Raw genomic sequence first — 115343 nt, 5'->3', positions numbered from 1 at the left:
TGAAGAAAATGATCATCAAATTTGGTGTAGGGCAACAAAATTAATTGGCAATGATATTCATTTAGAATATCCAAGTGTAGGTGCAACGGAAAATATTATGATGGCCGCATCCCTTGCGGAGGGAACAACCGTAATTACAAATGCAGCCCGCGAACCAGAAATTCAAGATTTGCAAAATTTCCTCAATGCGATGGGTGCAAGCATTATGGGTGCAGGCACAGACACCATTACGATTCAAGGTGTTGATAAGCTATACTCTTGTCAATATGAGATTATCCCTGATCGAATTGTTGCTGGCACGATACTGATTGCGGCTGCCGCAACACGGGGAACAGTAACCTTATCTCATTGTAATCCTTCACACCTAGTCTCATTACTTCATGTACTTAGGCGTGCTGGTGTTCAAATTAGGGCTTGCAATGATATAATAACCGTAAGTAGTGCTTCACGCCCTAAACCAATTGATTGTATCGTTACACTACCCTATCCTTCGTTCCCTACCGATTTACAGTCACAGGTCATGGTCTTGTTGTCTTTAGCGGATGGTTTTAGTGTGATGAAAGAGACCGTATTTGAGGGCAGATTTAAGCATGTGGATGAGCTTGTGAGAATGGGGGCTGACATTTCTGTAGACTTGAATACAGCATTTATTCGCGGGGTTCCTAGATTGTATGGGGCTACAGTGGAAGCTACAGACTTAAGAGCAGGTGCGGCTTTGGTGATTGCAGGCTTAGCAGCGCAAGGCAGAACAATCGTGGAGCAAATCCATCACATTGATAGAGGTTACGATCAAATCGAGTTGATGTTTGGACATCTTGGTGGGAAAATGCGACGTGAGACAAAAGTTGCCTTAAAGCAATTAGATTTAGCATAACGTTCGAGATGAAAGCTAACCTTAGTGAAAAACTGTTAGCTTTCATCTTAGAAATATAAGCTTTAGAGATCATGATATCGGAGAAAACTATGGAAAAAGCTAATGTACCTGTCCTTAAACAAAACAAACCTAATAAACGTGGCAATCGCAAAGTAAAATGGATTATTGTGACCTTATTTATTTCTATTTTAACGATTCTATTTTTTCGATCCTCGCTAAGTGAAGTTTCTGAGATCAATTTTGAAGGAAATAAGTATGTAACAACAGAGCAGTTGATGAAGGCCGTTGAGGTACAGAAGGGTGATGCCTTTTTTGGGACAAGCTCAGGCACAATTGAACAAAGACTAGAGAAGGTGCAGTCCATTCAGTCTGTCACTGTACAAAAGTCTTTTCCTGGCGTCATTAACATTCAGGTTCAGGAATACCCTGTGCTTGCCTATACATTGGATGCTAATGGGGGATTGAAAGGACTTTTAACAAACGGTGTCATGATTCCATTTGAGAATGGGACAGTTGTAATTGATAAGCCAATCCTGTCTCAGTGGAAGGAAAACGATCCAAATTTAAAAAAGCTGGGTGCTGCTTTATCTCAAATTGATGCAAATCTAGTTTCAGATATATCTGAAATTGCCCCTGAGCCTACGTTGTCTTATCCAGATCGGATTAAGATGTATACTAGATCACATTTTGTTGTAATATCTTCCATTTCCCTTTTGCCAAAAAAAGCGGAGTATATGAACAGAATCCTTGAATCTCAGGAGCCAGGCATCTTGAAATTGTTAGATGCTGATTCGTACGTGCCATTTTCAACTAATGTTGACACGGAGAAATAAGAAAATCGTACTACTCATCATTCACAAAAAATGATAAAATATGTTTTATGTAACCATCTATCTCTATCAAACTTTTGTCTTGAATAGATATATCGGTTATTCTGTATATAAACAAGTTTTCCTCTTATTTGTGGAGTGGAGGTTAGTAGGGAAAAAACTTCTCCAAAAAAGAGGGATAGATTAAAAGATGTTGAATATTGTAGAGAGTGTTTTTTATGAAAATTAACAGGAGGTGCCAACGGCTTGAGCAGCAATGATATCATTGTTAGTTTGGACATCGGTACATCCAAGGTTCGTGCTATTATTGGGGAAATTAATAATGGATCCTTTAATATTATTGGGGTTGGATCTGCTGACTCGGAAGGTATTCGTAAAGGTGCGATTGTAGATATTGACCAGACAGTTCAATCCATTCGAAATGCTGTGGATCATGCTGAACGTATGGTAGATATTCAAATATCGGAAGTATACGTCGGCATATCGGGGAATCACATTGGACTACAGACGAGCCATGGAGTTGTAGCTGTCCAAAATGAAGATCGTGAAATAGGCGAAGACGATATTGAACGAGTTTTAAAGGCAGCAGAAGTAATTGCTCTTCCTCCTGAACGTGAAATCATCGATATTGTAGCAAAACAATATATAGTTGATGGTCTAGAAGGAATTCAAGATCCAAGAGGAATGATAGGTGTTCGTCTTGAGGTTGAGGCAACGATTATTACTGGAGCAAAAACAGCAGTACATAATCTGCTTCGTTGCGTTGAGAAAGCAGGCTTAAAGGTAGCTGATTTAATTGTATTGTCTCTTGGGTCAGGACAGCTTGCTCTTTCCAAGGATGAGAAAACGATGGGCGCTGCATTAGTTGACATTGGTGCAGGTTCTACAACAATCGCAGTGTTCGAAAGCGGCACAATCGTTGCGACATCTACGCTTCCGATAGGGGGAGAATTTATAACCAATGATATTGCTTATGGGCTGCGGACGTTGCCTGATCAAGCAGAAAAGGTAAAGCTGAAATATGGCTGTGCTTCCATTGAAGATTCAGCACCTGATGTTACTTTTAAAGTGACTAGAATTGGTAGTAATGTAGATAAGGAATTTTCGCAAGAAGATTTGTCATCTATTATTGAACCAAGGGTACAGGAAATTTTCCAGCTTATCTATCAAGAACTAAAAAGACTAGGATATAATGAACTGCCTGGAGGCTACATTTTAACAGGTGGCACAGTGTCTATGCCAGGACTATTAAAAATTGCACAAGAGGAATTAGCATCTTCTGTAAGGATTGCTGTTCCTGATTATATCGGTGTGCGTGATCCTGGGTTTGCAGGTGGAGTTGGCATCCTGTATCAAGTGATCAGAGATGTAACGCTTCGCAATGCTGCACCTAAAAAGTCTACCAATCGTAAGGCGGCTCCGCCTACTGAAAGCTCACGCAAATCAGGATTAGTAGATAGATTGAAAAATTTATTTAAGGAATTTATATAAACTTTTTAGGTTAATGAATGGACAAGCCATCCATGCATAATTAAGGGGGAGATGGAACAGTATGTTGGAGTTTGATTTTGAGATGGAGAGCTTGGCTCAAATTAAAGTAATTGGTGTAGGTGGCGGCGGTAGTAACGCTGTGAACCGTATGATTGAAAATGGAGTGCAGAGTGTTGAATTTATTACAGTAAATACAGATGCTCAAGCATTACATTTAGCTAAATCCGAGCATAAGCTCCAAATTGGAGACAAATTAACTCGTGGTTTGGGTGCAGGTGCAAATCCTGATGTAGGTAAAAAAGCGGCTGAAGAATCTCGTGATTTAATAGCGAGTACACTTAAAGGCGCAGATATGGTTTTTGTTACCGCTGGAATGGGTGGTGGAACAGGAACAGGTGCAGCGCCAGTTATTGCGGAAATTGCGCGTGAATGTGGTGCTTTAACCGTTGGTGTTGTTACACGTCCGTTTACATTTGAAGGTCGTAAGCGTTCTAATCAAGCTGAGCTTGGTATTGAAGGCCTCAAAGAAAAGGTGGATACCTTAATTGTAATCCCTAACGATCGTTTGTTAGAGATTGTTGATAAGAAAACCCCTATGGTAGAGGCATTCCGCGAGGCGGATAATGTATTACGTCAAGCTGTTCAAGGTATTTCTGACTTAATCCAGGTTCCGGGTTTAATTAACCTTGACTTTGCCGATGTAAAAACAATTATGACTGAGCGTGGCTCAGCTCTAATGGGAATTGGCGAAGCTTCTGGTGAGAATCGTGCCGCAGAAGCAGCACGTAAAGCAATTATGAGTCCGTTACTTGAAACTTCAATTGAAGGTGCACGTGGCGTTATTATGAATATTACAGGTGGGTCTAACCTATCTCTATATGAAGTAAACGAAGCAGCAGAAATTGTCATTGAAGCTTCTGATCCAGAAGTAAATATGATTTTTGGTGCAATTATTGATGAAAACATGAAGGAAGATATCAAAGTCACTGTGATTGCAACTGGCTTTGAACACAAGCCTGCTGTTGCTCAAAGTCGTAAACCAGCTAGTAATTCAGTAGCTACACCTGAGCAACGTCAGCAATCCTCACTAAGACCGTTTGGAAACCATAATACAAATAGCGATCAGCTTGATATTCCAACTTTCCTCCGTAATCGCTCACGCAACAATAACGAATAATTCTTTTTCATTCTCCTCTCTTAAAATCTCCAGTCCATCATGGACTTGGAGATTTTTTTCTTGTCTTCTTTTTTAGCTTTCCTCGACAAAATTAGTGAATAATATTCATTCAATTTTAGACAGACTTTACAATCTGTCCTCTATATACTGGTAATAGTCTATTGAAATGATGAGTTTGATTTATCCTTGTAGGATTTAGGTGATAGGATTGATTGTTTATATTGATCTTATTTTTTTCGTGAATCTATTGATTGACGCTAGTCTTTTGTTAACAACCGCATGGCTAAGGAAACTTTCATTTAGATGGTGGCGTATTATTTTATCTGCCTCAATTGGTGCCATGTATGTCTTGATGATGTTTTTACCAGCATTGTCTTTCATGTTTACATTTTTAGTAAAGTTTTTGTTTTCAATTGTGATGTTATGGACCGCATTTGGATTCCCAAGTCTTCAAGCCTATTCTCGAAATTTAGGTGCATTTTACATCGTTAATTTTGTAGCAGCAGGAGGAATTTTAGGGTTTCATTATATGCTTCAGGATGCTGGAGAAGTATGGAATGGAATATGGTATATGGCCTCTGGAGGAATGACATTCACATTAAGCATAAGCATGTTTTTTATTTTAATTTCTTTTGGTATTGTCCTTTTTTGGTTTAGGTCGATGATGAACAATAGGAAAAAAGTGGAACGAGTGGCTGCATCTCTTGCGGAGGTTGAAGTCCAAATCGATGAGATCAAGGTAGCGTGTATAGGTCTAATCGATACAGGGAATCAGCTCACAGATCCGTTATCAAGACTTCCGGTGATGGTGATGGAAGCAAGCCTGTGGAGTAATTTCCTCCCAGATAGCTGGAAAGGTAAGCTTGGTGGTGAGCATGCGGACAACCTTATTATGGAGTGGATGGAGGTGGATTCTTTTCCGTGGAGAGACCGGTTACGACTTGTCCCTTATCGTGGCTTCAATCGTGGCACACAATTTATGATCGCAATAAAGCCGGATCAATGTGTAATACAGGTTGGTGAGCAGCAGATTGTTTCTACAAAGGTACTTGTTGGTTTGGATGGGGGAACGTTATCCTCTGAGGGAAAATACCAAGCTATTATTCATCCGTCACTAACCGAGGTGGAAGAGACGGGTTAATGATAAAGGATAATTAGAATAAATTCAGGATCAATCTTTAAGTCGGTACTTGACAAAAAGCTAACGAAGCGAAGTAGCAGGGAGATGGTGGAGAAGCGAGAGCGCGACAATCTTTCTGCAAGAAAGATACTTCGAGAGCATAAACACTTTAAGGACAAAATTTCATCCATTCAACACAGCTTATAAAGAAAATGGGGCCTTAACAGCGGTTGAAGCCACTCCCTGCTACGTAGCCTCTTACTTTATTGATTGTCAAGAACCGATTTCTGTGTTGAGCCAAAATTAAAAGACAGAATTTAAATAGGAGGAAAGCAAAGATGCTAGTAAAGTGGAAACTGATGCTGCAATTGCAGTACTACCGATTTTTATTTTTGTTTGGCTTAAAAAGTGAAGAGATTTATTATATTGGTGGTAGTGAGGCATTGCCCCCTCCACTAACTAGAGAAGAAGAGGAATACTTGCTTACTAAACTCTCCTCTGGTGATGCTGCGATTCGTTCTATGCTTATTGAACGAAATTTAAGACTCGTAGTTTATATAGCCCGAAAGTTTGAAAACACCGGTATTAATATTGAGGATTTAGTATCTATTGGTGCAATAGGTTTAATCAAAGCTGTAAATACATTTGATCCTGAGAAAAAAATTAAGTTAGCGACATATGCATCACGTTGTATTGAAAATGAAATTTTAATGTATTTACGACGCAATAGCAAAATTAGAACAGAGGTTTCCTTTGATGAGCCACTAAATATAGATTGGGATGGAAATGAACTGCTTTTGTCCGATGTGCTTGGGACAGAAAATGATATCATATATCGCAACATTGAAGAGCAGGTTGATCGCAGATTACTGCATAAAGCATTAGATAAGCTCAGTGATCGCGAACGATTAATTATGGAGCTCAGGTTTGGACTGGTGGATGGCGATGAAAAAACTCAAAAGGATGTCGCTGATCTTTTAGGTATTTCTCAATCTTATATTTCAAGGCTAGAGAAGCGCATAATTAAGCGTCTACGTAAGGAATTTAACAAAATGGTGTAGTCCATTAACCTATTTTCTTAGATGAAATTCGTTGTGAGCAGGAATAAAAATACATCCCAAGGAGATAATGATCATTAATGTTTCACCTTGGGAGGTAAAGACACGATGACACGTAATAAAGTCGAAATTTGTGGTGTGGATACAGCGAAGTTGCCTGTACTAACCAATGTAGAAATGCGGGAATTATTTCATTCCCTACAAGAACACAATGTAAGGTCAGCGAGAGAAAAACTGGTAAATGGTAACCTTAGACTTGTACTAAGTGTAATCCAACGTTTTAATAATCGAGGGGAATATGTAGATGATCTGTTCCAGGTTGGCTGCATTGGACTCATGAAGGCGATTGACAATTTTGACTTATCGCAAAATGTAAAGTTTTCAACCTACGCAGTGCCTATGATTATTGGGGAGATTCGTCGCTATCTACGGGATAACAATCCAATTCGTGTTTCAAGAAGCTTAAGAGATATTGCCTATAAGGCGCTTCAGATGAGAGATAATTTGACGAATAGAAATTCAAGAGAACCTACAATATTAGAAATTGCACAAGCGTTAGATATTCCAAAGGAAGATGTCGTCTTCGCACTTGATGCTATTCAAGATCCGGTATCCTTATTTGAACCCATTTACCATGACGGAGGCGACCCGATTTATGTGATGGATCAAATTGGAGATGAGAAAAATAAAGATGTGTCCTGGATCGAGGAAATCGCTTTAAAAGAAGCGATGCAACGATTGGGTGGACGTGAAAAAATGATATTATCTATGCGTTTTTTTGAAGGAAAAACACAAATGGAGGTGGCAGACGAAATAGGGATTTCTCAGGCACAAGTTTCAAGGCTGGAGAAATCGGCAATTACGCAAATGCAAAAACATGTGAAATAGTGAAGGGTAAGCTAAGCGGCTCAACAAAATTAATAGTTCTTGACAATTTAGAAAGGAAGAAGCTACAGTGCAGAGAGTGGCTTCAACCGCTGTTAAGGTCTCATTTTTCTTTTATAACGTATATTTTAAGTGAAGAAAATATGACCTTAAAGGCGGACGCTAGCGCTTTTCCACCATCTCTCTGCCCCTTCGCGAAGTAAGCTTATTGTCAATTACTATTTATTTTAAGGTTGAGCCACGAAAGCTAAATAAGTCCTTAAATGTCTGGAAATAATTTCGCAGATGTTTAAGGATTTTTTTATTGGCTCAATCTTGAAATTAGTGCCTGACGGCTAACCTAAGCGAAGAGACAGAGAGATTCTGAAGGTTGTCTCTTAAAATCAAATTCCACCAATTAATATATTTCAATAAAAAGGAATATGATTTTAACAACAATCGCAAGAACGCTCTGGATTGTAGCTACCACACTCTAGTCGTTGTCAAGTACTCATTTATAAATAAAGCCTATTATAAAGGGACTTTGAGCGGATGACCCAATCGTTAATTATTTAGCACTCTGTTTCATATATATGAGTAAATAACCGATTGCAAAGTACGTATTTAAAGGTGGGATACTCTAATGACAGATCGTGTGGTGAGGGCAAGTATGAAAATTTCTGATTTTCAAACGAAGGATGTAATCAATGTCGTTGATGGTAAACGCTTAGGACACATTAGTGACCTAGAATTGGATTTAAGACAAGGTATTATTGAAGCGATTGTTGTACCAATAAATAATAAGTTTATGGGTTTGTTTGGCAGTGGAAGTGATATGATTATACCTTGGAAAAATATAGTGAAGATTGGTTCGGATGTTGTATTAGTCCGCATGGATGAGCTGACCCAAGTACAACCACAGCAATATGATAAAACGGTATATATAGATCGAGATGGGCGTGCAACAAAAGGTTAACTAGCGCAGTAAAGAGTGTTTTATGGTAAACTGTAACATATATTATTTTCAGAAGATAGCTTAAAGGGGTGGGGAAGTGGAACCATTTGTTAGAAAATATGAAGAGAATACTCCAGCGCTTTATTTTCTTAAGAAATGGATGGAAGATGAGCCACATTTACAGGTTGGTTTTACAGGCAGACAAGGTGGATGCTCCCATGGTCCTTATTCTAGCTTGAATTTAGCTTATCATGTAGATGACAACGCAGTAGATGTACTGCAAAATCGAATTACATTAGCAAGGGCAATCGGGTTTGAGCCAAACACATGGACCTGCGGAGAGCAGGTTCATGGTACACAGATTGCAGTTGTGGAGGCCTCTGATGTGGGAAAAGGTTATAGTGACCGAGAGTCTGCTTTTCAAAATACAGATGGGTTGGTAACCAATGTTCCTAATATTTTATTAACGTCCTTTTATGCGGATTGCGTACCTCTTTATTTTTTTGATAAAGTGAAGAGAGTTATTGGGCTTGCTCATGCGGGCTGGAAAGGAACTGTGGGGCAAATTGCAAAAGCAATGGTAACTACAATGAATGAGACCTACGGATGTGATCCACAGCATATTTATGCAGGTATAGGTCCTTCTATTGGGGATTGCTGTTATGAAGTTGATGAATATGTGATGTCCAGAGTAAGGGAGACATTAGCAGAGCTTGGTGGAGACATAGACATTAATGTAATTGCTTCACCATCGTCTAACGAGGGGAAAAGTATGCTGAACTTGAAAGAACTGAATCGAATGATTATGATAAAAGCAGGAATATTGGCAGAGTTTATCGAATGTACTACATGGTGTACAAGTTGTCATCCTGATCAATTTTTTTCTTACCGTAAGGAAGAAGGTACAACAGGAAGAATGGCTAGCTGGATAGGTATGAAGGAGAGGTGAGTCCGCCCTTGTCACTTCAGGATCGGATGAAAGAAGTTAATAACAGAATTGAAGCCGCTTGCGCGCGTAGTGGTCGTAACCGTAGTGAGGTTCATATTATAGCAGTAACAAAATATGTTTCTGTAGAGGCTACTCAAGAGGTATTGGATCAAGGATTATTTCATATTGGAGAAAATCGGGCGCAAAATGCTTTGCCTAAAATAGAGGCGCTTGGAGATACAGCAGTATGGCATTATATTGGACATTTACAAAGTAATAAGGTGAAAGATGTAGTAGGTAAATTTTCTTACATTCATTCTGTAGATCGCTTATCCTTAGCGAAGGAGATTAATAAAAAAGCAGAAGCGATAGGTGAGCAAGTGAATGTATTTGTACAAGTGAATGTGTCAGGAGAGGCATCAAAGCAAGGTGTAGAGCCTAGTGAAGCAAGATCATTGCTGGTAGAAATCAATAAGCTATCTCACATTAAGGTGATTGGTTTAATGACGATGGCTCCAATTGTGGACAAGCCTGAACAAGCTAGACCTGTATTTCGCGGGCTGAGATTGTTGCGTGATGAATTAAATGGTGAACACGTGACGGATGAGCCGATAACAGAATTATCGATGGGAATGTCAGATGATTTTGAAATTGCAATTGAAGAAGGCGCAACTTGGGTAAGATTGGGTACAATTTTAGTAGGGAAAGGGGAGACAATGTAATGGGAGTAATGAATCGGTTTATGAGTTTCTTGGGAGTTCAGGAAGAGGAAGAAGTTGTTGAACGTGAAAAGATTAGTGAACCTGATGATACAGAGATTGGACCGCCAAGCTTTGATGCGCGTAAAAATCAACGTAATAATAATGTAGTGAGTATTCATTCACAAAAAAATGTGAAGGTTATTTTATATGAGCCACGTTCTTATGATGAAGCCCAAGAGATTGCCGACCATCTCAGATCACATCGTGCTGTTGTAGTTAATTTGCAGCGAGTTAGAAATGATCAAGCGATGCGGATTATCGATTTTCTTAGTGGCACGATTTATGCATTGAGTGGTAGTATTTCAAAAATTGGTGGAAATATATTTTTGTGCACACCAGATACTGTTGAAATCCAAGGCTCAATTACAGAGATTTTAGCAGAAGATTCGGATTACAACAAAATGGGGTGAAACTAGCTTGAATATCCAAACAATTCTAGACTTGGTCTATTGGTTGTCTCAAATTTATTTTTACATGATCATGGCCTATGTTTTAATGTCGTGGTTACCTAACGTACGAGAAAGTTTTGTCGGTCAATTACTTGGGAAATTAGTTGAACCTTATTTAACTCCATTTCGTCGCTTTATTCCACCATTGATGGGTGTTATTGATTTTTCACCAATCGTCGCTATCTTTGTGTTGCAATTAGCTGTATATGGACTACAAAGTATAATTATCTTTTTGGTATCGTAATGTCACATCAGGATATTTATCATCATTTTCGTGCTGATGAACGTCATTTTGTGGATCGAGCCTCAGAATGGGTGGAAAATGCGGCTAAATACCATGAGGTGAAGCTAACTGATTTTCTTGATCCAAGACAATGCTTTATTTTAGAAAGCATAGCCCATCGGGAGCAGGATGCAAAAGTGTCTTTTTTTGGTGGATATGCTACAGCTGAACGTAAACGAGCGATTGTGGCACCCGATTATCATGAAGCTAAGGAAACTGATTTTCAGATACAGGTGCTTCATGTTTACTCGGTCGATAACAAGCTAGAGACTTTACAACACAGTGATTACTTAGGGTCTGTTCTTGGGTTAGGACTAAAACGCGATAAAATTGGTGATATGCATGTGAGACAAGAAGGCTGTCATGTATTAGTTGCCGAAGAGATTGCTTCTTACTTAGCCATGAACTTAATACAAGTGCATCGTGTAGGAGTTGTGACTGACATTGAACCATTGTCAAGGTTACAAACTGTTGAGCCTAAGCTTGAGCCGCTGGATTTAACGGTGGCTTCTTTACGTTTAGATGGGATTAGTAGTGACGTTTTTCGCCTGAGCCGGAGTAAAATTTTAATCCCGATCAAGGCAGGACGATGTAAGGTGAATTGGAGAATAGAGGAAGATCCTTCTAAGGTATTAGCAGAAGGTGACATCGTTGCCTTAAAGGGTTTTGGAAGATTTAAGGTGTTAGAGGTAGAGGGAATTACAAAAAAAGGAAGAACTCGTATTAAAGTCGGCAAATTTGTTTAATTGTTTTGCAGGAGTTAGGCTGTTATTGTCGAATTAAAGTTTAACATTAATAATTTGATGAAGAAGAAGTTGGAGCAGTCTAAACGGAGCAGTCAAAATCTTAGGAGGTGCAGATTAGTCTATGCCATTAACACCACTTGATATACACAACAAAGAATTTTCCCGACGTCTGCGTGGCTATGATGAGGATCAAGTTAATGAATTCTTGGATCAAGTAATTAAAGATTATGAGGGACTTATTCGTGAGAATAAGGAATATCAGAATCAATTACTTGCCTTGCAGGAAAAGCTTGATCACTTCGCTAATATCGAAGAAACATTAAGTAAAACGATTATTGTTGCGCAAGAAGCAGCAGATGAAGTAAAAAATAATGCAAAAAAAGAAGCGCAATTGATTGTGAAGGAAGCAGAAAAAAATGCGGATCGGATCATTAATGAATCGCTGACAAAATCCCGCAAAGTTTCGTTAGAGGTAGACGAGCTGAAGAAACAAGCTTCAATCTATAGAGCACGTTTCCGTACTCTTATTGAGGCACAGCTAGATATGCTCAAATCTGAGCATTGGGATAGCCTAGAACAAGCGGAGTCTGATGTGCGTGTAAGCTTAGAGAACAGTGAAGTGTATTAAACCCATTCTCCCGTTATCTAGCTTGACATCAGGATCATATTTACGTTATAAATAATATAATGTAAATGAGCTTTGATAATGTGCTTTTTATGATCTACAGTTTGACATGGATGATCAATTTGAATTTAATATGAATTTGATGATGGGATCAGTATGATACAATTTTGTTCCTCAGAGAGTTGGTGTTTTGCTGAAAGCCAATGTACAAAAAGTATTCAGAATATCCTCCCGGAGAAGTAGTGCTGAATTTTCTAATTAGTAAGCCCTACCGTTATGTCGGACGTTATACCGACCCTATATGAATAACGTATAGGACTTAAGGTGTCTTTGTTCATGTCATTATGTACATAATAACTGAATGAAGGAACAAGGGTGGTAACGCGAGTTTTAGTCTCGTCCCTTTTATAGGGATGGGGCTTTTTTGTATTTATACTGCAGAAAAGGAAGAGATGAATATGCAAAAAGTAGATGTTAAAGAACCTGCTCGTGCAAGAGAACTTCGCATTTTGAATAAGTGGAGTAAAGAAGATACCTTTAAACGTAGTATGGAAAAACGTGCTGGCTTTCCAAACTATGTGTTTTATGAAGGACCCCCTACGGCAAATGGTGTTCCACATATTGGACACGTGCTTGGACGTGTAATTAAAGATTTTGTTGGTCGTTACCAAACGATGAATGGGCATCGTGTAGTTCGTAAGGCGGGTTGGGATACACATGGTCTCCCTGTTGAACTAGGTGTTGAAAAGCAGCTTGGTATTTCTGGTAAGCACGAAATTGAAACGTATGGCGTTGAAAAGTTTATACAGAAATGTAAAGACAGCGTATTTGTATATGAGAAGCAATGGCGTGATCTTACTGAAGCTATCGGATATTGGACGGACATGGATGATCCGTACATCACAATGAAAAATAGCTATATCGAAAGTGTATGGCACATACTAGCTAATATCCATGAGAAAGGCTTGTTGTATCGTGGTCATCGCGTAAGTCCGTATTGTCCTAGCTGCCAAACGACATTAAGCTCGCATGAGGTTGCTCAAGGCTATGAGGATGTAAAGGATCTAAGTGCAACCGCTAAATTTAAGCTAAAGGATAGTGGAGACTATGTCCTAGCTTGGACCACAACACCATGGACGTTACCTGCTCATAGTGCACTTGCTATGAATCCAAAACTTACTTATGCTCGAGTGAAGCAGGAGGATGGCATTTACATCGTAGCTGAGGGCTTAGTGGAAAGTGCGATCAAGGGTGAGCATGAAGTATTAAGCACGCATCTAGGCTCAGAATTTATCGGTCAAGCGTACGAAGCACCATTTAAATATATTACTCCTAAAAATGGCTTAGTCATTTTGAGTGCTGACTTTGTTACAGCTGCTAGTGGTACAGGGATTGTACACTTGGCGCCTGCACATGGGGAAGATGACTATAAAACGTGTCGAGAAAATGATGTAGAGTTCATTAATGTTGTTGATTTACAAGGACGTTATCGTGATGAGGTTTCTGATCTTGCAGGTCGCTTCGTAAAGGATTGCGATATCGATATTGTGAAGATGTTAGCTGAACAAGGCTTGTTATATGATAAGCATAAATATGAGCATAGCTATCCGTTTTGCTGGCGTTGCAAAACCCCGTTGCTTTATTACGCAACAGATAGCTGGTTCATTAAAACAACGGCTGTAAAAGAACAATTAATTAAAAATAACAATGAGATCGATTGGTATCCTGGTCATATTCGTGAAGGACGCTTCGGTAAATTCCTTGAGGATCTAGTGGATTGGAATATTAGTCGTAATCGCTATTGGGGAACACCACTTAACGTTTGGGTTTGTGATAAAACAGGCAAAGAATATGCGCCAAAAAGTATCGCGGACTTACGTGCACGTGCCATTGGTGACGTTCCAGAGGATATTGAGCTACACAAGCCATTTGTAGACCCAATCAAGTTAAAATCGCCGTTTTGTGAGGATGGCGTTATGACACGTACACCTGAAGTGATTGACGTATGGTTTGATAGTGGTTCAATGCCATTTGCACAGCAGCATTATCCATTTGGCGAAACATCGCAATTTGAGGACCAATATCCAGCGGATATGATTTGCGAAGGGATTGACCAGACAAGAGGTTGGTTTTATAGCTTACTTGCAATTTCAACGTTGTACACTGGTAAAGCACCGTACAAAGCAGTTATGTCACATGGTCATATTTTAGATGAAAATGGACAAAAGATGTCGAAGTCCAAAGGGAATGTAATCAGCCCATGGGAAGTAATCGAGGAGTTTGGCGCAGATGCCTTCCGTTGGCCGTTGTTAGCAGATAGTGCACCTTGGAACAGTAAACGTTTCTCTAAAACGATCGTGGCAGAGGCGAAGTCCAAGGTTATCGATACACTAGTAAATACACATGCATTTTTGACCTTGTATGCATCGATTGATGGATATAAACCAGAGGAGCACGAGCATAAGGCTTCCGCTAATAAGCTGGATCGTTGGATTTTATCTCGACTAAATAGTCTCATTGCTGTAGTTAAAAAGGGCTTGGATGCAAATGACTTTATGAATCCTGCCAAAGCGATTGAAGTATTTATCGATGAATTAAGTAATTGGTATATCCGTCGCTCTCGTGATCGCTTCTGGGGTAGTGGCTTAGGTGAAGATAAGCTTGCGGCATATGGTACATTAACTTCTGTATTAATTACGTTAGCGAAGTTAATGGCACCATTTACACCGATGTTATCTGAGGAAATTTATACGAATTTAACAGGTGAGGAAAGTGTTCACTTTGCAGATTACCCTGTTGCAGATGAAGCTTTGATTGATTTAGAGCTTGAGCGTGATATGGAAAGTGCTCGTCAAATCGTGGAGCTAGCGCGTAATGTTCGTAATGAAACAGGAATCAAGACGCGTCAACCATTATCTAGCCTAGTTGTATCTATGAGTCGTGACTTTGCTGTTTCGGAATATGAGGATATCATCAAGGACGAAATCAATATCAAGGAGATTCACATTGAAACGAGTGATAATGGTTTTGTGAACTTCTCCTTGAAGCTAAACCTTAAGGTTGCAGGTAAAAAATACGGTAAAAATGTAGGCTTCCTGCAAAATGCTCTAAAAAATTTACAGCCAGAGGTTGCTTCAGATGTGGTAGCAAAAGGCGAGTTCCACATTACTTCTCCTGAGGGTGAGGAACTAGTAATTACAGCGGATGAGCTGTTAATTGAAAAGCAAGCAAAAGCAGGTTTTGCTTCCGCTTCAGGTTACGGATTAACCGTTGCGCTTAATAATGAAATTACGCCAGAGCTAGAGCAAGAGGGCTGGGTACGTGAAGTTGTTCGTGCCGTGCAGGATACGCGTAAAAAATTAGATTTGCCAATTGAAAAACGAATCTCCCTGACACTTGATGTGGATGATGAGCTACAGGCAGCAATTACTGCATTTGAGCATGTACTACGCGATAATGTGCTAGTGCAGGAGTTAGCTTTTGGCAAACCTTCTGAGCCAGGGGAAGTCGTGGATTTAGGCAGCAAAACGATTGGTGTTTATATCCAAAAATAGAAATTCACCTGAGGGTTTAGGTGAATGGTAGAGGCAAAAGCAGGTCATACTACCAATAATTAAAAAGCAAGCGAGCTTTAGGTCTTCCTTCAAAAAATGAAGTGAGTACCTTAAGCTCGTTTAGCTTTTAAAATTATAGTAGACAGGGTGCCTGCAATGAAATTTTTAAGACGTTCAAGGAAGCGTTCAACCATTCATTTGAAAAAAGATCTAGTAGGAGCTCAGAGAGATCAGAGCAAGGTTTCAGACAAAACGTTAGCGTCACATGCTAGTGATCTGACCGAGGAAACTACCCTAACAGGGACAGTGGATGAGAAAATAAACTATGTGTACCGTTTATTAATACATATTTCTCATATGCTTGAGCAATCAAGAATTATGGAATATACAGAGCTATTGCACCGCCCCTGGCGTTTAATTTGGTTAAATTTATTATCAGGTACCTCTAGAGGTGTTGGGATTGCTATTGGCTTTACTTTTTTTGCGGCTACAATTGTGTATGTGCTTCAATTGTTAGGTGCATTAAATCTGCCCATTATAGGTGACTATATCGCTGATATCGTTACAATTGTTCAACATCAGCTACAATATAAGTAAAGCCTATTGTAATCTCTTCGTTGATGCTTATTTTATAACATCATCTTCTGTTCGTAGATGCTTCGTTTCCTTCATGTGCTCTGTATATTGTTGATTACGGAAAAAATAACGATCATTGCCATAGATATCGGTAGCGACGTAGCTCTCAAACGGTTCCACAAATCCATCGAATTCTTCGTTTTCTTCGATGGTCAAATCATCATAGCTTGTGACATCAGACTGCTCTGCATATGCAGGTGATGTAGAAGTTCCATAGCTTTCAACAATTTGCCAAGCATCTTCACCATCAAAGCCAGAATATTCATGCTCATCCATGCTTGTTCTGCCAAAGGGAGGATCAAGCAATGTTTCTTCAATCGGTCGGTTTAATGATAAATGGGCTTGAGGACTATGCTCCTTACAGTAAGCCGTTTCTGGAATGGCCTCAAGACGTTCAAAATTAATCTGCGCGCCACAGGTTGCACATTTACCATATTGTTGATGTTTAATCCGTTCAAGGGCATCCTCAATACGCATAAGCCGCAATTCTTCATGCTCATTTAGTGCGATATCTTTCTCGCGTTCAAACATCTCACTGCCAATATCAGCAGGATGATTATCAATCGTTGATAGCTCGTTTAAATTGTCCCGCATGGATTCATTAAGTCCCATATGGTCATTGCCATTTAATTTTTCATACAGTAGTTGTTGCTCCGCTTGAAGCTGCTGTTGTAAATATTTAATTTGGGATGATGTAAGATGAGTCAATCCAGACACTCCTTTTTTACGATAGGCTAATCACTAACGTTGTATTTTTGATTTGTATGAGCCTTATTTTGCGCAACAATTTATTTTTTAATGATCTTTTTGCAATTGAGGAAACCTACACATTTGTGTAAGATTTGGGTTTCTGCATGGACGGCTTAAATCTGGGTGTGCTACAATAAACAGGGTCTAAGGACGCACATAAAAAATGAGGTGACGTGTCTCGTGATATATTATTTAATCGCATTTATTGTATTCGTAATTGATCAGTTAACGAAGTATGTCATTGCTACGAGATTAGAGCTATGGGATCAAATCTCAGTAATTGGTAATTTCTTTTTAATTACATCTCATCGCAATACTGGAGCAGCCTTTGGTATTTTGGAAAACCAACGCTACTTTTTTATTATCATTACGATTATCGTTGTCATTGGAATTGTATGGTATATACAAAAAATGAAAAATACAGGGAATAAGCTATTACCCTTTGCATTGTCACTTGTATTAGGTGGAGCATTGGGTAACTTTCTTGATCGTGCTTTGACAGGTGAAGTGGTTGACTTCCTACAATTTAATTTTGGCAGCTATACCTTCCCTATTTTTAATATTGCAGATAGTTGTATTGTGATTGGGGTTGCTTTAATTATTATTGATTCGTTCCGCGAAATGTCGTTGGAGAAAAAACAAGCGAAGCAAGTAGAGGAGTTAGGGGAACAGAATCAAGTGCAAAAAGAAGAGAAATAAAAGGAGTTATTATGAGCGACGATAAAAATAAGGTTCAGGTTGAAGCTGAGGCCGAGACGATGGAGTGGAATATCGAAGCTCCTCATGTGAAGCAACGTATTGATAAATTTGTTACTGAAAATATAGAAAATGATGCTTCGCGGACCCAAGTTCAGCTATGGATACAAAATGGGGATATTACTGTAAATGGTGAAAGCGTAAAAGGAAACTACAAGCTTGCATTGGGTGATGTTGTATCCTTAATAACACCAGAACCTGAGTTGGTGGAAATTGTAGCAGAAGAGCTTCCATTAGATGTTTATTATGAAGATCAAGATGTCATTGTGGTCAATAAGCAGCGGGGTATGGTTGTTCACCCAGCCCCAGGACATAGCTCAGGTACATTAGTAAATGCACTGATGTTTCACTGTAAGGACTTGTCAGGAATTAATGGTGAGCTGCGCCCCGGTATTGTGCATCGGATTGATAAGGACACTTCTGGTCTAATTATGGCTGCCAAAAATGATAAGTCACATGCCTCCTTAGCCGCGCAATTAAAGGCGCATAGTGTGACTCGTAAATATATCGCTTTAGTGCACGGTAATTTGAGTCATGATCAAGGTACAGTGGATGCACCTATTGGACGAGACCCTCAGGATCGTAAGATGTACACTGTAACCGAGCGGAACAGTAAGCATGCAGTGACTCATTTTCAAGTGATGGAACGTTTTGGTGACTATACTTTGCTTGAATTGAAGCTAGAAACAGGACGTACTCATCAGATTAGAGTACATATGAAATTTATAGGTCATCCTCTTGTAGGTGATCCGATGTATGGCCGGAGTAAAGGGATCAAAATGGAAGGACAAGCACTTCATGCTGCGGTGTTGGGTTTTATTCATCCTACAACGTCAGAGTACATGGAGTTTAGTGCACCTTTACCACAGGATATGGAGGATGTGCTGTTCAGCCTAAGAAACCGCTAACAGAAAAAAAGTACAAACCAAAAGCCAAATAATCCATTCTATAAAGGCTTTATTTCTAGCATATTTAATGATGTGAGGTTTTTGAACTTATGCTAGTGAAGGGATGGATTAAAATGAGTATTGAGAATTATCAAGCTACGTATATTCAGCAGCAGTTTGCAGAGCGTATCGGTGGATCAAATTACGGTAAAGATACCGCTATTTATAAATTTGAGAAAATTAAAAGAGCAAAGCAAGCTGCTCGCAAAGCTTTTCCAGAAATTGATTTAATTGATATGGGAATTGGTGAGCCCGATGAGATGGCACATGCTGGTATTGTAGCCAAGCTTGCAGAGGAAGCAGCCAAGCCTGAAAATCGTGGTTATGCTGACAATGGGATTGCTGAATTTAAAGAAGCAGCGGTAAAGTATTTGCACGATGTGTTTGCGGTGGAAGGGCTAGACGCAGTTACAGAGGTAGTGCATTCGATTGGCTCCAAGCCAGCATTAGCGATGTTACCTTCATGCTTTATTAATCCAGGGGATATTACGATTATGACTGTACCTGGATATCCTATTGTAGGCACACACACTAAATATTTAGGTGGAGAAGTATATACCGTTCAGTTAACTAAAGAAAATAACTTTTTGCCAGACCTAAGCGCAATTCCAGACGATGTTGCAGACCGTGCAAAGCTACTGTATTTAAATTATCCAAACAACCCTACAGGTGCGAGTGCAACAAAGGCCTTTTTTGCTGAGGTTGTCGCTTGGGCTAAAAAACATGAAGTGATCGTTATTCATGATGCGCCTTACGCGGCATTAACGTATGATGGTGAAAAACCACTTAGCTTTTTATCCGTTGAGGGCGCAAAGGATGTTGGGGTTGAGCTACATTCCTTGTCTAAATCTTATAATATGACAGGCTGGAGAATTGGTTTTGTAGCAGGTAATCCACTTATCGTTAAAGCGTTCAGTGACGTGAAGGACAACAATGATTCAGGTCAATTTATCGCTATTCAAAAGGCAGCAGCTTATGGTTTAGCACATCCTGAAATTACAGAGCAAATTGCGGCTAAATATTCTCGTCGTCATCAATTGCTAGTAGATGCGCTTAATGAGCTACGTTTTGAAGCTACAAAACCCAAAGGATCATTTTTCTTATATGTGCAGGCTCCTATTGGTGTGGAGGGTGGACCAAGCTTTGCCACTGCCGAAGACTTTTCTCAATATTTAATTCGTGAAAAGCTAATTTCTACAGTGCCTTGGGACGATGCAGGCCATTTCATTCGTTTTTCTGTTACGTTTGAAGCGGCAACGGAGGAAGAGGAAAAGGCTGTAATTTCTGAAATTAAATCAAGATTAGGCAATTTGAAATTTATATTTTAAAAAATGCTCCCTAACATGAACAGGTACGATATGGATCAGTCCGTAAAACCTTATAATGTTGGGGAGTTTTTTTGTAAACAAGGGAGGATATAAAAGTGAATAAATGTGGATAGAAATTTTATAGTTTGACATTTATCACTATATCGTAATAATATAATATATAGATATTATGATATTGAGTGGATTTACAGTGAGAATGATAAGGAGAGAATGTTGTGGATAACAATTTTAAAGCTTATACCGAAGCAGCGGAAATTTTGAAGGCATTAGCACATCCCGTTCGACTTTGTATTGTGCGAGGGCTAATTAAAAAAGGAAGCTGTAACGTGAGTTATATGCAGGAGTGTCTTGATTTACCGCAATCTACGGTGTCTCAGCATCTGCAAAAGCTTAGAACGCTTGGTATTTTAGAAGCTGATCGTAATGGTTTAGAAATTTCATATTCAATTAAGGATGAGCGAGTGAAGGCCGTGATCGAAATATTTTTGGCAGAAGTGGAGGAAGTATAATGAAAAAGAAGGTACTCATTGTTGGTGGTGTTGCAGGTGGAGCATCTGCGGCAGCTAGATTACGTAGATTAGATGAGGATGCCGAAATCGTCATGTTTGAGCGGGGCCCTTATATTTCATTTGCAAATTGTGGCTTGCCTTATTATGTTGGAGGTTCGATCGCAGAAAGGTCGAAGCTGGTGGTTCAAACACCTGAAGCGATGAATAGCCGCTTTAATATTGATATTCGTACAGAAAGTGATGTTATATCCATTGATGCGATTAATAAAAAGGTGGTTGTCGACAGTAAAGAGCGTGGTCAATATGAGGAGAGCTATGATGCCCTTATTTTATCTCCAGGTGCAAAGCCAATCGTGCCTCCCTTGCCAGGCATTACAAGCTCTAAAATATATAGCCTACGTAACATTCCCGATGTAGATAAGATCAAAGCCAAGGTGACGGAACAAAATACAAAATCTGCGGTAGTCATTGGGGGTGGGTTTATCGGCGTTGAAATGGCTGAAAATTTACGTGAGGCAGGACTTGAAGTCACTTTAATTGAAGCGGGGCCTCAAATTTTAGCTCCATTTGATCAAGAAATGTCGACTATTCTTGCAAAGGAGCTAGAGGAGCAAGGCATAAATTTAGTGTTTTCTGACCGTGTGGAAGGGTTTGAGGAAAAGGAGCAAGGTATCGCCGTCAAGCTAGGCAGTGGATTAATGCTGGAGAGTGAGATGGTTTTATTAGCAATTGGTGTTACGCCAGATACTACATTTTTAAAAGATAGTGGACTTGAGCTAGGCCCGCGAGGTCATATCGTAGTGGATGATCATATGAAGACTAACCTGTCTGATGTTTTTGCTGTTGGAGATGCGATTGAAGTGGTTGATTTCGTAAATGGAAGCAAAACGGCGGTACCTTTAGCTGGTCCAGCAAATAAGCAAGGAAGAATAGCGGCTGATAACGTCAGTGGACTCGCCACCACATATAAGGGAACACAAGGTACTTCGATTATAAAGGTTTTTGGCTTAACAGGTGCAGCGACAGGGAACAATGAAAAAACATTGCAACGGTTAAATATTCCTTACAAGTTAGCCTATGTACACCCTAATTCAAGGGCTTCCTATTATCCTGGTGCAACTCCGATGACGATCAAGCTGTTGTTTAGTCCTGAAGGTAAGGTGCTTGGTGCACAGGCGATTGGTTATGATGGCGTAGATAAGCGGATAGACAGCATTGCTACTGTGATTCGTTTTGGCGGTACAGTAAGTGATCTATCTGAGCTAGAGTTAGCTTATGCTCCTCCTTATTCCTCTGCAAAAGACCCTGTTAACATGGTAGGGTACGTGGCTGAAAATATTGTGACTGGATTAAGTGATGTATTTGTAGTAAGTGATCTTGCTAACCGAGACAAGAATAACAGCATACTGGTGGATGTTAGATCACCAATAGAATATAGTAATGGCTACATTGATGGTGCAATCAATATTCCTGTTGATGAGCTACGAGGTAGACTAGGGGAGCTTGATAAAAACAAGGAAATTTGGGTGTATTGTCAGGTTGGATTACGAGGATATACCGCTTCCCGTATACTAAGTCAACTTGGTTATAAGGTGAAAAATTTAACGGGGGGCTATAAATCTTATGTCATGAGCCAATATAAACCTAGCTCTAATTACTTTAAACACACAAACGGCTCTGACGACTCTAATCGCTCGAATCAAAATACAGACAATAATTTGGGTGAGAATAAAAAGAATAACGAATTTAGTACCGACATGGCTGACGTTGATTCCAAGCATAACTTAGAGGATTTAGCTACAATTACATTGGATGCGTGTGGCCTTAGTTGCCCCGGACCTTTAATGCAGGTGAAGCAACAAATGGACGACTTGCAAAAGGGGCAAATGCTCAAGGTTACGGCATCTGATCCGGGATTTTATGAGGATATCAAGGCTTGGGCAAATATGACCTCCAACGAGTTGATTGAGCGGAATAAGCGTCCTGATGGCATCATTGAGGCAACCTTGACAAAAGGTATGGCAGAAACAGCTGCTTCTGCCGAGGCTGATACTGAACTGAGTAATCAGTCCAATTTGTCGGACAAAAACGGTACAACAATGGTTGTGTTTAATGGGGATTTGGATAAAGCGATCGCTTCGTTTATTATCGCGAATGGGGCTGCATCCAGTGGTAAAAAAGTGACGATGTTTTTCACCTTCTGGGGCTTAAACATTATACGTAGACCAGATAAGGTTAAGGTGGAGAAGGGCTGGATGGGTAAAATGTTTGAAATGGTAATGCCAAGAGGAAGTGGAAAGCTGCCATTATCTAATCTTAATATGATGGGAATGGGTCCAAAAATGATTCGCTCTCTCATGAAAAAGCATAACGTACTTTCTCTGGATGAATTAATTCAAGCTGCTCAGAAGCAAGGCGTTGAAATGATCGCTTGTCAAATGTCAATGGATCTAATGGGGATCCAACGTGAGGAGTTGATCGATGGGATCAATGTCGGCGGTGTTGGTTATTATTTAGGACAAACGCAGCAAGCCAATCATAATTTGTTTATATAAATAGCTATTATGTATTAACACCTCTACTGTCATTAAAATGTGTGGAGGTGTTTTTGTTTACGGTTAACCCTTTACTTTTGTAACATTGCTGATTATTCTGGATAAGATAACAAGCTAAGGAGTAATTATGACAAAAAATATAATCCATACGGACTTAGATCAGCCCGATCATTTTGTTTTTGATTTTATGAATGCTAAGGGTGTTGTCGAAAAATTGCTTTTTAAAGATCCCCTTAAAATCATTGAGGTTAAATCTCACACTCAGATCAGACAGGCTTTGGATGAAATTGAAGTTTATACAAAGCAAGGTAAGTATGCCGCAGGTTATATTAGCTATGAGGCTGCACCTGCTTTTGACCCTAAAATGAAGGTACATGCAAATTCTGTGATGCCGTTACTGTATTTTGGTATTTTTGATCAGCCTGTGACGCTACCAGCTATTACAGAGGAAGAAAAGATCACTGCCCAAGCTTTGCAATGGCAAAGTAATACTTCTCAGCTACAATACGAAACAAGCATTAAAAAAATAAAAGAAGCCATCGCAAAAGGAGATACGTATCAAGTAAATTATACGTTACGCTTACAAGCCAACTATGATGGTTTTACAGATGATATTGGCGGTTATCGTTATTATGAACAACTTAAGCAAGCTCAACGAGCGAATTATAGTGCCTATTTAAATCTTGGTAGATACAAAATATGTTCCCTTTCACCAGAGCTATTTTTTCAATTAACTGCGGGGAAAATGATGAAGACGATGCCTATGAAAGGAACGATTGGGCGTGGTTTAACGCTGGAAGATGATCTTTATAAAAAGGACAAGCTGATACACTCTACAAAAGATCAGGCAGAAAATGTAATGATTGTGGATTTGCTTCGTAATGATCTTTCTAAAATATCTAAGCCCAATTCAGTAAAGGTTCCGAGCAAGTTTGTAATTGAGAAATATCCAACCGTATATCAAATGACCTCTACAATTACTTCTGAATTACAAGAGGGAGTAGCCTTGCAACAAATTTTTGCTGCTCTATTTCCTTGTGGCTCTATTACAGGTGCACCAAAGCTAAAAACAATGGAGATCATTACGGAACTGGAAAAGGAGCCTCGAGAGGTATATTGTGGATCGATTGGATTTATTACGCCAGAGGGTGATGCTACCTTTAATGTCGCAATTCGTACTGTTATTTTAGATGAAGATAACAAGACAGCGAGATATGGTGTAGGTGGTGGGATCACTTGGGAATCAAACACTGGGGATGAATATCAAGAGGCATTTGATAAAGCAGCCGTTTTGTCCCAACCTGTTATAAGTTTTGAGCTTATGGAAACGATGTCTGTGGAAGGGGGACAGCAATATAATCTACATGATGAACGATTTAATAGGCATATAGAGCGACTACAAACTTCTGCTCAATATTTTGACTTCCCTTTCAACAAAAGTGATATCATAGAAGCTTTTAGAAATTATATAGCGCAATTAGAGGAAAATAGTAATGAAAATGAAATATATCGTTTGAATCTTTTCTTAGATGAACAGGGAAAATATCGCTTTAAACACCAACCATTTGTGGATGAAAATCAGTCACAGGTCAAACAGGTTGCTCTAGCTAAACGATCAGTGTTTTCTTCTAATCGATTTTTGTATCACAAAACCACTTACAGAGAAGTATATAATGAGCATCGTATTGGTATGGCAGAGCATTTATTTGACGTATTGTTATGGAATGAACGTGGTGAGCTTACAGAGTTTACAATTGGAAATGTAGTAGTTAAGCAGGAGGGGATCTATTGGACACCACCAGTAACCTCAGGCCTGTTAGCAGGTACTTTTCGAGCTTCACTGCTCCAGCAGGGCATCATTCAAGAAAAGGTGTTATACGTAGAAAATGTACGGAGTTTTGAAGAAATATGGCTTATTAATAGCTTGAGAGGTTGGGTAAGGGTTTTACTTTGCTGAAATCTCGGCTCTATTAGAAATTAGTACTTGCCAACGGTAGGAGTGTGGTCTTGCAATTGTTTTTAAAATCAACTTCCTTTTATTGAAGTTTATTTATGGATGGAACTTGATTTTAAGAGACAATCTTCAGAATCGCTCTGTCTCTTCGCTAGCTTGAGTTAGCGGTCAAGCACTAATTTCAAGATTTAGCCGAAATTAACGAAAATTAAACTAATTTAATATAGGAGAGATTACATTGACTAATAAGCAAAACGATATAAATAATCACCAACATCAACATAGTCATCACGACCATGATCATGAACAGTCTCATCATGATTGGGAGGAGCCAGGATTTGTTTCCTTGTGGTTAGCTAACATCAGTACACCTAATATTGACGATACCTTAATTGAGTACTTGCAAATGGAGTATGATGAGGATGGGGATGTTATTAATCCACCCTTTTGCACTGATTTTAAAATAGAGGAATTTGACGAGGATTTTCGAGAAGCTGGAATTTTAGACGAGCCTCGGCATACCCTTGAGACACTGCTAGATGGCTGCTCCTATGCTGAAGAGGTAATCCCTTTATTCAAAAAGGTAATCGATCCGACATTAGATTTGACTCAATTTAATACAGTTATTTTATTGTATAACTATAATTACAAAGAGACAATCAAACACGTTAATAAAGAGCATATGAAGGTTGTATTTATGGGATCTGTACAGATGAAAGACGAATATTAATTTAGTTTTTTATATTTAACGTTGACAAATACGATTATTCTACACTATAATTTAACTTATCGTTCGGGTTTTAGTTGAAAATAATAGCTTTAAGAGGTGGTTTTGTGACCTTATCAGACTCAAATGCAGATAAAAAGCAAATCTGTAGCATTTACAATGAGATCTCTAAGGAATTGTTTGGTTTTGGTACAACCCTTCTCAAAGCAGGTATCGATCTTGACCAACGCATAATTACAATTTATGCGAAGCATCGCAGGTCGCCTCGTTCTACTGTTTTGGAAGGTGAGGCTCCAATATTAAAGCATGAAGTTGACTTTCATATGTCAGCCATCTATAAGAAGAGGTTGCGTGAACGGTTTGAAGCTGAAATGGAGTTAAATATTGAGGCAGTATTACGTGATTATGATCCCGCCACCCAATGGGCGATTACGAATGTCATTTTAAATGTATAATTTAATACTAACAAGCGTCCACATTCGGATCTATCTGAGCGAGGAACTTGTACCAATAGAAACATAGATGCTCTTTACATTGTTTACAATGAAAAGTGTTCTTGTTAGGAATTATTCTACCAAGGGCCTTTTCTTTTTTTTTGGATTGTAAGTCAGTCGTATAATCGTGGAGTTACAGATTAACAATATAAATTACAATTTACGATCTAGAAATGGGGAGATGTAAGTGTTGAAGAAGAAATGGTTAATTGGATTACTAACTATAGTTGTAGCAGGGCTAGCATTAGCTGGCTGTGGAGCTAGTAATACAGAAAAAGAAGGATCTAATTCTGGTGCAGCAGGGAATAAAGCCTCAGGAGCGCCAACAGAGCTTGTCATCTCCACTTGGGGTTTTTCAGAGGATTTCTTTAAGGAAAATGTGTATGCACCTTTCGAAAAAGAACACAATGTCAAAATTGTACTTGAAATCGGGAATAATGCAGAGCGCCTAAACAAAATTCGTCAAGGTAGTTCAAATGTGGACCTTATTTATTTATCTGACTATTATGCGCAACAAGGAATTGAAGCAGGGCTTTTTGAAAAAATAGATCGCAATCAAATTCCTAACTTGTCACAAATATATGATCTTGCTAAAGCACCACTTGGTGAGGAATATGGTCCAGCTTATACAATAGGTCGCCTTGGCATTGCATATAATGCTGCCGATACAAAAGTAGAGATTAAGAAATGGGCAGATTTATGGAATCCAGCGCTTTCTAAAAAAATTACTTTGCCTAATATTACTTCTACCACGGGCCCAATGCTACTGGATGCAGCATCTACTGTAGCAGGAAGTCAAAGCTTTAGTGAAGATGATGCGTTCGCAAAATTAAAAGAGCTGAACAGCGGTGTAGTGAAATATTATAGCAAAACGTCCGAGTTCGTAAATATGTTTGCACAGGGTGAAATAGTAGCAGGTCCAATTATGGAAATGTATGTAGGAGAGCTTAAGAAAAGTGTACCTGATACAACGTTTGTATCACCAGAAGAAGGCGCCTATGCCATTATGAATACAGTGAACATTGTGAAAGACAGTAAAAATAAACAATTAGCACAGGAGTTTATTAACTGGCATTTGAGTAAGGAAGTGCAAGAGAAATCTGCAATTGCTAAAGTGGATTCCCCTGTCAACACTACCCTTGAATTAAGTGATGAGCAAGCGAGTGGAATCACCTATGGTGCTGATGTAGTAAATCATTTGCGTAAATTAGATATGAAGTTTGTAAATGAAAATCTTGATAAATGGATTGATCGTTTTAATCGTGAAATCACAGAATAATTAGTAACCAAAATTAAGATGCGTGTTTTAATAGCTATAGTGGGGGAGCTACACTCCAGAGGGTGCCTTCGACCGCTGTTAAATCTTAATTTCCTTGAGATTAAATTTATTTGAATGAAATCAAGGTTTAAAGGTGGGCGCTGTCGCTTCTCCACCATCCCTCTGTCCTTTCGCTACGACTCTGTAGGAGGTTAAACACTAAATCTTAAAAAATGATTCCTAATTATTTACACGCAGTATATAGAGAGGGAGAGGAGCATATGCCTCTCCCCCTTTATTTTCACGATCATGATGAGGGGGGCTTGGCGTAATGAGAAAAAAAGTAATTCTTGATGTAGATACAGGCGTTGATGATGCACTTGGAATTATTTTAGCTGTAGGCTCTGAACAGCTTGATATTGTTGGGATCACAACAGTGAACGGGAATGTATCTTGTGAGCAAGCGACGATAAATACTTGCAAAATATTGCAGTTGCTTCATCTGGGGGAGGTTATCCCCGTGATTGCTGGTGCAACACAACCCTTAATTCGTAAGCCACATTTTGAGCATCGGGTACACGGTAATGATGGTATCGGAGGCGCATTGGCAGATATGGATGTGCATGTCGAAGCCACAACTGGATTTGGACCTGATTACATCATCGATCAGGTGATGGACAACAAAGGTGAGCTCACTTTAATCATGACTGGGCCATTAACAAATTTGGCGCTTGCCGTTATGAAATGTCCTGAGCTTGTTCAGCATGTAAAAGAGGTTATTGTGATGGGGGGCGTAGTTCAGGGTTATGGCAACGTGACACCTACTGCTGAATACAACATGTACGTAGACCCAGAAGCAGCAAAGCTTGTCATTAATGCTGGATTTACCTCATTAACATTAGTGGGTCTTGATGTGACAAGAAGAGCTTTCTTAACTCAGGAGCATATTGCACAGCTTAATGACAGCCCAATTAAAGACTATATTGTGCAGAGCACAGCAGCGTATACAGAGCGTTATTACGAACGTAATGGAGTTTTTGCATGTGTACTTCATGATCCTTTAGCGGTAGGCGTAGCAATTTCTAAAGGGGTAGTGAGTACGGCTCATTATTATGTTGATGTAGAAACAAAAAGTGAGTTATGTGATGGACAAACCGTATGCGATTTCCAAAATCGCCTGCAAGTAGCTCCTAATGCTTATGTATGCACAGATATAAATGAAGAAGCCTTTTTACAGCTTTTTATACAAGCTATAGCGCTAGCTGGTGAAAAATATGCTTAATAAGGAACGGAGTTAACAATCATGAAAAAGAAGGTTGTTTATTTATTATTGTTACCGGGGCTATTGTTTTTAACGGCATTTATGTTAGTACCGTTATTGTTTACGATGGTAGGTACATTTTTTCAAGAAGGAAAGTTTACGATAAGCGGGTATAGCTATTTTTTTAAGGATCCATATTTTTTAAAAATACTGTGGACCACATTGCGTGTAAGCTTACTCACTACTTTTATTTGTATTGTGCTTGGTTTTCCAGTAGCTTACTACATTTCAAAGCAAGGCCCAAGAAAAAAAGGATTATTATTAGCACTAGCTATTTTCCCGCTGCTTACTAGCTCTGTTGTTCGCTCGTTTAGCTGGATGATTATATTAGGTAAAAAAGGCTTGTTTAATAATGCTTTAATTTCCCTTGGAATCATTTCTGAACCGCTAGAAATTTTATATACACCTACAGCCATGATGATTGGTTTAGTTCATTTATTTTTGCCATTAATTATTATGACTCTTGTAGGCGTATTAGAAAACATTGATCCAGATTTAATTAAGGCGGCGGAAAGCTTAGGTGCAAGACGATTTACAGCGTTTTATAAGGTCATTGTTCCTCTAAGTGTCCCCGGCCTAATTATGGGTAGCATTCTCGTATTTGTAGGTAGCTTAACAGCATATACAACGCCAGCTTTACTTGGTGGCAAGCAACGTGTGTTATCTACTTTCTTATATCAAAATGCAATGACCTTAAACGATTGGCAGCGTGCTTCTGTATTAGCGGTCATTATGATGGTCATCACCTTTGCTGTCATTACAGTGATGAGTAAACTAGCGACTAGATTAAATCCGAAGGGGTGAGGAAATGTCCGAAAAAAATAGAGGTCTTCAAATTTTCACAATTTTAATTTATGCCTTTTTGCTAGGGCCATTACTTATAATTGCGATTGCTTCCTTTGAACCTGGAAGTATTATGAAGTTTCCACCACAAGGTTTTTCTTTAAAGTGGTATCGAAATATTTTTGAAGTCAATATGTTTATGGAAACCTTCAAAATATCGGTGATTGTTTCGTTGCTAGGTAATCTTTTCGCTTTATTATTAGGATTACCAGCGGCGTATGCGCTTAGTCGGTTCCAATTTAAAGGGAAAAGCGCATTAAATTCTCTATTTGTATCCCCTATTTTGATTCCGGGTATTGTACTTGGTTTTACAATGCTGAAGTACTTAATTATTTCATACAATTTACCCATTTATCTCTCATTATTGATTGGACATACCGTAATTATGCTGCCATTTATTATTCGCATCATTGCATCCAGCTTGTCTAATTTTGATTTTGCCATTGAAGAAGCTTCTTTAAGTCTTGGAGCAGGGTGGCTCAAAACCTTTTTTACTGTGGTATTGCCTAATATTAAGTCAGGGATTATTGCCGCGGTATTAATCGCTTTTCTAGAATCTTTTAATAATGTGGATATTTCCGTTTTCATGACGGGTCCTGGAATAAGCACCTTACCTATTCAAATGTTAACGTATGTTGAAAATAATTTTGATCCTACCATAGCAGCAATCTCTGTTGTTCTGATGATTTTTACAGGTGTATTTATGTTTGTGATTGAACGCTTAATGGGGTTATCCTACTTTACCAAACGATAATGGAGGCATTTGCTCATGGCATTGTTGAGTTTAGAAAACATCGCGGTTGCATACGACCAACAATATATTTTAAAAGATTTTAACCTGAACATTGAAAAAGGGAATCTTATTTCTCTTTTAGGTCCAAGTGGTTGTGGTAAAACAACAACCTTACGTTTAATTGCTGGCTTCTTAGAAGCGAAGGAAGGAAAATTTTCACTTGGAGGAAAGGATTACACCCGTATTCCTGTGAACAAGCGTAACTTTGGATTTGTATTTCAGAGCTATGCCTTATTCCCACATCTATCTATTTATGAAAATATAGCTTTTGGGCTGCGTCTACGCAAAATAACGGGCAAAGAGTTAGACGGTAAGGTACGTGAAATTTTAGAAGTTGTTAATTTGACCGGCTTTGAGAAGCGTTATCCTAAAGAATTGTCTGGTGGGCAACGACAACGTGTAGCCATTGCTCGTGCGCTTGTTATTGAGCCTGAACTGCTGTTGTTTGATGAACCTTTAAGTAATCTTGATGCGAATCTAAGAGTGAATATGCGTACTGAAATTCGCCGAATACAGCAGCAACTTGGAATTACGACGGTTTATGTATCACATGATCAGGAAGAATGCTTTTCCATTTCAGATCAGGTTGCAATTATGAACAAAGGGGTTATTGAGCAATTAGGTGATCCATCCACAATTTTTAAATATCCACAGACAGAATTTGTAGCCAGATTTATTGGATTTAACAATTTTATTGAATTTGAAACAAGAGCGGATGTAGCTGATGCCATCTCATTGTCTGTAAAGGATTATAACTTCAATGTTGTAAAGGAAACGACAAGAGGATTACAGCAAGGGAAAAAGGGAGCCATTCGTCCAGATGATATTAAGTTGTTTTTACCTGGAGAACGGCAGGAAGCCACCAATACCCTCACGGCAACAATTAAAGTAAGCACCTTCCTTGGACGTAGCTATCAATATGTAGTGGATACAGAGCTTGGGGAATTTACGGTGAATCATGAGAGTGTTATGCCCTATGCAGCAGGACAACAGGTGCTTGTTTATTTTCCTTCTGAAAAGCTTGTGCTTGTAGAGTAAAGGACTGTATCGCTAGCTAAGTAAATTAAAAGTACAGCACAAGGAATGGAGGTGCTTGCAGTTATGCAGGTTGATTTAGTAGTCAGAGACGTTAAGGTCTTTAATAGTTATCTCAAAAAATTTATTACAGGTAATGTTGCTATATTAAATGGTCATTTTTTATATATTAGTGATTATGCCAAAGGATCACATGAAGCAATAGATGGGGTACAAGTGATTGATGGGCGTGGGCAATATATGATTCCAGGTCTGATAGATATTCATCTTCATATTGAGAGTACAATGATTACGCCTCAAAGCTTTTCTTACGGCTTAATTCGTAATGGTGTCACTACGATTGTGCCGGAGCCCCATGAGATGGCAAATGTGTTTGGTGTCGAGGGTGTTAAAGAAATGATTAAGGTAAGCCAAGACTGTATTGTAGATATGATGTACGCAATTCCAAGCTCTGTACCAGCTACTGCGATGGAAACAACCGGTGGAAGTATAGAAATACAAGATATTGATGAATTACTTCGTGATGAGAAAATGAAATGTCTTGGCGAAATTATGAACTATGTGGATATTATTAATGATCCAGATTGTAAAACGAATCAAATTTTAAATCATGTACGTAAACATTATCCTGAACTCATTATTGAAGGACATTGTCCTAAGGTGATGGATCTTGATTTGCACCGTATTATTTATAGTGGGGTGGGTTCAGATCATACGCATCAAAGTATAGAAGGTATGGAAGCAAGGATTTCTTCAGGGATGTTTATTGAATTGCAAGAAAAATCAATGACCCAGGATATTATCGATTATTTATTACAACACGATGTAGCAGAGCATTTTTGCTTTGTCACTGACGATGTTATGGCAAACTCCTTTGCTGAACAAGGTCATTTAAATCATATTGTTACTAAAGCAATCGAGATGGGAATGTCTCCTGAGCAAGCTATTTATGCTGCAACCTTCACGCCGGCGAAACGGATGAATATGTATGATCGTGGTGTGATAGCTCCAGGTAAGCTAGCAGATTTTGTATTGCTATCTGATTTAAATCGCTTTGAGATTAATCAAGTATTTAAATCTGGACAAGCTGTATATGATAAGTCACAAGTATATAAACAGCCTCAAACTGAACGAAGTTTTCCAGATCATTTCTATCATAGTGTGAAGCTAGGTTCACTACATGTAGATGATTTTAGTGTGGCAACGAAGAGAACGGAAAGTGAGTTAGTTTGTAGGGTGATGATGGTAAAGGATGGTTCTACGTTTACAGAGGAGCATCATGCTTCATTTGCAGTAGAAAAAGGAATGATCGCTTGGGAGCATAGCGAATATGGAATGATTGCGACCTTTGAGCGTTATGGTAAAAACGGTAATCGTGCGTATGGCTTTATAGGTGGGGATACGATTAAACGTGGTGCAATTGCCACTACCTATTCTCATGACAATCACAACTTGCTTGTGGTGGGCAGAAATGCAGCGGATATGGTATTAGCTGCAAATGAAGTGATTCAAGGTCAAGGTGGCTTTTGTGTAGTGGAGGATGGAAAAGTGCTTGCACATGTTGCTTTGCCAGTTGGCGGGATTTTAACGGAAGCTCCATTAGATGAAGCTGCAAAACAAGTCAAGCAATTGCGACAAGCAATGGAATATTTAGGTTATCAGCATTATAATCCGATTATGTCTATTAGCACACATTCATTACCTGTCAGTCCAGCGTTAAAAATTACGGATTATGGTCTTATTGATGTCAATAAAGGTATAGTCGTTCCATTAGTTGTTGAATAATATCATTTTATTTCACTTCACTTCTCAACAGGGATTACACATTCATTTGCTTCATCATTTAGTTAAATGGATAATTAACATTATAAGCTTTGTTGAGAGGGGAAAATTAATGGAAATTAACGAAAAAAATATTAAAGAATTGGTTGTAAGTCAACATGATGACGCTTGGGAAGAGTGTAGAGCAATAATCATAAATGGCAGTAACAGGTTAACCTTATTAGATGTCCCTACTACTATTGGAGAGCAGACCTTATTAAATATACAAGTTACAACTCGTTCTTATCTAGGTGCCATTGCTTATAACACCGGTGGGCTATTGATTGATTATGGTTGGATAAAATTGCTGGGTAGTCCACATCAGGACGTTTTTGGCGACCTTGCTAGCTGGAATGGTCAACACATAAATCAACAATCTCCTCTGCAAAAGAATATACAATTACCAATATTAGAGGGTGTTTTTGTAATTGCGTATGATGTTTCAGGAGGTTTTTTCGCATTGAATGGTGGAAAATTTGGTCCATCAAAGACAGTATTTTACTTTGCGCCAGATTGTCTAGAATGGGAAGATACAGAACTATCTTATTCAGAGTTTATACAATGGCTAGCTAGTGGAGATTTACAGCTTTTTTATGAGACGTGTCGCTTTGAGGGGTGGCAAGACAAGGCTGGGCAGCTAGAGCCAGATCAAGTATTGTCCTATTATCCGCCACTCTGGAGTAAAGAAGGTTCTGGAGCGACAAGTGAGAAAAAACCAATTTCAATTATTGAAGCGTGGAAAAATGTAATAGATCACAGTTAACATATTGTAGGCTAAAGCTGTAAATAATAAAATAACTTATTTTCTTAAATCAATGCAAGGTAGCACTCCCTTATAAAAGTGGAAGTTCTCTCATTGCATTGATTTTTTGTATTTTGTGATTCTTTCTTGATTCAAATAATCATATTGATTATTATATTGCATAATTATAAGTATATATGTATAATTATTAACGATAATGATCACTCGGTTTTGACTCGAATATACAGGTTTGTTGTCTTGACAAGTCACTGTAACTCTGTCATAATCTATGTCAGCAAAGACGTAACTTACGTCTTGACATATGAACCTTTAATTCGGTCCCGTGAGGCTGGCAAGGTAACGTGAATGTAGCGATAGGAGCATACTGTCTATTTAGGCAGGTCATCTCCTCTTGCTCATGAGGACATAAGTGTAATCACTTTTGTCCGAAGACTCCTTGTCTGAATCAGGCAAGGAGTCTTTTTTTGTAACCAGAAGGCATTTGATGACTTCACGTTATATCGCTGGCGAGGGATACACACACTTTCGAGGAGGCAAAACGAGTGAGCGGTGAAAATCACATCATTATGGACGAAATAGCAATTAAGCGGGCGTTGACGAGAATTGCACATGAAATTTTGGAGCGTAATAAAGGAATAGACAATTGTGTATTAGCAGGGATTAAGACAAGAGGGATTTATCTTGCTAAGCGACTATCCGAGCGACTTGAGAGCATTGAAGGAAAAGAAATTCCTTGGGCTGAATTAGATGTAACAGCTTATCGTGATGATCGTGTTGATCAAGATCAGGCAAGAAAAGAAATTTCCTTTGCGGTTCCAGTTCAAGGTAAAAAGGTCATTTTACTTGATGATGTGCTTTACACAGGACGCACTATTCGCTCAGCAATGGATGCCATCATGCATTGTGGTAGACCAGAAAGCATTCAACTAGCAGTGTTAGCAGATCGTGGACATCGTGAGCTTCCGATTCGCCCTGATTATGTCGGTAAAAACGTACCCACCTCTAAGTCAGAGGAAATCGAGGTACTGTTAATTGAAGCAGATGGACTTGACGAAGTACGAATCGTACAAAATCGGGGAGGCGAAGCATAATGAGTATTTTATCCTCGACCTTAAAAGAACACAGCTTGCTTGGATTAAAGGATCTGAGCGCTTCGGAAATTACGTCCATTTTGGATCGTGCTGATTATTGGGATCGGCAGGAGGAGAAGCTTGTTCCAGCGCTAGCCAACAAATTTATAGCCAACATGTTTTTTGAAAGCAGTACACGTACAAGATTTTCGTTTGAAATGGCTGAAAAGCGTTTAGGAGCTCAAGTGCTTAACTTCGCAGCAGCGAACTCCAGTATTGAAAAAGGGGAATCAATTGTTGATACGGTACGAACGTTAGAAGCAATGGGAATGGATGCAGGGGTTATTCGATTAAAGCCAGTAGGTATGTTACAGGAGCTAGCAGAGCAAGTGAACATGCCATTGATTAATGCAGGGGATGGAAATAATGAGCATCCGACGCAAGCATTGTTAGACCTGTATACGATGAAAAAACACTTTGGGGAAATTAAAGGCTTAAAGGTTTCGATTATCGGTGACATCAAGCACAGCCGAGTGGCGCGCTCTAATCTATGGGCACTACAAAAATTAGGGGCTGAGGTCAAATTTACAGCACCTGATGTTTTTAAAGCGCCTGAGCTAGAAGCTTATGCTCCTTATGTCTCCATAGAAGAGGCGATGTGCTCTGATGTAGTCATGATGTTACGGGTTCAGCTTGAACGCCATCACGAAGGAATTATAGGGTCTACTGAGCAATATCGCTTGCAGTATGGATTAACAGAGGAAAGAGCGGCGAAGCTTGCACCCCATGTTGTCATTATGCACCCTGCACCAATCAATCGAAATGTAGAAATCGATGATGCAGTTGTCGAGCATGCACAATCAAGAATATTTAAGCAAATGTCAAATGGTGTGCCTATTCGGATGGCTGTCACTGAACGTGCAATGAGATAACAAACCGCATCATTTAAATAAATCGGAGGTTTTTAGATGTCACTTATTATTTATAACGCAGCTTTATTAAATGCTGAAGGTCAACTTTCTAATCAAGATATCGTAGTAGAAAATGGAGTCATTCAAAAAATTGTAGCCGCAGGAACGTTAGAGGTTGAAGCATCCAGTGCTGCTGAACATACAGTTATCGATGCAAAAGGAATGCTAGTATCTCCAGGATTTATTGACATGCATGTGCATTTACGTGAGCCTGGGTTCGAACATAAAGAAACGATTGAAACTGGTGCGAGATCAGCTGCAAAAGGTGGATTCACGACAATCGCTTGTATGCCAAACACAAATCCAATCACTGATTCGCCAGAATTAGTTGAGCTCGTAAAAACAAAAGCAAAAGAAGCAGACCTTGTTCATGTGTTGCCTTATGCCGCGATTACAAAAGCGGAGAAGGGCGAGGAGCTGACCGATTTTGCAGCATTAAAGCAAGCAGGGGCAATCGGATTTACAGATGATGGTGTTGGTATCCAAAATGCACAAATGATGAAGAATGCAATGGCGTTAGCGAAATCACTTGATATGCCAGTAATCGCGCATTGCGAGGATGACTCCCTTGTTGTTGGAGCACCCGTTAACGAAGGTACCTTTGCCCAAAAGCATGGCTTAAAAGGAATTCCAAATGAATCCGAAGCGATCCACGTTGGACGTGACATCTTGTTATCAGAAGCAACAGGCGCTCACTATCATGTATGTCATGTCAGCACAGAGCAGTCAGTCAGATTGATTCGCCAAGCAAAATCGATTGGGATTAGAGTAACCACCGAAATATGCCCACACCATTTGTTATTGTCCGAAGAAGAAATTCCTGGACTAGATACAAACTGGAAAATGAACCCCCCATTACGCTCAAAAAGAGATGTTGAAGCTTGTATCGAAGCGCTAGAGGATGGCACCATCGATATGATCGTTACAGATCATGCACCTCATAGTAGTGAAGAAAAAGCAAAAGGGATGCTAAAAGCTCCGTTTGGTATTGTTGGACTTGAAACAGCGTTTCCACTTTTATATACCAAGTTTGTAAAAACAGGTCGTTGGAGCTTAAGCTTCCTGATCTCAAGAATGACAAGTGACCCTGCCAAAGTATTTGGACTAGAAGCTGGTCGGCTTGAGGTAGGAGCGCCTGCTGACATTACGATCGTTGATTTAAATAAAACAAAAGCAGTAAACCCTGATGAATTTGCAACTAAAGGTAGAAATACACCATTTGGTGGCTGGGAGCTTACAGGATGGCCTGTAACCACCATCGTTAGTGGCAAAGTGGTCTGGTCTGAGTAATTGTTTCATCTAAGTAAGGCTCTATTTAGAAATTAGTACTTGACAACGATAGGAGTCTGGCAGCTACGATCCATAGCGTTCTTGCGATTGTTGTTAAAATCATATTCCTTTTAATTAAAGTCTATTGATGGATGGAATTTGATTTTAAGAGACAATCTTCAGAATCGCTTTGTCTCTTCACTAGTTTGGGTTAGCGGTCAAGCACTAATTTCAAGATTGAGCCCTAAATAAATAATCAATTATCATATGGATTTAATTTGGGAGATAAAGGGGAGTTTAGGGATGCAGGCACGATTATTATTGGAAGACGGCACACTGTTTACAGGGAAATCTTTTGGCGCAGAAGTTGAAAAAACAGGCGAGGTCGTTTTTAATACTGGAATTACAGGTTACCAAGAAGTATTGTCTGATCCTTCGTATTGTGGACAAATCGTAACAATGACTTATCCTTTAATCGGAAACTACGGAATTTCACGTGATGATTTTGAGTCAGTGGTTCCTTCCATACATGGTTTTATCGTACGTCGTTATGAGCCTACACCAAGTAATTGGCGTGCAGAATATAGTCTAGGAAGCTTGCTTAAGGAATATAACATACCGGGCATTAGTGACATTGATACTCGGATGTTAACCCGGATTATTCGTCAGCATGGGACGATGAAGGGTATTCTGACAACGGCGGATACCTCCCCTGAGGAGCTAAAAGCACTAATGGCAGCAACCAGCCTTGATGAGCTACGCAATCAGGTGGCGCAGACCTCTACTAAACATATTTATAGCAGTCCTGGCTCCAAAGAACGGATTGTTTTAGTAGACTTTGGTGCTAAAAGTGGAATTTTGCGTGAGTTAAATAAACGTGATTGTGATGTGGTGATCGTCCCTCATAATACAACCGCAGAAGAAATTCGCAAGCTAAATCCAGATGGAATTCAGTTGTCAAATGGCCCTGGCGACCCTAAAGATGTGCCTTATGCAGTAGAGATGATCTCTCAATTGCTAGGCGAATATCCGATCTTCGGAATCTGCTTAGGACATCAATTGTTTGCTCTAGCTTGTGGCGCAGACACTGAAAAGCTTAAATTTGGTCACCGTGGCGGCAACCATCCTGTAAAAGAGCTTGCCTCTGGACGTTGCTACATCACCTCCCAAAATCATGGATATACCGTAACTGAGAGCTCAATCACAGGTACGAAGCTTGAGGTCACACATATTAACAATAATGATAAAACGATTGAAGGCTTACAACATACTGAATACCCTGCATTTTCCGTGCAATATCATCCTGAGGCTGCACCTGGACCTTATGATAATAGCTACTTGTTTGATCGGTTTGTAGGAATGATTAGAGAGCATAAAAAATCTCATCCACAACCATCACGTCAAGCTAAACTAATGGCCGCAGCGAAAGGAGTTTTGTAACATGCCGATTAATAAGGAGCTCAAAAAAATACTAGTCATTGGTTCTGGTCCTATCGTTATTGGTCAAGCGGCTGAGTTTGATTATGCAGGTACACAGGCTTGCCAGGCTTTGAAGGAAGAAGGGGTAGAGGTTGTTTTAATCAACAGTAACCCTGCCACAATTATGACAGATACAAATATGGCGGATAAAGTATATATCGAGCCAATTACGCTAGATTTTGTTACACAAATTATTAGACAAGAGCGTCCAGACGGCTTGTTGCCAACCCTTGGGGGACAAACGGGATTAAATATGGCGGTGGAGCTAGCACGTGCAGGTGTACTTGAACGTGAAAATGTGAAGCTGCTTGGCACACAACTTACTTCGATTGAAAAAGCGGAGGATCGCGATTTATTTCGTGAGTTGATGCGTGAATTAGAGCAACCTGTACCCGACAGCAGCATCATTACTTCCGTGGAAGAAGCGGTTCAATTTGCAAATGAAATTGGATATCCTGTTATCGTCCGTCCTGCCTACACCTTAGGGGGAACAGGTGGCGGAATTTGTGCGACAGAGGAAGAATTGAAGGAAACGGTCGCTTCTGGTATTCGCTATAGTCCGATTGGCCAATGTCTCATCGAGAAGTCGATTGCAGGCATGAAGGAAGTCGAATACGAAGTGATGCGTGATGCAAATGATAACTGTATCGTCGTATGTAACATGGAAAACTTTGATCCAGTTGGGGTGCATACTGGAGATAGTATCGTCGTTGCTCCGAGCCAAACGTTATCAGATCGCGAATATCAAATGCTACGTTCTGCTTCACTTAAAATCATTCGTGCTTTAAATATTGAAGGTGGATGTAATGTGCAGTTTGCCCTTGATCCACAGAGCTATCAATATTATGTAATAGAGGTAAATCCTCGGGTTAGCCGCTCATCTGCACTTGCTTCCAAAGCAACAGGGTACCCGATTGCAAAAATGGCGGCAAAAATTGCATTAGGCTTTACCCTAGATGAGATCGTCAATCCGGTGACAGGACAAACATATGCTTGCTTTGAACCAACACTAGATTATATCGTAAGTAAAATTCCGCGCTGGCCTTTTGATAAATTTGTACATGCAAATCGCAAGCTTGGCACACAAATGAAAGCAACAGGCGAAGTGATGGCAATTGGGCGTACTTTTGAAGAGTCAATCCATAAGGCGGTGCGCTCGCTTGAAATCGGAACCCATCGTTTGTATATAAAAGGGGTGGAATTGTTAGCCAAAGAAGAACTAGAGCGTCGTCTAGTGCAAGCTGATGATGAAAGACTCTTCTTGGTAGCAGAAGCCTTCCGCCGTGGATACAGCTTACAGCATATTCAGGATTTATCACAAATTGACTGGTGGTTTTTAGATAAAATAGAACGCTTAGTCCAATATGAAGCCATCATTGCTGAGCCAACCGAGCTAAGCTATGACATATTATATGAAGCGAAACGCTTAGGCTTTACGGATCGTGCAATTGCTGAATTAAGAGCATCTAAGCATGTAAATGGGCAATACACTACAGAAGAAGCTGTACGTGAATTTAGAGCTGAACATAAGCTTAGACCTGTGTATAAAATGGTAGATACGTGTGCGGCAGAATTTGAAGCGACTACCCCATATTACTACTCTACTTATGAAACAGAAAATGAAGTATTGCAAACAAACAAGAAAAAAATCGTAGTGTTAGGCTCTGGTCCAATTCGGATTGGGCAAGGAATTGAGTTTGACTATTCAACGGTTCATGCAGTGTGGGCAATTCAGGATGCGGGTTATGAAGCGGTCATTATAAATAATAACCCTGAAACGGTATCTACCGACTTTAATACCTCTGATCGTTTGTACTTTGAACCACTTTTCTTTGAAGATGTGATGAACGTAATCGATGAAGAGAAGCCAGTAGGTGTTATCGTCCAATTTGGCGGACAAACGGCGATTAATCTTGCAGCCCCATTACAAGCGGCGGGAGTTAACATTTTAGGAACTTCATTAGATAGCATTGACGAAGCAGAGGATCGTAAAAAGTTTGAAGCTTTATTATCTAAGCTTGATATTGCCCAACCTAAAGGAAGCACAGTCACTTCTGTGGATGACGCTGTAGCGACGGCACAATCGCTAGGTTATCCAGTTTTAGTCCGCCCATCGTATGTATTAGGTGGACGTGCGATGGAAATCGTATATTCTGACGATGAATTGCTCAAATATATGAAGGAAGCTGTAGATATTAATCCAAAGCATCCAGTCCTCATCGACCGTTATATGTTAGGCAAAGAGGTTGAGGTAGACGCCATTTGTGACGGAGAAACGGTGGTCATCCCAGGTATTATGGAGCATGTGGAACGGGCAGGCGTTCACTCTGGTGACTCTATCGCAGTATATCCTCCTCAACATTTAACTGGAGACTTAAAGCAAAAAATTACAGAAATTACGATTAAAATTGCGAAGGAATTAAAGACAGTTGGACTTGTAAATATCCAGTTTGTCATTTACAAGGATGAAGTATATGTAATCGAAGTAAATCCGCGTTCATCCAGAACGGTTCCATTTTTAAGCAAAGTAACAAATATACCGATGGCAAATGTCGCAACCAAATGTATTTTAGGCTTGAAGCTAACGGATATGGGGTATGAAGAGGGCATGTGGCCAGAAAGTAAACATGTGTCTGTAAAGGTACCAGTGTTCTCCTTCGCTAAATTGCGTCGTGTTGAACCAACGCTTGGTCCAGAGATGAAATCAACAGGTGAAGTGATGGGACGTGACGTTCATTATGCAAAAGCATTATATAAGGGACTCATTGGCGCGGGTATGAAAATCCCAACCTCAGGCGCAATTATTGCGACGATTGCAGATAAAGATAAGGAAGAAGCAGTGAAGCTATTGCAAGGCTTCTACAAGCTTGGCTACAAAATTATTGCAACAGGTGGAACCGCAGTGGCATTAGAAGAGGCTGGCATTCATGTTCAGACCGTAAATAAGCTTAGTGAAGGTTTACCTAATATACTGGATCTTATTCGTAACGGTGAAGCTCACTTCGTTATTAATACATTAACTAAAGGTAAAGAGCCAGAGCGTGACGGCTTCCGTATTCGTCGTGAAGCGGTAGAGAATGGTGTTGTATGTATGACATCTCTAGATACGGTGTCGGCATTACTCACGATGTTAGAAACGATTAACTTCTCTTCACAAGCGATGCCTTCAATATAATAATATTAAAAAATAGCGGTCGGCTCCGGGTAAGCTTTACTTCGGAGCCCTCCGTATGATAGGAGATTGAATAAAATTATGGATCAAAAGTATATAGAGATGGCAAACAGATTAATGGTTGCACTAGATTATCCTTCTGTAGATGAGGCACGAGTATTAGTAGAGCAACTGGAGGGAATTCCTTGTTATATGAAGGTAGGAATGCAGCTCCTATATGCCGCAGGACCTAACTTTATTCTTGAATTAAAGGAAAAGGGATATTCTGTATTTCTTGACGTCAAAATGCATGACATACCGAATACAGTGAAGGGTGGCGCACATAGCCTTACAAAACTAGGTGTGGATATGTTTAATGTCCATGCGGGTGGTGGCATTAAAATGATGGCAGCAGCGAAAGACGGAGCGGAATTAGCTTTACAGGAGGATCCTAGCCTAGCGATGCCAATTATTATAGCGGTGACTCAGCTTACAAGTACAGATCAGCATACGTTAAACCATGAAATCGGAATTTCTGGAACGGTAGAGGATTCTGTTATTCAGTATGCCACGCATACAAAGCAAGCGGGACTTGCAGGTGTTGTTGCATCTCCATTAGAGGTACAAGCGATACAGCAAGCATGTGGACCTGAGTTCGTTACAGTGACCCCAGGGATACGTCCAGCAGGAAGTGAAATTGGAGACCAGTCTCGTATTTTGACACCAAAGCAAGCGATCCAACAAGGAAGTAGCTTTCTCGTCGTAGGTAGACCGATAACTTTAGCCAATGACCCACGTCTAGCAACGGAAGAAATTATTAAGGAGATGATGAGCGCATGACACAAAACAACAAAATCGCATTAGAGGTAGCTAGTGAGCTTTTAAATATTGGTGCTGTGGCACTACGCCCTCAAGAGCCCTTCACGTGGACATCAGGTATAAAGTCTCCAATTTATTGTGATAATCGGTTAACGATGTCTTATCCAGCGGTACGTGATTTGATTGCAGAATCGTTTGCGATCCTCATTAAAGAAAATTATCCTGATACAGAAATCATTGCAGGTACAGCAACAGCGGGAATTCCCCATGCGGCGTTTGTCGCTCAAAAGCTTGGTTTACCTATGGCCTATATTCGTGATAAAGCAAAAGGACATGGCAAGGAAAATCAGATTGAAGGCCTAATTGAGGCGGGGAAAAAAGTCATTGTGATCGAGGATTTAATTTCTACAGGGGGAAGCTCCTTAAAAGCGGCATTAGCTGTAAAAGATGCAGGAGCAACACCATTAGCTGTGCTTGCAATTTTTAGCTATCAGTTAGATAAAGCTGTAAAGGCATTTGAAGAGGCTAGTATTCCATTAATGACATTGTCTAATTACACGACTTTAATTGAGGTAGCCGTAGAACGTGGTGTTATTCCACAGGAGGATTTATCGTTGCTCAAAGCTTGGAGAGAAAATCCTGCGGCATTTGGTCAAGAATAAAAGACAAGTAAGTTTGATTTTAAGTCTACTTAATTATCACTTTTATGTAACATTTTAATGAGTGGTTTTTATGCAAAAATTTAGAATAATATAATCTACTAGAAACAGCAAATAGAGCACTTTTTTGCTGTTTTTTTATTTTTAGTAATAAGTTAAAGCAAATATATTTTGGTCAAAGAGAGAGCATTTTTAAATTTTGGTAAGATAAATACTCAATTGGTAAAAAAAATTGTAACTTTTTTGGGAGTTTTATCGTTTATAATGCAGACGTAGTATGTGTCTGAATGACAAATAGGAGAAATAGGAGAACGATACACAAATGAAGCGATGGTTTCGTAAATCAAGGGAAAAGGATAAGTCTGAACATGAAGCAGAAGTCATTACTGCAGATCGTTTAGCGCTGTTTGCCGAACCGGAGGGAGCGTCAACTGACGAAGTAGCTCCTACTGCTGAAGAGGGTGTACAAGAGGAAACGATCTCAATAGCTCCTGAAGAGGATACCTTCACAGGACCGGTTCTTAAGGTGAAGGAGGTACACCGATCATTTCCAGTTGGCAATGGTGAAGTACATGTACTTAAAGGAATTAATATGGAGGTTGAAGCAGGACAACTTGTCATGCTAAGAGGACGTTCGGGTTCTGGTAAAACAACGCTGCTTAATATGCTAGGTGGGCTGGATCAGCCATCATCTGGTGAAATCTGGTTTAGAGATGAGCCGATACATGTGCTAAGTGATGATAAAAGAACATTGCTAAGGCGCAATCAGATTGGCTTTATTTTTCAGGCTTATGCTTTGTTGCCGTTACTTTCAGCTTGGGAAAATGTAGAGCTATCTTTACGGATGGCTGACATTCCATCATCAGAATGGAAGCCGAGAATTCGGCATTGTCTTGAATTAGTTGGACTCGGAAAAAGAATGCATCACCGACCATTTGAGATGTCGGGTGGTGAGCAACAACGTGTTGCGATCGCGAAAGCCATTGCACACCGACCTAAGCTGTTGCTAGCCGATGAACCTACAGCAAATCTTGATTCACAAATGGGTGCTCAGGTTATGACCGTATTTAAAAATATCATACTAACGGAGCAAGTAACCATTTGTATGACTACACACGATCCTACGATTTTGGAGGTTGCAGACCATGTTTATCAAATGGTGGACGGAAAATTTATCGAATAACAAAAGTAACGTCTATAGACGTTTAGGTATTATATGTTTATGTTTTGTATTAGTTATTGTCTCAGGTTGTGGATTACTTCCGAAGGAGGATGAGGAGGAGGAAATGCCTGTCATTAAGCCACCTACGATATCCAAAAAACCGGAATATACCGTAACAAAAGAGACATTGAAAAAAACAGTAAATGCTGTTGGCAAGCTGATGAGTCAACGCGAAGAACCCCTTTATTTTACGAACGGTGATCTACATATTAAAACGATTCATGTGAAGGCTGGAGATAAAGTAAAAAAGGGTGCTGCACTTATTGAACTTGATACGGAGGCTTTGCAGAAGGACCTACGTAAGGCAGAGCTTGATTTTAAACAAAATGAATTAGATATGAAACAAAAGCTTCGCCAAAAAGAAGAAATGGATGAAATTGAGTTTGAGAAGGCAACGATCGTATTTGAAGAGCAACGCCAAAATCTGGTAGACCTTCGCAAAAAAATTAGTGACGGTGTATTGCGTGCGCCATTCGCAGGTACCATTGTTTCTCTCAAGGCAGAGAAGGGAGCGACCGTGAAGGCGTATGACTCTCTAGGGATTATTTCAGATACCTCGTCGCTCGTGGTGGCTGCCTCATTTTCGAAGGATGATCTAGCCAAATTATCTGTAGGTATGGATGCTGAAGTTGATATTAATGCGGCAGGTACTTTTAAAGGTAAAGTTAAAGTTATGCCAAGTCCAAGCGCAAACAGTAATAACAATCCGAATGATAATGGTGGAAATACACCGCCACAAAAAGATTCGTTAGACCAATATTTAATTGTAGCACTAGATAAGATGCCAAAGGATATGGAACGTGGTCGACAGCTCGGAGTGACGATTGTTACTGAGGTAAAGGAAGACGCAACGGTTATTCCAATTGCTGCTTTACGTACTATTGGTTCTCGTAATTATGTTCAAGTAATCGAGAATGACGGAAGTAAACGTGAAGTAGATGTAGAGGTAGGGATGCAAACGTCAACAAGCCTTGAAATTAAAAAAGGACTGACGCCAGGGCAGAAAGTAGTGGGTCGTTAATGGGTGCGCCGTTGATTCGTTTGCTGTTCCGTAAAATGTGGAATACGAAATGGCTAACTATAAGTACATTGTTAGGACTCATTGTTGCCGTATCCTTTACCGTAAGTATTCCGATGTATTCGGATGGTTCACTAAAGCGTGTCGTTTCCAGTACACTTATCGCTAACAGCGAAGGGATGCCTGCGGGATCGCTACTTATGAGCTATCAGGCTTCAGGGGGAGCGAAAACAGATCCAACTGCATTAGAAAATGTAAACAAATATATTACAGATGAGGTTCCACAGGAAATTGGCTTCCCATTTGATACGTATGTAAACACTCGCTCCTTGCGTACGAGTGAGATTTATCCAGATGATCCTACTAAGGTCGATGCTAGTCGTACAAGAACAATGACCTTGCTTAGTATGAACAACGTTAAGGATCATATTACAGTTACAAATGGAAAGTTTTTTTCGGATGCTGTTCAAGGTGATGTCATCGAAGTGATGATGCTAGAGGAAGCAATGTATCGTCAGGATTTGCATGTCGGCGATATTATTAATTATCCGATCGCTAGTGGACTTGATATCGTTTTAAAAGTAAAAATTGTAGGTGTGTTTGAATCTAAAGTAGACCAGGACCCCTATTGGTATCAAGGCTTTGAGAGCATGATGAACAATCTGTATGTCAATGATAAAGTGTTTAATGAGCATTTATTGAAAAAATTACAGATTCCAGTTCATAGTAGCGCATGGTATTATGCTTTTGATTTACGTGAAATTAAAACCTCACAACTTACCCCACTTGCAAATACATTAGATCGTTTAAATGTAGAATTGTATCAGAAGCTGAAGGATACAAAGGTGGATATTTCATTTGGTAACTTGCTAGAGGATTTCCGTAAACAAAGCTTACAGATGCAGACGTTATTGTTTACACTTGCTGCACCGATGATTGCGATGGTATTCTACTATATTGTTATGAATGCTAGACAAGCCTTAGATAAGCAAAAAAGCGACATAGCTGTGTTGCGTAGTCGTGGTGCATCTACCAACCAAATTATTTTAATTTATTTATTTGAAGGTATTATTCTTGGTGTTGTGGCCATGATTTTAGGACCATTGCTTGGGTACTTTATGTCAAAAAGTATCGGTTCAGCTAATGGCTTCTTAACGTTTGTTGATCGGAAATCAATTCCGGTTGGCTTTAATATGGACGCTATTTTATTAGGTTTAGGGGCAGTTGTTATTGCGATCCTTGCCACGTTATTGCCTGCAATAAGCTATGCTAGAGCTTCAATTGTTAATGCGAAGCAAAAGCAAGCACGTTCAGATCAAAAGCCATTTTGGCAACGTTGGTTTATCGATATTGTGCTGTTAGCTTTGTCCGGTTATGGATTTTATATGTTTAACGAAAGACAAATGTTAACCTTCCAGACAGGCATGACAACTGACGAGCTACAAGTACAGCCGTTTTTATTTTTTGTACCTGCCATTGCTATTTTTTCTTTGGGGCTATTTTTCTTGCGGGTATTCCCGTTAATTTTAAAATTGATCGGCTGGTTAGGTAAACGTTGGTTACCTGTTCCTTATTATTTGAGCTTAACGCAGTTATCACGTTCTTCCACCGCTTATTATCCGTTAATGATCTTACTCGTTTTGACATTAGGACTTGGTGTGTATAATGCATCTGCGGCGAGAACAATTGATCTTAACTCAACTGAACGTACATTGTATAAGTATGGATCTGATGTAATTGTAAAAACGGTATGGGATTCAACTCCCGAAGCTAAAAAGCCTAATCAAAATAATGCTGGTGGGGGTCAAGGTGGTGGTAATCCAGGAGGTGCTGGTGGAGGCCCTGGCGGTGGTCAAGGCGGAAATCCAGGTCAACCTAACAACCAACCAACGAAGCTTATTTATTCTGAGCCACCATTTGAAATTTTCCGTAAATTAGACGGGGTTAAGGCTGCGGCTAGAGTACTTCAAACAAAAGGTAACATTATCGTTTCTGGTCGATCAGCAGGTCAAGGTATTATGATGGGAATAGATAATTTAGATTTTTCTAAGGTGGCATGGTTCCGTAATGACTTATTCCCGGTTCATCCATTCCAATATTTGAATCTGCTAGGTATGAATGAAAGTGCTGCCTTAGTGCCACAAACCTTAGCAGACAAATATAAGCTGAAGCCAGGAGATGTGTTCCAGGTTTCATTTGGAGAACAAACGGTAGACTTTGCTGTGTATGGTATTATTCCATATTGGCCTACACAATACCCTGATAAAACACCATTTGTTATCGCTAACCTAGACTATATTTATGACCAAGTGCCATTGATTCCTTACGAAGTTTGGTTAAAAATGGAGGACGGGGCTAAAGTTGCACCAATCGTTACTAAGCTTGCTGAAAAAGGGATTGAAGTGTCTTCAGTTAGTGATGTAAGAAGTGAGCTCGTGGCACAAGCCAAACACCCGACACGTGGTGGTGTATTTGGTATTTTAAGTTTGGGCTTCTTAGTTTCTGTCATTATTTCTTTGATTGGTTATATATTATATTGGTTCTTTAACTTATCAGGACGTGTTGTCCAATTTGGTATTTTAAGAGCAATGGGACTCTCTAAGCGTCAACTTACTAATATGTTGCTTGCAGAGCAGATTTTAACAGCAGGTTTGTCTATCGTTTTAGGGATTGTCATCGGTAAGGTTGTAGGTAGACTGTTTCTTCCGTTTTTACAAACGGCAGACAATGTGACAACACAAGTTCCACCATTTAGAATCATCTTTGATTCAAAGGACACGCTGCAATTATATGTTGTTGTATTCGTGATGCTTACGCTTGGAGCAGGGCTCCTATTCTGGCAAATTCGCCGTTTACGTGTGCATCAAGCGGTGAAGATGGGAGAGGAACGTTAATATGATTCAATGCGAGGGCTTAGTAAAAATCTTTAAAACAGAAGATATTGAGGTTGTTGCACTCCAAGGTCTTAACTTAAATGTAGAGCAGGGCGAAATTATGGCCATCATTGGGAACAGTGGGAGTGGTAAATCTACGCTTCTAAACATTTTAGGCGGGTTAGATCGTCCATCAGCAGGTCAGGTCAATGTTGGCGGCTGGGATTTATTGAAAATCAAGGATGAACAGCTCGTAGAATACAAGCGAAAAACGGTTGGTTTCGTGTGGCAAAATAATGCCCGCAACCTGTTACCTTATCTCACTGCCCTTGAAAATGTAGAAATGCCTATGATGCTAACAGGTAAAGTAGATCGCGCTTATGCAATGCAGTTATTGGAATGGGTTGGGTTAGAGCATCGGATGCACAGTAAGCTTCATCAATTATCGGGTGGGGAACAGCAGCGGGTTGCGATTGCAATATCCTTGTCTAACCGCCCACAAATGTTGCTTGCCGATGAACCGACAGGCTCAGTGGATACAGCGACCTCAGATAGAATTATGAATATTTTCCGTCAGGTAAATAAAGAGCTAGGAATTACCGTTGTTATTGTAACGCATGACTTGGAGCTAGCGAGTAAAGTGGATCGAGTGGTTGCAATTCGAGATGGGCTTACAAGCACAGAGTTTGTGAAGCGCAATCCTAATTTAGATGATGCAGATCAAGGCTTTGAAGGAGGTGGCAGCCTACAAGAGGTACATGAAGCATTTGTAGTTGTTGACCGAGCAGGAAGATTGCAGGTGCCTAAAGAATATTTAGAATCGATAGGAATTGAAGGTAGAGCTTCAATGGAATTTGATGGAGATAAAATTGTAATTACAGCACCAAAGTTAGTGAAGGGGGAAAAAGTTGAATGACGAAAAAAAACAAATTTAAAAAGCTACTGACCGCTACCATTGTGGCAACGATGGCATTGGGACTGCTAGCAGGGTGTACGAGTACAACATCCAAAAATGAAAATGAGCAGAAGGTAGTAAGAATTGGTGTCTTATACGGATCCACTGATGATTCTTATTTCCGTCAGCAATATACCGATTTGTTTGAGTACTCAAATAAAAATGTAACCTTTGAAATCGTACCTGCTATCGATTACTCCTCTTATCAGTTTAGTGAAAGTAAACAAAGAGAGAGACCCGATGAGTTTGAAAGTTTAAAGAAACTAATGACAGGAGATAACCCTGTTGATATCGTAATTGCGGACACAGGTACATTAAAAAAATTAGTTCAAGAAAATATGCTCAAACAGCTTGATCCATTAATGCAAGAGGATAAATTTGATACGACTGATATCGTCCCTGCTGTATTAGGTGGCTTAAAAGATATTGGGGATGGTAAGCTATACGGACTTACACCATCGTTTACCTCATCTGCATTATTTTATAATAAAAAAGTGTTTACAGATGCAGGCGTAGAAGTACCCAAAGACAATATGACATGGGATGAAGTTTTTGCAACAGCAACTAGATTGGCGAAAGGTGAAGGAAAGGAAAGAACCTTTGGCTTCTCATTTAGCTCATATGGTGGTGATGCATACTGGAGTATGCAAAATATTTATATGAATACACTTCAGCTTAAAACGTTTGACGATAAAGCGGAAACGATGACTGTAAATTCACCACAATGGAAAAAGTCATGGGAATCGATTGCTAAGCTAATGAAAGATAAAATTGTCCCAACTGATCAGGATACAGTAAGTGATGATGGAAACTGGACACCAATTAGTAATGATTTATTTTTACAAGGTAGATTGGGAATGCTGATTGGCGATACCAATTATATTAATCAAATTGAAAATGCAAATAAAAATGCGGTAGGAGAAATCAAAGATTTCAAAGCCGTAGATTGGGATGTAGTTACTGTTCCTGTTCATGCTGAAAAACCAGATATTGGTGGGAATATGTACTTGAGCAATATTTTTGCAATAAATAACACTGCACCTAATGCTGAAACTGCTTGGGAATTTATCAAGTTTGTAAATGGTGAAGATTTTGCTAAGCTCAGATCGCGCAGTGGTTCAAGTTATGAGATGGTATCACGTAAATCATTTATTAAGCCTAAACAAGGTTTAGATTATAATGTTGAAGCTTTCTATAAATTAAAACCTGTACCACCAACTAATTCAACTTTAGAAAAGCTGTATATAGAGAAGCCAGGATTAAATCAGGTTAATGATGGTAATAAGTATTTCCGACAGGTGGTTGAGAATAAATTAAGTGTAGAAGAAGCATTAAAGAAATGGACCGAGGATGGCAATAAAATGCTGATCGAGCTTAAAAACAATCCTAAGGTTCAATTTCAAGAGGATGGTACGCCATATGTACCAAGTGAAGAAGGAATTGCACGTTAGTCCTTTATTCTTCGTATATTGATTGATAATAAAGTCTTATTAGCTGTTAAAACGTGGGCTGAGTCCCAAATCAGCTAATAAGACTTTGTTTTTTTGATTACAACTTTTTTTAATGTTTTGTATGCAATTGGGTATTCTATAGCTTAAATAAGCTTATAGGAGGATTTATATGCAATGGGTTTACTTTAATAAATTATACAAAACAAAATTTCAAGCCGGTTGCCTTGCTAAGCGATTGGAACAGGATGGTTGGATTTATGGTTTTGATGAAATGAGAGAGGTTGAAATTTATCGTTCGCGAAAAGGAAAATATGGGGTGCGTTTTATCCAATAAATAATACTTGACGAATCGCTTCATTATCGTGTATATTATTACTTGTCGCTGTTTATTATCGCGGGGTGGAGCAGTTCGGTAGCTCGTCGGGCTCATAACCCGAAGGTCGTAGGTTCAAATCCTGCCCCCGCAATTAGATTTGCGGGCCCTTAGCTCAGTTGGTTAGAGCGGTCGGCTCATAACCGATTGGTCGGGGGTTCAAGTCCCTCAGGGCCCATAGCAAGTAACTCCCTTGTCTAGCAAGGGAGTTTTTGTTTTATAGAGAATATATTCATACTAAATCTAGTATGTGTTATAAGAAAAAAGTAAAATATTACTTGCAACATAACTTTGATATGTGGTATAGTCATGAATACAGGATATAACTCCTGTATGAATTTAACGTAGTCCTCGTTAAATCTCTTATTAAGCCGGGATGGCGGAATTGGCAGACGCACAGGACTTAAAATCCTGCGGTAGGTGACTATCGTACCGGTTCAAGTCCGGTTCTCGGCATCATTGAAAAACATCGTATTTTTCTCTTTGTAAAAGGAGGACAATACGATGTTTTTATTTATGTAACTTAGGTCGTGTCTGAAAAGTCATTCAAGGTCATCTGTTACCGCCTTTTCATCCTCTACTGCGTTACTTTTCCTTGACTTACCCCCGGTAAGCCTGCGTAAAAGTGCCTTGTATAGATCGAAAATTCGCCAACATCTGCTCCCTGCTGACTTTTCAGATACTCCCTAGCGTTTATGTATTTTTATTGTGTGATTAAAGATGTGGTTATTTTAAGCTCATTTATGGTAAATTAATAATTACTATAAATAGAAAGAAGGCGTACACCTTGATTTTAGCAGCATTAGAGCAAGAAGAACAATATCGCCAAGCATACCCAGGCTTCGCACAAGCGTTTGATTTCTTAAAGCAACCGGGCGTAGCAGAGCTAGAACCAGGTAAATATGAGATTGATGGTCAAAATATTTATGCAATGATTCAGCACTACAATAGCAAACCAGAAGAGAATTGTGGTTGGGAAAGTCATCGTAAATATATTGATATTCAATATTTGATTGAAGGTAATGAGCAAATTAATGTTGCTCCAACTGATCAGCTTGTGATGAAGGGCGACTACATAGTAGAGAAAGATAAGGTTAGCTATGAAGTTCCAACAATAAAAACTAATGCTTTACAGCTAAATGCGGGTCAGTTTGCAGTATTTTTCCCTCAGGATGCTCATCAGGCTTCGATTAGCTCAGAAGAGTCTGTAGCTGTAAAAAAAGTGGTTTTAAAGGTGCAAGTATAGAATTGAAAATGAAGAGTAGATAAACAGTGTAGCATCATCCTTGGAGGGTGGTGCTACTTTTATAACGTCAACAATACGAACCTATGGTATCTAATAATAAAAAACACTTGCATTATATAACGTGTTTATGTTATATTCTATATTACAGGCGTTCAGTTAATTTGTTTCTTGTTTAAGCCGGGGTGGCGGAACTGGCAGACGCACAGGACTTAAAATCCTGCGGTAGGTGACTACCGTACCGGTTCGATTCCGGTTCTCGGCATTACATGTATTACATACGCTTAGAAGAAAAAGGGTGTTCATATTATGAACGCTCTTTTTTTTGCGCTTTTTTCCTTCAGTATACGTGTTAAATATATAAAAGCGGTTGCCCTCATCCCCTTGCTGTCGTATGCTAAATATATTAGAAACTTAGAAAAATATACATATTGCTATATTCAAAAGGAGAGATGAACTGTTGTTTGGAAATGATTGGGATCAAATTTTAGAAAATGAAATAAATCAGGAATATTTTAAAAGCTTAATGAAATGGGCTGATTTACAATATGAGCAGGATACTGTTTTTCCCCCTAAAGAAAATATTTTTGAGGCCTTAAAACTCACTAGTTTTGTAAATACGAAAGTAGTCATTATTGGGCAAGATCCATATCATGGTGCTGGACAAGCTCATGGACTTAGCTTTTCTGTACAGGATGGGGTCAAGATTCCACCGTCACTAAGAAACATTTATAAAGAAATGGCAAGTGACCTTGGTGTAGATATTCCGACGACAGGTGATTTGACGCCATGGGCAGAGCAAGGGGTATTACTTTTAAATAACGTTTTAACGGTACGTGAAGGCGAAGCAGCATCTCACCAAGGAAAAGGGTGGGAAGTATTTACAGACGCAGTTATAGGGGCATTAAATGAGCGTCAGCAACCAGTTATTTTTGTGTTATGGGGAGCACATGCTCAAAAGAAGGGTGAAAAGATTAATACAGAACGGCATGTTGTTTTAACGTCTGCACATCCAAGCCCATTAGCGGCAAGAAGAGGTTTTTTTGGCAGCAAGCCATTTTCGACGATAAATCAGCATTTAACTAGACTTAATGAAGTACCGATAGACTGGAGTTTGAAGTAACGATCGTTTTAGATTGCTTTAAATGGTAGTAAAACTAGTTCAATTGTATCAATTATGTCAAAAAGACTTACGTAATTACTCCTATTAGACGATAAAGGAATAGTATGAGTATACGAAAATTTGGAAATCTGATTAAAAGGAGAGAATAAAATGTTAGTAAACAGGAAATGGGTGAGCAGATGGGTGCTAATTTCTGCGTTACTGCTCAGCATAGTTTTCCCGTCAGGAGTATTTGCAGCCACTGGAGATGTTTTATCTATAGACATTGAAGGCTCTTCCTCAACATTGGAATTAACAGTCGGTAAAACTACAAAACAATTAAAGGTATGGGCTACTGTAGAAGGTTCTACTGTAAAAAGAGATGTGACTGGCAATGTAACTTGGAAATCTAACGATGATAGCATAGTAAAAGTAGAAAATGGATTTCTGACGCCGCTCAAAGCTGGTACAACTATGGTTAAGGCCACACATGGTAGTGCCATTTCGACAATTGAGGTTAAAGCGGTTGAAACATATAAGAAGCTCGATTTATCTTATTCCTTAGAAGGTAAATATACGTTAGGCAACACTGAAGAGCAGTTAAAGGTAAAAGCGACTGCGAAAACAAATGTGGATTCTGCTACACCAGTAGATGTGACAGATGATGCGGAATGGACAACCTCAAATGGTAATGTGCTTACGATCTCTAAAGGGCAAATTACATTAGTTGGTGAAGGTTCTGCTACAATTACTGCTAAATATTCTGGCTTAACAGCTACATATAAAGCGACAGTAAGCTCGCCTTATACTGCATTAAGAATTACTAAAGAGAGCTCATCTGATGCTTTAAAGGAGCTAGAACTAGTTGTAGGTGATAGCTCAATCAACTTAAATGCTAAAACCTCTTTAGCTACGGATAATTCCCTTCAGGATGTAACCGAAAAAGGGAATTGGACTTCGTCTGATGTTAACGTTGCTAAAGTTGAAAATGGAAAGCTTACCATCTTAGCTGCAGGTAAAACTACAATTAAGGTTACTTACTTAGGTGTAAGTGCAGAAGTTGATGCTTATGTTCGTAGTCCATATGAAGCGATTATGTTAACACCGTCAGAAGACATTGTTATGTTTATTGGCGAAAAATGGAATGCTAAAGCTGAAGTGCGTAGTGGTGTAAATACGACTCAAGATGTAACTACCTCTGCGACATGGAGCTCCTCTAATCAACTACCTGTTACAGTCAATGCAGGTTTGATTGAAGCAAAGGCTGTGGGTGATTCTGTTGTTAAAGTAAGTTATCATGGCGTTAGTAAGAGTGTTAACGTGAAGGTGCTTCCAACGGTTGTAGATATTACTGCCAAGGAAAAAGAAATCGACTTATTAAATGGGGATACTGCGAAGCTTCCAGCCATTACAGCAACAAAGCTTGATAATGAAAGTATGGATTTTAACAAATATGTGAAGTGGACGTCTAGCCGCGAGGATATCGCTACCATTGCAGAGGATGGAAAAGTCGTAGCGAAATCTGCGGGTACTGCTGTGTTAACAGCTCGGCTTCCAGAAGCAAATATTACATCTGGTACATCTCCAGTTCGGAGCAAAACAGTAACAGTAACTGTAACGATTAAGGAAAAAGTGTTAACGATGTTATCTGATCCGGAGCGTTTGATTGTTGTTGTTGGAGAAGAACAAAGTTTACCTAGCATTACAGTTGTATGGGAAAATGGGAATGAACAGCCTAATTTTCAAAACCAGCTAACCTGGAAACTTACAGGTGCTAATGGGGTAATAAAGGATGCTACTGACGGTAAAAAAATTAAAGGCTTATCCAAAGGCTCAGCAGTATTAAAAGGAACTTATTCTAATAAGGAAATTTCAATACCTGTTACATTTGAACAAAAAATAACTAAGATTGTTGTTGAGCCTACGAATCTTAATGTAAATGTAAAAAGCTCTAAATCCATTAAAGTGACTGGTTACTACAAGGATGGTAAAACAGTAAATTTATCTACAAAAATGAACTGGCAGCTCTCTAATTCTGATGTAGTGACACTGAATACCTCCTCTGTGAGAGGGGTTAATGAAGGAACTGTTACGTTAAGTGGATCTTATCAAGGTCATAATGCGACAGTGACTGTAAATGTAGTTCCTAAGTTAAAGAAGGTTTATGCAAATACGAAACGGATTAATGCTGCACCTGGTTCTACTCATAATATAGTTGTTACCGCAGAGTATGATACAGGTAAAACGGCAATCGTAACGAATAGTGTAAATTGGACCAGCAGTAAACCAGCAGTTGCTAAGATGAACGCAGGACGGATTGAGGCAATTGCGAAAGGTACAGCTACAATTAAAGGTAAATTTGATGGAAAAACTATCTCAATTACAGTGGTTGTAAAATAAAGTAAAATAACTATATGTTATGATAGTTATCCGACTGGCATATCAACGTTAATATTGTTGAGTGCCAGTTTTTATTTTATATGTTTATTAAACGTTATGATTTAACAAATTTAACTATTTAACTGATAAAGGAGTATGGACATCACGAGCACAAGCAGAGGAAATAAATCAAAAGGGACTAGGGCTAGATCAAGGCGAAAAGTTCATAAAATGAAAAAAATGTGGTATGGATTAGTCATGGCGTTATTTGTCGCCTTTGGTTATCATTTTTTAGAAGAAACAGACTTAGTTAATGATGTCCAGCAGGGATCTATACAAGGGCAACAGTTACAAGAACAACAGCTCAAAGGGCAACAACTACAAGTTAACTTTTTAGATGTTGGACAAGGTGCATCCCAGTTAATCATTACTCCATCGGGTAAAACGATGTTAATTGATGGTGGAAATAATGATCAACAAGAGAAAATGGTACAGTATTTACAGCATTATGGAGTAAAGCGATTAGATATTGTCATTGCTACACATCCTGATGCAGACCATATTGGTGGGCTAATTGCTGCAATAAAGTATGCGGACGTTGGCAAAATTTATATGCCAAAGGTGCAGAACAATACAAAAACGTTTGAGAACTTATTAAGAGTAATTAAAAATAAAGGTTTAAAGATTACTACAGCTAAAGCAGGGTTATCCTTGGAGTTAGAGGATAAGATCGATATTAATATGATTGCTCCCATACTAAATGGACTGGATAACAATAACATGAGTGCTGTGATACGTATTCAATATGGTCAAACCTCATTTTTGTTAACGGGGGATGCTGGTAATGAAAGTGAGCAAGCGATGTTGTCCTCCGAAGTTAATTTAGCTAGTGATGTGTTGTTAGTAGGTCATCATGGTTCAAAAAGCTCAACGACTACTCCATTTTTGAAAGAGGTAAAGCCCAAATATGCTGTAATTCAAGTAGGGGAAAATAAGTACGGTCATCCCACTCCAACAGTGTTAAAGCGGCTTCAAGAAAGTGGAGTCCATATTTATCGTAATGATACCCAAGGAACAATTGAATTTAGATCAGATGGATTAAACTATTCAATCAAGACGGAGAGGTAATCGGATATGTTAGCTATCATTGATTCATTTGAAGAGGATTATTGTTTGATTGAAATCGATGGACGTATTGAACCTGTTCAACGTGCTTTAGTTGATCATGCGGTAAAAGTAGGGGATGTTGTAGATTGGGATGGACACAAGTGGATTACTAATAGGAAACAGACTGCTGCGCGTTCGCAATCTATAAAGAAGCTTATGGATGATCTATGGGAAGATTAGCTTAAGGATTTAATCTTAGGCAATGAGTGATATTTAAGCATTTAGAAACAGGAGATAAAGCAATGTTTATGTTGCCTTGACCTCCTGTTTTTGTTTTAGATCAGAAACTAACTATTCCCGGGAAATAATTACAGAGAAGTCCCCTTTAAGTGTGTATTCGCCAAAATTTACAGGTAGGATAAAATGATCGCCTTTAGTAAGAGCATAGCTTTTTGAACCTATCTGTAATGAACCTTGTCCAGCTATCACGCTACATATTGTGTATTTTGTATGTGCTGGCAATGTGGTGTTATTAGTAATATCCCACTTTTCTACAGTGAAAAACTCATTTGAAACGAGCTTAGTTATAATGATTCCACCTTTATTTTTTTGCTCAGGTTTAGTAGGGACATATACTTGTGGAATGGTAGTGACGTCAATTGCTTTTTCTAAATGTAGCTCTCTAGTGTTTCCATCCTTATCCATACGATTATAATCATATACACGATAAGTCGTGTCAGAGCTTTGTTGAGTTTCTAATACAACAATTCCTTTGCCAAGGGCATGAATCGTTCCACTTGGTACATAAAAGAAATCGCCAGCTTGCACAGGAACCTTAGTCAGTAAATCATCCCATTTACCCTCTTTAATATATGAAATTAGTTGTTTCTTAGTCTGTGCCGCATGGCCGTAAATAATTTCAGCCCCTGGCTCCGCATCAAGGATATACCAGCATTCTGTTTTCCCTAATTCCCCATTCTCATGAAGGTTAGCGTATTCATCATTTGGATGTACCTGAACAGACAAATTATCAGATGCATCTAAAATTTTAGTTAATAGCGGAAAGCGGGGGGAGCTAGATTGAAATAGCTCTGGATGTGAATCCCACAGTTCACCTAGAGTTAAGCCTGTGAATGTTCCCTCCCTTACTACACTTTGTCCATTCGGATGTGCGGAGACTGCCCAACATTCTCCTGTACGAGCATAAGGAAGATCATAAGCAAATAACGTTTTTAATTTTTGTCCACCCCAAATCCGTTCTTGAAAAACAGGGGATAAAAAAATTGGTTGCATCATAATTAATCTCCTTTAAACCATTTATTATTTATAAGATACATGTACTAGAGCGGCCGCACCAATTAATCCCGCATTTTGCTGGAGCTGTGCAGGTATGATTGGGGTGCTTCTTCCAGTAGGATTTAACGCATTTTTCCCGACATAGCTTTGGATTGTTTCAAATAAAGCGGGACCAACCTGAGAAACCCCACCACCAATAATGACCTGTTCAGGATCAAACGTATTAATGAGTGTTACACATCCGATAGCAATGTAGCGGAATACCTGATCCACAAGCCTTTTCATCTCCATATGACCATTTGCTGCAAGCTCAAATGCTTCCTTACTTGTTACTTGTTGGTCTAGTATTTGGGATGCCTGCCTTGCAATCGCAGTACCAGATGCAATGTATTCAAAACACCCATCTTGACCGCAGTTACAATGTCCAGCAGATGGATCTATAACGATATGACCAATATCGCCAGCATTACCTGTAGCCCCTGTTAATAATTTTCCATGTGCAAATATGCCAGCACCGATGCCGGTACTTATCGTCATAAAAATAAAGTGATCCAATTTTTGAGCTGCACCAACCCATTTTTCTGCTAATGCTGCTGCTGTGGCATCGTTTTCAAAAAAGATCGGGAAATTAAAATAGCGTTGTAATGATTGGATGATAGAAAAGTTCCACCAGCTTCGTAAATTTGGCGGTTCTACAATAATTCCTTTTTGCGTATTAAGTGGCCCTGGTGCACCTACACCGATACCAGCAATTGAAGAGCTAGGAATAGCATGTTCGTGTAGCAATTGTGTTGTTGCATTGGCAACACGTGTTATCATCTCATCTGGAGAAATTGACAAATCGGTAGGCAATGTAGTTTGCGCAGTAATCGAACCTTGTGAATCAACAAGCCCAATCGCAATTTTTGTCCCACCAATATCAATTCCAATTGCATAGTTCATCAAAGGTAGCCTCCAATCTTTGTATTTCAACTTGACAAACTTGACAAAGATATAGTTAGTAAAGTAATGTTGAGCTAAGTTTATCATGTTTTGTGGAGGTTGAAAAGCTTGAGTAAAAAGAAAAAAATTACGATGCAGGATATTGCAAATAAGCTGAACATTTCTAAAAATGCAGTGTCGCTTGCTTTGATGAATAAAAAGGGCGTTAGCAATGCAACACGTGAGCTTGTTTTACAATGTGCAAAGGAATTAGGATATAGTAATACAAATTTAACGGAATTAAATAATAATATTATGGTTTTGATTCCTGAACGTGTAATGAGCTATGAAGATCAAGACCATTTTCAATTTTTTCATGATATGTTGTGGGGGTTAGAACAGAAAATTCGGGAAGAGGGCATGAATGCAGTTGTCGTCAGGATCGATAAAGAAACGGAGAGGACACTAAAGCTGCCTAGATTGCTAAATGACATTGCTTATCGGGGTATTATTTTGTTTGGGATTATAGATTATGCTTACGCAAAATTTATATATGAACTTGATGTACCACTTGTGATGTTAGACTCCTATTACCGCGATTTGCCTTGTCCTGTCGTTACTTCAAGTAATATTGAAGGGGCATGTGAGGCGGTAAACTATTTAATAGCAAAAGGGCATAAGGAGATAGGATTTATTGGTCCTGTAAATTTAACAACAAGTCATGAGGAGCGTTGGTTTGGTTATTTAACCGCGTTAGAGCAACATCAGCTGACGATTCGGCCCCACCTTCAACTTACTCAATCAGAAAGCTTTAGTAATACAAAAGCAGAAATAGAGCTCTTTATAGCTAAGCTATCTAAACTAAATCAGCTTCCAACCGCCTTTTTTTGTGGCAATGATCGAACAGCATATATTTTACAAGATGTTTTACTTGAATTGGGGGTTCCTCAGCAAACGTGGCCTTCCATTATTGGTTTTGATGATATAACATCACCTAACTCAAATCATTTACCTATAACTACGATGTCAGTACAGAAGGAGAAAATATGTGAAGCAGCAGCTAAGCTGTTAATCACGACTTCTGCAAGCACTTTTATAAACTATAGGGCAGCATTACGTTATTCTATCCCACCAATATTAGTGGAGCGTCAATCTGTGATGGGACTATAAGGAGACGATATAGAGAAACAAAAAAACGATTACCAAGCAAGTTGGCAATCGTTTCTATTAAAATGCTTATTTTACAGCTGCTTCATAACGTTTTTCAACTTCAGACCAGTTAATTACGTTAAAGAAGGCCGCGATGTAGTCAGGACGTTTGTTTTGATAATTTAAGTAGTAAGCATGCTCCCAAACATCTAAACCTAAAATAGGAGTTTTGCCTTCCATAATTGGTGAATCTTGATTTGGCAAGCTGTATACGGATAATTTACCGTTAGCATCAACAGCTAGGAATGCCCAGCCACTACCAAAGCGAGTTGTTGCTGCTTTAGCGAAATCTTCTTTAAATTTATCGAAGCCACCAAGCTCGTTAGCGATTGCATCTGCTAATTTACCAGAAGGCTGTCCGCCACCGTTAGGACCGATGATTTCCCAGAACAAGGAGTGGTTAGCATGACCACCACCATTGTTGCGAACTGCAGTGCGGATTGCTTCAGGAACGCTATCTAAATCTGCAATAAGTTCCTCAACAGATTTGCTTTGCAATTCAGGTGCGGATTCTAATGCCGCATTTAAATTCGTAACGTAAGTGTTGTGGTGACGATCGTGGTGAATCTCCATAGTTAAAGCGTCAATGTGTGGTTCCAAAGCGTTATTAGCGTAAGGTAAAGCTGGTAATTGATGTGCCATTATATAATTCATCCTCTCTGATAATATGTAAATATTAGATTTGATATCTTTATTATAATTAATTCAATACACTTAGTCAACATAAATGTATGGTAAGTATGTTAACTAAATAATTATGCTTATTTTATATTACAATAGGCTCTCATTAACGGGATTTTATAGCATTGACAAAAAGAATTGTCTTAGACATAATTACAGTCATGTTTATTTATTACCCATTAATTTGATAAGCAAACAAATTAGTTATGCTTTAGGAAGCATCATATGTATGATAAGCCTACTACGAAGCAAAATAATAAATAATGGTGGTGAAGGTATGGGACTAGGCATTGTTGTTGTGGAAGTGTGTGAAACCAATGTGTTAAGCAAGCTTGAGCTTGAACAGTTGGAGGAGGAATTTCCTGAAGTTGCAGTGATGCGTACAGATTGTCTTAACTTGTGTGGGTTATGTAAGCTTCGCCCATACGCTTTAGTAAATGGCAAAAGGGTTGTAGCAAAATCGGAAGAAACATGTCTTCAAGCGATAAAACAAAAAATTAAAGATGAATTGCTTGAATATGATGTTGAATAGGATAGATATAGTATAAAATAATTGAACTGCACCACAACTAGTTAGAACTTGTCTAAGTATTGGGGTACAGTTCATTTTTTATTTATTGGACTATACAAAAACATAAAATCATATCTAAATTTTAAGCCTCTTTTTCTGAAGACTTCTCTTTTGTAATCGTATAGCGACAACAATTTCCTTCTTGAGCTAGGCACTCACTGCGCTCAACATTAGCATCTAATAAGGATTCAAATAGTTTTAGCTCACATTCACAGGCATGCTGATATTGATTAGCAATTTGTGAGATGGGGCAATTGTGCTCAATGAGTATATATTCGTTTTCATCCTGTTGCTCTAACTTGGTCATATAACCGTTGTCATTTTGAATTTGTGCTAATGTTTTAACTTTATCCTCAAAGGACTTGCCTGCCATTGAAGATTTGTATTGTTGTTCTAGTTTTTCTTTTCGACGATCAAATAAGCGATCTACAAGCTCATAATCTGTTTCTTCAGCTAAAACATCTAACAAGTCTAGTGTAAGTGTATGATATTTTTTAGGAAAAAGGTTGTCTCCTTGCTCTGTTAGTCCATAAACAGCGGTAGGCCTTCCCATGGTTGGCCGCACTAATTTTGACTCAATAAGCCCATCTCTCTCCATTGTGCCAAGATGTCGACGTACAGCCATTTCAGTTATACCTAACTCATCCGTAATTTCCTTTGTACTAAGAGGACCGCTTGTTTTCATCATATGAAGTATTTGTTCCCTAGTGGAAAGCTCTTGATTCATTTTCATGGTGATACACCTCCTAGTCGTTAAGGTTAAGGATGCTCATTAAGCAAGTAATCTTAGGATGCACGAGTCTGAAATTTATGTCTACATTCATCAGAGCAAAAGCCTTGGTGCTCCACATAACAAGAATCACAGCTAATATATTGTAAGTTACACTCAGGGCAATTAATATATTGATCATTAGACTCATGACAATGGAAGCAAGTACCTACAACGATATCTTCATCAGTTCGATTAATGGGTACAGAAATCCGCTCATCAAAAACGTAACATTTCCCATCAAACAATCGACCTTGTACTTCCGAATCCTTACCATAAGTAACAATACCACCATCAAGTTGGTTAACATCTGTAAAACCTTCATGGATTAAAAATCCCGTTAATTTCTCACAACGAATGCCACCTGTACAATAGGTAAGAACTTTTTTATCCTTAAATTGTGCCATATTGTTGCGAATCCATTCTGGGAATTCTCTGAACGATTCAACATCTGGTCGGATTGCACCACGAAAATGACCAATATCATATTCATAGTCGGTTCGTCCATCTAAAATAATAACATCATCTTGCTGTAGCTGCTCATAAAACTCCTTAGGTGATAAGTGCTTACCTGTAATTTGATTGGGGTCAAGCTCACGTTCGTATCTAAAAGTAACAAGCTCCTCCTTGTAACGAACAAACATTTTTTTAAATGTATGTGTCTCAACCTCATCTACTTTGAAGACGATATCTGAAAATAGGGGGTTAGCTCGTAAATCCGCCATATATTGCTCAGTTTGCGCTATAGTTCCTGAAACAGTTCCGTTTATCCCTTCACTTGCAATGAGGATTCTGCCTTTAAGTCCAAGGTTTTTACAATAGCGTAAATGCTCTTGTGTGAATTGCTCTGGATCATGAATTGTGACATATTTATAGTACAACAGTACTCTATATTGAAGTTGTTCCATATGCACCACCTAAATTATATATTTTCTTCTGAATTGTATTGAATTTTATGTACTTAGTCAATATTAAAGTATAGTAAGTATAGTATGTATGCTCTTAATTGGGATTTAACTACAGCGAAAAGCCACCCTAATATAATTAAAGTGGCTCTAAAACTAAACTTATAATTCTTTCTTATTGTGAAACCTTAATATGAGTTTTAGGTGCAACTCGATGTGCCAGAAGCTGAGAGACGGTTACGAAGGAATATCCTCTTTTTTTCAATTCAGGTAATAAAATAGACAATGCCTCAGCGGTTTGAGGCTCATGATAAACACAATCATGCATTAAAATTATATCTCCGTTACGTACATTTTTTAACACTCGATTTACAATTTTTTGCACGCCAGGAGAAGCCCAGTCCTTCGTATCTTGGTGCCAGGACCATAAAATAAGCTGTAATTTATTTTCTTTAGCGATATTTACAATTTTTTCATTAAATTGTCCACCGGGAGGACGAAAAAAAGTTGCTCGATGTCCTGTTGCCGCAAAAATTGCGTCTTGTGTCTCACTAATTTCATTTAGCACTTTGTTCGGGGCTATATTTTGAAAAGAGGGATGGTGGTAGGTATGATTGCCAACCTCATGGCCTTGAGCTAATTCCTTTTTTAAAATATCAGGATATTTTTTAACCCGACTACCAACGACAAAAAACGTTGCTTTAGCATCATTTTTTTCTAACACCTCTAAAATTTTTAACGTTTGTTTTTCATCAGGTCCGTCGTCAAAAGTGAAAGCAAGTGCCTTCTCCTCTGTAGGAACATCCCACACAATGTCACCACGTTCCTCATAATAATGACGATTGCGCAAATGTGAATTAGGTTGAGCGCTTGCCTGGCAAGTAAGCATAGGGAAAATGATACATGTGATCACTGTTAGCCTACGGCAAAATAAGTTTCCTGTAAACATAAGTAGCACACCCTCCAATGGTTAGCAATGTATAAAGATTAGTGTGCTTTATGGGATGTGATTTTATCCTTTATTTTTAAACTGCTAAAGTTTGTTGCCTAGGATGATGCTGTTTCTTGCTCAATGGAACAGGCAGATAACAAGTTAATGCATGTGTCTAAAATGAACATGAACACCAGATGGAAATATAATTGAGGTAACAGGGGAGCATGAGCCAGAAGAAGGTGAGTTAGTTATTACTGAAGGCTTGTAAAAATAGTGGAGCAGTCATACGCACACATTGGGTCATCATCAATTAAAAACAAAAAAACCGATACAGGAGTATCGGATATCATTATTTGATTCTTTTTAAGGTAGCTTCTTGCTCAATGGAGCGAGCTGATAATAATTCTATAATACGATGTTGATTTTCTAGGACAGCTTCCATCTTCATGACACGTTCATTAGTGTCTAAGACCGCTTTTTTAATTAAGTGCTGATCTGCTTCAATACGAATGAGACACTCGTCCATTCGACCTAAACGTTCATCAATATGAATGAAGTGAGAAGTCAACTTCTCTAGTTGTTGATTTAAAATTGCAAACTGTTTATCTTCCATAAATACAGCTCCCTAATTAGAATAGGCTAAGGTTATTGTAGCAGATATTTTTTAGCGTTTCTACTTAATTTGAGTTGATTTACTCTATCATTATGTTTAATCCCCTTTCTATGTCTAGAATAATACATATTAACTAAATATATGGATATGTATTTTTGATAATTGTTTATGATAGGAGAATATATTTTTGAATTGCGTTAAATAAAAAATCAAATCGAAAAAGAGATAGAAGTAATAATAAGAAGGGAGAGATAAAGTTATATTTAATTGGATGGTGCTTTACAATTTGAGCTTAACCACTTATATTATTTAAATAGGACGAAAAATGGATAACAATATTAATTCGATCTGTTAGCTCAGCAGGGAGAGCGCTATCTTGACAGGGTAGAGGTCGTAGGTTCGAACCCTACACAGATCATACTTTTGATAGGTGAGTTTTTATGATCAACCATTAACTTTAAGGATACAAAACTCCTTTTAGTTAATGGTTGATTATTTTAATTTCGTTAAATATTGTGTATATTCACATCCCCACTAGCTAACACTTAAAATAGATTTTCTTAGGGGGGGATTCTGATGGAAAACAACAGTAATGGCAATGCGAAGCTAGGGCTTATTGTTGCTGGAATTGCTTTAATACTAATTACGCAAGGCTGTAATCATGATCAAGCGCTGTCAGAGCGACCATCAAAACCTGCTTGGTTTGGTCATTCTATTGTAGATGATGTATATGAACCTGCAATTGTAGAAGACGTATATTCAAAACAATAGTATAATGAGACGATATTCTAAGCAAAAAGGTGTGAATGACGTAAGATGACAGCAGTAATTATCCCTGTTAAGGAAAAAGACCAGCTAGAGCATTGCTTTTCGATTCGAAAAGAGGTTTTTGTTAAGGAGCAACAAGTCCCGTTAGAGATTGAAATTGATGAGTTTGATGTGCTTAATGAAAATGTGCATCATATCTTAGTTGAGGTAGAGGGCAAACCTGCTGCAACGGGAAGACTAATTTTTTATAAGGATAATGCAGCCAAGCTACAGCGAATTGCGGTCAGCAAGGCGTATCGAGGGCAAGGCCTAGGTGCTGTTTTAATTATTGCTTTAGAAGAGCTTGCTCGAGAATTAGGGCTGACCAAATCAGTGTTAGATGCCCAGTGTCAGGCTGAAGGCTTTTATGAAAAGCTAGGCTACACTACGGTATCCTCAGAGCCATTTGATGATGCGGGAATCCCTCATGTACGCATGGAGAAGATGTTATAAATAGTTTTTGTATGAATGGGACATATTATCATTAACCCCAACGGGAAATGAAAATGGAGGAGATGAAAGCTATGGACATTCATACAAGAGAACGTTTCATTGCCGTTCAAAAAAATGGGGACGGTGACTTAAAGGCATTTAAAACATCTAGTGGACGAGTACTTGAATACAATGAAGCATTAAACGAGGTACAAGCGGGTGCAATTGCAGGTGTGAATGTATTTAAGGGAAAAGATGGCGAAATGTATATTCGTGGAGATGCAGATGGAGATCCAACTAATAATTTAGATGCATTACCAACATTTTAATATTAACAATGAAATGGATTTAAATAAACGGTGTGGCCAATGAGCTACACCGTTTTTTTGCTTTTAAAAACAAAATGGATAGCTACACATTCTAAAAATTAACATAATAAACGTTGTAAATTTGGAAAAAGATAACTATAATAAATTTAAACCTTGTTTTAAATAACGTTTAAAATGTTATTTAAATCATAATCTAAAAATAACACAAAACAATGAAGTCATAATTTATTTAAATAAAAAAAATGGGAGGTTCCCTATGGAGACTGACAAAAAAATAGAAACTAAAGAGAAGATAATGCGCGCGACTCTGGAGTTAACTAAGCAAGAAGGGTTTGAGAAGATCACCATTAAAAAAATTGCAGAGGCTTCAGGCACAAACGTAGCTTTAGTTAACTATTACTTCGGGTCTAAAGAAAACTTGTTTAGCGAGTCCATCAAATTGATATTAAGCAGCTTTGAACATACTTTTACGATACTTGACGATTTCACTATATCTGCACGAGATAGATTGAGGCAATTTTTACTGAATTATTTGCAAGTCATCCGACAATACCCCGAATTGCTCTCTAGAATCATCCTGATGGGTCAGACTGTTTTCTCCTCTCAGCATGAATATGGGTCATTTTTAAATCTATTAGGATTTCCTAAAATACAGCGTACTTTAAGAGAGTTAACCAATGAACAGCAGCCAGACCAACTGATGACGATGACGGTGCAGATTTTTGGTGCTCTGTTTTTACCGGCACTAATGAGTCCTATTCTTGAAACTGGAGCCTCTATAAAAATTGCCCCAATAGAGGATCAGATTGACTTGCTATTTGAAAGATATTTCCATTAGTTCAATCGTATTTGGTTAATAAACTTAAGATTGAGGTGGATTAGAATGAGTCTTTTAAGAAAATATTGGCAGGATTTTGGGCTAATTATTGGATTTGTAGTCTGTATTGTTCTTGTAATGAACTGGGCAATCATACCGCGGATGAACAGCATTTTGTGGTTGAGCTTTGTTGCAATTCTTCTTCATCAATTTGAAGAGTATCGCTGGCCAGGGTACTTTCCAGGCGTATTCAATATAGCGCTATTTAAAAGTCACTCTCCAGACAACTATCCGCTAAATAAACAGTCTGCAATGATCATAAATGTGGTGATCGCCTACATATTCTACTTAATCCCGATCTTCTTTCCTTCAGTTATATGGTTAGGAATGGCGCCTGTATTAATGGGCTTTTTCCAAATTATTTTTCATGGCATCATCATTAATATAAGAGCAAAATGCATATATAATCCTGGATTAGCTTCCGCACTTTTTGTGCATTTACCGGTTGGAATCTGGTATATCAACTACGTATATGAACAGCATTTAATTACTTGGTCTGACTGGATTTGGAGCACATTTTATTTTGCCATCGCTGTTTACATTTTTATCGTAAAAGGGAATACATGGTTACGCAACAAAAACTCTATTCATAAATTTTCACAAAACCAATTAAGTTCTATATTTAATAATAAAAAAGGTCGATCGTTATAAAGTAAGCGACAGCTTGGGGTATAGTATCTTGATCCTTGCTGTCGCTGTCTTTCGATTATCGCTGTGTCCTTCCTCTTCACTCTTAATCTATAAAGTATAAATTTTTTGCTGCTCCAAAAATTTCATTTCCCCGATACGCCCTACAAAATCGCCCATGTTATCTTCATAATGCATTAAAGAAATCATCTGTTGGATGTCAGTAGGAAGAGACAATAACTCCTGTAATGACGTATGAACACGTCCAACTCCGTTTAATTGTACTTCGTGAAAAATTTGAGTAATCTTCTCCTCATAAACGAGCTTATATAATAAATTTGGCTGAAATGTCATGTCTGAGCTATAAAAAATATGATCATTAATGACAAGCGAATAGCTCGATTTTCCTGGCATATGTGGTGTTTGCAAGAGCTTAAGAGTAAGTCCCTCCGCAATTTGGTTTGTCACTTCTTTCTGAAGTGTTATGACCTCAAAATAATCTCGAATACCTAAGTCGTCCCCGTTCCCCATTGCACCTTTTAACGTGTTTTCCCAGAGCGGTGTCACGAGATCTTCTGCAATGTATAATACGGGTTTGCGCTGGTGAATTAAGTTCATATAAAAGGCAAATTCCTCAAGGCCTCCGACATGATCGCCATGAATATGAGTAATAAAAATCGCATCGATAGACTCGGGCGAACGACCAAGCTCGTGAAGTGCAAGTAATGCCGTATTGCCACAATCAATGAGTAAAGTGTAGTTCTCGGTAAGTAATAAACCATTATTGTTATAGTATTTTCTTGAAAAGGCGCCACCAGTTCCTAACATTTGAAGCTGTAAGGTCATTACATAAGCCCTCCTAGTATAAAATGGGTATAAATGACTTCGCTACCGCAACTTCATTTCGTTGTTGAAGTATACACATATATTAGCATATTTATTTATTGAACCATGTAGGGGAAGACACTACATGCATGAACATATTGAAAATGGAGGGTTTACAGTGAAGTGGAGAAGAGTGGGGATACTCGTTATCCTATTATCATTGATGAGTAGTGGTCTTATTTTTGCCGATGCTGCAACATCTAAGGTGAAGCTTTTAATAAATGGAGCAGGCATAGAAGATGGTGGTTACCTAATCGAGGGGAAAACATACATTCCAGTCCGTGAATTAGATGGATTGACCCAATACAATGAAGCAACGAAAACCGTAACCTACAATAAACCAAACGTGCATATATTTTTATTTACGGAGGATGGCGTATTTGGAGATGTGAAAAAAACGGGGAAGCTGAAGTTTAATGTATTTTCTCAAATCGATAATTTAAAAGTAAATATTAGTGCTGTTCGTGTTAGCATTATTGCACCAAATGGAGCAAGCAAGGTCATTCAGACTAAAGAAATCAAAGGAAAACTAGATAACTTCTGGTTCCGTACTGAGGACTTTACTTATGATTTTAAAGCTACAGGAAAATATAAGGTAGCGTTCTATATGAAACAGGGAAAAAGTTTTTCACAGGTAGCTGAAAAGGAAATTAATGTCCTTAATTAATGCTTTATAATAAAACATATCTTTGTGAATTGACCTGTCCCTTTGAAAAGTGGTACGATACGTACAGATTGTAATGTCAATTAAGACAATTTAACAAAAAAGGTGAGGGTTTTATAATGAGTGAGCACAATCACGAACACGGTGAAGCATGTGGATGTGGACATGACCACGGTCATGATCATGAGCATGAAGAGTTTGTATTAACATTAACAGATGAGCATGGCAACGATGTTGAAATGGTTCTTGTGGAAACATTTGATGTCGCTGATAAGCTATATGCACTTCTACTTGAACGTAATAATACAGAGGCAGATGGTATTATTTTGCGTCTAGAGGAAGAAAACGAAGAAATGATGTTGTATAACATCGAAGATGAAGCAGAATGGGCTTTAGTTGAAGAAGCATACAACAAGCTTGTTGCTGACCATGAAGGCGTGTAATTAAAGTTAAAAGAGCTATTCCTCACTCACTTTTTAGTGATAAAGGAATAGCTCTCTTTTGTTGTGCTGAATTAATTTTTAAAAAATGGGATCTGCTTCAATAATAACTTTAACTTGTTGCACAGAACGATCCTCAGGACCTTTTACAGGTAAGCCAACCTCAACATGATCTACAATATAGTCGATATTGTCTTGAGAAATAACTTCCCCTGGTAACAAGATCGGAATTCCAGGTGGGTATACATAAATAAACTCTGCAATAATTCGACCTGCTGACTCCTTAAAAGGTACAACTTCGGTATCCGCATAAAATGCATCACGAGGGATGAGGGATAAGAGCGGAATTTCAGGTACTTTTACAATCAATTCATTTGCATTGTTCTCAACATAAAAAGTTTTGGACAAGTCGCGTAGTGCTTTTAACAAGAAATCAACAGAATCCTGGGTATCTCCAAAAGTTACAAGACACAAGATGTTATACATGTCACTAAGCTCAACCTCGATATTATAATGCTCTCTGAGCCAGTTTTCAGCCTCATAGCCTGTAATGCCAAGATGACGGACATGGGTAGTCACTTTAGTCGGGTCAAAATCATACGTTGCTTCTCCGCCTAAAATTTCTTTGCCAAAGCAATACAAGCCTTCGATTTGGTTAATTTGATAACGTGCATAGTGAGCAAGCTCAATCGTTTTTCCAATTAACTCGCGACCATTCAGCGCAAGATTTCTTCTTGATGTATCTAATGATGCAAGCAATGGATAAGAGGTAGAAGTTGTTGTAAGCATACTTAAAATTGTTTGCACACGTTGTGGGTTAACAAAGCCATTTTTAGTATTTACGTTTAACACAGAGCTTTGCGTCATAGAGCCACCAAGCTTATGCACACTTGTTGCAGCCATATCGGCACCAGCTTGCATCGCAGACATAGGCAAATCTTCGTGGAAATGAATATGCACACCATGAGCTTCATCTACAAGCACGGGCACACCAAACTCGTGAGCTAATTCAACAAGCTCAGCTAAGTTAGCGCAAACACCAAAATAGGTTGGATTTATAACTAACACGGCTTTTGCATCGGGATGTTTTTTTAACGCTCTGCTAACGGAAAAAGTAGTAATTCCATGATCAATCCCAATGGTCTCATCTTGAGAAGGAGAGACGAAAATTGGTTTTGCTCCTGAAAATATTATGGCAGACATGATGGATTTATGAATATTCCTTGGGATGATAATTTTGTCCCCTGGTGAACATACGGACATAATCATCGTCATAATGGCACTACTCGTACCTTGCACAGAAAAATAAGTATAATCAGCACCAAATGCATCTGCAGCCAATTGCTGTGCTTCCAATATTACTTTATTAGGCTGGTGCAAATCATCCAAAGGTGCAATGTTAATGAGATCGATCGATAAGGCGTTATCGCCAATAAATGCTCGAAATTCTTCATCAGTTCCTTGTCCCTTCTTATGACCGGGAATGTGGAACTGAACGGGATTGCCGGCCGCATGCTGTTTGAGGGCTGTAAATAGCGGCGTGCGTTTGTGGTCCATAATGGCCATCCCTACCTCTCTTGATATTATTTTTAAACAAGGTTGAGTATAGCAAATTAGTGCAGGATTGCAAGCAAAGGTTTTTGTGAGCTCCTATATTTTATAGGCTTGCCTAGGTTACAATGAATTATTGATTGCTTTAATACCAGTAAAACCAACATTTAGCTAATCAATTTTATTAAAATGATATATGTGAATCATACTTGGGTAAGCTAACATTAACCGTCATTGTTGTGTAGGGAGGAAATAGCTATGAAAATTACATCCAGATTGTCTGGAACTCGTAAATTAATTACACCCACCTTTTTATGCCTATGGTTAATTATGTTTTTGGTGGAGTTTGTTAAAGGTTCCTTAATTGTAGTGATATTACCTGTATACATGGGAAGTGTGCTCCAATTAAGCACGTTTGCGATCGGCTTATCGTTTTCTCTGCAATATATCGGGGACAACGTCTTTCGTAGCCCTGCGGGATGGCTAATTGAACGTATTGGATTTCGAATTACAATGGTCGTTGGACTGATAGTTACTTTTCTAGCCGTTGCCTTAATCGCCTTTACCTCTTCTGTTGGGTTTATCGTGCTTGGTTGTGCGCTACTTGGCGTAGGGACTGCACCGTTATGGCCATGTGTCATGATGGGAATTACGTCTGTAACAAAATCCAACAATAATTTTGGGACGGCGATGGGGATTATTCAAATGTCCACGTTAGGGGGGACAGGTGCAGGACCTGTTGTAATGAACTTTTTTCCACAAGGCTCTTATCATATCGTTTTTTGGATATTATTAATATGTCTTGCTTTAAACATTGTGGTTGCTTTTTTCCTTCCAGGGAGAAAGCAAGAGATTCATGTCTTATCAAATCAATCAGCTACTCGTACAGAAGGTAATGGGAAGCGGGGGCTTTTAGGAGCTTGGTCAAGATTAAAGGGCACTATAAAGCATATTAGACAACATTTAGACGTACATCCGTTGTTGTATCCTGCCTTATTTTTGCAGTCGTTTGCGATAGGCCTACTTACACCCGTTATTACCTTGTATATATTAAATGTGTTAAAAATGTCCTCCCAAGCCTATAGTGCTTTGCTTGTTGTTGGGGGTGCTGTAACTGTATTAGGTCTAATTCCTGTAGGCAAGCTGTCTGATCGAGTTGGAACAAAGTGGTTTTTGCATATCGGTTTTGCTTTATCCGCGTTTGCGGTGGGATTATTTGCAATGACAAGGTCTATTCCAACAGTGTGGTTAGCGGTGATCTTAATCGGGGTTAGTTACGCCTGTATTTTACCAACATGGGATACGATGATTTCCCACACCCTACCAGAAAGCGAGAAAGGCACTGTATGGGGCTTCTTCCTCACTATTCAAGGCTCGGGTATGGTTGCTGGTCCGATTGTCTCAGGCAAGCTCTGGGACGTACTAGGACCGTCCTCGCCATTTTTAGGTAGCGCTATAGTAATGGCAATCCTATTTGTTATTCACATCATATTAGCGAGACATCAGGCACCTGTAAAGGTTCCAGCTTAATCTGGTTCAATGATTAAAAATTAAAATGATCCTTTATACAACGGAAGTAAAGTTTGGAATGTCTGCTCAATCGTTTGAATGAGAGCTTCAGGCTGTTGTAGTAAAGGGTCATTTTTTTCAATCCTTAACCCGCAAATTCCTTCTGCTTTTTTGACCGTTTTAATTTTTTGACTCATTTGTAGTAAAGTTTCCTTCGTACATTCCTGATGTAGAGTTCCTTCTGGACTCATATGATCAAGCGACCAATAAAAATTAGCAGGGATATTTTTAATTAATTTATTGCTATTCTTTTCTAAGTAATTTGCAAAATTTTGTTTATTTGGGCTTTCATAAATAACAGCAACAATAATAAATAAATGACTTTCAAATAGACCTACTTCAAAATGAGGCAACGCTTTATACCCACGTTTATTTGGTCCCCATGCAATCCAAGTATCTTTAGGTGGGTTTACTTTTCTACGAGCATGTTTTGCAACGTGTGGGTACATTTCTTCATTACAAATAATCGATAGAAATGGTGTCATCAGCTCTCCAAGCTGTGTTAATTTGGGACGAATATGAGTAATGATCGCCTCCATTCTACCCTCCAGTCCTGGTGTAGTTAAGCTAGCAAAATCCTGTTCAGTAAAGCCGTTAAATACCATATATTTTTCCTCCTGACAGTCCAAATCTTGTATGGGGCAAGTATACCACACTTCATGTTAGGTTTTTTTTAAGCTCTAATGAAGAGTTAATGAAAAATAATTCATCTTGTCTCGATGATATCCAATCAATAATTACATTTTTGCATCATAAGATGAAGTATAGCCTTTACATCATAATGATTAAGGAAGTGATAGTTAGCTGTAGGGCGTAAGGGAGGGAATGCGGTGAATAAAAGTGATGAGGTAGAATACTGCAATTTAGACCTTCGATTCAACCGCCGGCATATTAGACAAATAATTACAGAGCTAATCCAAGATGGTTACTCCTTATACTGGAGTGAAAGTGATTCTAAGTTTATTCTTTCTGTTCGTACGGGACGAAAATTAACAAAGCTGTGCTTTGAAGCTGTAGGATCAGGATATAAACTAGAGGGCAATTATGTCATCAGAGATGTCAAGCTGGCTGAGTGGTTTGAGAAGCTAATTGAAGACTTTAGAGGTCATGCAGTTGTAAAAAGAACAAAAAATAGTCATACAATGGTCCAAAATATTATATTTGGCGAAGTGATGACGATGGTTGAAATTTCTGGGGTGAAGCAACGGATTTTGTACCAAAAGGAACCACTCCTAGATGCTAAAAGATTACAAGAGCTAATGTCATCCCAAGCGGCTGAGCAACAATTAGAACAACTTGAACAAGAGCTTAATTTAGAATTAGATTTATTAAATGCCTTGCTAGAGAAAGGTGATCATGAGGCAATAGAAGCTTGTAAAGAGCGACTGAGGCTTATAAGAAGACAATTAATAATGCTGGAATGGTAAAATTAGAAAGGGTATATTGTGAAGTATATCATTGTTGAAAATGAAAACTTTATAAATGTTAGATGAACCTCTCGCTAGGGGGGTTCACTTCTGCATGTAAAAGCGTTAAAATGATATCATCAAAAAAATATAGGAAGCAAAGGATGGAGACCATGTCTAAACAACAAATTGGTGTTATTGGCCTTGCCGTTATGGGTAAAAATCTGGCCTTGAATATTGAGAGCAGGGGCTTCACCGTGTCTGTATTTAACCGTTCCCCTCAAAAAACGCATGATATGCTTGCGAATGAGGCACAAGGTAAAAATGTAGTTGGCACGTTTTCAGTTGAAGAGTTTGTACAGTCTTTGGAAACACCTCGTAAAATTTTAATCATGGTACAAGCTGGAACAGCAACAGATGCAACCATTGAGTCGTTGCTTCCATATTTAGATCAAGGCGATATTATTATCGATGGTGGTAATGCATATTTCCCTGATACTCAGCGCCGTAGTAAAGATTTAGAAGCAAAAGGCTTCCGCTTTATCGGTACAGGAGTATCTGGTGGTGAAGAAGGAGCACTTAATGGACCTGCTATTATGCCAGGCGGACAAGAAAGTGCTTATAAATTAGTTGAACCGATTTTAACTGCAATTTCTGCAAAAGTTAATGGTGACCCTTGTTGTACATATATCGGCCCAGATGGTGCTGGTCACTATGTGAAGATGGTGCATAACGGGATTGAATATGGCGATATGCAGCTAATTGGTGAAGCGTATCATTTGCTTAAGGATGTACTTGGCTTAGACGCTAAAGAGTTCCATGAGATTTTCTCTGAGTGGAATAAAGGCGAGCTTGACAGCTACCTCATCGAAATTACGGCAGATATTTTCTCCCAATACGATGAAGAAACTGGTAAACCTATGGTGGACGTTATTCTTGATGCTGCGGGTCAAAAGGGAACTGGAAAATGGACAAGTCAAAGCGCACTTGATCTAGGTGTTCCTCTTTCCATGATTACCGAATCTGTATTCTCCCGTTTCTTGTCTGCAATGAAGGAAGAACGTGTTGCGGCAAGCAAAATTTTAAGTGGGCCAGCTAAGCCTGAATTTAAAGGCGACAAAGCAGAATTTATTGAAAATGTACGTAAAGCATTGTTTGCAAGTAAAATTGTTTCGTATGCTCAAGGTTTTGCACAAATGCGAGCTGCTTCCGACGAATACGGTTGGGATTTGAAATACGGAAACATTGCAATGATTTTCCGTGGTGGTTGCATTATTCGTTCGCAATTCCTTCAAAATATTAAGGATGCATACGATCGTGATGCAGCACTTAAAAACTTGTTGCTTGATCCATACTTCAACAATGTAGTTACAACGTATCAAGATGCATGGCGTAAAGTTGTTGCGACTGCCGTTGAAAATGGAATTCCTGTTCCTGGTTTCTCCAGTGCGTTGTCCTATTATGACAGCTACCGTACAGAGCGTTTACCAGCGAATCTATTGCAAGCACAACGTGATTACTTTGGTGCTCATACCTTTAAACGTGTGGATAAAGAAGGCGTATTCCATCATCAATGGTTCTAAGCAGAGTATGGAATGTTGAGCTTACTGCTATACCAAGAGAGAGCTAACAAATAGCTCTCTCTTCTTTTAATTTCATAATATAAAACTTTAGTTTCCTGTAGTAGAGTAACTTGGCCGCTTATGTTATGATAATAAAAAAGTTATTTAATGCGTTACAGCGGTTAATCGCTAATAAGAGTGACACAGATAAAAGGGGATATGTGCATGGACGTAATCGTGAAGCCTGTTGGTGAGCTTAAGGGAGAGTTTGGTGCTCTTTCTTCTAAAAATTATACAACGAGATATTTACTTGTAGCCGCGCTGGCAGAAGGGACGAGCACAGTATATTACCCTGCCCATAGCGAGGATAGTGATGCTATGCGTCGTTGCATTGTTGATTTAGGTGCTGTCATTGAAGAGGATGATGAAAAGATCGTAATTACAGGCTTTGGACGCAATCCTAAGCCAAATCAGGAGCTTAATGTTGGTAATGCAGGTGCAGTTTTGCGCTTTTTAATGGCAATTGCTGCATTAGGAGATAATATTCATTTTGTAAATACGTACCCAGATTCATTAGGCAAACGTCCACATGATGATTTAATTGTTGCATTAGAGCAGTTAGGTGCCAAGGTTACACATCAAAATGGTAGATTGCCGATTACAATTGAAGGAAACAAGCCACAGGGTGGAAAAATCACTGTCTCTGGAGAAGTAAGCTCACAATATTTAAGTGCACTGTTATTCCTAACGCCTCTTTTACCTGAGGACAGCGAAATTGAAGTGACAGGTGATTTGAAATCAAAGGTTGTTATTGGACAAACGTTAGAGGTGCTAGAGCAAGCAGGTATCATTATTCACGCTACAAAGGATTATACAACATTCCATGTACCTGGTCGCCAGTCCTATGAGGCTAGAACTTATACAGTACAAGGGGATTACCCAGGTTCAGCGGCTATTTTAGCAGCAGCTGCGGTGACTAAGTCCGACGTTAAGGTTCATCGATTAATGGAACGAAGCAAGCAAGGCGAACGTGCGATTGTAGACGTATTACAAATGATGGACGTCCCACTAAAACATGAAAATGGGGTTGTACATGTTCAAGGAAATGGGAGACTTCGTCCTGTTGAGTTTGATGGAGATGCAGCAACAGATGCGGTATTAGCGATGGTAGCAGCTGCGGTATATGCACAGGGGAGCTCTAGATTTTATAACGTAGAAAATTTACGATATAAGGAATGTGACCGCATTACAGATTATCTAAACGAGCTACGTAAAGCAGGCGCAAATGTAGAAGAAAAACAATCCGAAATTATTGTGCATGGTAGACCAGATGGTATTGAAGGTGGCGTTGAAATTGATGCACACTATGATCATCGGGTGATTATGGCGTTAACTGTTGTTGGCTTGCGTGCAAGACAACCTATCGTTATAAAAGACGCTCACCATGTCGCTAAATCGTATCCGCAGTTTTTTGATCATATGCGTTCGCTTGGGGCAATCATTGAGGAGTATAATAATTAAGGATTCAACATTTAGATTCAGTGATTGATAAGCAGTAAGCATTATGGAGAAAGTAATACGAGTTCAACACTATAGCGGAGGTGTGAGAAATGGCTTTTGAAAATCCTACACGGGAACAAATTAAAACCATTTTACAAAATGCAGGGAATATAGCTGTCGTAGGCCTATCGGACAAAACTGACCGTACATCTTATATGGTTGCAGGTGCCTTAAAGCAAAATGGTTATCGGATTATCCCTGTCAATCCAGCTGTGCAAGGTGAAATTTTAGGCGAGCAAGTATATGCTTCATTAGCTGATATCACAGAACCCATCGATATCGTTAATGTATTTCGTCGTAGTGAATTTACACCCGAGATCGCTAAGGAAGCAGTAGCCGTCAACGCTAAAGTATTGTGGCTTCAACAAGGAATTATTAATGAAGAAGCTGCACAGATTGCTGCTGAGGGTGGACTTACTGTCATTATGGATCGATGCATCAAGGTAGAGGATAGTCTACTTATTGGTCCTCGAAAGTAAATCATATAAAATAGGCTAAATTATTTAAGTTAAATAAGGGAGAGACGTAAAGAGACCAAGGAGACTTTTTACGTCTCTTTTTTATTTGCTTTGGTGTACTGAAAAATAGATTAATCTAATTTCAGCAACAAAGTGAAAATAATGTTGATTAATTCGTGCTATTCATTGTATTTTTCGTGCAAAATGCATATAATATATGTATAATGTAAGAAAGGAGTACATTTTTATGGCTGGTAATACCACAAATATTAGCATTCGAATGGATGCAGAACTCAAGACACAGGCAGATGCTCTTTTTGCAGAGCTGGGTATGAATATTTCAACGGCATTTAACATCTTTGTTCGTCAATCTCTCCGTGAGGGCGGACTTCCCTTTGACGTAACACTAAATAAGCCAACTAAGGAAACCATCGCTGCAATGCTTGAAGCGGAAAGGATTGCAAAGGATCCCAATGTTAAGGGGTATACTGACTTAAATCAGCTTTTTGCAGACCTGAAGGAATGATTAAGTATACAGTTAAAGTAACTACTCAATTTAAAAAAGACTACAAGCTCGCAATGAAGCGCGGACTAAAGACTGACCTTTTAGAACAGATTGTAGAGAAACTTGCGAGTGATGTTTCTTTACCCGAAAAGAATAAGGACCATGCTCTTACAGGTAATTGGAGAGGACACCGCGAATGCCACATACTTCCCGATTGGTTACATGTTTATCGTATTGAGGATGACGTTTTAATTTTGACCTTGGCTCGAACTGGTACAGTGATCTGTTTGGAAAGTAGGCAATGCCGTTGGGGGGTCCCATACGGCATTGTTTTATTTATCACACTGAATTTTGCACTTATGTCCTTGAATATAATTTTTTTACTTCCTCTAATATACTGTCTTGTGGGAAAGTCTTCTAAAATGTTGTCTTAATTTTCACATTATTTTTCAAAGAGAATAATACATATAAATATTCAAAATAATACAAATGAATAGAATTAATGCTTTAATTAAGGTTCATCATATAAATTAGTAGATGAGAACAACCCAAGCTAGCGAAGGGGCAGAGGGATTTTGGAGAAGTCGAACTCTCTGTCCGTAGCCATCCATCTCCATCATTGGCAACCATTGATTTTTGTGTGAAGCCTTAATTAAGATGCTAATCATAAATTAGCTAACAAAGCAAGTTATAATTTTTCTTTTTTCCTTTGACAAATTTATAAGGCTAGGCTTACCATATTAGACAGAGAAGAGCCTAATGCGAGTATATATAATTAAATAAAGCATTAGGAAGCATAACTTTATATAGACAATAGGGGGTCACAGCATGATACAAGGCATCGGTGCAGCAGTAGGCGTTGCGATTGGCAAGGCTTTTGTGCTACCTGCCTGGGATTGGGATGTACCAGATCAGCGTATGGAGAAGGTAGATCTATCTCTTGAATTTGAAAGGCTATATGAAGGAATTCGTACTTCTAAAACCGAAATTGAGGATATGAAAAATGAGATTAAGGAAACGGTTGGGGTAAGTGAATCCGGCATTTTTGATGCTCATTTAGCGATTTTAGAAGATCCTGTATTTATGAGCGAAATTCAAGGCATTATCGAACGTCAGTATAAGGCAGCAGAGGTAGCTGTAAAGGAAGCTATTGATCACTTTGTAACGATGTTTGACTTGTTGGATGATGAATATATGAAGGAACGTGCGTTAGATATTAAGGATGTTGGAAATCGGTTGTTAAAGCATTTGTTAGGTACACCTGAGGTCACTTTGCCAGCAGATACTAACCCTTATATTTTAGTTGCACGTGAGCTTTCACCATCACAACTTGTGCATTTAAATCCAAATCATGTACTTGGAATGGTCACTATGGCGGGTGGACTTACTTCGCATTCTGCGATTATGGCTCGTGCATTAGGAATTCCACTAGTTTCTGGTCTAGAAAATAAATTAAGCAAGCCGCTAGAAACGGGAGATTTTTTAGTTATAGATGGCGGTGAAGGCAAAGTTTTTGTTGATCCAAGTGAGGACATCATCGCACATTATACAGCAATTGCTGAGAATCAAGCGAAGCACAAGGAACAATTACAAGCACTAGCTACCGTTGATGCTGTGACACAAGATGGCGTTCATATGCACTTAATGGGTAACATTAGCTCGATGAACGATCTGAGACAGGTACTAAAGCATGGAGCAGAGGGCGTTGGATTGTTTCGAACTGAATTTTTATATATGAATCGCTCTGAATTCCCTGAAGAGGAAGAGCAATTCGAGGTGTATAAGCAAATCACCTTAGCTGCAGAAGGAAGACCTGTTGTGATTCGTACACTGGATATCGGTGGAGATAAGCAGCTTGAGTATTTTGATCTACCTGAGGAAGAAAATCCATTTCTTGGTTATCGTGCCATTCGAATTTGTTTGGATAACAAGGAAATGTTTAAAACACAACTATGTGCTATCTTGCGAGCAAGCGACTACGGAAATGTAAAAATCATGTACCCAATGATTTCTTCATTGGAGGAATTAAGGCAAGCTAATGCAGTTTTGGAAGAAGCTAAGCGGGATTTAGATCAACGTGGTCTGAAATACAATGCAAACATACAGGTTGGCATTATGATTGAAGTACCAGCAACGGCACAAATCGCGGATTTGTTAGCCGCTGAAGTTGATTTCTTTAGTATTGGTACAAATGATTTAGTACAATACGTGTTAGCCGTGGATCGGATGAACGAAACGATCGCTCATTTATACCGTTGGTATCATCCAGCTGTGTTAAGAATGTTGCGTCAAACGGTACAAGCAGCCAAGGAGGCAGGGATACCTATTAGTGTTTGTGGGGAAATGGCAGGCGATGAGAAATCCATCCCGATTTGGATGCATCTTGGTGTAGACCACCTTAGTATGTCACCACAATCCTTGCTTAGAGTGAAGCATAAGGTATTGAATACAAATGCAGCACATGTTCGTGAGGTTGGTGCACGCTGTTATCAGCTATCGACTGCGACGGAGATAGAAAAAGAGTTAAATGAAGTTTAATTAGAGCTTTGGTGTAAAAGCTGAATCATTACTGAAAACCTGAATTTAAAGGTAAAAAGGTAGTGCCTCACTTCTGTATTAGTACAGAGTAGGTACTACCTTTTAAATTTTTTATTATTTATTTTAAATGGCTCAATCTTGAAATTAGTTCTTGACCGCTAACCCAAATTAGCGAAGAGACAGAACGATTCTGAAGATTGTCTTTTAAAATCAAATTCCATCCATCAATAGACTTTAATAAAAAGGAATATGATTTTAACACAATCGCAAGAACGCTCTGGATCGTAGCTACCAGACTCCTATCGTTGGCAAGTACTAATTTCTAAATAGAGCCTTTTAAATTAAATTTTAAAGCTATTTTTGAGCTAAAGCGTCTACTAATGCCTTTCCATAAGGCGGAAGGTCAGGTGGACGACGTGCTGAAATAATATGTCCATCTACAACGACAGGCTCATCCTTCCAAATGGCACCGGCATTTTCCATATCATCTCGAATTCCTGGAGTAGAGGTAACTGTAACTCCGTTTAAAATTTTCGCTGAAATCAACACCCAACCTGCATGACAGATTTGTCCAATCACTTTCTTTTGTTCATGAAATTCAGAGATTAATGCTAATACTTTTGGGTAACGACGTATTTTATCAGGCGCCCAACCTCCTGGCACAAGAATTCCATCATAATTTTCCCCATCTATTTCCTCATATGAAAATTGTGCTTCAGCCGGCACACCATATTTTCCAATGTACTTTTTTCCTTTTTCCTGACCAACAAGGTGAACCTCAGCACCCTCTTCTTGGATGCGATAAATAGGATACCACAACTCTAAATCTTCAAACTCCTCGTCTACGAACGCGATAACCTTCTTACCTGCAAGTCTCATATTGTAATTCCTCCTATTTGTGGTCTGAAAATACTTCAAATTTTATTGTATCAAAAAGAAAATAAGTTTCAAAATTTTTGTAATATACTTTACTTGAAAACCTTTCCAAGCCATTATTTCAAATTAACGTATATAATAGAATAGGAACAACTGAACCAAGCATTAAGATGGGGTGAGATTGTGTGGAAGTCATGTCATTGTGGACAAACTATGAATCTAGGTTTTAGATTCGTTATTTCTAAAAATGGAGTTAAATTAAAACGGGTACCTGTATATGAATGTGAAGCAGGATGCTCATACATGCTTCATCCAGCTATTAAGGATGATATGAAACAATTTTTATTAACTTTAAACCAAACAAATAAGAAAATTAATTATGAGATTGATTTTACAGAAATGAATGAATTTGCTGCTGTATTATGGGAATTATATGAGTCATGGGATGAAGATAGCACTGAGAGCTTTGAGAACGCTTTTGAGCACAGATGTGAGGAAAGAATTAATTTATTGTTAGACTTATATGGCTATGCTAAGTCTTCAAAGGATGAAGAATGGATGGAAACATTAACAAAACGACTATCTCAATTATCTAAATATGTTAATAATATGTTTTTTACTGGCGTAAATTGATTATTTTCATGATTTTTCACTGTTTTGAGTTGTTTTTCACTTTGCCTTTTTGTTAAAATATTAGAAGACGTTAATCATATCGTTAGATTGTCGTATATCCAATTTAACAAAAAGGTCAGAGTTACATACAGACACTAACAAACTAAGATGGACATGTTATTGAGGCTAGAGGAGAGACTAAAGGGTTGAAATCTGACGATAATTCAAATCAATCTGGTCTGAATAAGGTGTTTAGATTGCGTAAAGTAATAATTTGTCGTATCATAATTTTAATTGGAACACAGGAACAGACGGAATTATAACAAAAAAATGTAATAAAAATCTATTTATAATGGAGCGAATAACGTGACGGTTACCATTTATGATGTGGCACGTGAAGCAGGTGTCTCAATGGCTACAGTTTCCCGGGTTGTTAACAATAACCCGAACGTGAAACCACAGACACGAAAAAAGGTATATGAAGCAATTGAGCGTTTGGGATATCGTCCAAATGCTGTTGCAAGAGGGTTAGCAAGTAAAAAGACAACGACAGTTGGCGTAGTTATACCTGATATTTCCAATTCTATCCTAGCAGAAATTGCTCGGGGGATTGAAGATATTGCGAACATGTATCACTATAATATTATTTTGTGTAATGCAGATAAGAAAAAAGAAAAAGAAATTAGAGTTATTAATACACTGTTGGAGAAGCAGGTGGATGGATTATTATTTATGGGTGGGGCTGTAACTGAAGAGCACATTCAAGCCTTTAAAACCTCTTCTGTTCCAATCGTATTATGTGCAACAAGTGACGAGCAAGGGGAAATTCCTTCTGTTGATATCGATCATGAAGCTGCAGCATTTGATGCAGTAAGTACATTGATACGTCATGGGCACACACATATTGCGATGATTAGCGGCACACTTCAAGATCCTGCAAATGGTTTTGCTCGTTTCCAAGGTTACAAACGTGCACTCGAAACAAACGGGATTACGTATCAAGAGGATTTAGTTCGTATTGGTAATTACCGTTATGAATCTGGTGTGGAAGCTATGAAATATTTCCTTGGATTAAAAAATCGTCCGACTGCAATATTTGCAGCAACAGATGAGATGGCAATTGGTGCGATTCATAGCATTCAGGATGAAGGCTTGAAGGTTCCAGATGATTTTTCTATTATTAGTGTAGATAATATTCGTATGGCTTCAATGGTGCGACCACAATTAACGACAGTAGCGCAACCGATGTACGATCTTGGTGCAGTAGCGATGCGTTTGTTAACAAAACTAATGAAAAAAGAAACAGTTGAGAATCCACGAGTTATTTTACCACATGAGACGATTTTACGGTTATCTGTAAGTCACCTTTAATTTTGTTGTTTACTATATACAATAGATTAGATATGAAAAGGTTTGACCAAGAAAAAGCACCAGTAATGGTGCTTTTTTTGAGAATATGGAGGAGAAATAGCAATGGCTAAAAGAATAGGATTAATTGGAGCAATGGACGAGGAATTAGCTTTGTTGCTGAAGCAGGTCGAGAATCAACAGAAGCAAATTTATGCTGACAGTGAATTTATTACGGGTACATACTTTGGACATGATGTAGTTGTGTGTAAATCAGGTATTGGGAAAGTTAATGCTGCGATAAATACGCAAATTTTAATTGATCGTTTTGCTGTTGAAAATATAATCTTTACTGGGGTAGCTGGTGCCGCTGACCCATCTTTAAACATTGGTGATATTGTTATCTCATCATCCTGCCAACAACACGATATGGATGCAAGTGCACTTGGGTATAAGGTGGGTGTAACACCTGATCAGGAGGTATCTGATTTCCCTGCTGATCTAACCCTGATTAAGCTAGCAGAGCAAAGCTGTCTGCAGCTTGGAGCAGACTGCCATTATATTGTTGGACGTGTACTTTCAGGTGATCAATTTATTTCAGATAAGGCAATCGTTAGTAAACTTCATGATACATTTGGAGGGGCATGTGTAGAAATGGAGGGTGCTTCTGTTGCACAGGTATGTCATCGTAATCAAGTTCCTTATGTTGTCATTCGTTCAATGTCAGATAAAGCAGATAATTCCGCACATATGAACTATCCTGAATTTGTTGTTATTGCGGCTGATCGTTCCTTTGAAATTATACAAGGAATATTTAAACAGTTGTAATCGAGTTCAACGTCCAGATTCCCAAATATCAATTTTATTTTCTAAATATAAAGAAGCTGCCTATGCTTAGACAGCTTCTTTTTTTATCTTATTTCTGAAATTGTACACCCTTTGATCCAAATGATTCTCCAGAAGCGTTAACAGCAGTAACTTTAATCCAGCCCTGCTGTGCTTCTGATACGATCGCATAGGAGTTATTGCTTGTTGTAGCCACTTTGGTATACGTGCCATCGGCACTATCCGACATATAGATGTTGTATTCTGTTGCGGTATTACTAGCATTCCAGCTTACCGTTAAGCCATTGACACTCACATTGTTAGGTGTAACTGGTATTTGGTTTGGATCACTATCAGGATTGTTTGGCTCTTGTTGTCCTTGCCCTCCTGAAGTCCCAGCAATTGCGCTTGGTGCCGATTCTTTACCCGCCACATCTACTGCAGTAACATAATAGCTGTAACTGGCGTTAGAAGAACCAGAAGCAATTGAATTTGCATCTCCAACTAGAGATGTATTCCCTGTATATTCAAATGCACCGCCATTAACAGAGCGATATAGACGATAACCAACAACATCCTTCTCAGGACTGCTACTGAAGGTGATTGTAGAGCCAGATACCCTTACATTCGATGGAGGGGATGGAGCACGACCATCATCACCACGAGGGTCTGTCTTATAAGGTGCATCCTCCTTCGCATCCTTAGGAATGTAATAGCTAATATCTCGATGAGATCGCATGTATCTAAACGCTTTTTGTAATTCTTCAACAAGTTCTTTAATTGGTTTTTCGCGCTTCATAACAACTTTTTCACGTACCATGTCAGAAGGAGTACTTTCTAGTGGTATATAGTTAACACCATCATACGTTACGTATTTCGCACGCACTAGTACATCTTCAGTTGTTTTAGGTACAAATTTCGCATTAAAAATATCTGTGACAAGATTGCCACCCGTTAGTGCACTTGGTAGCTTACCGCTGTAACCAGATACAGTGCGTGTAACGATCCCATCCGGTTTAGTGAACTTACTCGTTTTAAATAGGTCTTTATTACTCTCTGTGACCTCATTCATAACACGTGCCCAAATAGAACGAGCTCTAGATCTTCCTTCTTTAGATAACGTATTAACAGGCTCTTTGTAGCCAATCCATACACCTAAGGAGACATCAGGCGTGTAGCCCATAAACCACACATCAGCGTAGTTTTGTGTTGAACCCGTTTTACCCACGACTGGTATTTTACCATACTTCTTAAAGTCAGATTTAATGGATTTACCCGTTCCACTCGTAATTACAGTTCTAAGCATATCTGTCATTAAGTACGCAGACTGCTCCGAGAAGACGCGTTGTGGTTCAAGCTTATGTTTATAAATGACATTACCTTTGAGATCTGTTATTTTCTCAATCATATATGAGTCGTTAAATTGTCCGCCATTGGCAATTGAGCTATAGGCATTTGTTAATTCCTCAACTGTCACGCCATATCTTAGTCCACCTAAAACACCTGTCTGGGCTTGATAGTCATTTTTGTCGATGGTTGTAATTCCAAGCTTCTTAGAGAAATCCCATGCCTTATCAATCCCTAATACCTGATTAAAAATTTTAAGAGCTGGAACGTTTCTTGATTCGTTTAATGCTGTTCGAGCAGTTACTAATCCTTTGTAGCCACCACTCGCATTACCGGGAATATGATAGCTCGTATTTGAGTTTTTTAATATGATTGGTGAATCATCGATTACACTAGCCGGTTGAATTAGACCGAGCTCGATTGCTGGTAGATAGGCAGCGATCGTTTTCATAGTTGAACCTGGTTGTCTCACCATTTGTGTTGCATAATTCATCTGTTCGGTGTAAAAATCGCGACCTTCAATCATCCCTAAAATTGCACCGGTTTTATTGTCAATCATCGTTGCCGCGACCTGCTCAAGTCCCTTCTTTTTATCCTCAGGGCTAAAGTTTTTCGCGTTTTCAGAAACTTTATGCATCGATTTGTACACCTTAGGGTCAATCGTCGTATAAACCAGATAACCACTACTTAAAAGCTGTTGTCGTCCTTCCTCAAGCAATTGAGGGTTTTTGGCGATTTGTTCCTTGCTTAGATCAGGATTGTTCATCTGGGCAATCACTAATGCTCCTTGACGTTCTGTTTCCATCATTAAGTAAGGATAGGTTTCATATGCTTTTTTTGTTTTAGGTGCTAATGAAGCCTTAATATCGAACGCTAATGCTTCGTTATATTGTCCATTACTAATTTTTTTCTCTTCAAGCATACGTTGCAATACTAGTTTTTGACGCTTTATGGCACGATTAAAGGCAACTTCATTAAACTCCCCTTTACCATTAAACGCAGAATATGAGGAAGGGAGCTGAGGTAGCCCAGCCAAATAGGCGGACTGAGCAATATTTAGATCACTTAAACTAGCATTAAAAATCCCTTTGGCTGCTGCCTTAATTCCATAAACCTGAGAGCCACTCACGCCATTACCAAAAGGTACTTTATTTAAATAAGCAGTAATAATTTCAGGTTTACTTAAAAAGCGCTCTAGACGAAAAGAGAGTAAGATCTCTTTAATTTTACGGTTATCCGTACGATCAAGATTAAGGAATACACGACGAGCCAACTGCTGAGTTAATGTACTTCCTCCAGTTTGTACACTTTCTTTAAGTACCCGTTGTTTAATTGCGCGCATTGTTCCGTTAAAATCTACGCCAGGGTGCCCCATAAAATTGTTATCTTCGATTGCGATGACTGCATCAATTACGGTTTGTGGGATTTCTTTAAAGGTAACTGGACGACGATCCTCTTCTGTTCGAAGCTGCCCGATTGCAGAACCATCACGGAAGTAGGCAAAACCTGTCATTTCATTATGATTAATTTTTTCCAGAATATCCGCACGTGAACGTACAGGTTCATCAAAAACTACAGAGGATACGTAGCCAAATACGGCACCTCCAACAAATAAAATTCCTGCAAAAACAAACAAGGTTAAATAACCAAGGATTGACCAAACTAGTTTTCCTCGTTTACGCTTGGGAGCTTCATGTTTCCCACTTCGTCTCACTTTGTTTTTGTCAGAATTTGTATCATTTTCTACCATGAGAAGCCTCCTTTTAACAGCAACATTATAGCATAAAATGAGCCATCTGAAACGTTTTTAAGGTAATGATCAGCAAAAAACAGTCCTAATTTACTGTTATAATTATTTATTTGCAAAATATTAAATGTATGGTAACCATATAGGTCTATGCTCCTACGCACCTAATTATATTTTACAAAGCTATGTAAAAGTAACGAATTATAATTAAATAATGTTGCATAACATAAAATAGATAGAGCCTAATAAAAAAACAATCGCTCTAAAGAGCGACTGTTTTTTTAAGCTGTCTCCGTTAATATTAACGGTTGTAGAATTCGACGATTTGTTTTTCGTCAATTTCTTGAGACAATTCAGCACGTTCAGGTAAACGAATAAATTTACCCTCCATTGCTGCTTCATTAAACTCAATATAAGCTGCAAGATGTACGCGGTTTTCAATAGCTTCCTTGATAGAAGAAAGACCACGGCTTCTTTCACGAAGACCAATTACATCACCAACACTCAAACGGTAAGAAGCAATGTCAACTTTTTTGCCATTAACAGTAACATGACCATGGGATACTAACTGACGAGCTCCTGCACGAGAGTTAGCGAAGCCAAGACGGTAAACAAGATTGTCCAAACGGCTTTCAAGCAAGATCATGAAGTTTTCACCAGCGATACCTGGCATTTTTTGTGCTTTAGCAAACAAAGTGCGGAATTGCTTTTCGCCTAAACCGTACATGTGACGCAATTTTTGTTTTTCTTGTAGCTGCATACCGTAGTTGCTAAGCTTTCTACGTTGAGTAGGACCATGTTGTCCTGGAGGGAATGCTCTTTTCAAGTCTTTGCCATTGCCGCTCAAGGAAATTCCAAGGCGACGGCTTAATTTAAATTTAGGACCAGTGTAACGTGCCATTGTATAGGTAGACTCCTTTAAAAATAATTTTAGTGGTAGGGTTCTACTTGCGTTCGTTTTTGTTTACTGAGCGATGGGATAGATAAATTCGCCCAACTAACACGAAAGTTCAGCCGCTGTCGTGTCAGCAACAAAATACAAGAGGGTGCCGCATGCGTTACGCCCTAATCAAGACTCTATCCAGTCTTTATCAACAATAAATTTTAACGAAAGGTGGGTGTAAAGTCAAGGGGAGAGCGTGGAAAATATCTTAAATTTTTTGTTTAAAAAGGATATCTTTTGTCGATAGGTCTTTTTTCCTAAAAAATTTCTCCAAATTAAGGGAAAATGATGCAAATCCCTTATTATAATAGTAATATAAACATATGGGTCAATTTTCATAATTCGTATGTACAACAATTGGTTCATAACTACGACTAGAGAATTTGGCAGGCAAAGTTTTATGTAGTGCTTTCGATAAATTACACAAAAGGCTTAGATCGTATTTAGTCACTGCTACAAATAGGAGTGAGAAGGAGCTTTTTATGGTAAAACAGTTACGGGAGGGCTCTATGGACAGTAGAGTGAATACAAGCAATCCTTTGCCGCCAATAAATAATTTGGGGGATAAGACAACTTGGCTTAATGGGCTTGATATCACTAAGCACGATTATCCTTATATAGAATCACTTTTGAAAAATAGCTTTAACTTCTGGAAGCAACAAGCTAGTGAGCTATATCAGCTAGAGGGTACCAAGTGGTATGTTGCTAATATCACCGCTAAAATCATTCAGGATGATTTGCAAGTGCCTTTATTAGAAAAGGAGACTCTAATTGTTAGTGAACTCGTTAAGCAATGTATTGAACAGCAGACATCTATTACAGAGTATACAGAATTTGCATCTTGGATTGCCGTCCCAATTACTACACGTGTCGCTGATGAGCTTTTTGCTGTTTTAGTATGCTTTTGGGAGAGGAAGTTAGAAGGTCTATCCCCTGAGTTTATGGTAAAGGTAGGGGCACAGCATTTCCAAAGTTGCTTTTATACTCATTTTGAAAATCTGTTTGTTACCGATTTATTGCAATATGAGAAACAAGCCAAAAGAGATGAAAATCGAAGATCAGTTCTTTTTAAAATAGTTCAGAACCTACATGATAAAATAGATGTTGATTCTGTGCTAGCAGAAACATTTGAACGTGTTGAAGAGTTGTTTCCATCTGCCTCAATTCAGCTGTTCATGTCTCAGGATCACCCAAGCAATGATCCTCGCGTCAAATCCTTGCAGCTCCAGGGAGAAAATAACTCGCTATGTGTACGTGCGTATACAGAAGGCGAAATATTACAACGGCGACTGGCAGGTGCTGATCAAGCTGCTAAAGTGGAGGCTGCGATTCCCTTCGTGGGAAAACAAGGCATATATGGCGTGTTTCATATGGTTGAATGCTGTGAATTGTTTGAAGATTTAGATTTGCAGTTAATGAGTATGCTGGTTGACACAGCAGGTATTGCTTTTGAAAATGCAAAGCTCTACGAGCAGTCGAATGCACTCGTTGATGAATTAAGATTAATTAATGAGGTAACGAAACGCTTTAATCAGAGCTTGCAATTAAACGAAGTTTTTAAATACGCGACAGATGAATTAATGTCTATTTTTAAAGCGGAATTTTGTTGTATTACACAGGTTGATAAGACCAAAAATATAATGGAAGTCATGTCCTGTAATGTTCCATCCCTTGAAAATAACATATTTCCAGTCGATTATGGCTATAGTGGGCAAGTGCATTCCACACGAGAAGCGATCATCTTATATGATTATGCCTCCTATAACCAGATCACATCTAAATTAATGGAAGAAACCAACTCCCGTTCGTTGATTGCAGCTCCACTCATTACGAGAGGCGAAGTTAATGGGGTCGTAATGCTTTCTCACCCTGAGGAAAACTTCTTTTCATATGACAATTTTAAATTGCTTCAATTGTTAGCCTCACATATTGGTCTTGCTGTTGCTAATGCTTCACTACATGCAGAAGTGAGAAGGATTGCTAACCAGGACATGTTGACTGGATTATTTGCAAGGCATTTTGTGGATGAGGTCATTCAGGAGCACCAAAGCAAGGATACAAATGGGTCGTTAATTCTCGTAGATATTGACCAATTCAAACAAGTAAACGATACTTACGGACATCAGATTGGTGATAAAATTTTAAAGCAGGTTTGTACCATTATTAAAAATTCGATTCGTAAAACGGACATTGCTGCTCGTTGGGGCGGGGAGGAGTTGGCAGTATACCTGCCTGGGGCAGATGTGTATAATGGGTTTCAAATTGCTGAAGCGATCCGTCTTAGAGTGGCAACAAATACAGAGCCAGCGGTTACTGTATCTTGCGGAATAGCCGATTGGAACCATTATGAACAGACGAGAAGCGTAGAAACATTATTTTATCAAGCGGATATGGCATTATATCGTGCGAAAAATAGCGGACGTAATCAATCAAAAATGGCGAAGACGCTGTAAAAAAATAGTAGTGACTCCATTGAACGTTCTAAACTGAACGTTCAATTTTTGTATATTTAGTGCTACAATGAATTAAAGAATTAACCAATGTTCAAAGTGTATGATTAGGAGGCAGACAGAAAATGAAAGATCCAAGAATAGCTACCTTAGCCCACAATCTTGTTCATTATTCCATCGATCTTGAGCCAGGTGAAAACGTATTAGTTGAAATGATTGGTGAGGAATTTGATTTATTAAATGCAATTGTAGAGGAAATCGGAAAAAAGGGCGGCAATCCGTTTGTTGAGCTTTCTAATCGTGTTGTCCAACGTTCTTTATTAAAGTCTGCTTCGGCTGAAGCAATTAAAACATGGGCAGACTATGATCTGATCCGTATGCAAAAGATGGATGCTTATATCGGTATTCGTGCAGGCTCTAACGTCAATGATTTATCAGATGTACCTGAAGAAAAAATGAAATTGTATAACTCACTTTATTGGCATGCAGTACATAGTGAGCAACGTGTGAAGAAAACCAAATGGGTTGTTCTCCGTTATCCTAATGCGAGTATGGCTCAGTTGGCTAATATGAGTACCGAAGCCTTTGAAGATTTTTACTTTGACGTTTGTAATTTAGATTACGCAAAAATGGACAAGGCTCAGGACGCCTTGCAGCAACTTATGGAACGTACTGATAAGGTAAGAATTGTGGCACCGGGTACAGATTTAACCTTTTCAATTAAAGGGATTCCCGCTGTGAAATGCTCAGGTAAACGTAATATTCCTGATGGCGAAGTATACACTGCACCTGTACGCAACTCCATTGAAGGACAAATTAGCTACAATGCAGCGTCTCTATACAACGGCGTTACCTTTGAAAATGTTGTATTTAAATTTGAGCAGGGTAAAATTGTTGAAGCAACAAGTAATAATACAGAACGAATTAATGAAATTTTGAACTCTGATGAAGGTGCAAGATATATCGGAGAGTTTGCAATTGGTTTCCATCCGTATATTTTGCATCCGATGAAGGACATTTTGTTTGATGAGAAGATTGCTGGAAGCTTCCATTTCACACCAGGACAGGCGTATGAAGAAGCTGACAATGGAAACCGTTCTTCTATCCATTGGGATCTAGTCTTAATTCAACGTCCTGAATATGGGGGCGGCGAAATTTATTTTGATGATGTGTTAATCCGAAAAGATGGTATTTTTGTAATTCCTGAATTAAGTGGTTTAAATCCTGAAAACTTGAAATAGGGGAGAAATACCTTGCCTAGATAACAGTTTCAAGGTATCATAAGATTAGATTTATTCCAATGTTGATACGGAGGGATTATGTATGGCTACAAATAATGAAGCGGTAGTTGAAATTGCCCAAATCGCGGGTAAGTTTACTTCCTCAATCGTGCTACAAGCAGACAACAAATACATTGATGTGAAAAGTATCTTAGGATTATTCACTACATTGGTAGGTTCACAAAGTTATGAATTGCATGTACATGGACCAGATGCAGATGAAGCAAAAGCAGCAGTATCCGCAGCCTTCGCTAAACATGGACTTGATGTTAAAATCGTAGCAGAATAACAATGAATGTATGCCCGAAACTCTCACTTTAATAAGTGAGGGTTTTTTATATAACATAAATTCTTGTATTGATATTCATTTTGGTCTAATATTAAGAATAGAGTTGAAGAGTGACGACTTTGGATTGGGGGGAAAAACATGACTTCATCTGAATTGCAGGAGCCAATGAGTCTTAAAGCATTAACAATTCTGCAGGAAGATGCTCAAAAAATAGAGAAGCTAATCGAAGTGCAGATGGAGAACTTGGCCACACGTTATTGTCCTCTCTATGAGGAGGTACTGGATACTCAGATGTATGGCTTCTCCAGACAAGTCGATTATGCTATTCGTATTGGTCTTGTTGAGGAATCCGTAGGGAAAAGCTTAATAAGCAAGCTAGAGCGTAATTTGGCTGTGCTTTACGAAGTGATGAATAAAAAAAAGATGTAGCCTATTTTGGGACAGCCCATTAGGTCTATATACAAGTGAAGAAGCGTATGCCACATCGTGGCATACGCTTCTTTTATCATGTGTGTGTTGTTTTTTTATACAAGGTAAAAGGACACGCCTAAAATCGCATATACAGCGATGAGCAATACGCCTTCGTACCAGTTCGTTTGACCATCTTGAGTAATTGACTTTGCAATGAAAACAGACACGCCAATCGCCGCAAGCTCGATCACTGTAAATAAAATATCCATAGGCTTACCAAATATATGACTAACAAATATTAAGACTGGAGCCACAAATAAAGCAATTTGCAAGCTGCTGCCCACTGCAATTTCAACAGCTGCACCAATTTTATTTTTCATTGCTAATAAAATAGCGGCGCTATGCTCTGCTGCGTTCCCTACAATGGCAACGACAAACGCACCAACAAAGATTTCACTTAATCCAAACTTCGCAGTAAATGAATCTAACGTTCCGACCAGCCATTCACTCACAAAAGCAACCATCGTTGTTGCAATAATCAAATATAAAATTGAGCGTTTTTTTGACCAAGGTGCGTGTTCCTGCTCCCCATGAGTACCTTGCCCTGTAGCATTATTTTCCTCTACTTCGTCAGCTAAATAGGTTTTATGCGTAATCATCGAGAAGATTAACCACAATAAATAAGCGACAATGAGTATCCCTGCCACAATTAAACTAAGTGTGGTGCCATGCTGCTCATTCATCACATGTGTATGTAAAAAGATCGCGGGTACAAATAAGGCGATGATAGCAACAATCATTAGTGAGCCGTTCATACCAGCTAACGACACATTAAAATGTTGAACTTTATGCTTTAACCCACCGGCAAGTAAGCTTAAGCCTAATACAAGCAACAGGTTTCCGATAATCGAACCCGTAATACTAGCCTTTACCATATCAAATAACCCTTCACGTACAAGCATAATCCCAATAATGAGCTCAGCTGCATTACCAAAAGTCGCATTAAGAAATCCGCCTAATCGCTGCCCTGCATAATGTGCAACACTTTCTGTTGATTTACCTAAAAAACCTGCTACAAAGATAACGGCGATTGATGAGATAGCAAACTGTAGGGTAGGCGACCAATGGGCATAATGTCCAATTGCACTAGCTGCAAAAAATAAAAACATAAGCACAGGAAACCATTTTTTTCTCATGTTCTAACATCCTTACCTATAAAATTGAGCATGGATATATTATGCTAAGTTGCTTTGTTTCATATTTATCCTTAGTATTACATCAATATAACCAACACTTCTGTTGAATATAATAGATCAAAAATAAATTTTGGTCTACGCATTATATTTGCTTTAACTTGATTAACGTTTTACAATGAGTAATATGAGGTTGAAGGAGGAATGACCATGGCCGAGCAAATGCAGTTAGAGATCGGAACGATAAAAATTTCTGATGATGTTGTATCCAAAATTGCAGGAATGGCTGCTTTGGAGACACCAGGGATTGCAGCAATGTCTGGCGGATTATCAGAAGGCTGGGCTAAACGCTTAAGCGGTAAAAACGTTCAAAAAGGCGTTTCAGTTGAGGTAGGTCAATCTGAGGCTGCGATTGATTTGAGAATTATTGTATTATATGAGACACCTATACATGAAGTATGTCGAATGCTTCAACAAAATGTTCGTGAAGCTGTGGAGAGCATGTCTGGCCTTAGGGTCGTTGAAGTTAACGTAAAAGTTGAAGGAGTATCCTTTAAAGACGATGAGTTTTAATTCGTAAATCTTAAAGTTAAAACAAAACAAAAAGAGGAATAAAGCAAATTTGCTTTGTTCCTCTTTTTTGCAGTTGGTAGATAGCATACTTTTTTACCTATTGAATTCGACTTATTTTAGGTAGTGGAGTGCGTCCATCAGTAACTACAACTGATTTAGTTTTTTCTTTTTTAACAGAAACCTGCGATACACGAGAAATACTAAGCACAATCCCCATCGCTAACATCATCGTGACAAGGGAGGAACCACCTGAGCTAATAAAGGGTAAGGTTACTCCTGTAAGCGGAATCGTTCTAGTGACACCACCGATATTTATAAAGGCTTGTATCGCAATCAATCCCATAATCCCGATCCCTGTTAAGGAACCAAAGGCGTCAGGGCAACGTAAAGATACTAATATCCCTCGCCAAATAAAATATAAGTAAAATAAAATAAATAAACCTGTACCAATAAAACCAAATTCTTCTCCGATTACAGAAAAAATAAAGTCTGTATGTGGATTTTTGAGATAATGCAGCTTTTGTATCCCTTGTCCAAATCCAGTACCTGTTAATCCGCCATGTCCAATCGATGTGAGTGATTGAATTAGGTTATAACCTGTGTCGTGAGTATCCTGCCATGGATCAAGGTAGGCTTGAATACGTCCAAGTTTATAATTAGAACTAACGACCTCAGGGGGATTAATTTTATCCCATAATGCTTTAGCCCCTAAAACGATACTAGCCCCTATTATTAAGAGTCCAATTGACGCCATTATATGCTTGAGATTAGCACCACCAGCAAAAATTATAATGCCAGCGGTAGCAACTAAAATAAAACAGGAGCCTAAATCCGGTTGTCTCATAATTAAACCAGCAACAGCACCAACGATAACCATAACAGGCACAAAACCTGTTTTTAAATCACGAAATCGTTCGCCTTTTTTTGAAATGAGAGCAGATAAATATAAGATGGTTGTAATTTTAGCAATCTCTGTAGGCTGAAGCCCATAGCTTCCTAATCTTAACCAACTACTAGCCCCACCAATAGACCGTGAAAAAGGCACTATCATAAGTAATAGTATTGATAAAATGAAAAAAGGTGCAAATAGCTTTTTGAATTTTTGATAAGGAATATTCATTGTAATTAACATGACCAAAATTCCAAAGCCAGCAAATAAAATTTGGCGTTTCGTATAATACATGGCATCTAATTTCCCAAACACAAAACTAGAGCTAGAGCTAAACACCATGACAATGCCAAACCCCACTAATAAAATTGTTAAAATTAATAGTTGAAAATCGGGGGTTCCACGTCGTAGCTCGGTTTGATTTTGACTTTTTTTATTCATTAATTCCCCCCCTAAAAGCTCTATGTTCATGATAGTATTTTTAGGGCACTTGTGCAAGCAAGCTATCTTTTTTTTATGCATCTAGCTACAATAATTATAGATTGACCAGAAGCGGATAGATGTGGTGCTTTTAGCACCAATTTTAAAATAGGAGATAGGAGATGAATGGGTGAATGGATCAAGGGGAATTATTGACGTTATTTCCTGAGATGGTAGAGCATCGACGTTATTTGCATCAAAATCCTGAGCTATCATTTACAGAGCATAACACATCGAAGTTTGTGAAGGACCAACTTGAGCTTTTAGGCTTACAGGTACACTCGATGGAGGGTAGCCATGGACTTTGGACAACCATCGTAGGAGATCAGGCTGGACCAACGGTAGCTTTACGTGCAGATATGGATGCTTTAGAAATTCAGGATCAAAAAGTCTGTGACTACGCATCAACGGTTAAAGGTGTAATGCATGCTTGCGGTCATGATGGACATACCGCGACATTACTAGCCATTGCTAAATATTTTGTGAAGCATCAAGCCAACCTACAAGGTCAAGTAAGGCTAATATTTCAGCCCGCAGAGGAAATCTATCCTGGTGGAGCAAATGCGATGATACAGGCTGGGGTTTTAGATGGGGTAGATGTAATTTATGGTGTGCATTTATGGACACCGATTCCGATCGGCATCGCTCAAAGTGCACCTGGGCCATTAATGGCATCTACAGATGAATTTATTATTACTATTTTAGGTAAAGGTGGGCATGGGGGGATGCCTCATACTACGGTGGACAGTATTGTAGTGGGAGCAGCATTGGTGATGCAGCTACAATCAGTCGTAAGCCGAGCCCTTGACCCGCTGGATCCCTCTGTCGTTACGATTGGATACTTTACAGGTGGAACAACACAAAATGTGATTGCGGAGGAAAGCAGGCTAGGCGGAACGGTGAGATGCTTTGATGAGGATGTGCGTGGAGCGATTTCACAAAAAGTCCATCTGCTAGCACAGCATACGGCTGAGGCGTATGGAGCGAAGGCACATGTTCAATATACGTCAGGTTATCCTTGCTTAGTTAATCATGAAAGTGAGTTTAATCGTTTTATGAAGATTGCTGGTAATGTATCAGGCCTAACGGGACAACTGTGCAAGCCTATAATGCCTGCTGAAGACTTTTCTTATTATTTACAGCATGTTCCCGGTTGCTTTGTATTAGTTGGTGCAGGAAATGAAGAAAAAGGTTTTACTTATCCACACCATCATCCCAAATTTGATTTTGATGAGGATGCGATGCTCCATGCGGCGGCACTGTTGATCTCACTCACAGAGAGTTATTTGCAGGAACATGCATAATTTTCCTCTTTTATTCTCAATCTAACTCTATCTAGGGATTTTGCATTTCTTGTGGAATGCGTATCTTTTAAAAGAGATAACGATAAGGGTTGGGAGTGAGTGAAAATGACAATGAAGGGTGCTGCAATTATACAACGTGATGGAACGGTATTGCTGGATAAGCAACATCCTTTCTTTGAAGAAGTCAGACTTGAGCTAATTCAATTCGCTGAATTAGTGAAAAGTCCGGCTTTTTATTATACATATCAAATCACACCACTTTCAGTATGGAATGCCGCTGCAAATGGATGGACGGGAGTAAAAGTGGTTGAAGTGTTACAGGCTATTTCCCGTTTTAATGTACCAAGTGGCTTGATTCAAAACATTATAAACTGGATAACAAGGCATGGGAAGCTACGTTTATTTTCAAATCAAGTAGATGCCAATAAGCTAATTTTGGAATGTACTTTAGATGAGTCGGAGGCACAGCTTGCTTTGGAACAAATTGCAGCAATTCCTCGTGCAAATGTTACACAACTTGCTCCAGGACAGTATGAAATAAATCGTGAGGTGCGTGGTGTTTTAAAGCAGAAAATGCTAGTTAATGGTTATCCTATTGTCGATGAAGCAGGGTATCATAAGGGCGCCTCCCTTGCTTTTTCATGGCAATCTACCCTAGCTAATGGGCAACAATGGCATCTTCGTCCTTATCAGCAGGAGGCGTCAACGACTTTTGTAGGTCAAGGGGATTCAAGGGGGAGGGGGAGTGGTGTTATTGTCATGCCTTGTGGTGCGGGAAAAACAATTGTTGGGCTTGCCGTTATGGAAAAACTACAATGTGAAACGTTAATTTTAACGTCTAATCTGACCTCTGTACATCAATGGATACATGAGATAGTGACCAAAACAACGATTTCACTAGCGCAGATTGGCGAATATTCTGGGCAGCAAAAGCAGGTTATGCCAGTAACCGTTTCAACCTACCAAATGCTTACATATCGAAAGCAAAAAAATGGTGAACAGGTGCATCTTGATTTATTTAATCAACGTGATTGGGGTCTAATTATATATGATGAGGTTCATTTACTGCCAGCACCTGTATTTCGGGCAACTGCTGATATACAAGGGGCAAGGCGTCTTGGCCTAACAGCGACCTTGGTGCGAGAGGACGGGTGTGAAAAGGATGTATTTTCGCTAATAGGACCCAAGTGGTACGATTTGCCTTGGCGTGAGCTAGAAGGAGACGGATATATTGCATCTGCAAAATGCTATGAAATTAGAGTGGGGATGTCTGACGAGGATCGGCAAAGCTATGAGCATAGTGAACCCAAATTTAAATTTAGACTTGCTGCTGAAAATAAAAAAAAGCTAGCGATCATTAAAGGGCTTATTTTGCGACACCCTCATCGTCAAATATTGATTATAGGTCAATATGTAAATCAGCTTCGTCACATTGCTACAGAGCTACAAGCTCCCGTCATTACGGGTTCCATGCCTCAGGCCGAAAGGGATCATTTATTTGAAGCGTATCGACAAGGGCATATTTCTATTTTAATCGTGTCCAAAATTGCTAACTTCGCCGTTAATTTGCCAGATGCCTCCGTTGCTATTCAAATTTCTGGGAGCTATGGTTCACGACAAGAGGAAGCACAACGACTAGGGCGTATTTTAAGACCAAAAGCAGGGCTAGAGGCATATTTTTACTCCATTGTATCTGAAGACACGAGAGAGCAGGAGTTTGCGGCTCAGAGACAGTTGTTTTTATTAGAGCAAGGTTATGAATATCAGATTGTTGGTTCAAAGGGATGATGTCAATGGAAGTGTTGTTAAGAGCGATATTTTTACAGCACGCTGGTTTGCCATTTCGGATAAGTCAATTAGAAGGAAATATGGAGCTGGGCATTTGTGGAGGGGATTTGCGTGCCGCAGTTCCTTTTTTACTACGAAAAGAAAAGCTGGAAACTGTAAAAAATAAATCTGGTGAAGTGCTGTTGCGAATCAATAAAGAGAGCTTAGCTATGCTTACCAATGAATTGGTGGCAGGGGCTTTGATTTCATATGACCCCTTAAATATTGTGATTGACATGGAATCTGGTGAAGGTCTTATGCATACGATACTTCACTGCTTAGCTTGGATATACTACAATGGCCTTCCTCTTACTACTAAGGGGAGTTTATTCCTTAAAACAATCGATGCGCTAAAAGAGCTCACCCCATTTGAGGATGAAAAGCTTAAAGGTTTGCAGTTGCAGTTAACGTCACAGGAGGATTTACCGATTAGCATTGCTTTTATGCTAGATATTTTAGTTAAAATGTCGGTTCTACGGCTTGGAGCAGAGGAATGGAAAATTCAAGACGAAGCTTTGCAGGCGTGGTTAAAGTTGGATTTGAAAGCAGCAAATAAAAAGCTGTTAACTATATTGTGTGAAAATTATGTCCCTGCTCGAAAATACCAGCAGCAGATTGTAGCATTATTGACTTGTGCACGTGTACAGCAAGGGGAAATATGTATTTTAGATAACGTAGTTTCAAGGTTACCATGCTGTTCGTCTAACACCACTGGATTAAAGGAAGAACAAACATTGTGGTTAAATAGCTGGTTATATGTGTTAGCTCAGTGTGGATGGCTGGAGCAGGGAAAGTTTGTACAAAATACATCTGTTACAGTTGTTAGATGGCATGAGGAGCAATTTGAATTAGATCAATCTATTATCGTTCAGCCAGATTTTGAAATATTAGTGCCACCTGAAGTACCTTTAGCCATACGTTATAAGTTAGAACTGTTTACCGAATGTGTTCGTCTCGATGTGATGAGCCAATATCGATTAACGAAACGTAAATTTTGCCTTGCGTTGGAATCCGGCTTAAGCTGGCAACTGCAAATCGATTTACCGGCTCATATTGAAATGGCAATTGCAGAGTGGACAAGAGAAGTTAATCTAAAGCAAGCAAAACCAATTGGGAATAGCAAATCAAAAAGCAAACCAAAAAGTAGTTCAAAAAATATAGCTAAAAGTACGTTGCAAAGTAGAATAACTAATGCTGGTTGTTTTGTTCAGCCTAATCCTCCACTCCCTTCTTATGAAATAGGTGTGGAAGAACCTGATTTCACACAAGCTTTGCCTGACTTTGATACAGTCCCTTTAAAGTGGAGAAAACAGTTATCAAGCTATCACCCCTCTACATTAAAACATCTTATTGAGCAAGCAATAACTTGGCAAATTAAAGTGGAACTACAGTGGGGAGATCAAAGAGTAACTTTGATTCCTAACACAATTTGTGATGAATCGGATGGCTGGCGTGTAGTAGGTATAATACCTTCTTTTGGTGAAGGCGAGCCTATGCTACAATCTATACCTAATACACAATGTTATGGTGCTAAACTGTTGGTTCCTGATATTGACTCTAACAATGTAAGCACTTTTTATTCCGATTCCTGCAACAATATGTTATGATAATACCGTCTATAATGACAAAAATGATATAGAATTGAGATGAAATTCATGAGCGTACCCGTAAATACGGTTGATATGGCCGAATTGTTAACTTACGCCTATGAATTAGGCGATATGATAAATGAGTCAGCAGCCGTTTCTAATTATTTATTTTGGAAGCAGCAGGTTAATAATAATATTGAAATACAGCAGCTTGTTAAAAAGCTGGAGAGTGTAAAGGAACTGTTTGAAGAGACACAACGCTTTGGACATTTCCATCCTAATTATCACGAGGCAAAGGATCGTGTGCATGAGGTGGAAAAGGAGCTTGAGCAATTTGAGGCGGTTCGTAACTTTAAGTTAGCTGAGCAGGAATTAGATGATATTTTACATGTCATGTCGGAAACGATTGCTTATTCGGTGTCAGATTCAATTAAGGTTCCCTCTAACGATTTAGATTCTCATAGCGGTGGCTGTGGTGGCGGTGGGAAATGTAGTTGTGGTTAATTTTTAAGAGAAAGCGAGGGGGGACTATTGTTTCCGGAACGTACAGGTTATATTATTTGGGTTAATGATGTTAAGGCAGCAAGAAATTTAGAAAAATACGGATCGGTACATTATTTGTCTCGCCGTATGCATTATGTTGTCATGTATGTTAATGCTGAGCGTGGCGAAGACATTATGCGAAATGTTCGTAAGTTGCCATATGTACGGAAAATTGAGCGTTCTTATCGTAATGAAATCAAGACTGAATATTCTAAAAATACAGAAGAAGAGTCACAATTTTATGGTTTGTAAACGATAGGTAGTTCTGATAATTAATCTTCATAAATAAAAAACCGAACCTTATTACGAAATTCTAAATTAGAAGTCGTAATAAGGTTCGATTTTTTATTTTACACATGTTGGATTTATCATTTTTATGTAATTACAGGACTTAAGTATCATTTTCTAAAATTTAACAATCCCTTTGCAAAAATCGCGATCTTCTTCCTTACTTGCATGCTAGACTAAGCCGAATCCCAAATTATGCAGGAGGCGATGAAGTGGAGAAAATGACTACGCTAAAGTCTAAAGGAATGAAGGTAGCTGTTGCAGTGAGTATGGTATTAACAATGATGACATCATGGTTGGCACCCCCATCAACCTATGCCGAAAACGCAAATGATCCCGCACCATACATTTTAGCAAAGATCGTTAACGAACATGCAGGTAAAAAAGTGCTGTTTGATAATACCCATGCTCAAACGGCAGGTGCGGCAGACTGGGTCATTGATGGCGGATTTTCTGATTTTGGAAATGGTATTGCAGGGAAAGGTTTTGAGGTAAGAGAGCTACGTAAAACAACACCAATTACCTATGCTGACTTAGCGCCTTATGATGTATTTGTCGTTGCTGAACCAAACATTCCATATAAAATTAGCGAACAAGCCGCGATGCTGCAATATGTCCAGCAAGGTGGAAGTATTTTCTTTATCGGGGATCACTATAATGCGGATCGTAACAAAAATCGCTGGGATGGCTCAGAAGCGATCAATGGTTACCGTCGTGGTGCATGGCAAGACCCTGCTAAAGGTATGAGTACAGAGGAACGGAATTCCGCTGCTATGCAGGGAGTAGAAAATAGCGATTGGTTAGGACAAAATTTTGGTGTACGCTTCCGCTATAACGCATTAGGAGATATTACAGCAAACAATATCGTTGCGCCAGAACAAGCTTTTGGCATTACTGAGGGTGTATCAAGTGTGGCTATGCATGCAGGTTCCACGCTTGCAATCCTTGATCCTACTAAAGCAAAGGGCATTGTGTATTTACCAAAAACCAATGCGGCTTGGCCAAATGCAGTGGATCAAGGCGTTTATAATGGCGGTGGGGTTGCAGAAGGGCCCTATGTCGCTGTTGCCAAGGTAGGTTTAGGCAAAGCTGCTTTTATCGGTGACTCTTCTCCCGTGGAGGATGCAACACCTAAATATTTACGTGAAGAAACTGGAGCAAAGAAGAAAACCTATGATGGCTTTAAAGAAGCTGATGATGCTACGCTGCTATTAAATATTGTGGATTGGCTCGCAGATGAGGAAAGCTATACAAGCTTGGTAGATGTGGATGGTTTGTTACTGGATCAACCTACAGCACTTTTACCGATTGAAAATCCCCAGACCTCAGTAGAACCTCAGCCAGAACCGTGGTCACAGCCTGCGACAGGCTATAAATGGTGGGATGCCTCGACCTTTAAGTCTGGTTCATATGGTGCAAGCGATGGTGTTGTTTCCGATCCAGCTTATAGCTTTATTCATCAAGCTAAATTGCCTAATGCAGCACCGTTCCAAATTCGTGTAGAGTTTAAAAATCTTGCGCCAAACAGTACATTGTCTGGGCTAAGCGCTGGCATTTATTTATCCGGTGGTATGCAGGTTGCAAAAATTCAAAATGAGGATGGTACATGGCCTTCTTCCTATGGGTATAGTGGCACGTTTAGTGTCACAGCGGATAACAAGGGTTACGCCTATAAAGATATTACTGTGCAAATTAAGCCTAATACGACAGGAACAGCTAGCTTGCGATTGCGCCAAAACGGTAGCAATTTAATAACAAATAATGTAACGATAGCCAACGTTGCAGCAGAACCTTTACCAGAAACTGAAGCGCCTCATACAGAAATGCCTGAATTAAGTAATATTAGCTCTAGCCAAAAAATAAAAGTTAAAGCTATAGCGGTGAAAAAAGCTGCATAATTAAATGAACAAAAAATTTTTTTGCAGTTAAAAAATAATGAAGTACACCTTGCTGGGGAAGGAAAAGTGAGGTGTATTTTCTTTTATACAACTCTAAATTTGAAACTTTCCCCTTGTATATAATTGGCTAATGCTGTAATCTACTAGGTATAAATACTTAGTATAATAGACCTATTTTTTAAAAACGGTGGGGTGCTCATGAGAGACAATATTACAAAAGCAAAAGAAACTTGTGAGTCATTTTATGTTGAATTGCTGGATAAAAGAGTGACAGATGTTGTTGTGACCAATCATGCCGAGAAACGATTTCATGATCGTATTCAGGATAAGAATGTAGATATTGCGCGTTGGGCTTGGGAGTGCTTAAAGCAAGGACGTATGAAGCCTTATTATAGAAACGAGCAGGATGTATATTTAATTGATGATGACATTGTTATGGTTGCTGAATTTGCAGATGTACCTAATGAAAATAATATACATGAGAAGCCGCTACATAAAATGATTGTGGTAACGTTTTTAGGAAAAATGTCTGAGACAATGGAGCTACGGGATTTAAAATCTTATTATTCGTGGCTGCGTCACTCAAGAAGAATGACCTTAATTAAAAATACACGTAAACGTAGATAATTTGAAGAAAATAATAAAAGTATGAGTCAAGAGGATGTTCCCCTCTTTGTCAGATCGGGAAAATCTCTTAGATTTATGCTTTTTTTGTGTTCATTATTTTGACTTCAAAATAGCTTTTAAACTTTAGTGATATAGTATGATTAGCTTATATTATGAATTAGAGGAGCGATCATAAGATGCAAGGGAATGGTCACTGTGATTTACATACCCATACACAAGCCTCAGACGGATTAAATACACCTTCAGACAATGTGGCTTATGCTAAAGAGAAAGGTCTATCAGGGTTAGCGATTACAGATCATGACACTGTAGCTGGTGTGGCTGAAGCGTTAGAGGCAGGAAAACAGTCCAATATGACCGTTATTGCTGGCATAGAAATTAGCACTACTTTTGAAGGAAAAGATATTCATATCCTTGGTTACGATATCGATATTAAGGATGGTATTTTGCAGGAAAGGTTAGCTTTGCAGCGTGAAGGACGGAATGGACGGAATCAAATCATTGTGGACAAGTTGTCTGCACTTGGTATGCCTTTAAAACTAGAGGATATTCGTTCTGATGCTTTAAAAACAGATAGCGCCAAAGCGAATGCGAAAAACAGTATTGGTCGTCCTCATATTGCTCAAGCCATGGTGGTGAAGGGTTATGTTGACAATGTAAGACAAGCATTTGACTTGTATTTAGGAGAGGGGAAACCAGCTTACGCTGCCATAGAGCGCATTAGTCCACATGATGCAGTGAAATGGATTGTGGAGGCAGGAGGTGTGGCGGTATTGGCTCATCCTGGAATATATCGTGACGATGATTTAGTGTTGCGTATTTTACAAGATGGTGGCTTTAAAGGGGTTGAAGTCTTTCATTCCGATCATACGAAGGCGCAGGAAACTGCCTACTTATCACTTGCAGCTAAACTAAACTTAACGGCAACAGGAGGCTCAGATTTCCATGGTAAAAGACAAGGTCAGCTCTATCATGGTGATTTAGGAAGTCGAAGCGTACCTATGACGCAAGTGGAGAAATTGTTAAGTCGTTAAATCATAATAAATGGAAAATAAACAATAATAATGAGGTACCAGAAGCGCTTAACTATGGGCGATCTGGTACTTTTTTCTAATAAATATTATTTGATATATAGGTTTATTTAATTTAAACTAAAAACATACCGATTGAATGTTTTTGAGGAGTGGAGAAAGTGGGGAAAAAATATACGGCAAAAGAGGCTAAAAATTTAATACTAGATACTGCTGCAGTTTTATTTACGAACAAAGGTTATGAGCACACCTCAATCAGTGATATTGTTGCAGGATTAGATGGACTCACTCGAGGCGCTGTTTATCATCATTTTGATTCAAAATATGACATTATCGTGGGGATTGCAAAAAGATTAATACCAGAAAAAGAGTCATTAGATTCTATTGATCAACGAGAGGATTTAACTGGTCTGGCAAAAATTCAAACCCTTTTACTTGAAGCGATGTTTAATGACGATATTGCAAAATCAATAGCGAATTCTTTGGCTTTACTTCATGATGCCACCTTTACTTCAATTTATAACACACAGCTGTGTCAAGTTTTGGGACCCAAAATAGAAAGTTATATTGAAGCAGGGAATAAAGATGGCTCCATTAGCGTTCCACAACCAAAACAAATGGCGGAAATGATTATTTTAATAACAAGCACTTGGTTTATTCAATCGTTATTTGTAACTACGGCTGACACATTTTTTGAGAAGTTAAAAGCGGCTCAATACGTATTAAGAAAAAGCGGAGTTGATGTTCTAAGTGATGATGTCTATTTAACAATTGTTAACAAACTAAGTCAGGCTGCTGCTAAATAGAAGAGGAGTGTTTATATGAAAAAACCTTTAAAAATTGCTGGGATCATTTTACTTTCAATCATCGTTTTAGTTGTACTTATTTTTGCAGGCATTTTTATTAACAATAAAATTCAACTAAGTCGTGAAGCGAAGAAAATAGTCCCTTACGGAGAAACTGTAGCTATAGATGGCAAAAAAATGAATCTCCAAATTTCTGGAAAAGGTGATAAGACGATTGTGTTATTACCTGGTTTTATGACGGTAGCACCAGTGATTGATTTTAAGCCACTCATTGATGAATTGGAAAAAAATTATCGTGTTGTGGCGGTAGAACCTTTTGGATATGGTTTAAGTGACGATACAGAAAAGGAAAGATCTATTGAAAATATAACAGAGGAAATACATGAAGTATTGGCTAAGCAAGGTATAACCAAATACACGATCATGGGGCATTCAATATCTGGGGTATATTCTCTTGAGTATATTAATAAATATCGTGATGAAGTTGAAGCTATTATCGGTATCGATAGTAGTCTGCCTTCTCAAGGGCATGACGGTGAAAACCCAGCAGAAGCCATGTCTCTTCTAAGAAAGTCAGGTATATACCGGTTACTCGTAAGCTCTAACCCTGCAATGCTAAACATTCCAGCTGTGGGGGACAAGCTCAGCGAACAATATAAATATTTAGCTCTTAGAAATATGGGATCAGAAGCGACTGTAAATGAAGGTAAAGCGATCCTAGAAAATTTTGAAAAGACAGCTGCAATCCAGCTTCCAAAAGAATTACCAGTTTTATATTTGTTAGCATCGGATACTGTTAATACAGATAAAAACTGGTTGAAGATCCATCAGGATATGGTTAAAAACAGTGAAAAATCAGCTGTTAAAGTCATAGAGGGTGGGCACTATTTGCACCATACTCAATCCAAACAACTAGCTGAGGATACATTATCTTTTTTAGGAAAGTAACTGTGTAACTCCCCACATATTCATGCGGGGAGTTTTCTATTTATTAGTAAAATTATCTTGAAAACTTATTGAGTCGACTAAATACTATTTGCTAAATCAATTATTTTTAATTATTTTTAGTCTGACTACGTAAACCTTTTATGAGGTCTTCATCAGGGGTAACAAATAAAGTTTTCTGATTATCATAAATGACAAACCCTGGCTTAGCTCCACTAGGCTTACGTACATGGCGAATTAAGGTGTAATCAACGGGCACACTACTGGAGGATTTCGCTTGGCTAAAATAAGCGGCTAACTGTGCAGCCTCATGAAGTGTATCCTCACCATAAGTCTCACTTCTGATCAATACGTGGGACCCTGGAATATCCTTAGTATGGAGCCAAGTATCATTTGGTTTTCCTACTCTATTTGTCACATATTCATTTTGGATATTATTTTTCCCAACGTATAGTTCAATTCCCTCAGAAGAAGTGTACACGTGTAAGGTAGGGCGATCATTTTTTTTCTTTTTCTTTCCTTTTGGTCCCCGATCTCTTAAGTAGCCTTGTGCAATCAATTCCTCACGTATTTCATCGATATCACTAAGGGTAGCGTATTGAAGCTGCTGTAATAAACCTTCAATATACGTAATTTCCTCATTGGCTAGCTTCATTTGCTCTTCAATGACAGCTAAGCTATTTTTAAATTTATTATATTTTTTAAAATATTTTTGCGCGTTTTCAGAGGGAGTGAGCAAAGGATCAAGCTGAATCTTTTCGATCGGCTGTGATTCTTCATAATAATTCACTAATTCAACCTGCTTATCTCCCTTATTAATTGAATGTAGAGACGCAAACAACAACTCTCCCGCAATTCGGTAACGCTCCGCATCATCCGCTTCAAGCAAATCCTGTTGTAGCTTCGTCAGCTTTTTTACGTTTTTGTTGCGTTCGTTTTGTAAAAATCTCAATAAATCACTGCTTTTTTGTTTTACAGTATCTCGTAATGCCTTATCTCCAAAATACGCCTCCATACACTCACTAATAGAATCATATTGGCGCAAATTAGAAGTGATTTGAGTTAGTGGGATGGCTGAAAATATACTTTTCTGTTGTTCATTATCTCCAAGCATAGGGGCATATTCGTGTTGCTTAACTTGATTTATCAGTTTCGAGAAGGTTTCCCATAATTGGTTGATGTCACGTTGCTCCTGATACGCTGGTGTCTGGACTACAATTTCATTTGCAATTAATGGGCTGATCCCACTAAAAGACTCTACAAGCCAATTTGTGCTAGCGATACTAAGCTCATGATAGGCAGCAATAAATTGCTCCTTAGTTACTTCTAGTGGGTTAAGCTTATGTTGCTCTGGTGGCGCGGTATACACTGTACCGGGCATGACAACCCGAAAGGAACTGATTGAAGGTGTAATATGATGAATGCCATCCAACTGTACACCCGTTTGAGGATCAATCAAAATAAGATTACTGTGGCGCCCCATCAGCTCAATAATAATTCGTTTTAACGAAACGTCCCCTAATTCATCCCTTTGGCGAACGTCAATATGGATAATCCGCTCCATCCCAACCTGAGATACTGCTTCAATAAAACCACCCTCACAATGCTTGCGAAGCAACATGCAAAACATAGGTGCTTCTGGTGGGTTAGGAAATGATTGCTCAGTGAAATGGACTCGTGGATAAGTTGCGTTTGCGGAAAGTAGCAGCTTCACATTTTTTCCTTGCGCGCGCATGTTAAAAATAATATCTCTTGCAGAAGGTTGATGTATTTTATTAATTCGACCGCCGATGCACTGCTGAAGCTCATGGACGATCGCGCGTGTTACGATGCCATCTAATGCCATATTTGATTCTCCATTCTATGAATTGCTACTTTTTAGATTATCAGAAACCTACCTTAGAGGAAAGGGTTGCCTCTATATGATCTCGAGCTGACTTAAAACGCTGGTGATATTTTGGGACTGGCATACATAGATTTAGTGATAAGTGGATAAGCCTTCACGCTATATTTGACATAATTTACGGGAGGGGAATACCAGGTATGGAACAGAAACAGTGGCATCAGTATAGTGGCGAGGAGCTTCTAATGAAGTTTAACGTTACGGCTGAGGATGGACTAAAAGAGGAGGAAGTGGAGCAAAGAAGGCAACAATATGGCTGGAATGAATTGACAGAAGCGAAGCGAATTTCACCATTTATATTATTTTTAAATCAGTTTAAAGATTTTATGATGCTTGTATTGATGGGGGCTACCTTAATTTCAGGCATACTTGGTGAATATTTAGATGCGATCACAATTATTGCAATTGTTGTATTAAACGGTGTGCTTGGTTTTATTCAGGAGTTTCGAGCGGAGCGTTCACTTCGTGCATTAAAACAGTTATCTGCCCCCCATGCCAATGTGTTACGTCAAGGTGAAGTACGTAATGTATTTGTCAAAGAGCTTGTACCTGGCGATATTGTATTGGTAGAAAGTGGAGACCGTATACCTGCTGATGTGCATTGGCTAAAAACGAACAGCTTAGATGCAGAGGAATCCGCTTTGACTGGGGAGTCTCATCCAGTGGGCAAGCACAGCAAAGCACTTTACGAGAAAGAAGTTGCACTTGGGGATCAAAAAAATCTAGGTTTTATGGGTACAATGATTACCCGTGGCTCAGGAGTAGGAATAGTCATTCGTACAGGTATGGACACAGAAATGGGCAAAATTGCGGATCTGATTCAAAACACAGAGGAGCAACAAACACCATTACAGCTTAGACTTGAACAATTAGGAAAAATATTAATATATTTATCGCTTGCTTTAACAGTATTGGTTGTTCTTGTTGGGATTTTACATGGTCAACCTGCGTCAGCGATGTTTTTTATGGGGGTAAGCTTAGCGGTTGCCGCAATTCCAGAAGGTCTTCCTGCCATTGTTACGATCGCTTTAGCTTTAGGTGTGCAACGAATGATTAAAAGAAAGGCGATTGTGCGTAAATTGCCATCGGTTGAGACATTGGGCTGTGCGTCCGTTATTTGCTCCGATAAAACAGGAACCTTAACCCAAAATAAAATGACTGTAACAAAAATTTGGGTCGAAAATCGAGTGCTCGCTGTCAGTGGTGAGGGTTATGAACCTGTTGGGAATATTACTGAAAAAGGGAAGGCAGTTGATTTAAAAAGCGATCAGAGTCTCCGTCGTTTTTTACAAATTAGCTCTCTATGTAATAATGCTGTCATCTATAAAGAGGATGATAATGAGTCCAGGTCTAAACGTAAAGCCAAAGAGGATGAAGCAGAGGATAACTCTGTCTGGAAGTTAAAGGGTGATCCAACAGAAGGTGCATTAGTCACCTTAGCTAGTAAAATGGGTTTATCCCCGTCTTCTCTAAGCTCTGTATATGAACGGGAGCAGGAATTTCCATTTGATTCTAAGCGTAAACGGATGTCAGTTATTGCCTCCCATCAAGGTGGAAAGATTGCTTTTGTCAAAGGTGCACCTGATTTATTGCTTGAGCAATGCTCCTATATACTATGGGAAGGTAAGGTTGTGCCATTTACAGGAGTTTTTCGTGGAAAGGTACAGGCTGCTAATGAGGAGATGGCACGTAATGCATTACGTGTGTTAGGAATGGCTTATCGTGAGTTAAAGCCACATGAGGACTGTAGCAATGAAGACAATGTGGAATCACAGCTTATTTTTGTTGGATTAGCTGGGATGATTGATCCTCCAAGACGCGAGGCTAGAGACGCCATTGCAGTTTGCCGACGTGCTGGAATTAAGACGGTGATGATTACTGGGGATCATGGCTTGACTGCTGAAGCGATTGCAACTGATCTAGGCATTATTCAGCAAGGAGGCAAATCGATGTCAGGGCATCAGATTTCCGCTTTAAGTGATAATGAGCTAGATCGTCAAGTAGATAGCATTTACGTATATTCCAGAGTATCTCCTGAGCATAAGCTACGAATTGTGAAGTCATTACAGCGACAAGGTCATATTGTTGCGATGACAGGTGATGGAGTCAATGATGCACCTGCGATCAAAGCCGCAGACATTGGGATTTCGATGGGGATCACAGGAACGGATGTTGCGAAGGAAGCTTCATCCCTAGTGCTTAGTGATGATAACTTTACTTCTATTGTTGCAGCAATTGAAGAAGGAAGAAACATATATGAAAACATACGGAAATTTATTCGCTATTTGCTTGCTTCTAATGTTGGGGAAATTTTAACGATGTTATTTGCAATGTTAGCTGGGCTACCACTTCCTTTGTTACCGATTCAGATTTTATGGGTCAACCTTGTGACAGATGGACTACCTGCGATGGCGCTTGGTGTAGATCAGCCTGAAAAGGATTTAATGGAGCATAAGCCTCGTCCTGCTAAAGAGAACATATTTGCAAGACGTATGGGCTGGAAAATAATAAGTCGAGGATTTTTGATCGGGGTATGTACGTTAGGCGCATTCTGGATTACGCTACATGTAAATCCAAATGATGCTGCGCAGCTTGCAAAAGCGCAATCCGTTGCATTTTGTACATTAGTGATGGCACAACTTATCCATGTCTTTGATTGCCGTAGCTCACGCTCCATTTTCCACCGTAACATTTTGCAAAATAAATATTTAGTAGTTGCTGTTCTTTCTTCTGTTTTATTATTGTTAGGCGTAATGTACATCGAAGCACTCCAACCTATTTTCAAAACGGTTCCGCTAGGCGCAAGAGAATGGGCGATTACATTAGTTGCCGCAGGCATACCTACATTCCTGCTAGGTGCGGGTAGTGTCTGGTCAGGCAATCGCCGCAACTACAACGGCCCTAGACCGCTTGTCAGAGCGAATAGTACAAATATTCGTGCATAAAATCAATACCTTTTAAAGATGTAAAAAGATAAACTTACCCCTATGAAAGAAGCTTTTTATAGGGGGTTTTTTTATGGAATTTACAAAAATGCATGGACTCGGTAATGACTTTTTAATTGTTTATGGTGAGCAAGAGCTGCCCACAAATGCTGCAGAGCTGGCTATTAAATATTGCGATAGATATTTTGGCGTAGGTGGGGACGGCTTAGTTTATATTTTGCCTTCGGAACAAGCTGACTTTAAAATGCGCATCATTAATTCAGACGGTAGTGAAGCAGAGCAATGCGGCAATGCGATTCGTTGTGTTGCGAAATATGTATATGATCATGGCTATATACAGGAGCAAAACATCACCATCGAGACGATTGGTGCGGGGGTACAGCCTGTGAGCTTATATGTTGAACAAAATAAAGTAACGAAAGTGCGAGTAGATATGGGAGAGCCTATTCTAGATGGTTTACAGGTTCCGACTATTTTTGAAGGCAGTCCTGTCATGAATCAGCCTATAGAAGCTGGTGGGGAGCAGTTTTCATTTACTGCGGTTTCCATGGGAAACCCACATAGTGTCATCTATGTAGAGGACGCACCTACATTTGAATTGGCTACGTTTGGCCCACTGCTAGAGGTTCATCCCTATTTTCCACGTAAAATCAATGTTGAGTTTGCTAGCGTAACATCGCGTGATCGTGTAGAAATGAGAGTATGGGAGCGTGGTGCTGGACCTACATTGGCTTGTGGTACAGGGGCATGTGCAACATTGGTATCCTCCGTGCTGAATGGCTACACAGATCGTGCCGCATGGATTGGGCTAAAAGGTGGAGACCTATACATTGAATGGAACGAGGAAGACAATCATGTCTATATGACAGGGCCTGCCGAAGTGGTGTATACGGGGATAATTTAAATGTGTTTTTAATTTAAATGCATTTTTCAGATTAAAAAAGCGTGTCTGAAAATGAAAACACCTGAGAACGAATGTATCTGCAAAAAATACGAATGCACTATAGTGAGTTATTTTTTCGAAGTGTTTTTTGTTTTTTTCAGACACGTCTTAATTAATTTGTACTTTATAAAATTGTTTCAACACTTATAAACTGATGATCTCAACCATCAATAACTGTATTTTTCTAGCTTTAACGGTATTTCATAGCTTCACACCGTCCTACTCAACTTCACTTCAAAATTTGGTTTTGTAACATAATCCATGTAATGCGTTTTCCCATCAAAATTTAAATAAGCTTGATAACGCGTTACGATAGCTGGTGCTGTAATCAAATCAAGCACTTGCTCCTTGGCAACCCAACGACAATCCGAAGTCTCTTCGGATGTGCGTAATTGCCCGCCGATAGGTTTACAAATAAAGTCTAACATCACTTTAGTTGGAACTTCAGTTACCCCGTCATACCATTTATGCACACCACTGTTTGAAAATACGCCAAATAACTGCGACACAATGACATCTATTCCACTTTCCTCTTTTATTTCTCTAATGAGAGCATCGATAAGATTTTCACCTACTTCTACTTGCCCACCTGGGCATACCCATCCTCCATGATGAGTTTTCACCAAAAGCACTTGTCCTTGCTCATTTTCAACAATCCCACTAACAGCAACAATATGAGTTGGCCATGTCATGTACTTTCCTCCATAAGTTTTATAAATGATAAAGTACTTTTTGATAAAATAGTTACCAGCAACAGAACAAAACTTCTTAGCAATGATTTCAGCATGTATTTTATTTTGTCAGGCATTTTCCAAGGCTAGATCAGGCTATCGTATAGATTCCAACTACTCACATTACATTGATCGTACTCATTGTTACCGACAGCTATTATTGAGCCATCTAATTTAAGTCCAATCGTATGCGTGCATCTACCAGATATCGCAACAATATTACGCCATTCACTCACGTTACATTGGGAATACTTATTTGAACCCGTAGCGACTACACTTCCGTCCGATTTAAGACCTATCGTATGATAGCTGCCTGCTGCTACCGCTATAATATTTCGCCAATCGTCCACAGCGCATTGTCCTTCGCTTTTTCGCCCAGTTGCAACCACTGAACCATCCGACTTAAGACCAACTGTATGAAGATAACCGGCTGAAATTGAAACAATACCATGCCAGTCATTTATATTACATTGGCCAGCAATATTATTACCAGTTGCAACGACCGCACCCTCTGAGTTCAAACCAATAGTGTGCCAGTCACCAGAGGAAATCATCACAATGTTATTCCAATCCTTTACGTCACATTGTCCTTCATTTTTGCGACCAACGGCTAACGCTGTACCATCTGATTTTAGGCCGATAGTGTAGCGCCAAGCGGCTGTAACTGCAACAATATCTTGCCAGTCATTTACATTACATTGCCCTTGATTATTCCATCCCACAGCTATCATAGTTCCATCAGCTTTGAGACCCACTGTATGGGCTTTACCTGTATTGTTCGCCTTATGAACATTGCCAACCGCCACCGATACAATATCACGCCAGTCATTTACATTGCATTGACCGCAGTTGTTGTCGCCAACAGCAAGTACCGTTCCGTCCGATTTAAGTGCAACGGTATGATTACGTCCTGCTGCTAAGGTAGAACGAGGCCATAATTGATTCATCATCATACCTCCATTTCTTGTTATTATCTTTTCACTAAGTTAATAATACAACGCTCAACACGTTGCAGCATTTTCTTTTACATTCCAAGCAGTGCACCTACAGCACTGCCTTCAAATTGTATGGCTCCCCCCAGCAAAGGGAATTGCACCTTTTTTTAAATCAGTGCTGCAACCAGCCAAACCTAGCGAAGGCGCAAAGTGATTCTGAAGGGAGTCTTTAAAACCGTCTTCTCCCATTATGTGTATACCGATGAAAAGAAGATGGTTTTAACAACGACCGCAAGAACACTTTGCACCGA

Annotated in this window: 104 protein-coding genes, 5 tRNA genes, 1 pseudogene and 1 other annotated feature (1 of these 111 running past the window's edge); of the genes and pseudogenes, 91 read left to right on the top strand and 19 right to left on the bottom strand. The window is 39.0% G+C overall.

The features are described from left to right. The 16 genes from murA to ABE099_RS09835 all read left to right on the top strand — a co-directional run. Window positions 1–874, top strand: the 3' portion of a protein-coding gene (gene murA, locus ABE099_RS09910; RefSeq protein WP_430029805.1) for a UDP-N-acetylglucosamine 1-carboxyvinyltransferase. 410 nt of this gene lie to the left of the window's left edge; only the last 874 of its 1284 coding nucleotides appear in the window; its start codon lies off the left edge, out of view; it ends in the stop codon at window positions 872–874. A gap of 89 nt (window positions 875–963) precedes the next feature. Continuing rightward, window positions 964–1707, top strand: coding sequence for a cell division protein FtsQ/DivIB (locus ABE099_RS09905; RefSeq protein ID WP_430029803.1), 744 nt, complete (start codon window positions 964–966; stop codon window positions 1705–1707). A gap of 243 nt (window positions 1708–1950) precedes the next feature. Beyond that, on the top strand, window positions 1951–3195 hold the full coding sequence (gene ftsA, locus ABE099_RS09900) for a cell division protein FtsA (RefSeq protein ID WP_210088056.1): 1245 nt from the start codon (window positions 1951–1953) through the stop codon (window positions 3193–3195). Between the two features lie 61 nt (window positions 3196–3256). Further along, a complete protein-coding gene (gene ftsZ / locus ABE099_RS09895; RefSeq protein WP_430029801.1) occupies window positions 3257–4372 on the top strand; it encodes a cell division protein FtsZ in 1116 nt (371 codons plus the stop codon). Window positions 4373–4571: 199 nt separating this feature from the next. Beyond that, entirely contained in the window at window positions 4572–5513 is a 942-nt protein-coding gene (gene spoIIGA, locus ABE099_RS09890) for a sigma-E processing peptidase SpoIIGA (protein ID WP_430029799.1), read from the top strand. Window positions 5514–5830: 317 nt separating this feature from the next. Beyond that, window positions 5831–6553: an RNA polymerase sporulation sigma factor SigE gene (gene sigE, locus ABE099_RS09885; RefSeq protein WP_430029797.1), complete on the top strand. Its 723-nt coding sequence runs from the start codon at window positions 5831–5833 to the stop codon at window positions 6551–6553. A 105-nt stretch (window positions 6554–6658) separates the two neighbouring features. Continuing rightward, a complete protein-coding gene (gene sigG, locus ABE099_RS09880; protein ID WP_430029795.1) occupies window positions 6659–7438 on the top strand; it encodes an RNA polymerase sporulation sigma factor SigG in 780 nt (259 codons plus the stop codon). A gap of 619 nt (window positions 7439–8057) precedes the next feature. Beyond that, window positions 8058–8390, top strand: a complete 333-nt coding sequence (locus ABE099_RS09875) for a YlmC/YmxH family sporulation protein (RefSeq protein ID WP_245251193.1) — start codon at window positions 8058–8060, stop codon at window positions 8388–8390. A gap of 76 nt (window positions 8391–8466) precedes the next feature. Beyond that, a complete protein-coding gene (gene pgeF / locus ABE099_RS09870) occupies window positions 8467–9318 on the top strand; it encodes a peptidoglycan editing factor PgeF (protein ID WP_430029792.1) in 852 nt (283 codons plus the stop codon). 8 nt (window positions 9319–9326) lie between these two features. Then, on the top strand, window positions 9327–10019 hold the full coding sequence (locus ABE099_RS09865; RefSeq protein WP_430029790.1) for a YggS family pyridoxal phosphate-dependent enzyme: 693 nt from the start codon (window positions 9327–9329) through the stop codon (window positions 10017–10019). After that, the gene (locus ABE099_RS09860) at window positions 10019–10468 is read left to right on the top strand and encodes a cell division protein SepF (RefSeq protein WP_210088061.1); all 450 of its coding nucleotides are present in this window, start codon (window positions 10019–10021) and stop codon (window positions 10466–10468) included. Before ABE099_RS09865 ends, ABE099_RS09860 begins: the two co-directional genes overlap by 1 nt. A gap of 22 nt (window positions 10469–10490) precedes the next feature. Next, on the top strand, window positions 10491–10751 hold the full coding sequence (locus ABE099_RS09855; RefSeq protein ID WP_210088187.1) for a YggT family protein: 261 nt from the start codon (window positions 10491–10493) through the stop codon (window positions 10749–10751). Next, window positions 10751–11536 carry an RNA-binding protein gene (locus ABE099_RS09850; RefSeq protein ID WP_430029788.1) on the top strand — a complete coding sequence of 262 codons (786 nt, stop codon included), beginning with the start codon at window positions 10751–10753 and terminating at the stop codon, window positions 11534–11536. Before ABE099_RS09855 ends, ABE099_RS09850 begins: the two co-directional genes overlap by 1 nt. 121 nt (window positions 11537–11657) lie before the next feature. Continuing rightward, on the top strand, window positions 11658–12164 hold the full coding sequence (locus tag ABE099_RS09845; RefSeq protein ID WP_210088063.1) for a DivIVA domain-containing protein: 507 nt from the start codon (window positions 11658–11660) through the stop codon (window positions 12162–12164). 130 nt (window positions 12165–12294) lie between these two features. Then, window positions 12295–12568, top strand: a binding site (T-box leader). Between the two features lie 51 nt (window positions 12569–12619). Further along, complete coding sequence (gene ileS / locus ABE099_RS09840; RefSeq protein ID WP_430029785.1) at window positions 12620–15715, top strand: isoleucine--tRNA ligase; 3096 nt, start codon at window positions 12620–12622, stop codon at window positions 15713–15715. A gap of 156 nt (window positions 15716–15871) precedes the next feature. Then, entirely contained in the window at window positions 15872–16312 is a 441-nt protein-coding gene (locus tag ABE099_RS09835) for a DUF5665 domain-containing protein (protein ID WP_430029782.1), read from the top strand. 27 nt (window positions 16313–16339) lie between these two features. Here ABE099_RS09835 and ABE099_RS09830 read toward each other — a convergent pair whose 3' ends face one another. After that, window positions 16340–17068: a TraR/DksA C4-type zinc finger protein gene (locus ABE099_RS09830; RefSeq protein WP_430029780.1), complete on the bottom strand. Its 729-nt coding sequence runs from the start codon at window positions 17066–17068 to the stop codon at window positions 16340–16342. 213 nt (window positions 17069–17281) lie between these two features. On the opposite strand from ABE099_RS09830, the gene lspA reads away from it, so the two are divergent. From lspA to ABE099_RS09645, 37 genes are all read left to right on the top strand, one after another. Then, on the top strand, window positions 17282–17800 hold the full coding sequence (gene lspA / locus ABE099_RS09825; RefSeq protein WP_430029778.1) for a signal peptidase II: 519 nt from the start codon (window positions 17282–17284) through the stop codon (window positions 17798–17800). Window positions 17801–17811: 11 nt separating this feature from the next. Next, window positions 17812–18765, top strand: a complete 954-nt coding sequence (locus ABE099_RS09820; RefSeq protein ID WP_430029776.1) for an RluA family pseudouridine synthase — start codon at window positions 17812–17814, stop codon at window positions 18763–18765. A 113-nt stretch (window positions 18766–18878) separates the two neighbouring features. Beyond that, window positions 18879–20132: an LL-diaminopimelate aminotransferase gene (locus ABE099_RS09815; RefSeq protein WP_430029774.1), complete on the top strand. Its 1254-nt coding sequence runs from the start codon at window positions 18879–18881 to the stop codon at window positions 20130–20132. 215 nt (window positions 20133–20347) lie between these two features. Further along, window positions 20348–20641 (top strand): ArsR/SmtB family transcription factor, encoded by a 294-nt coding sequence (locus ABE099_RS09810; RefSeq protein ID WP_430029772.1) that lies wholly within the window; start codon window positions 20348–20350, stop codon window positions 20639–20641. Further along, entirely contained in the window at window positions 20641–23196 is a 2556-nt protein-coding gene (locus tag ABE099_RS09805; protein ID WP_430029770.1) for an FAD-dependent oxidoreductase, read from the top strand. Before ABE099_RS09810 ends, ABE099_RS09805 begins: the two co-directional genes overlap by 1 nt. A 127-nt stretch (window positions 23197–23323) precedes the next feature. Further along, window positions 23324–25153, top strand: coding sequence for an aminodeoxychorismate synthase component I (gene pabB / locus ABE099_RS09800; protein WP_430029767.1), 1830 nt, complete (start codon window positions 23324–23326; stop codon window positions 25151–25153). 235 nt (window positions 25154–25388) lie between these two features. Next, window positions 25389–25880: an immunity 22 family protein gene (locus tag ABE099_RS09795; RefSeq protein WP_430029764.1), complete on the top strand. Its 492-nt coding sequence runs from the start codon at window positions 25389–25391 to the stop codon at window positions 25878–25880. Between the two features lie 104 nt (window positions 25881–25984). After that, window positions 25985–26332, top strand: coding sequence for a DUF2294 domain-containing protein (locus ABE099_RS09790; protein WP_210088073.1), 348 nt, complete (start codon window positions 25985–25987; stop codon window positions 26330–26332). 229 nt (window positions 26333–26561) lie between these two features. Continuing rightward, window positions 26562–27650, top strand: a complete 1089-nt coding sequence (locus ABE099_RS09785; RefSeq protein WP_430029761.1) for an extracellular solute-binding protein — start codon at window positions 26562–26564, stop codon at window positions 27648–27650. Window positions 27651–27960: 310 nt separating this feature from the next. Next, the gene (locus tag ABE099_RS09780) at window positions 27961–28911 is read left to right on the top strand and encodes a nucleoside hydrolase (RefSeq protein WP_430029759.1); all 951 of its coding nucleotides are present in this window, start codon (window positions 27961–27963) and stop codon (window positions 28909–28911) included. A 21-nt stretch (window positions 28912–28932) separates the two neighbouring features. Next, window positions 28933–29754: an ABC transporter permease gene (locus tag ABE099_RS09775; RefSeq protein ID WP_430029756.1), complete on the top strand. Its 822-nt coding sequence runs from the start codon at window positions 28933–28935 to the stop codon at window positions 29752–29754. Between the two features lie 4 nt (window positions 29755–29758). Then, window positions 29759–30547, top strand: a complete 789-nt coding sequence (locus tag ABE099_RS09770; RefSeq protein ID WP_430029754.1) for an ABC transporter permease — start codon at window positions 29759–29761, stop codon at window positions 30545–30547. Between the two features lie 15 nt (window positions 30548–30562). Then, window positions 30563–31624 (top strand): ABC transporter ATP-binding protein, encoded by a 1062-nt coding sequence (locus tag ABE099_RS09765; protein WP_430029751.1) that lies wholly within the window; start codon window positions 30563–30565, stop codon window positions 31622–31624. A 63-nt stretch (window positions 31625–31687) separates the two neighbouring features. Beyond that, the gene (locus tag ABE099_RS09760; RefSeq protein ID WP_430029750.1) at window positions 31688–33406 is read left to right on the top strand and encodes an adenine deaminase C-terminal domain-containing protein; all 1719 of its coding nucleotides are present in this window, start codon (window positions 31688–31690) and stop codon (window positions 33404–33406) included. A 109-nt stretch (window positions 33407–33515) separates the two neighbouring features. Then, window positions 33516–34205, top strand: a complete 690-nt coding sequence (locus ABE099_RS09755) for a DUF2625 family protein (protein WP_430029748.1) — start codon at window positions 33516–33518, stop codon at window positions 34203–34205. Window positions 34206–34747: 542 nt separating this feature from the next. After that, window positions 34748–35296 carry a bifunctional pyr operon transcriptional regulator/uracil phosphoribosyltransferase PyrR gene (pyrR, locus tag ABE099_RS09750; protein WP_430029745.1) on the top strand — a complete coding sequence of 183 codons (549 nt, stop codon included), beginning with the start codon at window positions 34748–34750 and terminating at the stop codon, window positions 35294–35296. Continuing rightward, entirely contained in the window at window positions 35296–36207 is a 912-nt protein-coding gene (locus ABE099_RS09745) for an aspartate carbamoyltransferase catalytic subunit (RefSeq protein WP_430029743.1), read from the top strand. Before pyrR ends, ABE099_RS09745 begins: the two co-directional genes overlap by 1 nt. Before the next feature lie 36 nt (window positions 36208–36243). Next, the gene (locus ABE099_RS09740) at window positions 36244–37536 is read left to right on the top strand and encodes a dihydroorotase (RefSeq protein ID WP_430029741.1); all 1293 of its coding nucleotides are present in this window, start codon (window positions 36244–36246) and stop codon (window positions 37534–37536) included. 282 nt (window positions 37537–37818) lie between these two features. Then, window positions 37819–38955: a carbamoyl phosphate synthase small subunit gene (locus ABE099_RS09735; protein WP_430029739.1), complete on the top strand. Its 1137-nt coding sequence runs from the start codon at window positions 37819–37821 to the stop codon at window positions 38953–38955. Window position 38956: 1 nt separating this feature from the next. Next, the gene (carB, locus tag ABE099_RS09730; protein WP_430029737.1) at window positions 38957–42169 is read left to right on the top strand and encodes a carbamoyl-phosphate synthase large subunit; all 3213 of its coding nucleotides are present in this window, start codon (window positions 38957–38959) and stop codon (window positions 42167–42169) included. A gap of 78 nt (window positions 42170–42247) precedes the next feature. After that, complete coding sequence (gene pyrF / locus ABE099_RS09725) at window positions 42248–42985, top strand: orotidine-5'-phosphate decarboxylase (protein ID WP_430029734.1); 738 nt, start codon at window positions 42248–42250, stop codon at window positions 42983–42985. Next, a complete protein-coding gene (pyrE, locus tag ABE099_RS09720) occupies window positions 42982–43626 on the top strand; it encodes an orotate phosphoribosyltransferase (protein ID WP_430029732.1) in 645 nt (214 codons plus the stop codon). Before pyrF ends, pyrE begins: the two co-directional genes overlap by 4 nt. A gap of 319 nt (window positions 43627–43945) precedes the next feature. Continuing rightward, window positions 43946–44806, top strand: coding sequence for an ABC transporter ATP-binding protein (locus ABE099_RS09715; protein ID WP_430029730.1), 861 nt, complete (start codon window positions 43946–43948; stop codon window positions 44804–44806). After that, window positions 44769–45866, top strand: a complete 1098-nt coding sequence (locus ABE099_RS09710) for an efflux RND transporter periplasmic adaptor subunit (protein WP_430029727.1) — start codon at window positions 44769–44771, stop codon at window positions 45864–45866. The genes ABE099_RS09715 and ABE099_RS09710 overlap by 38 nt, the downstream gene beginning before the upstream one ends. Then, on the top strand, window positions 45866–48757 hold the full coding sequence (locus tag ABE099_RS09705; RefSeq protein WP_430029725.1) for an ABC transporter permease: 2892 nt from the start codon (window positions 45866–45868) through the stop codon (window positions 48755–48757). Before ABE099_RS09710 ends, ABE099_RS09705 begins: the two co-directional genes overlap by 1 nt. Window position 48758: 1 nt before the next feature. Then, on the top strand, window positions 48759–49652 hold the full coding sequence (locus ABE099_RS09700; protein ID WP_210088087.1) for an ABC transporter ATP-binding protein: 894 nt from the start codon (window positions 48759–48761) through the stop codon (window positions 49650–49652). Then, window positions 49649–51142, top strand: coding sequence for an ABC transporter substrate-binding protein (locus ABE099_RS09695; RefSeq protein ID WP_430029723.1), 1494 nt, complete (start codon window positions 49649–49651; stop codon window positions 51140–51142). The genes ABE099_RS09700 and ABE099_RS09695 overlap by 4 nt, the downstream gene beginning before the upstream one ends. Before the next feature lie 169 nt (window positions 51143–51311). Next, window positions 51312–51476: a hypothetical protein gene (locus ABE099_RS09690; protein WP_210088089.1), complete on the top strand. Its 165-nt coding sequence runs from the start codon at window positions 51312–51314 to the stop codon at window positions 51474–51476. 59 nt (window positions 51477–51535) lie between these two features. Beyond that, window positions 51536–51609: transfer RNA gene (locus ABE099_RS09685), tRNA-Met, on the top strand. Between the two features lie 10 nt (window positions 51610–51619). Then, window positions 51620–51693: transfer RNA gene (locus ABE099_RS09680), tRNA-Ile, on the top strand. A 192-nt stretch (window positions 51694–51885) separates the two neighbouring features. After that, window positions 51886–51971 (top strand) — tRNA-Leu (locus ABE099_RS09675). A 331-nt stretch (window positions 51972–52302) separates the two neighbouring features. Continuing rightward, window positions 52303–52761, top strand: coding sequence for a YhcH/YjgK/YiaL family protein (locus ABE099_RS09670; RefSeq protein ID WP_430029721.1), 459 nt, complete (start codon window positions 52303–52305; stop codon window positions 52759–52761). Window positions 52762–52937: 176 nt separating this feature from the next. Further along, window positions 52938–53023 (top strand) — tRNA-Leu (locus ABE099_RS09665). A 195-nt stretch (window positions 53024–53218) separates the two neighbouring features. Beyond that, the gene (locus ABE099_RS09660; RefSeq protein ID WP_430029719.1) at window positions 53219–53881 is read left to right on the top strand and encodes a uracil-DNA glycosylase; all 663 of its coding nucleotides are present in this window, start codon (window positions 53219–53221) and stop codon (window positions 53879–53881) included. Between the two features lie 150 nt (window positions 53882–54031). Beyond that, window positions 54032–56260 (top strand): Ig-like domain-containing protein, encoded by a 2229-nt coding sequence (locus ABE099_RS09655; protein ID WP_430029716.1) that lies wholly within the window; start codon window positions 54032–54034, stop codon window positions 56258–56260. 210 nt (window positions 56261–56470) lie between these two features. After that, window positions 56471–57367 carry a ComEC/Rec2 family competence protein gene (locus ABE099_RS09650; protein WP_430029714.1) on the top strand — a complete coding sequence of 299 codons (897 nt, stop codon included), beginning with the start codon at window positions 56471–56473 and terminating at the stop codon, window positions 57365–57367. Between the two features lie 6 nt (window positions 57368–57373). Then, window positions 57374–57586: a DUF3006 domain-containing protein gene (locus ABE099_RS09645; RefSeq protein WP_430029711.1), complete on the top strand. Its 213-nt coding sequence runs from the start codon at window positions 57374–57376 to the stop codon at window positions 57584–57586. 111 nt (window positions 57587–57697) lie between these two features. Here ABE099_RS09645 and manA read toward each other — a convergent pair whose 3' ends face one another. Both manA and ABE099_RS09635 read right to left on the bottom strand, forming a co-directional pair. Next, window positions 57698–58642: a mannose-6-phosphate isomerase, class I gene (gene manA, locus ABE099_RS09640; RefSeq protein ID WP_430029708.1), complete on the bottom strand. Its 945-nt coding sequence runs from the start codon at window positions 58640–58642 to the stop codon at window positions 57698–57700. 24 nt (window positions 58643–58666) lie between these two features. Continuing rightward, on the bottom strand, window positions 58667–59584 hold the full coding sequence (locus ABE099_RS09635; protein ID WP_430029706.1) for an ROK family protein: 918 nt from the start codon (window positions 59582–59584) through the stop codon (window positions 58667–58669). A 108-nt stretch (window positions 59585–59692) separates the two neighbouring features. On the opposite strand from ABE099_RS09635, the gene ABE099_RS09630 reads away from it, so the two are divergent. Further along, entirely contained in the window at window positions 59693–60733 is a 1041-nt protein-coding gene (locus tag ABE099_RS09630; RefSeq protein WP_430029703.1) for a LacI family DNA-binding transcriptional regulator, read from the top strand. Between the two features lie 66 nt (window positions 60734–60799). Here ABE099_RS09630 and ABE099_RS09625 read toward each other — a convergent pair whose 3' ends face one another. Continuing rightward, window positions 60800–61414: a superoxide dismutase gene (locus tag ABE099_RS09625; protein ID WP_210088098.1), complete on the bottom strand. Its 615-nt coding sequence runs from the start codon at window positions 61412–61414 to the stop codon at window positions 60800–60802. A 316-nt stretch (window positions 61415–61730) separates the two neighbouring features. On the opposite strand from ABE099_RS09625, the gene ABE099_RS09620 reads away from it, so the two are divergent. Beyond that, window positions 61731–61985, top strand: a complete 255-nt coding sequence (locus ABE099_RS09620) for a DUF1450 domain-containing protein (protein WP_430030563.1) — start codon at window positions 61731–61733, stop codon at window positions 61983–61985. Between the two features lie 121 nt (window positions 61986–62106). Here the strand turns inward: ABE099_RS09620 and ABE099_RS09615 are convergent, their stop codons facing one another. The 4 genes from ABE099_RS09615 to ABE099_RS09600 all read right to left on the bottom strand — a co-directional run bounded on the left by ABE099_RS09615 (window position 62107) and on the right by ABE099_RS09600 (window position 65245). Beyond that, on the bottom strand, window positions 62107–62757 hold the full coding sequence (locus ABE099_RS09615) for a helix-turn-helix transcriptional regulator (RefSeq protein WP_430029700.1): 651 nt from the start codon (window positions 62755–62757) through the stop codon (window positions 62107–62109). Between the two features lie 53 nt (window positions 62758–62810). Continuing rightward, a complete protein-coding gene (locus ABE099_RS09610; protein WP_430029698.1) occupies window positions 62811–63701 on the bottom strand; it encodes a rhodanese-related sulfurtransferase in 891 nt (296 codons plus the stop codon). Window positions 63702–63873: 172 nt separating this feature from the next. Continuing rightward, a complete protein-coding gene (locus ABE099_RS09605) occupies window positions 63874–64647 on the bottom strand; it encodes a polysaccharide deacetylase family protein (protein WP_430029696.1) in 774 nt (257 codons plus the stop codon). A 334-nt stretch (window positions 64648–64981) separates the two neighbouring features. Next, window positions 64982–65245 (bottom strand): hypothetical protein, encoded by a 264-nt coding sequence (locus ABE099_RS09600; RefSeq protein WP_430029694.1) that lies wholly within the window; start codon window positions 65243–65245, stop codon window positions 64982–64984. A 345-nt stretch (window positions 65246–65590) separates the two neighbouring features. On the opposite strand from ABE099_RS09600, the gene ABE099_RS09595 reads away from it, so the two are divergent. The 6 genes from ABE099_RS09595 (at window position 65591) to ABE099_RS09570 (ending at window position 68341) form a co-directional block, all read left to right on the top strand. Beyond that, window positions 65591–65663, top strand: a tRNA-Val gene (locus ABE099_RS09595). A gap of 158 nt (window positions 65664–65821) precedes the next feature. Further along, window positions 65822–66016: a hypothetical protein gene (locus ABE099_RS09590; protein ID WP_430029691.1), complete on the top strand. Its 195-nt coding sequence runs from the start codon at window positions 65822–65824 to the stop codon at window positions 66014–66016. 45 nt (window positions 66017–66061) lie between these two features. Further along, on the top strand, window positions 66062–66505 hold the full coding sequence (locus ABE099_RS09585; RefSeq protein ID WP_430029689.1) for a GNAT family N-acetyltransferase: 444 nt from the start codon (window positions 66062–66064) through the stop codon (window positions 66503–66505). Between the two features lie 71 nt (window positions 66506–66576). Next, window positions 66577–66813: a DUF3892 domain-containing protein gene (locus tag ABE099_RS09580; RefSeq protein ID WP_210088109.1), complete on the top strand. Its 237-nt coding sequence runs from the start codon at window positions 66577–66579 to the stop codon at window positions 66811–66813. A gap of 256 nt (window positions 66814–67069) precedes the next feature. Next, window positions 67070–67651 (top strand): TetR/AcrR family transcriptional regulator, encoded by a 582-nt coding sequence (locus tag ABE099_RS09575; protein WP_430029685.1) that lies wholly within the window; start codon window positions 67070–67072, stop codon window positions 67649–67651. Between the two features lie 45 nt (window positions 67652–67696). Beyond that, a complete protein-coding gene (locus tag ABE099_RS09570) occupies window positions 67697–68341 on the top strand; it encodes an HXXEE domain-containing protein (protein ID WP_430029682.1) in 645 nt (214 codons plus the stop codon). Between the two features lie 87 nt (window positions 68342–68428). On the opposite strand, the gene ABE099_RS09565 is transcribed toward ABE099_RS09570, so the two are convergent. Further along, entirely contained in the window at window positions 68429–69163 is a 735-nt protein-coding gene (locus ABE099_RS09565) for an MBL fold metallo-hydrolase (protein WP_430029680.1), read from the bottom strand. Between the two features lie 157 nt (window positions 69164–69320). Here ABE099_RS09565 and ABE099_RS09560 point away from each other — a divergent pair, with 157 nt between their 5' ends. Together ABE099_RS09560 and ABE099_RS09555 are read left to right on the top strand one after the other, a co-directional pair. Continuing rightward, complete coding sequence (locus ABE099_RS09560; RefSeq protein ID WP_430030560.1) at window positions 69321–69869, top strand: copper amine oxidase; 549 nt, start codon at window positions 69321–69323, stop codon at window positions 69867–69869. A 116-nt stretch (window positions 69870–69985) separates the two neighbouring features. Further along, a complete protein-coding gene (locus tag ABE099_RS09555) occupies window positions 69986–70309 on the top strand; it encodes a DUF1292 domain-containing protein (protein ID WP_430029678.1) in 324 nt (107 codons plus the stop codon). A 78-nt stretch (window positions 70310–70387) separates the two neighbouring features. Here the strand turns inward: ABE099_RS09555 and ABE099_RS09550 are convergent, their stop codons facing one another. Next, window positions 70388–71863 (bottom strand): aminotransferase class I/II-fold pyridoxal phosphate-dependent enzyme, encoded by a 1476-nt coding sequence (locus ABE099_RS09550; RefSeq protein WP_430029676.1) that lies wholly within the window; start codon window positions 71861–71863, stop codon window positions 70388–70390. Between the two features lie 252 nt (window positions 71864–72115). Here ABE099_RS09550 and ABE099_RS09545 point away from each other — a divergent pair, with 252 nt between their 5' ends. Then, window positions 72116–73387, top strand: a complete 1272-nt coding sequence (locus ABE099_RS09545; protein WP_430029674.1) for an MFS transporter — start codon at window positions 72116–72118, stop codon at window positions 73385–73387. A gap of 20 nt (window positions 73388–73407) precedes the next feature. Here ABE099_RS09545 and ABE099_RS09540 read toward each other — a convergent pair whose 3' ends face one another. Continuing rightward, window positions 73408–74031: a DUF1054 domain-containing protein gene (locus ABE099_RS09540; RefSeq protein ID WP_430029672.1), complete on the bottom strand. Its 624-nt coding sequence runs from the start codon at window positions 74029–74031 to the stop codon at window positions 73408–73410. A 225-nt stretch (window positions 74032–74256) separates the two neighbouring features. Between ABE099_RS09540 and ABE099_RS09535 the strand changes: the two genes are divergently transcribed. From ABE099_RS09535 to ptsP, 7 genes are all read left to right on the top strand, one after another. Beyond that, window positions 74257–74853, top strand: coding sequence for a hypothetical protein (locus ABE099_RS09535; protein ID WP_430029669.1), 597 nt, complete (start codon window positions 74257–74259; stop codon window positions 74851–74853). Window positions 74854–75005: 152 nt separating this feature from the next. Further along, window positions 75006–76415: an NADP-dependent phosphogluconate dehydrogenase gene (gene gndA / locus ABE099_RS09530; protein ID WP_430029667.1), complete on the top strand. Its 1410-nt coding sequence runs from the start codon at window positions 75006–75008 to the stop codon at window positions 76413–76415. A gap of 204 nt (window positions 76416–76619) precedes the next feature. Then, window positions 76620–77915: a 3-phosphoshikimate 1-carboxyvinyltransferase gene (gene aroA / locus ABE099_RS09525; RefSeq protein ID WP_430029664.1), complete on the top strand. Its 1296-nt coding sequence runs from the start codon at window positions 76620–76622 to the stop codon at window positions 77913–77915. Between the two features lie 89 nt (window positions 77916–78004). Continuing rightward, a complete protein-coding gene (locus tag ABE099_RS09520) occupies window positions 78005–78433 on the top strand; it encodes a CoA-binding protein (protein WP_430029662.1) in 429 nt (142 codons plus the stop codon). A 226-nt stretch (window positions 78434–78659) separates the two neighbouring features. Continuing rightward, entirely contained in the window at window positions 78660–78938 is a 279-nt protein-coding gene (locus tag ABE099_RS09515; RefSeq protein ID WP_430029660.1) for a type II toxin-antitoxin system RelB/DinJ family antitoxin, read from the top strand. Then, window positions 78935–79351: a type II toxin-antitoxin system YafQ family toxin gene (locus ABE099_RS09510; RefSeq protein WP_430029658.1), complete on the top strand. Its 417-nt coding sequence runs from the start codon at window positions 78935–78937 to the stop codon at window positions 79349–79351. Before ABE099_RS09515 ends, ABE099_RS09510 begins: the two co-directional genes overlap by 4 nt. Before the next feature lie 394 nt (window positions 79352–79745). Further along, window positions 79746–81455 carry a phosphoenolpyruvate--protein phosphotransferase gene (gene ptsP / locus ABE099_RS09505; RefSeq protein WP_430029656.1) on the top strand — a complete coding sequence of 570 codons (1710 nt, stop codon included), beginning with the start codon at window positions 79746–79748 and terminating at the stop codon, window positions 81453–81455. Window positions 81456–81809: 354 nt separating this feature from the next. Here ptsP and ABE099_RS09500 read toward each other — a convergent pair whose 3' ends face one another. Then, window positions 81810–82334, bottom strand: a complete 525-nt coding sequence (locus tag ABE099_RS09500) for a type 1 glutamine amidotransferase domain-containing protein (RefSeq protein ID WP_430029654.1) — start codon at window positions 82332–82334, stop codon at window positions 81810–81812. A 300-nt stretch (window positions 82335–82634) separates the two neighbouring features. On the opposite strand from ABE099_RS09500, the gene ABE099_RS09495 reads away from it, so the two are divergent. From ABE099_RS09495 to ABE099_RS09485, 3 genes are all read left to right on the top strand, one after another. Then, the gene (locus ABE099_RS09495) at window positions 82635–82964 is read left to right on the top strand and encodes a hypothetical protein (RefSeq protein WP_430029652.1); all 330 of its coding nucleotides are present in this window, start codon (window positions 82635–82637) and stop codon (window positions 82962–82964) included. A 345-nt stretch (window positions 82965–83309) separates the two neighbouring features. Continuing rightward, on the top strand, window positions 83310–84314 hold the full coding sequence (ccpA, locus tag ABE099_RS09490) for a catabolite control protein A (protein WP_430029650.1): 1005 nt from the start codon (window positions 83310–83312) through the stop codon (window positions 84312–84314). Between the two features lie 102 nt (window positions 84315–84416). After that, the gene (locus tag ABE099_RS09485) at window positions 84417–85118 is read left to right on the top strand and encodes a 5'-methylthioadenosine/adenosylhomocysteine nucleosidase (protein ID WP_430029648.1); all 702 of its coding nucleotides are present in this window, start codon (window positions 84417–84419) and stop codon (window positions 85116–85118) included. Between the two features lie 88 nt (window positions 85119–85206). Here the strand turns inward: ABE099_RS09485 and ABE099_RS09480 are convergent, their stop codons facing one another. Together ABE099_RS09480 and rpsD are read right to left on the bottom strand one after the other, a co-directional pair. Beyond that, a complete protein-coding gene (locus ABE099_RS09480; protein ID WP_430029646.1) occupies window positions 85207–88212 on the bottom strand; it encodes a transglycosylase domain-containing protein in 3006 nt (1001 codons plus the stop codon). Between the two features lie 298 nt (window positions 88213–88510). Beyond that, window positions 88511–89110, bottom strand: a complete 600-nt coding sequence (rpsD, locus tag ABE099_RS09475; protein WP_210088129.1) for a 30S ribosomal protein S4 — start codon at window positions 89108–89110, stop codon at window positions 88511–88513. Window positions 89111–89634: 524 nt separating this feature from the next. On the opposite strand from rpsD, the gene ABE099_RS09470 reads away from it, so the two are divergent. From ABE099_RS09470 to ABE099_RS09455, 4 genes are all read left to right on the top strand, one after another. Beyond that, window positions 89635–91605 carry a sensor domain-containing diguanylate cyclase gene (locus ABE099_RS09470; RefSeq protein WP_430029643.1) on the top strand — a complete coding sequence of 657 codons (1971 nt, stop codon included), beginning with the start codon at window positions 89635–89637 and terminating at the stop codon, window positions 91603–91605. A 122-nt stretch (window positions 91606–91727) separates the two neighbouring features. Then, a complete protein-coding gene (locus tag ABE099_RS09465) occupies window positions 91728–92843 on the top strand; it encodes an aminopeptidase (RefSeq protein ID WP_430029641.1) in 1116 nt (371 codons plus the stop codon). Between the two features lie 82 nt (window positions 92844–92925). Next, on the top strand, window positions 92926–93171 hold the full coding sequence (locus tag ABE099_RS09460) for an HPr family phosphocarrier protein (protein ID WP_210088132.1): 246 nt from the start codon (window positions 92926–92928) through the stop codon (window positions 93169–93171). 138 nt (window positions 93172–93309) lie between these two features. Beyond that, window positions 93310–93600 carry a DUF1507 family protein gene (locus tag ABE099_RS09455; protein ID WP_210088133.1) on the top strand — a complete coding sequence of 97 codons (291 nt, stop codon included), beginning with the start codon at window positions 93310–93312 and terminating at the stop codon, window positions 93598–93600. A 95-nt stretch (window positions 93601–93695) separates the two neighbouring features. On the opposite strand, the gene cax is transcribed toward ABE099_RS09455, so the two are convergent. Then, window positions 93696–94778: a calcium/proton exchanger gene (cax, locus tag ABE099_RS09450; protein WP_430029639.1), complete on the bottom strand. Its 1083-nt coding sequence runs from the start codon at window positions 94776–94778 to the stop codon at window positions 93696–93698. Window positions 94779–94985: 207 nt separating this feature from the next. On the opposite strand from cax, the gene ABE099_RS09445 reads away from it, so the two are divergent. Then, a complete protein-coding gene (locus ABE099_RS09445) occupies window positions 94986–95348 on the top strand; it encodes an Asp23/Gls24 family envelope stress response protein (protein ID WP_210088135.1) in 363 nt (120 codons plus the stop codon). Window positions 95349–95445: 97 nt separating this feature from the next. Here ABE099_RS09445 and ftsW read toward each other — a convergent pair whose 3' ends face one another. Then, a complete protein-coding gene (ftsW, locus tag ABE099_RS09440; RefSeq protein WP_430029637.1) occupies window positions 95446–96678 on the bottom strand; it encodes a putative lipid II flippase FtsW in 1233 nt (410 codons plus the stop codon). A 173-nt stretch (window positions 96679–96851) separates the two neighbouring features. On the opposite strand from ftsW, the gene ABE099_RS09435 reads away from it, so the two are divergent. The 10 genes and pseudogenes from ABE099_RS09435 to ABE099_RS09390 all read left to right on the top strand — a co-directional run bounded on the left by ABE099_RS09435 (window position 96852) and on the right by ABE099_RS09390 (window position 107578). After that, on the top strand, window positions 96852–98021 hold the full coding sequence (locus ABE099_RS09435; protein ID WP_430029635.1) for an amidohydrolase: 1170 nt from the start codon (window positions 96852–96854) through the stop codon (window positions 98019–98021). 105 nt (window positions 98022–98126) lie between these two features. Then, window positions 98127–99809, top strand: a complete 1683-nt coding sequence (locus tag ABE099_RS09430) for a DNA repair helicase XPB (RefSeq protein WP_430029633.1) — start codon at window positions 98127–98129, stop codon at window positions 99807–99809. A gap of 5 nt (window positions 99810–99814) precedes the next feature. After that, window positions 99815–101455 carry a hypothetical protein gene (locus ABE099_RS09425; RefSeq protein WP_430029631.1) on the top strand — a complete coding sequence of 547 codons (1641 nt, stop codon included), beginning with the start codon at window positions 99815–99817 and terminating at the stop codon, window positions 101453–101455. 48 nt (window positions 101456–101503) lie between these two features. Then, complete coding sequence (locus ABE099_RS09420; RefSeq protein ID WP_430029629.1) at window positions 101504–101941, top strand: YlbF family regulator; 438 nt, start codon at window positions 101504–101506, stop codon at window positions 101939–101941. A 27-nt stretch (window positions 101942–101968) separates the two neighbouring features. Then, a complete protein-coding gene (locus ABE099_RS09415; protein WP_210088141.1) occupies window positions 101969–102232 on the top strand; it encodes a YlbG family protein in 264 nt (87 codons plus the stop codon). A gap of 305 nt (window positions 102233–102537) precedes the next feature. Next, a pseudogene (locus tag ABE099_RS09410) lies at window positions 102538–104070 on the top strand (endonuclease); the annotation flags it as partial. A 294-nt stretch (window positions 104071–104364) separates the two neighbouring features. Continuing rightward, window positions 104365–104793: a hypothetical protein gene (locus tag ABE099_RS09405; protein WP_430029627.1), complete on the top strand. Its 429-nt coding sequence runs from the start codon at window positions 104365–104367 to the stop codon at window positions 104791–104793. Window positions 104794–104969: 176 nt separating this feature from the next. Next, complete coding sequence (locus ABE099_RS09400) at window positions 104970–105827, top strand: PHP domain-containing protein (protein ID WP_430029625.1); 858 nt, start codon at window positions 104970–104972, stop codon at window positions 105825–105827. Window positions 105828–105985: 158 nt separating this feature from the next. After that, a complete protein-coding gene (locus ABE099_RS09395; protein ID WP_430029623.1) occupies window positions 105986–106630 on the top strand; it encodes a TetR/AcrR family transcriptional regulator in 645 nt (214 codons plus the stop codon). A gap of 15 nt (window positions 106631–106645) precedes the next feature. Further along, window positions 106646–107578, top strand: a complete 933-nt coding sequence (locus ABE099_RS09390; protein WP_430029621.1) for an alpha/beta fold hydrolase — start codon at window positions 106646–106648, stop codon at window positions 107576–107578. 106 nt (window positions 107579–107684) lie between these two features. Here ABE099_RS09390 and ABE099_RS09385 read toward each other — a convergent pair whose 3' ends face one another. Then, window positions 107685–109421 carry an Rqc2 family fibronectin-binding protein gene (locus tag ABE099_RS09385; RefSeq protein WP_430029619.1) on the bottom strand — a complete coding sequence of 579 codons (1737 nt, stop codon included), beginning with the start codon at window positions 109419–109421 and terminating at the stop codon, window positions 107685–107687. A 197-nt stretch (window positions 109422–109618) separates the two neighbouring features. Here ABE099_RS09385 and ABE099_RS09380 point away from each other — a divergent pair, with 197 nt between their 5' ends. Next, a complete protein-coding gene (locus ABE099_RS09380) occupies window positions 109619–112423 on the top strand; it encodes a calcium-translocating P-type ATPase, SERCA-type (RefSeq protein ID WP_430029617.1) in 2805 nt (934 codons plus the stop codon). A 73-nt stretch (window positions 112424–112496) separates the two neighbouring features. Then, on the top strand, window positions 112497–113327 hold the full coding sequence (gene dapF / locus ABE099_RS09375) for a diaminopimelate epimerase (RefSeq protein ID WP_430029615.1): 831 nt from the start codon (window positions 112497–112499) through the stop codon (window positions 113325–113327). A gap of 248 nt (window positions 113328–113575) precedes the next feature. On the opposite strand, the gene ABE099_RS09370 is transcribed toward dapF, so the two are convergent. Together ABE099_RS09370 and ABE099_RS09365 are read right to left on the bottom strand one after the other, a co-directional pair. Further along, entirely contained in the window at window positions 113576–114058 is a 483-nt protein-coding gene (locus tag ABE099_RS09370) for an NUDIX hydrolase (RefSeq protein ID WP_430029613.1), read from the bottom strand. 125 nt (window positions 114059–114183) lie between these two features. After that, window positions 114184–115044 (bottom strand): RCC1 domain-containing protein, encoded by an 861-nt coding sequence (locus ABE099_RS09365; RefSeq protein ID WP_430029611.1) that lies wholly within the window; start codon window positions 115042–115044, stop codon window positions 114184–114186. Between the last annotated feature and the right edge of the window lie 299 nt (window positions 115045–115343).

Origin of the sequence: Paenibacillus turicensis (genome assembly GCF_050461185.1) — a bacterium.
Classification (GTDB): domain Bacteria; phylum Bacillota; class Bacilli; order Paenibacillales; family Paenibacillaceae; genus Fontibacillus; species Fontibacillus turicensis_A.
Note: the sequence above shows the minus strand (reverse complement) of the source record. Positions and strands in the feature narration are given on the sequence as shown.

What these genes read in the sequence shown, in the direction of transcription:
- ABE099_RS09905 (WP_430029803.1), top strand. Translation starts at nt 964, where the DNA reads ATGGAAAAAGCTAATGTACCTGTCCTTAAACAAAACAAACCTAATAAA.
- ftsZ (WP_430029801.1), top strand. Translation starts at nt 3,257, where the DNA reads ATGTTGGAGTTTGATTTTGAGATGGAGAGCTTGGCTCAAATTAAAGTA.
- sigE (WP_430029797.1), top strand. Translation starts at nt 5,831, where the DNA reads ATGCTAGTAAAGTGGAAACTGATGCTGCAATTGCAGTACTACCGATTT.
- sigG (WP_430029795.1), top strand. Translation starts at nt 6,659, where the DNA reads ATGACACGTAATAAAGTCGAAATTTGTGGTGTGGATACAGCGAAGTTG.
- ABE099_RS09875 (WP_245251193.1), top strand. Translation starts at nt 8,058, where the DNA reads ATGACAGATCGTGTGGTGAGGGCAAGTATGAAAATTTCTGATTTTCAA.
- ABE099_RS09860 (WP_210088061.1), top strand. Translation starts at nt 10,019, where the DNA reads ATGGGAGTAATGAATCGGTTTATGAGTTTCTTGGGAGTTCAGGAAGAG.
- ABE099_RS09850 (WP_430029788.1), top strand. Translation starts at nt 10,751, where the DNA reads ATGTCACATCAGGATATTTATCATCATTTTCGTGCTGATGAACGTCAT.
- ABE099_RS09845 (WP_210088063.1), top strand. Translation starts at nt 11,658, where the DNA reads ATGCCATTAACACCACTTGATATACACAACAAAGAATTTTCCCGACGT.
- ileS (WP_430029785.1), top strand. Translation starts at nt 12,620, where the DNA reads ATGCAAAAAGTAGATGTTAAAGAACCTGCTCGTGCAAGAGAACTTCGC.
- ABE099_RS09835 (WP_430029782.1), top strand. Translation starts at nt 15,872, where the DNA reads ATGAAATTTTTAAGACGTTCAAGGAAGCGTTCAACCATTCATTTGAAA.
- ABE099_RS09820 (WP_430029776.1), top strand. Translation starts at nt 17,812, where the DNA reads ATGAGCGACGATAAAAATAAGGTTCAGGTTGAAGCTGAGGCCGAGACG.
- ABE099_RS09815 (WP_430029774.1), top strand. Translation starts at nt 18,879, where the DNA reads ATGAGTATTGAGAATTATCAAGCTACGTATATTCAGCAGCAGTTTGCA.
- ABE099_RS09805 (WP_430029770.1), top strand. Translation starts at nt 20,641, where the DNA reads ATGAAAAAGAAGGTACTCATTGTTGGTGGTGTTGCAGGTGGAGCATCT.
- pabB (WP_430029767.1), top strand. Translation starts at nt 23,324, where the DNA reads ATGACAAAAAATATAATCCATACGGACTTAGATCAGCCCGATCATTTT.
- ABE099_RS09780 (WP_430029759.1), top strand. Translation starts at nt 27,961, where the DNA reads ATGAGAAAAAAAGTAATTCTTGATGTAGATACAGGCGTTGATGATGCA.
- ABE099_RS09775 (WP_430029756.1), top strand. Translation starts at nt 28,933, where the DNA reads ATGAAAAAGAAGGTTGTTTATTTATTATTGTTACCGGGGCTATTGTTT.
- ABE099_RS09770 (WP_430029754.1), top strand. Translation starts at nt 29,759, where the DNA reads ATGTCCGAAAAAAATAGAGGTCTTCAAATTTTCACAATTTTAATTTAT.
- ABE099_RS09765 (WP_430029751.1), top strand. Translation starts at nt 30,563, where the DNA reads ATGGCATTGTTGAGTTTAGAAAACATCGCGGTTGCATACGACCAACAA.
- ABE099_RS09760 (WP_430029750.1), top strand. Translation starts at nt 31,688, where the DNA reads ATGCAGGTTGATTTAGTAGTCAGAGACGTTAAGGTCTTTAATAGTTAT.
- ABE099_RS09755 (WP_430029748.1), top strand. Translation starts at nt 33,516, where the DNA reads ATGGAAATTAACGAAAAAAATATTAAAGAATTGGTTGTAAGTCAACAT.
- ABE099_RS09745 (WP_430029743.1), top strand. Translation starts at nt 35,296, where the DNA reads ATGAGTATTTTATCCTCGACCTTAAAAGAACACAGCTTGCTTGGATTA.
- ABE099_RS09740 (WP_430029741.1), top strand. Translation starts at nt 36,244, where the DNA reads ATGTCACTTATTATTTATAACGCAGCTTTATTAAATGCTGAAGGTCAA.
- ABE099_RS09735 (WP_430029739.1), top strand. Translation starts at nt 37,819, where the DNA reads ATGCAGGCACGATTATTATTGGAAGACGGCACACTGTTTACAGGGAAA.
- carB (WP_430029737.1), top strand. Translation starts at nt 38,957, where the DNA reads ATGCCGATTAATAAGGAGCTCAAAAAAATACTAGTCATTGGTTCTGGT.
- pyrF (WP_430029734.1), top strand. Translation starts at nt 42,248, where the DNA reads ATGGATCAAAAGTATATAGAGATGGCAAACAGATTAATGGTTGCACTA.
- pyrE (WP_430029732.1), top strand. Translation starts at nt 42,982, where the DNA reads ATGACACAAAACAACAAAATCGCATTAGAGGTAGCTAGTGAGCTTTTA.
- ABE099_RS09715 (WP_430029730.1), top strand. Translation starts at nt 43,946, where the DNA reads ATGAAGCGATGGTTTCGTAAATCAAGGGAAAAGGATAAGTCTGAACAT.
- ABE099_RS09710 (WP_430029727.1), top strand. Translation starts at nt 44,769, where the DNA reads ATGTTTATCAAATGGTGGACGGAAAATTTATCGAATAACAAAAGTAAC.
- ABE099_RS09705 (WP_430029725.1), top strand. Translation starts at nt 45,866, where the DNA reads ATGGGTGCGCCGTTGATTCGTTTGCTGTTCCGTAAAATGTGGAATACG.
- ABE099_RS09700 (WP_210088087.1), top strand. Translation starts at nt 48,759, where the DNA reads ATGATTCAATGCGAGGGCTTAGTAAAAATCTTTAAAACAGAAGATATT.
- ABE099_RS09695 (WP_430029723.1), top strand. Translation starts at nt 49,649, where the DNA reads ATGACGAAAAAAAACAAATTTAAAAAGCTACTGACCGCTACCATTGTG.
- ABE099_RS09690 (WP_210088089.1), top strand. Translation starts at nt 51,312, where the DNA reads ATGCAATGGGTTTACTTTAATAAATTATACAAAACAAAATTTCAAGCC.
- ABE099_RS09655 (WP_430029716.1), top strand. Translation starts at nt 54,032, where the DNA reads ATGTTAGTAAACAGGAAATGGGTGAGCAGATGGGTGCTAATTTCTGCG.
- ABE099_RS09650 (WP_430029714.1), top strand. Translation starts at nt 56,471, where the DNA reads ATGAAAAAAATGTGGTATGGATTAGTCATGGCGTTATTTGTCGCCTTT.
- ABE099_RS09645 (WP_430029711.1), top strand. Translation starts at nt 57,374, where the DNA reads ATGTTAGCTATCATTGATTCATTTGAAGAGGATTATTGTTTGATTGAA.
- manA (WP_430029708.1), bottom strand. Translation starts at nt 58,642, where the DNA reads ATGATGCAACCAATTTTTTTATCCCCTGTTTTTCAAGAACGGATTTGG.
- ABE099_RS09635 (WP_430029706.1), bottom strand. Translation starts at nt 59,584, where the DNA reads ATGAACTATGCAATTGGAATTGATATTGGTGGGACAAAAATTGCGATT.
- ABE099_RS09625 (WP_210088098.1), bottom strand. Translation starts at nt 61,414, where the DNA reads ATGGCACATCAATTACCAGCTTTACCTTACGCTAATAACGCTTTGGAA.
- ABE099_RS09620 (WP_430030563.1), top strand. Translation starts at nt 61,731, where the DNA reads ATGGGACTAGGCATTGTTGTTGTGGAAGTGTGTGAAACCAATGTGTTA.
- ABE099_RS09615 (WP_430029700.1), bottom strand. Translation starts at nt 62,757, where the DNA reads ATGAAAATGAATCAAGAGCTTTCCACTAGGGAACAAATACTTCATATG.
- ABE099_RS09610 (WP_430029698.1), bottom strand. Translation starts at nt 63,701, where the DNA reads ATGGAACAACTTCAATATAGAGTACTGTTGTACTATAAATATGTCACA.
- ABE099_RS09605 (WP_430029696.1), bottom strand. Translation starts at nt 64,647, where the DNA reads ATGTTTACAGGAAACTTATTTTGCCGTAGGCTAACAGTGATCACATGT.
- ABE099_RS09600 (WP_430029694.1), bottom strand. Translation starts at nt 65,245, where the DNA reads ATGGAAGATAAACAGTTTGCAATTTTAAATCAACAACTAGAGAAGTTG.
- ABE099_RS09590 (WP_430029691.1), top strand. Translation starts at nt 65,822, where the DNA reads ATGGAAAACAACAGTAATGGCAATGCGAAGCTAGGGCTTATTGTTGCT.
- ABE099_RS09585 (WP_430029689.1), top strand. Translation starts at nt 66,062, where the DNA reads ATGACAGCAGTAATTATCCCTGTTAAGGAAAAAGACCAGCTAGAGCAT.
- ABE099_RS09580 (WP_210088109.1), top strand. Translation starts at nt 66,577, where the DNA reads ATGGACATTCATACAAGAGAACGTTTCATTGCCGTTCAAAAAAATGGG.
- ABE099_RS09575 (WP_430029685.1), top strand. Translation starts at nt 67,070, where the DNA reads ATGGAGACTGACAAAAAAATAGAAACTAAAGAGAAGATAATGCGCGCG.
- ABE099_RS09570 (WP_430029682.1), top strand. Translation starts at nt 67,697, where the DNA reads ATGAGTCTTTTAAGAAAATATTGGCAGGATTTTGGGCTAATTATTGGA.
- ABE099_RS09565 (WP_430029680.1), bottom strand. Translation starts at nt 69,163, where the DNA reads ATGACCTTACAGCTTCAAATGTTAGGAACTGGTGGCGCCTTTTCAAGA.
- ABE099_RS09555 (WP_430029678.1), top strand. Translation starts at nt 69,986, where the DNA reads ATGAGTGAGCACAATCACGAACACGGTGAAGCATGTGGATGTGGACAT.
- ABE099_RS09550 (WP_430029676.1), bottom strand. Translation starts at nt 71,863, where the DNA reads ATGGACCACAAACGCACGCCGCTATTTACAGCCCTCAAACAGCATGCG.
- ABE099_RS09545 (WP_430029674.1), top strand. Translation starts at nt 72,116, where the DNA reads ATGAAAATTACATCCAGATTGTCTGGAACTCGTAAATTAATTACACCC.
- ABE099_RS09540 (WP_430029672.1), bottom strand. Translation starts at nt 74,031, where the DNA reads ATGGTATTTAACGGCTTTACTGAACAGGATTTTGCTAGCTTAACTACA.
- gndA (WP_430029667.1), top strand. Translation starts at nt 75,006, where the DNA reads ATGTCTAAACAACAAATTGGTGTTATTGGCCTTGCCGTTATGGGTAAA.
- aroA (WP_430029664.1), top strand. Translation starts at nt 76,620, where the DNA reads ATGGACGTAATCGTGAAGCCTGTTGGTGAGCTTAAGGGAGAGTTTGGT.
- ABE099_RS09520 (WP_430029662.1), top strand. Translation starts at nt 78,005, where the DNA reads ATGGCTTTTGAAAATCCTACACGGGAACAAATTAAAACCATTTTACAA.
- ABE099_RS09515 (WP_430029660.1), top strand. Translation starts at nt 78,660, where the DNA reads ATGGCTGGTAATACCACAAATATTAGCATTCGAATGGATGCAGAACTC.
- ABE099_RS09510 (WP_430029658.1), top strand. Translation starts at nt 78,935, where the DNA reads ATGATTAAGTATACAGTTAAAGTAACTACTCAATTTAAAAAAGACTAC.
- ptsP (WP_430029656.1), top strand. Translation starts at nt 79,746, where the DNA reads ATGATACAAGGCATCGGTGCAGCAGTAGGCGTTGCGATTGGCAAGGCT.
- ABE099_RS09500 (WP_430029654.1), bottom strand. Translation starts at nt 82,334, where the DNA reads ATGAGACTTGCAGGTAAGAAGGTTATCGCGTTCGTAGACGAGGAGTTT.
- ABE099_RS09495 (WP_430029652.1), top strand. Translation starts at nt 82,635, where the DNA reads ATGCTTCATCCAGCTATTAAGGATGATATGAAACAATTTTTATTAACT.
- ABE099_RS09485 (WP_430029648.1), top strand. Translation starts at nt 84,417, where the DNA reads ATGGCTAAAAGAATAGGATTAATTGGAGCAATGGACGAGGAATTAGCT.
- ABE099_RS09480 (WP_430029646.1), bottom strand. Translation starts at nt 88,212, where the DNA reads ATGGTAGAAAATGATACAAATTCTGACAAAAACAAAGTGAGACGAAGT.
- rpsD (WP_210088129.1), bottom strand. Translation starts at nt 89,110, where the DNA reads ATGGCACGTTACACTGGTCCTAAATTTAAATTAAGCCGTCGCCTTGGA.
- ABE099_RS09470 (WP_430029643.1), top strand. Translation starts at nt 89,635, where the DNA reads ATGGTAAAACAGTTACGGGAGGGCTCTATGGACAGTAGAGTGAATACA.
- ABE099_RS09465 (WP_430029641.1), top strand. Translation starts at nt 91,728, where the DNA reads ATGAAAGATCCAAGAATAGCTACCTTAGCCCACAATCTTGTTCATTAT.
- ABE099_RS09460 (WP_210088132.1), top strand. Translation starts at nt 92,926, where the DNA reads ATGGCTACAAATAATGAAGCGGTAGTTGAAATTGCCCAAATCGCGGGT.
- ABE099_RS09455 (WP_210088133.1), top strand. Translation starts at nt 93,310, where the DNA reads ATGACTTCATCTGAATTGCAGGAGCCAATGAGTCTTAAAGCATTAACA.
- cax (WP_430029639.1), bottom strand. Translation starts at nt 94,778, where the DNA reads ATGAGAAAAAAATGGTTTCCTGTGCTTATGTTTTTATTTTTTGCAGCT.
- ABE099_RS09445 (WP_210088135.1), top strand. Translation starts at nt 94,986, where the DNA reads ATGGCCGAGCAAATGCAGTTAGAGATCGGAACGATAAAAATTTCTGAT.
- ftsW (WP_430029637.1), bottom strand. Translation starts at nt 96,678, where the DNA reads ATGAATAAAAAAAGTCAAAATCAAACCGAGCTACGACGTGGAACCCCC.
- ABE099_RS09435 (WP_430029635.1), top strand. Translation starts at nt 96,852, where the DNA reads ATGGATCAAGGGGAATTATTGACGTTATTTCCTGAGATGGTAGAGCAT.
- ABE099_RS09430 (WP_430029633.1), top strand. Translation starts at nt 98,127, where the DNA reads ATGACAATGAAGGGTGCTGCAATTATACAACGTGATGGAACGGTATTG.
- ABE099_RS09425 (WP_430029631.1), top strand. Translation starts at nt 99,815, where the DNA reads ATGGAAGTGTTGTTAAGAGCGATATTTTTACAGCACGCTGGTTTGCCA.
- ABE099_RS09420 (WP_430029629.1), top strand. Translation starts at nt 101,504, where the DNA reads ATGAGCGTACCCGTAAATACGGTTGATATGGCCGAATTGTTAACTTAC.
- ABE099_RS09405 (WP_430029627.1), top strand. Translation starts at nt 104,365, where the DNA reads ATGAGAGACAATATTACAAAAGCAAAAGAAACTTGTGAGTCATTTTAT.
- ABE099_RS09400 (WP_430029625.1), top strand. Translation starts at nt 104,970, where the DNA reads ATGCAAGGGAATGGTCACTGTGATTTACATACCCATACACAAGCCTCA.
- ABE099_RS09390 (WP_430029621.1), top strand. Translation starts at nt 106,646, where the DNA reads ATGAAAAAACCTTTAAAAATTGCTGGGATCATTTTACTTTCAATCATC.
- ABE099_RS09385 (WP_430029619.1), bottom strand. Translation starts at nt 109,421, where the DNA reads ATGGCATTAGATGGCATCGTAACACGCGCGATCGTCCATGAGCTTCAG.
- ABE099_RS09380 (WP_430029617.1), top strand. Translation starts at nt 109,619, where the DNA reads ATGGAACAGAAACAGTGGCATCAGTATAGTGGCGAGGAGCTTCTAATG.
- dapF (WP_430029615.1), top strand. Translation starts at nt 112,497, where the DNA reads ATGGAATTTACAAAAATGCATGGACTCGGTAATGACTTTTTAATTGTT.
- ABE099_RS09370 (WP_430029613.1), bottom strand. Translation starts at nt 114,058, where the DNA reads ATGACATGGCCAACTCATATTGTTGCTGTTAGTGGGATTGTTGAAAAT.
- ABE099_RS09365 (WP_430029611.1), bottom strand. Translation starts at nt 115,044, where the DNA reads ATGAATCAATTATGGCCTCGTTCTACCTTAGCAGCAGGACGTAATCAT.